The sequence below is a fragment of the Holzapfeliella sp. JNUCC 80 genome (assembly GCF_053667655.1).
Genome location: NZ_CM132205.1, coordinates 403,700 through 519,042, shown reverse-complemented (window position 1 = coordinate 519,042; position 115,343 = coordinate 403,700). Strand labels below are relative to the sequence as shown.

Annotated in this window: 118 protein-coding genes, 2 tRNA genes, 1 other RNA gene, 2 riboswitches and 1 other annotated feature (2 of these 124 running past the window's edge); of the genes, 16 read left to right on the top strand and 105 right to left on the bottom strand. The window is 35.0% G+C overall.

The annotated features are described in order from the left end of the window. The 6 genes from clpX to rpsO all read right to left on the bottom strand — a co-directional run. Positions 1–1,223, bottom strand: partial view of an ATP-dependent Clp protease ATP-binding subunit ClpX gene (clpX, locus tag JNUCC80_RS02620; RefSeq protein WP_454153241.1) — the 5' portion only. It extends 28 nt beyond the left edge of the window; only the first 1,223 of its 1,251 coding nucleotides appear in the window; the start codon lies at positions 1,221–1,223; its stop codon lies off the left edge, out of view. Between the two features lie 143 nt (positions 1,224–1,366). After that, complete coding sequence (tig, locus tag JNUCC80_RS02615; RefSeq protein ID WP_454153240.1) at positions 1,367–2,680, bottom strand: trigger factor; 1,314 nt, start codon at positions 2,678–2,680, stop codon at positions 1,367–1,369. A 164-nt stretch (positions 2,681–2,844) separates the two neighbouring features. Further along, a complete protein-coding gene (gene tuf / locus JNUCC80_RS02610) occupies positions 2,845–4,035 on the bottom strand; it encodes an elongation factor Tu (protein WP_454142841.1) in 1,191 nt (396 codons plus the stop codon). A 178-nt stretch (positions 4,036–4,213) separates the two neighbouring features. Beyond that, on the bottom strand, positions 4,214–5,113 hold the full coding sequence (locus tag JNUCC80_RS02605; RefSeq protein ID WP_454153239.1) for a hypothetical protein: 900 nt from the start codon (positions 5,111–5,113) through the stop codon (positions 4,214–4,216). Positions 5,114–5,126: 13 nt separating this feature from the next. After that, on the bottom strand, positions 5,127–6,854 hold the full coding sequence (locus JNUCC80_RS02600) for a ribonuclease J (RefSeq protein WP_454153238.1): 1,728 nt from the start codon (positions 6,852–6,854) through the stop codon (positions 5,127–5,129). 147 nt (positions 6,855–7,001) lie between these two features. Beyond that, a complete protein-coding gene (gene rpsO, locus JNUCC80_RS02595) occupies positions 7,002–7,271 on the bottom strand; it encodes a 30S ribosomal protein S15 (RefSeq protein ID WP_454142847.1) in 270 nt (89 codons plus the stop codon). A gap of 207 nt (positions 7,272–7,478) precedes the next feature. Here rpsO and rpsT point away from each other — a divergent pair, with 207 nt between their 5' ends. Further along, positions 7,479–7,736, top strand: a complete 258-nt coding sequence (rpsT, locus tag JNUCC80_RS02590; protein WP_454142849.1) for a 30S ribosomal protein S20 — start codon at positions 7,479–7,481, stop codon at positions 7,734–7,736. A 73-nt stretch (positions 7,737–7,809) separates the two neighbouring features. Here rpsT and holA read toward each other — a convergent pair whose 3' ends face one another. The 10 genes from holA to JNUCC80_RS02540 all read right to left on the bottom strand — a co-directional run bounded on the left by holA (position 7,810) and on the right by JNUCC80_RS02540 (position 17,682). Continuing rightward, positions 7,810–8,811, bottom strand: a complete 1,002-nt coding sequence (holA, locus tag JNUCC80_RS02585; protein WP_454153237.1) for a DNA polymerase III subunit delta — start codon at positions 8,809–8,811, stop codon at positions 7,810–7,812. Next, the gene (locus tag JNUCC80_RS02580) at positions 8,808–11,063 is read right to left on the bottom strand and encodes a DNA internalization-related competence protein ComEC/Rec2 (protein ID WP_454153236.1); all 2,256 of its coding nucleotides are present in this window, start codon (positions 11,061–11,063) and stop codon (positions 8,808–8,810) included. Before JNUCC80_RS02580 ends, holA begins: the two co-directional genes overlap by 4 nt. Continuing rightward, complete coding sequence (locus JNUCC80_RS02575; protein ID WP_454153235.1) at positions 11,050–11,688, bottom strand: helix-hairpin-helix domain-containing protein; 639 nt, start codon at positions 11,686–11,688, stop codon at positions 11,050–11,052. The genes JNUCC80_RS02580 and JNUCC80_RS02575 overlap by 14 nt, the downstream gene beginning before the upstream one ends. A 54-nt stretch (positions 11,689–11,742) precedes the next feature. Continuing rightward, the gene (locus tag JNUCC80_RS02570) at positions 11,743–12,753 is read right to left on the bottom strand and encodes a SepM family pheromone-processing serine protease (RefSeq protein WP_454153234.1); all 1,011 of its coding nucleotides are present in this window, start codon (positions 12,751–12,753) and stop codon (positions 11,743–11,745) included. A 3-nt stretch (positions 12,754–12,756) separates the two neighbouring features. Then, positions 12,757–13,239, bottom strand: coding sequence for a pantetheine-phosphate adenylyltransferase (gene coaD, locus JNUCC80_RS02565; protein ID WP_454153233.1), 483 nt, complete (start codon positions 13,237–13,239; stop codon positions 12,757–12,759). Next, positions 13,236–13,799 (bottom strand): 16S rRNA (guanine(966)-N(2))-methyltransferase RsmD, encoded by a 564-nt coding sequence (gene rsmD / locus JNUCC80_RS02560; RefSeq protein ID WP_454142861.1) that lies wholly within the window; start codon positions 13,797–13,799, stop codon positions 13,236–13,238. The genes coaD and rsmD overlap by 4 nt, the downstream gene beginning before the upstream one ends. A 4-nt stretch (positions 13,800–13,803) precedes the next feature. Then, on the bottom strand, positions 13,804–14,109 hold the full coding sequence (locus JNUCC80_RS02555; protein ID WP_454142863.1) for a DUF2129 domain-containing protein: 306 nt from the start codon (positions 14,107–14,109) through the stop codon (positions 13,804–13,806). 1 nt (position 14,110) lies between these two features. After that, the gene (locus JNUCC80_RS02550) at positions 14,111–15,295 is read right to left on the bottom strand and encodes an FtsW/RodA/SpoVE family cell cycle protein (RefSeq protein WP_454153232.1); all 1,185 of its coding nucleotides are present in this window, start codon (positions 15,293–15,295) and stop codon (positions 14,111–14,113) included. Between the two features lie 98 nt (positions 15,296–15,393). Next, positions 15,394–17,241 (bottom strand): translational GTPase TypA, encoded by a 1,848-nt coding sequence (gene typA, locus JNUCC80_RS02545; protein ID WP_454142867.1) that lies wholly within the window; start codon positions 17,239–17,241, stop codon positions 15,394–15,396. A gap of 168 nt (positions 17,242–17,409) precedes the next feature. Next, entirely contained in the window at positions 17,410–17,682 is a 273-nt protein-coding gene (locus JNUCC80_RS02540) for a UPF0223 family protein (RefSeq protein WP_454153231.1), read from the bottom strand. A gap of 169 nt (positions 17,683–17,851) precedes the next feature. Between JNUCC80_RS02540 and def the strand changes: the two genes are divergently transcribed. The 3 genes from def to rnjA all read left to right on the top strand — a co-directional run bounded on the left by def (position 17,852) and on the right by rnjA (position 20,440). Then, the gene (gene def, locus JNUCC80_RS02535; protein WP_454142871.1) at positions 17,852–18,406 is read left to right on the top strand and encodes a peptide deformylase; all 555 of its coding nucleotides are present in this window, start codon (positions 17,852–17,854) and stop codon (positions 18,404–18,406) included. 129 nt (positions 18,407–18,535) lie between these two features. Continuing rightward, positions 18,536–18,748, top strand: coding sequence for a DNA-directed RNA polymerase subunit epsilon (locus JNUCC80_RS02530; RefSeq protein ID WP_454142873.1), 213 nt, complete (start codon positions 18,536–18,538; stop codon positions 18,746–18,748). Between the two features lie 6 nt (positions 18,749–18,754). Next, positions 18,755–20,440, top strand: a complete 1,686-nt coding sequence (gene rnjA / locus JNUCC80_RS02525) for a ribonuclease J1 (RefSeq protein ID WP_454142875.1) — start codon at positions 18,755–18,757, stop codon at positions 20,438–20,440. A 44-nt stretch (positions 20,441–20,484) separates the two neighbouring features. Here the strand turns inward: rnjA and recD2 are convergent, their stop codons facing one another. From recD2 to rsmH, 24 genes are all read right to left on the bottom strand, one after another. Beyond that, entirely contained in the window at positions 20,485–22,824 is a 2,340-nt protein-coding gene (recD2, locus tag JNUCC80_RS02520) for an SF1B family DNA helicase RecD2 (protein ID WP_454153230.1), read from the bottom strand. Next, entirely contained in the window at positions 22,817–23,470 is a 654-nt protein-coding gene (locus tag JNUCC80_RS02515) for a tetratricopeptide repeat protein (RefSeq protein ID WP_454153229.1), read from the bottom strand. Before JNUCC80_RS02515 ends, recD2 begins: the two co-directional genes overlap by 8 nt. After that, on the bottom strand, positions 23,470–24,132 hold the full coding sequence (locus tag JNUCC80_RS02510; RefSeq protein ID WP_454153228.1) for a histidine phosphatase family protein: 663 nt from the start codon (positions 24,130–24,132) through the stop codon (positions 23,470–23,472). The genes JNUCC80_RS02515 and JNUCC80_RS02510 overlap by 1 nt, the downstream gene beginning before the upstream one ends. 123 nt (positions 24,133–24,255) lie before the next feature. After that, a complete protein-coding gene (gene mnmA / locus JNUCC80_RS02505; protein WP_454144706.1) occupies positions 24,256–25,347 on the bottom strand; it encodes a tRNA 2-thiouridine(34) synthase MnmA in 1,092 nt (363 codons plus the stop codon). 49 nt (positions 25,348–25,396) lie between these two features. Beyond that, positions 25,397–25,741 carry a hypothetical protein gene (locus tag JNUCC80_RS02500; protein WP_454142883.1) on the bottom strand — a complete coding sequence of 115 codons (345 nt, stop codon included), beginning with the start codon at positions 25,739–25,741 and terminating at the stop codon, positions 25,397–25,399. A 58-nt stretch (positions 25,742–25,799) separates the two neighbouring features. After that, entirely contained in the window at positions 25,800–26,957 is a 1,158-nt protein-coding gene (locus JNUCC80_RS02495; protein ID WP_454153227.1) for a cysteine desulfurase family protein, read from the bottom strand. Between the two features lie 20 nt (positions 26,958–26,977). Beyond that, positions 26,978–27,670, bottom strand: a complete 693-nt coding sequence (locus tag JNUCC80_RS02490) for a 5'-methylthioadenosine/adenosylhomocysteine nucleosidase (protein WP_454153226.1) — start codon at positions 27,668–27,670, stop codon at positions 26,978–26,980. 21 nt (positions 27,671–27,691) lie between these two features. Next, positions 27,692–27,913, bottom strand: coding sequence for a hypothetical protein (locus JNUCC80_RS02485; protein WP_454142889.1), 222 nt, complete (start codon positions 27,911–27,913; stop codon positions 27,692–27,694). Further along, positions 27,910–28,458, bottom strand: a complete 549-nt coding sequence (locus tag JNUCC80_RS02480) for an NUDIX hydrolase (protein WP_454153225.1) — start codon at positions 28,456–28,458, stop codon at positions 27,910–27,912. The genes JNUCC80_RS02485 and JNUCC80_RS02480 overlap by 4 nt, the downstream gene beginning before the upstream one ends. A gap of 60 nt (positions 28,459–28,518) precedes the next feature. Then, complete coding sequence (locus tag JNUCC80_RS02475) at positions 28,519–28,725, bottom strand: cold-shock protein (RefSeq protein ID WP_454153224.1); 207 nt, start codon at positions 28,723–28,725, stop codon at positions 28,519–28,521. Next, positions 28,725–31,505: an isoleucine--tRNA ligase gene (gene ileS, locus JNUCC80_RS02470; protein WP_454153223.1), complete on the bottom strand. Its 2,781-nt coding sequence runs from the start codon at positions 31,503–31,505 to the stop codon at positions 28,725–28,727. Before ileS ends, JNUCC80_RS02475 begins: the two co-directional genes overlap by 1 nt. 234 nt (positions 31,506–31,739) lie before the next feature. Beyond that, the gene (locus tag JNUCC80_RS02465) at positions 31,740–32,429 is read right to left on the bottom strand and encodes a DivIVA domain-containing protein (protein ID WP_454153222.1); all 690 of its coding nucleotides are present in this window, start codon (positions 32,427–32,429) and stop codon (positions 31,740–31,742) included. A 7-nt stretch (positions 32,430–32,436) separates the two neighbouring features. Continuing rightward, on the bottom strand, positions 32,437–33,267 hold the full coding sequence (locus tag JNUCC80_RS02460; RefSeq protein ID WP_454153221.1) for a YlmH family RNA-binding protein: 831 nt from the start codon (positions 33,265–33,267) through the stop codon (positions 32,437–32,439). After that, complete coding sequence (locus JNUCC80_RS02455) at positions 33,267–33,557, bottom strand: YggT family protein (RefSeq protein WP_454142901.1); 291 nt, start codon at positions 33,555–33,557, stop codon at positions 33,267–33,269. The genes JNUCC80_RS02460 and JNUCC80_RS02455 overlap by 1 nt, the downstream gene beginning before the upstream one ends. Next, on the bottom strand, positions 33,557–33,988 hold the full coding sequence (locus JNUCC80_RS02450; RefSeq protein WP_056974918.1) for a cell division protein SepF: 432 nt from the start codon (positions 33,986–33,988) through the stop codon (positions 33,557–33,559). Before JNUCC80_RS02450 ends, JNUCC80_RS02455 begins: the two co-directional genes overlap by 1 nt. A gap of 35 nt (positions 33,989–34,023) precedes the next feature. Then, entirely contained in the window at positions 34,024–35,382 is a 1,359-nt protein-coding gene (gene ftsZ, locus JNUCC80_RS02445) for a cell division protein FtsZ (RefSeq protein WP_454153220.1), read from the bottom strand. 20 nt (positions 35,383–35,402) lie between these two features. Next, positions 35,403–36,803: a cell division protein FtsA gene (gene ftsA, locus JNUCC80_RS02440; RefSeq protein ID WP_454153219.1), complete on the bottom strand. Its 1,401-nt coding sequence runs from the start codon at positions 36,801–36,803 to the stop codon at positions 35,403–35,405. Positions 36,804–36,881: 78 nt separating this feature from the next. After that, a complete protein-coding gene (locus tag JNUCC80_RS02435) occupies positions 36,882–37,757 on the bottom strand; it encodes a cell division protein FtsQ/DivIB (RefSeq protein ID WP_454153218.1) in 876 nt (291 codons plus the stop codon). A 29-nt stretch (positions 37,758–37,786) separates the two neighbouring features. Beyond that, positions 37,787–38,887, bottom strand: coding sequence for an undecaprenyldiphospho-muramoylpentapeptide beta-N-acetylglucosaminyltransferase (gene murG / locus JNUCC80_RS02430; protein ID WP_454153217.1), 1,101 nt, complete (start codon positions 38,885–38,887; stop codon positions 37,787–37,789). Continuing rightward, positions 38,888–40,261: a UDP-N-acetylmuramoyl-L-alanine--D-glutamate ligase gene (gene murD / locus JNUCC80_RS02425; RefSeq protein ID WP_454153331.1), complete on the bottom strand. Its 1,374-nt coding sequence runs from the start codon at positions 40,259–40,261 to the stop codon at positions 38,888–38,890. Next, positions 40,262–41,230 carry a phospho-N-acetylmuramoyl-pentapeptide-transferase gene (gene mraY, locus JNUCC80_RS02420; RefSeq protein WP_454142911.1) on the bottom strand — a complete coding sequence of 323 codons (969 nt, stop codon included), beginning with the start codon at positions 41,228–41,230 and terminating at the stop codon, positions 40,262–40,264. A 20-nt stretch (positions 41,231–41,250) separates the two neighbouring features. Continuing rightward, on the bottom strand, positions 41,251–43,419 hold the full coding sequence (locus tag JNUCC80_RS02415; RefSeq protein WP_454153216.1) for a penicillin-binding protein: 2,169 nt from the start codon (positions 43,417–43,419) through the stop codon (positions 41,251–41,253). Then, complete coding sequence (gene ftsL / locus JNUCC80_RS02410; protein ID WP_454153215.1) at positions 43,416–43,802, bottom strand: cell division protein FtsL; 387 nt, start codon at positions 43,800–43,802, stop codon at positions 43,416–43,418. The genes JNUCC80_RS02415 and ftsL overlap by 4 nt, the downstream gene beginning before the upstream one ends. 21 nt (positions 43,803–43,823) lie before the next feature. Further along, complete coding sequence (rsmH, locus tag JNUCC80_RS02405) at positions 43,824–44,777, bottom strand: 16S rRNA (cytosine(1402)-N(4))-methyltransferase RsmH (RefSeq protein ID WP_454153214.1); 954 nt, start codon at positions 44,775–44,777, stop codon at positions 43,824–43,826. 617 nt (positions 44,778–45,394) lie between these two features. Between rsmH and JNUCC80_RS02400 the strand changes: the two genes are divergently transcribed. Further along, entirely contained in the window at positions 45,395–45,508 is a 114-nt protein-coding gene (locus tag JNUCC80_RS02400) for a DUF4044 domain-containing protein (protein WP_454142919.1), read from the top strand. A 44-nt stretch (positions 45,509–45,552) separates the two neighbouring features. Here JNUCC80_RS02400 and mreD read toward each other — a convergent pair whose 3' ends face one another. From mreD to JNUCC80_RS02350, 10 genes are all read right to left on the bottom strand, one after another. Further along, the gene (mreD, locus tag JNUCC80_RS02395; RefSeq protein ID WP_454153213.1) at positions 45,553–46,080 is read right to left on the bottom strand and encodes a rod shape-determining protein MreD; all 528 of its coding nucleotides are present in this window, start codon (positions 46,078–46,080) and stop codon (positions 45,553–45,555) included. A 1-nt stretch (position 46,081) separates the two neighbouring features. After that, positions 46,082–46,942, bottom strand: coding sequence for a rod shape-determining protein MreC (gene mreC, locus JNUCC80_RS02390; RefSeq protein ID WP_454153212.1), 861 nt, complete (start codon positions 46,940–46,942; stop codon positions 46,082–46,084). Positions 46,943–46,985: 43 nt separating this feature from the next. Beyond that, a complete protein-coding gene (locus tag JNUCC80_RS02385; protein ID WP_454142925.1) occupies positions 46,986–47,984 on the bottom strand; it encodes a rod shape-determining protein in 999 nt (332 codons plus the stop codon). 91 nt (positions 47,985–48,075) lie between these two features. After that, the gene (locus JNUCC80_RS02380; protein WP_454142927.1) at positions 48,076–48,657 is read right to left on the bottom strand and encodes a JAB domain-containing protein; all 582 of its coding nucleotides are present in this window, start codon (positions 48,655–48,657) and stop codon (positions 48,076–48,078) included. Positions 48,658–48,707: 50 nt separating this feature from the next. Continuing rightward, a complete protein-coding gene (locus JNUCC80_RS02375; RefSeq protein WP_454153211.1) occupies positions 48,708–49,367 on the bottom strand; it encodes an HAD family hydrolase in 660 nt (219 codons plus the stop codon). Positions 49,368–49,379: 12 nt separating this feature from the next. Further along, positions 49,380–50,642, bottom strand: a complete 1,263-nt coding sequence (locus tag JNUCC80_RS02370) for a bifunctional folylpolyglutamate synthase/dihydrofolate synthase (protein WP_454153210.1) — start codon at positions 50,640–50,642, stop codon at positions 49,380–49,382. A 1-nt stretch (position 50,643) separates the two neighbouring features. Continuing rightward, positions 50,644–53,286 carry a valine--tRNA ligase gene (locus tag JNUCC80_RS02365; RefSeq protein WP_454153209.1) on the bottom strand — a complete coding sequence of 881 codons (2,643 nt, stop codon included), beginning with the start codon at positions 53,284–53,286 and terminating at the stop codon, positions 50,644–50,646. Between the two features lie 38 nt (positions 53,287–53,324). Continuing rightward, positions 53,325–53,546 (bottom strand) — a binding site (T-box leader). A 28-nt stretch (positions 53,547–53,574) separates the two neighbouring features. Continuing rightward, positions 53,575–54,795 (bottom strand): tRNA uracil 4-sulfurtransferase ThiI, encoded by a 1,221-nt coding sequence (thiI, locus tag JNUCC80_RS02360; protein WP_454142935.1) that lies wholly within the window; start codon positions 54,793–54,795, stop codon positions 53,575–53,577. A gap of 15 nt (positions 54,796–54,810) precedes the next feature. Continuing rightward, the gene (locus JNUCC80_RS02355) at positions 54,811–55,959 is read right to left on the bottom strand and encodes a cysteine desulfurase family protein (RefSeq protein ID WP_454153208.1); all 1,149 of its coding nucleotides are present in this window, start codon (positions 55,957–55,959) and stop codon (positions 54,811–54,813) included. A 112-nt stretch (positions 55,960–56,071) separates the two neighbouring features. Then, positions 56,072–57,778 carry a septation ring formation regulator EzrA gene (locus tag JNUCC80_RS02350; protein WP_454153207.1) on the bottom strand — a complete coding sequence of 569 codons (1,707 nt, stop codon included), beginning with the start codon at positions 57,776–57,778 and terminating at the stop codon, positions 56,072–56,074. A gap of 291 nt (positions 57,779–58,069) precedes the next feature. Between JNUCC80_RS02350 and rpsD the strand changes: the two genes are divergently transcribed. From rpsD to JNUCC80_RS02330, 4 genes are all read left to right on the top strand, one after another. Further along, complete coding sequence (gene rpsD, locus JNUCC80_RS02345) at positions 58,070–58,684, top strand: 30S ribosomal protein S4 (RefSeq protein ID WP_339969357.1); 615 nt, start codon at positions 58,070–58,072, stop codon at positions 58,682–58,684. Between the two features lie 86 nt (positions 58,685–58,770). Beyond that, a complete protein-coding gene (locus JNUCC80_RS02340; RefSeq protein ID WP_454153206.1) occupies positions 58,771–59,235 on the top strand; it encodes a YueI family protein in 465 nt (154 codons plus the stop codon). A gap of 2 nt (positions 59,236–59,237) precedes the next feature. Next, on the top strand, positions 59,238–60,521 hold the full coding sequence (locus tag JNUCC80_RS02335; protein ID WP_454153205.1) for a replication-associated recombination protein A: 1,284 nt from the start codon (positions 59,238–59,240) through the stop codon (positions 60,519–60,521). 4 nt (positions 60,522–60,525) lie between these two features. After that, positions 60,526–60,819, top strand: coding sequence for a hypothetical protein (locus JNUCC80_RS02330; protein WP_454142946.1), 294 nt, complete (start codon positions 60,526–60,528; stop codon positions 60,817–60,819). 25 nt (positions 60,820–60,844) lie between these two features. On the opposite strand, the gene JNUCC80_RS02325 is transcribed toward JNUCC80_RS02330, so the two are convergent. From JNUCC80_RS02325 to JNUCC80_RS02235, 19 genes are all read right to left on the bottom strand, one after another. Continuing rightward, a complete protein-coding gene (locus JNUCC80_RS02325; protein ID WP_454153204.1) occupies positions 60,845–61,807 on the bottom strand; it encodes a DUF2785 domain-containing protein in 963 nt (320 codons plus the stop codon). Positions 61,808–61,833: 26 nt separating this feature from the next. After that, the gene (locus tag JNUCC80_RS02320) at positions 61,834–63,012 is read right to left on the bottom strand and encodes an FtsW/RodA/SpoVE family cell cycle protein (protein ID WP_454153203.1); all 1,179 of its coding nucleotides are present in this window, start codon (positions 63,010–63,012) and stop codon (positions 61,834–61,836) included. A gap of 33 nt (positions 63,013–63,045) precedes the next feature. Next, the gene (locus JNUCC80_RS02315) at positions 63,046–63,276 is read right to left on the bottom strand and encodes a DUF2969 family protein (RefSeq protein ID WP_454142952.1); all 231 of its coding nucleotides are present in this window, start codon (positions 63,274–63,276) and stop codon (positions 63,046–63,048) included. A gap of 8 nt (positions 63,277–63,284) precedes the next feature. Beyond that, entirely contained in the window at positions 63,285–63,575 is a 291-nt protein-coding gene (yidD, locus tag JNUCC80_RS02310; protein ID WP_454153202.1) for a membrane protein insertion efficiency factor YidD, read from the bottom strand. After that, entirely contained in the window at positions 63,575–64,558 is a 984-nt protein-coding gene (gene mreB, locus JNUCC80_RS02305; RefSeq protein WP_454142956.1) for a rod shape-determining protein MreB, read from the bottom strand. The genes yidD and mreB overlap by 1 nt, the downstream gene beginning before the upstream one ends. Positions 64,559–64,762: 204 nt before the next feature. Next, the gene (locus tag JNUCC80_RS02300; protein WP_454142958.1) at positions 64,763–65,188 is read right to left on the bottom strand and encodes a F0F1 ATP synthase subunit epsilon; all 426 of its coding nucleotides are present in this window, start codon (positions 65,186–65,188) and stop codon (positions 64,763–64,765) included. Between the two features lie 11 nt (positions 65,189–65,199). Further along, positions 65,200–66,636 carry a F0F1 ATP synthase subunit beta gene (gene atpD, locus JNUCC80_RS02295; RefSeq protein WP_454142960.1) on the bottom strand — a complete coding sequence of 479 codons (1,437 nt, stop codon included), beginning with the start codon at positions 66,634–66,636 and terminating at the stop codon, positions 65,200–65,202. 16 nt (positions 66,637–66,652) lie between these two features. After that, complete coding sequence (locus JNUCC80_RS02290) at positions 66,653–67,603, bottom strand: F0F1 ATP synthase subunit gamma (protein ID WP_454142962.1); 951 nt, start codon at positions 67,601–67,603, stop codon at positions 66,653–66,655. Between the two features lie 15 nt (positions 67,604–67,618). Next, complete coding sequence (gene atpA, locus JNUCC80_RS02285; RefSeq protein WP_454142964.1) at positions 67,619–69,127, bottom strand: F0F1 ATP synthase subunit alpha; 1,509 nt, start codon at positions 69,125–69,127, stop codon at positions 67,619–67,621. 21 nt (positions 69,128–69,148) lie between these two features. Then, positions 69,149–69,691 (bottom strand): ATP synthase F1 subunit delta, encoded by a 543-nt coding sequence (gene atpH, locus JNUCC80_RS02280; RefSeq protein ID WP_454142966.1) that lies wholly within the window; start codon positions 69,689–69,691, stop codon positions 69,149–69,151. Next, entirely contained in the window at positions 69,691–70,203 is a 513-nt protein-coding gene (gene atpF / locus JNUCC80_RS02275) for a F0F1 ATP synthase subunit B (RefSeq protein WP_454142968.1), read from the bottom strand. The genes atpH and atpF overlap by 1 nt, the downstream gene beginning before the upstream one ends. A gap of 46 nt (positions 70,204–70,249) precedes the next feature. Continuing rightward, positions 70,250–70,471: a F0F1 ATP synthase subunit C gene (atpE, locus tag JNUCC80_RS02270; RefSeq protein ID WP_056974883.1), complete on the bottom strand. Its 222-nt coding sequence runs from the start codon at positions 70,469–70,471 to the stop codon at positions 70,250–70,252. 39 nt (positions 70,472–70,510) lie between these two features. Further along, on the bottom strand, positions 70,511–71,221 hold the full coding sequence (gene atpB, locus JNUCC80_RS02265) for a F0F1 ATP synthase subunit A (protein ID WP_454142970.1): 711 nt from the start codon (positions 71,219–71,221) through the stop codon (positions 70,511–70,513). Between the two features lie 180 nt (positions 71,222–71,401). Further along, positions 71,402–72,031, bottom strand: coding sequence for a uracil phosphoribosyltransferase (gene upp / locus JNUCC80_RS02260; protein ID WP_454142972.1), 630 nt, complete (start codon positions 72,029–72,031; stop codon positions 71,402–71,404). Between the two features lie 33 nt (positions 72,032–72,064). Next, positions 72,065–73,303 carry a serine hydroxymethyltransferase gene (glyA, locus tag JNUCC80_RS02255; protein WP_454153201.1) on the bottom strand — a complete coding sequence of 413 codons (1,239 nt, stop codon included), beginning with the start codon at positions 73,301–73,303 and terminating at the stop codon, positions 72,065–72,067. A 34-nt stretch (positions 73,304–73,337) separates the two neighbouring features. Then, a complete protein-coding gene (locus JNUCC80_RS02250) occupies positions 73,338–74,351 on the bottom strand; it encodes an L-threonylcarbamoyladenylate synthase (RefSeq protein WP_454153200.1) in 1,014 nt (337 codons plus the stop codon). Between the two features lies 1 nt (position 74,352). Further along, a complete protein-coding gene (prmC, locus tag JNUCC80_RS02245) occupies positions 74,353–75,198 on the bottom strand; it encodes a peptide chain release factor N(5)-glutamine methyltransferase (RefSeq protein WP_454153199.1) in 846 nt (281 codons plus the stop codon). Then, a complete protein-coding gene (gene prfA, locus JNUCC80_RS02240) occupies positions 75,191–76,273 on the bottom strand; it encodes a peptide chain release factor 1 (RefSeq protein WP_454142980.1) in 1,083 nt (360 codons plus the stop codon). Before prfA ends, prmC begins: the two co-directional genes overlap by 8 nt. A gap of 13 nt (positions 76,274–76,286) precedes the next feature. Beyond that, complete coding sequence (locus JNUCC80_RS02235; RefSeq protein WP_454153198.1) at positions 76,287–76,856, bottom strand: thymidine kinase; 570 nt, start codon at positions 76,854–76,856, stop codon at positions 76,287–76,289. Positions 76,857–77,003: 147 nt separating this feature from the next. Here JNUCC80_RS02235 and JNUCC80_RS02230 point away from each other — a divergent pair, with 147 nt between their 5' ends. Next, positions 77,004–78,356: a MurT ligase domain-containing protein gene (locus tag JNUCC80_RS02230; RefSeq protein WP_454153197.1), complete on the top strand. Its 1,353-nt coding sequence runs from the start codon at positions 77,004–77,006 to the stop codon at positions 78,354–78,356. Between the two features lie 10 nt (positions 78,357–78,366). Here the strand turns inward: JNUCC80_RS02230 and JNUCC80_RS02225 are convergent, their stop codons facing one another. Together JNUCC80_RS02225 and JNUCC80_RS02220 are read right to left on the bottom strand one after the other, a co-directional pair. Beyond that, on the bottom strand, positions 78,367–79,374 hold the full coding sequence (locus JNUCC80_RS02225) for a serine hydrolase domain-containing protein (protein WP_454153196.1): 1,008 nt from the start codon (positions 79,372–79,374) through the stop codon (positions 78,367–78,369). Next, positions 79,374–80,048 (bottom strand): histidine phosphatase family protein, encoded by a 675-nt coding sequence (locus JNUCC80_RS02220; protein ID WP_454153195.1) that lies wholly within the window; start codon positions 80,046–80,048, stop codon positions 79,374–79,376. The genes JNUCC80_RS02225 and JNUCC80_RS02220 overlap by 1 nt, the downstream gene beginning before the upstream one ends. A gap of 167 nt (positions 80,049–80,215) precedes the next feature. Between JNUCC80_RS02220 and JNUCC80_RS02215 the strand changes: the two genes are divergently transcribed. Together JNUCC80_RS02215 and JNUCC80_RS02210 are read left to right on the top strand one after the other, a co-directional pair. After that, positions 80,216–80,287: transfer RNA gene (locus JNUCC80_RS02215), tRNA-Glu, on the top strand. Between the two features lie 4 nt (positions 80,288–80,291). Further along, positions 80,292–80,364: transfer RNA gene (locus tag JNUCC80_RS02210), tRNA-Gln, on the top strand. Between the two features lie 37 nt (positions 80,365–80,401). On the opposite strand, the gene JNUCC80_RS02205 is transcribed toward JNUCC80_RS02210, so the two are convergent. Genes JNUCC80_RS02205 through lysA form a run of 7 tightly spaced genes read right to left on the bottom strand, consistent with a single transcriptional unit; the run spans position 80,402 to position 87,590 of the window. Continuing rightward, on the bottom strand, positions 80,402–81,460 hold the full coding sequence (locus JNUCC80_RS02205) for an aspartate-semialdehyde dehydrogenase (protein WP_454153194.1): 1,059 nt from the start codon (positions 81,458–81,460) through the stop codon (positions 80,402–80,404). A gap of 2 nt (positions 81,461–81,462) precedes the next feature. After that, the gene (locus tag JNUCC80_RS02200; RefSeq protein ID WP_454153193.1) at positions 81,463–82,647 is read right to left on the bottom strand and encodes an aminotransferase class I/II-fold pyridoxal phosphate-dependent enzyme; all 1,185 of its coding nucleotides are present in this window, start codon (positions 82,645–82,647) and stop codon (positions 81,463–81,465) included. Positions 82,648–82,668: 21 nt separating this feature from the next. Further along, positions 82,669–83,448, bottom strand: coding sequence for a 4-hydroxy-tetrahydrodipicolinate reductase (gene dapB / locus JNUCC80_RS02195; protein WP_454153192.1), 780 nt, complete (start codon positions 83,446–83,448; stop codon positions 82,669–82,671). Further along, positions 83,441–84,358, bottom strand: a complete 918-nt coding sequence (gene dapA, locus JNUCC80_RS02190; protein ID WP_454153191.1) for a 4-hydroxy-tetrahydrodipicolinate synthase — start codon at positions 84,356–84,358, stop codon at positions 83,441–83,443. The genes dapB and dapA overlap by 8 nt, the downstream gene beginning before the upstream one ends. 26 nt (positions 84,359–84,384) lie before the next feature. After that, entirely contained in the window at positions 84,385–85,530 is a 1,146-nt protein-coding gene (locus tag JNUCC80_RS02185; RefSeq protein WP_454153190.1) for an N-acetyldiaminopimelate deacetylase, read from the bottom strand. A gap of 22 nt (positions 85,531–85,552) precedes the next feature. Further along, positions 85,553–86,263: a 2,3,4,5-tetrahydropyridine-2,6-dicarboxylate N-acetyltransferase gene (gene dapD / locus JNUCC80_RS02180; protein WP_454153189.1), complete on the bottom strand. Its 711-nt coding sequence runs from the start codon at positions 86,261–86,263 to the stop codon at positions 85,553–85,555. A gap of 22 nt (positions 86,264–86,285) precedes the next feature. Then, on the bottom strand, positions 86,286–87,590 hold the full coding sequence (lysA, locus tag JNUCC80_RS02175) for a diaminopimelate decarboxylase (RefSeq protein ID WP_454153188.1): 1,305 nt from the start codon (positions 87,588–87,590) through the stop codon (positions 86,286–86,288). A 97-nt stretch (positions 87,591–87,687) separates the two neighbouring features. Continuing rightward, positions 87,688–87,863: riboswitch (Lysine riboswitch) on the bottom strand. Between the two features lie 200 nt (positions 87,864–88,063). Here lysA and JNUCC80_RS02170 point away from each other — a divergent pair. Both JNUCC80_RS02170 and dapF read left to right on the top strand, forming a co-directional pair. Continuing rightward, positions 88,064–89,416 carry an aspartate kinase gene (locus JNUCC80_RS02170; protein ID WP_454153187.1) on the top strand — a complete coding sequence of 451 codons (1,353 nt, stop codon included), beginning with the start codon at positions 88,064–88,066 and terminating at the stop codon, positions 89,414–89,416. A gap of 10 nt (positions 89,417–89,426) precedes the next feature. Beyond that, the gene (dapF, locus tag JNUCC80_RS02165; RefSeq protein WP_454153186.1) at positions 89,427–90,410 is read left to right on the top strand and encodes a diaminopimelate epimerase; all 984 of its coding nucleotides are present in this window, start codon (positions 89,427–89,429) and stop codon (positions 90,408–90,410) included. Here the strand turns inward: dapF and JNUCC80_RS02160 are convergent. The 8 genes from JNUCC80_RS02160 to JNUCC80_RS02125 form a co-directional block, all read right to left on the bottom strand. Then, positions 90,407–91,588, bottom strand: coding sequence for a cation:proton antiporter (locus tag JNUCC80_RS02160; RefSeq protein WP_454153185.1), 1,182 nt, complete (start codon positions 91,586–91,588; stop codon positions 90,407–90,409). The genes dapF and JNUCC80_RS02160 overlap by 4 nt on opposite strands. 85 nt (positions 91,589–91,673) lie before the next feature. After that, the gene (locus tag JNUCC80_RS02155; protein WP_454153184.1) at positions 91,674–92,150 is read right to left on the bottom strand and encodes a nucleoside deaminase; all 477 of its coding nucleotides are present in this window, start codon (positions 92,148–92,150) and stop codon (positions 91,674–91,676) included. A 109-nt stretch (positions 92,151–92,259) separates the two neighbouring features. After that, positions 92,260–93,600 (bottom strand): glucose-6-phosphate isomerase, encoded by a 1,341-nt coding sequence (locus tag JNUCC80_RS02150; RefSeq protein ID WP_454153183.1) that lies wholly within the window; start codon positions 93,598–93,600, stop codon positions 92,260–92,262. A 148-nt stretch (positions 93,601–93,748) separates the two neighbouring features. Further along, positions 93,749–94,618, bottom strand: a complete 870-nt coding sequence (fba, locus tag JNUCC80_RS02145; RefSeq protein WP_454143014.1) for a class II fructose-1,6-bisphosphate aldolase — start codon at positions 94,616–94,618, stop codon at positions 93,749–93,751. A 65-nt stretch (positions 94,619–94,683) separates the two neighbouring features. Beyond that, a complete protein-coding gene (locus JNUCC80_RS02140) occupies positions 94,684–95,313 on the bottom strand; it encodes a VanZ family protein (protein ID WP_454153182.1) in 630 nt (209 codons plus the stop codon). A 5-nt stretch (positions 95,314–95,318) separates the two neighbouring features. Then, the gene (locus JNUCC80_RS02135) at positions 95,319–96,782 is read right to left on the bottom strand and encodes an ATP-binding protein (RefSeq protein WP_454153181.1); all 1,464 of its coding nucleotides are present in this window, start codon (positions 96,780–96,782) and stop codon (positions 95,319–95,321) included. Next, a complete protein-coding gene (locus JNUCC80_RS02130; RefSeq protein ID WP_454143020.1) occupies positions 96,782–97,489 on the bottom strand; it encodes a winged helix-turn-helix domain-containing protein in 708 nt (235 codons plus the stop codon). The genes JNUCC80_RS02135 and JNUCC80_RS02130 overlap by 1 nt, the downstream gene beginning before the upstream one ends. Positions 97,490–97,501: 12 nt before the next feature. Then, on the bottom strand, positions 97,502–97,903 hold the full coding sequence (locus JNUCC80_RS02125; RefSeq protein ID WP_454153180.1) for a hypothetical protein: 402 nt from the start codon (positions 97,901–97,903) through the stop codon (positions 97,502–97,504). Positions 97,904–98,136: 233 nt separating this feature from the next. Here JNUCC80_RS02125 and JNUCC80_RS02120 point away from each other — a divergent pair, with 233 nt between their 5' ends. Then, a complete protein-coding gene (locus tag JNUCC80_RS02120; RefSeq protein ID WP_454143024.1) occupies positions 98,137–99,021 on the top strand; it encodes a GRP family sugar transporter in 885 nt (294 codons plus the stop codon). A 60-nt stretch (positions 99,022–99,081) separates the two neighbouring features. Here JNUCC80_RS02120 and ssrA read toward each other — a convergent pair. The 11 genes from ssrA to JNUCC80_RS02065 form a co-directional block, all read right to left on the bottom strand. After that, positions 99,082–99,447: a transfer-messenger RNA gene (ssrA, locus tag JNUCC80_RS02115) on the bottom strand. Positions 99,448–99,479: 32 nt separating this feature from the next. After that, positions 99,480–99,902 carry a hypothetical protein gene (locus JNUCC80_RS02110; protein WP_454143026.1) on the bottom strand — a complete coding sequence of 141 codons (423 nt, stop codon included), beginning with the start codon at positions 99,900–99,902 and terminating at the stop codon, positions 99,480–99,482. A 59-nt stretch (positions 99,903–99,961) separates the two neighbouring features. After that, positions 99,962–101,149, bottom strand: a complete 1,188-nt coding sequence (locus JNUCC80_RS02105) for an acetate/propionate family kinase (protein ID WP_454153179.1) — start codon at positions 101,147–101,149, stop codon at positions 99,962–99,964. A gap of 13 nt (positions 101,150–101,162) precedes the next feature. After that, on the bottom strand, positions 101,163–102,167 hold the full coding sequence (locus JNUCC80_RS02100) for a class I SAM-dependent methyltransferase (RefSeq protein WP_454153178.1): 1,005 nt from the start codon (positions 102,165–102,167) through the stop codon (positions 101,163–101,165). Positions 102,168–102,383: 216 nt separating this feature from the next. Continuing rightward, positions 102,384–102,824: a competence type IV pilus minor pilin ComGF gene (locus JNUCC80_RS02095; RefSeq protein ID WP_454153177.1), complete on the bottom strand. Its 441-nt coding sequence runs from the start codon at positions 102,822–102,824 to the stop codon at positions 102,384–102,386. Further along, on the bottom strand, positions 102,814–103,080 hold the full coding sequence (locus JNUCC80_RS02090) for a hypothetical protein (protein WP_454143034.1): 267 nt from the start codon (positions 103,078–103,080) through the stop codon (positions 102,814–102,816). The genes JNUCC80_RS02095 and JNUCC80_RS02090 overlap by 11 nt, the downstream gene beginning before the upstream one ends. Beyond that, on the bottom strand, positions 103,070–103,471 hold the full coding sequence (locus tag JNUCC80_RS02085) for a hypothetical protein (protein ID WP_454153176.1): 402 nt from the start codon (positions 103,469–103,471) through the stop codon (positions 103,070–103,072). The genes JNUCC80_RS02090 and JNUCC80_RS02085 overlap by 11 nt, the downstream gene beginning before the upstream one ends. A gap of 7 nt (positions 103,472–103,478) precedes the next feature. Continuing rightward, complete coding sequence (locus JNUCC80_RS02080) at positions 103,479–103,769, bottom strand: competence type IV pilus major pilin ComGC (RefSeq protein ID WP_454143038.1); 291 nt, start codon at positions 103,767–103,769, stop codon at positions 103,479–103,481. Beyond that, positions 103,766–104,767, bottom strand: coding sequence for a type II secretion system F family protein (locus tag JNUCC80_RS02075; protein ID WP_454153175.1), 1,002 nt, complete (start codon positions 104,765–104,767; stop codon positions 103,766–103,768). Before JNUCC80_RS02075 ends, JNUCC80_RS02080 begins: the two co-directional genes overlap by 4 nt. Further along, positions 104,733–105,701, bottom strand: a complete 969-nt coding sequence (gene comGA, locus JNUCC80_RS02070) for a competence type IV pilus ATPase ComGA (protein ID WP_454153174.1) — start codon at positions 105,699–105,701, stop codon at positions 104,733–104,735. The genes JNUCC80_RS02075 and comGA overlap by 35 nt, the downstream gene beginning before the upstream one ends. Positions 105,702–105,793: 92 nt before the next feature. Then, positions 105,794–106,528 carry a YebC/PmpR family DNA-binding transcriptional regulator gene (locus JNUCC80_RS02065; protein WP_454153173.1) on the bottom strand — a complete coding sequence of 245 codons (735 nt, stop codon included), beginning with the start codon at positions 106,526–106,528 and terminating at the stop codon, positions 105,794–105,796. A 129-nt stretch (positions 106,529–106,657) separates the two neighbouring features. Beyond that, positions 106,658–106,702, top strand: a riboswitch (PreQ1 riboswitch). 7 nt (positions 106,703–106,709) lie between these two features. On the opposite strand from JNUCC80_RS02065, the gene JNUCC80_RS02060 reads away from it, so the two are divergent. Then, the gene (locus tag JNUCC80_RS02060; RefSeq protein ID WP_454153172.1) at positions 106,710–107,225 is read left to right on the top strand and encodes a QueT transporter family protein; all 516 of its coding nucleotides are present in this window, start codon (positions 106,710–106,712) and stop codon (positions 107,223–107,225) included. A 45-nt stretch (positions 107,226–107,270) separates the two neighbouring features. Here the strand turns inward: JNUCC80_RS02060 and glmS are convergent, their stop codons facing one another. The 8 genes from glmS to JNUCC80_RS02020 form a co-directional block, all read right to left on the bottom strand. Next, the gene (gene glmS / locus JNUCC80_RS02055) at positions 107,271–109,085 is read right to left on the bottom strand and encodes a glutamine--fructose-6-phosphate transaminase (isomerizing) (protein WP_454153171.1); all 1,815 of its coding nucleotides are present in this window, start codon (positions 109,083–109,085) and stop codon (positions 107,271–107,273) included. Between the two features lie 192 nt (positions 109,086–109,277). Further along, the gene (gene glmM / locus JNUCC80_RS02050) at positions 109,278–110,633 is read right to left on the bottom strand and encodes a phosphoglucosamine mutase (protein ID WP_454153170.1); all 1,356 of its coding nucleotides are present in this window, start codon (positions 110,631–110,633) and stop codon (positions 109,278–109,280) included. 41 nt (positions 110,634–110,674) lie between these two features. Next, positions 110,675–111,628 carry a CdaR family protein gene (locus tag JNUCC80_RS02045; RefSeq protein ID WP_454153169.1) on the bottom strand — a complete coding sequence of 318 codons (954 nt, stop codon included), beginning with the start codon at positions 111,626–111,628 and terminating at the stop codon, positions 110,675–110,677. Further along, a complete protein-coding gene (cdaA, locus tag JNUCC80_RS02040; RefSeq protein ID WP_454153168.1) occupies positions 111,628–112,470 on the bottom strand; it encodes a diadenylate cyclase CdaA in 843 nt (280 codons plus the stop codon). Before cdaA ends, JNUCC80_RS02045 begins: the two co-directional genes overlap by 1 nt. A 50-nt stretch (positions 112,471–112,520) precedes the next feature. After that, positions 112,521–113,591 carry an ABC transporter substrate-binding protein gene (locus JNUCC80_RS02035; protein WP_454153167.1) on the bottom strand — a complete coding sequence of 357 codons (1,071 nt, stop codon included), beginning with the start codon at positions 113,589–113,591 and terminating at the stop codon, positions 112,521–112,523. Next, complete coding sequence (locus tag JNUCC80_RS02030; protein WP_454143058.1) at positions 113,588–114,403, bottom strand: ABC transporter permease; 816 nt, start codon at positions 114,401–114,403, stop codon at positions 113,588–113,590. The genes JNUCC80_RS02035 and JNUCC80_RS02030 overlap by 4 nt, the downstream gene beginning before the upstream one ends. A gap of 13 nt (positions 114,404–114,416) precedes the next feature. Next, positions 114,417–115,208 carry an ABC transporter permease gene (locus tag JNUCC80_RS02025; protein ID WP_454153166.1) on the bottom strand — a complete coding sequence of 264 codons (792 nt, stop codon included), beginning with the start codon at positions 115,206–115,208 and terminating at the stop codon, positions 114,417–114,419. A 2-nt stretch (positions 115,209–115,210) separates the two neighbouring features. Next, positions 115,211–115,343: the end of an ABC transporter ATP-binding protein gene (locus JNUCC80_RS02020; RefSeq protein WP_454143062.1), read on the bottom strand. Its footprint extends 953 nt past the window's final position; only the last 133 of its 1,086 coding nucleotides appear in the window; its start codon lies beyond the right edge, outside the window; it ends in the stop codon at positions 115,211–115,213.

Genomic DNA, 115,343 nt, shown 5'->3' with positions numbered 1-115,343 from the left:
ATTTCAACTGGTTTATTATCTGTAATCACTTCTTTTGTCACGATTACTTTCTCAACATCTTTTTCACTTGGTAAATCAAACATAATATCGCGCATACTATCTTCAATAATTGAACGTAATCCACGAGCACCTGTGTCACGTTTGATTGCTAACTTAGCAATCTCTTGAAGTGCTTCAGGTGTTACTTCAAGTTCAACGTTGTCTAATTGGATGAGCTTCTTATATTGTTTAACCAGAGCATTTTTTGGTTGGGTTAAGATGTTAACTAAATCATCTTCAGTTAATTTGTTTAAAACAGCCATGATAGGTAAACGTCCAATTAATTCTGGAATAATACCGAACTGCATTAAATCTTCAGGGATGATTTGTTGTGTGATGTTTTTAGCATCTAGCTTTTGTTTTTCATCAGAAGCACTGAATCCAATTGTTTGTTTGCCTAAACGACTTTCCACAATAGATTCAATACCATCAAATGCCCCACCAACGATGAATAAAATGTTAGTTGTATCAATCTGAATCATATCTTGTTGAGGATGTTTACGTCCACCTTTTGGTGGTACATTCGCAATTGTTCCTTCTAAGATTTTAAGTAATGATTGTTGAACACCTTCACCTGAAACATCTCTTGTGATTGAAACATTTTCACTCTTTTTAGCAATCTTATCAATTTCATCAACATAAATAATCCCATGTTGTGCACTTTCAATATCAAAGTTAGCGTTTTGAAGTAGTGATAGCAAGATGTTTTCGACATCGTCTCCAACATAACCTGCTTCTGTCAAACTTGTAGCATCTGCAATGGCAAAAGGAACATTTAAAATTCTAGCAAGTGTTTGTGCTAAGAATGTTTTACCTGACCCTGTTGGGCCAATTAGTGCTACGTTACTTTTTTGAAGTTCAGTATCATCATCACTTGTAACATTTACTTGTGTGATACGTTTGTAATGGTTATATACCGCTACAGAAAGTACTTTCTTAGCTTCTTCTTGTCCAATAACGTAATCATCTAAAATGGCACAAATTTCTTTTGGTGTAGGCAATTCTTTCAATTGACTCATTGCGTTATTTCTGAATTCTTCATCAATAACTTGTTTACTTAATTCTATACATTCATCACAAATATAAACACCATTTCCGGCAACCATTTTCTTCACTTGACTTTGGTCTTTGCCGCAAAAAGAACATTTAATTTGATCTGAACCTTCTACATTATCAAAATACATAAGCGTCTAATCCTTATTCTAATCTAGTATTCATTTACTTACATCTACTAAAGTATCATTTTTTAAACTATACATAAAGAAAAAAGTTTTCAAAATAAAAAGCGGGAAATTTCCCGCTTTTTAAAGGCTATAATAACAAGTCATTATTTTTTCTTGCTTTTTAGTTTTGAAGGCACAACTTCTGTTGCTGTATCTGAAAGTAAAGCAATTGCTTTCTTGATTGAGATATCGTGAACTAGCATGTCTTCAGTCAATGTTTGACGAACAACTTTTTCGTCCATGTTGTATTGAGCTGCTAAGTTTTTGATTTCTTCATCAATTTCTTCTTTAGAAGGTTTGATTTCTTCAGCTTTTACAATAGCTTCAAGAACAAGTGTTGATTTAACACGTTCTTTAGCATCTTTTGCAAATTGTGCTTTCATATCTTCTTGAGTTGTACCTGTGATTTGGAAGTACATTTCTGGAGAAATACCTTGTCTTTGCATGTTACCTAAGTATTGGTTCATTTGATTGTTAACTTCGTTATCAATCATAGCTTGAGGTACTTCAGTAATTTCAGCATTATCTACAGCTTCTTTAATAGCGTAGCTTTGGATGTTATCTTCAGCTGCTTCTTCTTTAGATTGTTGAATTTCTTGTTGAATCTTTTCTTTCAATTCGTCTAAAGTTTCAACTGAATCGTCGATATCTTTAGCAAATTCATCATCTAATTTTGGTAATTCTTTTGTTTTGATTTCGTGAATTTTTGTATCAAAGTGTGCTTCTTTACCTGCTAATTCTTCAGCTTGGTAATCTTCAGGGAAAGTCACAACAACGTCCACGTCATCTCCAGCTGAATGACCAATTAATTGATCTTCAAATCCTGGAATGAATGATCCTGAACCAAGTTCAAGTGAATGGTTTTGAGCTGTTCCACCATCAAATGCAACACCATCAATCATACCTTTGAAGTCGATAATAACTGTATCACCTTTAGCTGCTTTACCTGTTTCTTTTAGAACAAGTTCAGCGTTTTGGTCACGTCTTTTATCTAGTTCAGCATTTACTTCTTTTACAAGAGCTTTACGATCTTGTTTTGGAACGTTTAGGTTTTTGTATTCACCTAATTTAACTTCTGGCTTAATAGTTACAGTTGCTTTCATTTTCCAGTCAGCATCGCGTTCCATTGATTCTGGTAACACTTCAGGTTGGTCCACGGGTTCTACACCAGTTTCTTGTAAAGCATTGTTGTAAGCTTCAGGAAGCACAATGTTTAGTGCTTCTTCATATAAAGCTTCTTCGCCGTACATACGGTTGAACATAGCACGTGGCAGTTTACCCTTTCTAAATCCAGGAGCATCGATGTTTTTCTTTACACGATCAAATGCTTTATCTAGACCTTTTTTTACTTCTTCTTTTGAAATTTCGAATGTCAGTTCGCCGGTAATATTACCTGTTTTTTCCCATTTTGCAGACATTAAAATCTACCTCCGATGTCAATTTTGGGTTTATTTTCATAATCCATCATACCCATTTATCTTACATGATATCACGCCAAAACTCAACGTATTAGCGGGATTTTTTCAAAAAAAAAGAGCTTAGGATTAACCTAAAGCTCTTTTTTATCATTAAATAATGAAAATTATTCAACGATTTCGTTAACCATACCAGCACCAACAGTACGTCCACCTTCACGAACAGTGAATTTTGTACCTTTTTCGATAGCTACTGGAGCAATCAAGTCAACTTCAAATGTTACGTTATCACCAGGCATAACCATTTCAACGTTATCAGGTAATTCGATAACACCAGTTACGTCAGTTGTGTGGAAGTAGAATTGAGGACGGTAGTTTGAGAAGAATGGAGTATGACGTCCACCTTCTTCTTTACTCAAGATATAAACTTCACCCTTGAATTTTGTGTGAGTTTTGATTGAGCCTGGCTTAGCCAATACTTGTCCACGTTCGATTTGTTCACGGTTAACACCACGTAGAAGTGCACCAACGTTATCTCCAGCTTCACCAGAATCTAGAGTTTTACGGAACATTTCTAGTCCAGTAACAGTTGATTTCATGATTTCAGGTTTTAGTCCGATGATTTCAACTTCATCACCAACGTTAACCACACCACGGTCGATACGACCTGAAGCAACTGTACCACGACCTGTGATTGTAAATACATCTTCAACAGGCATCAAGAATGGTTGGTCTTTGTGACGGTCTGGAGTTGGAACGTATTCATCAACTGCATCCATTAAGTCATAGATAACTTGTTCTTGTTCTTCGTCACCTTCGATAGCCTTCAATGCTGAACCACGTAGTACGGGAACATCATCACCAGGGTAATCGTATTCTGAAAGTAATTCACGAACTTCCATTTCAACTAAGTCGATCAATTCTGCATCGTCAACTAAGTCAGTTTTGTTCAAGAATACTACGATGTAGTCAACACCAACTTGGTGAGCAAGTAAGATATGTTCACGAGTTTGTGGCATTGGACCATCTGTAGCAGCAACTACTAAGATAGCACCGTCCATTTGAGCAGCACCAGTAACCATGTTCTTAACGTAGTCCGCGTGTCCTGGAGCATCGATATGAGCATAGTGACGGTTTTCTGTTTCGTATTCAACGTGAGCTGTATTAATTGTAATACCACGTTCTTTTTCTTCAGGAGCTGCATCGATTGATGCGTAGTCTGAAGCGTCTGCTAGACCTTTCTTAGCTAAAACTGTTGTGATAGCTGCTGTTAAAGTTGTTTTCCCATGGTCAACGTGTCCGATAGTACCAATGTTAACATGGGGCTTAGTTCTTTCGTAATGTGCTTTTTCTGCCATTATAAAATACCCTCCTGTAAATTAGAAGAATTCCGTATAGGCAAAACCCTAAACGGATAATTCTCTGTTGATTATTGTACTACTTTCAAGACAAAAATAATAGTCATGCCTTGAAAATATCCGTATTTGATTATACGTAGAGACTTCAAAAAAGTAAATACTTTTTTGAGAAGTTGTCTCAAATTTCTTCACTTTGATTAAGCTTTTTAATCAAAGCAAAATAAGGATTATCATTTTTGTCAAAATCCTCATCTCCTAATATACCAAAGTATGCTAAAAAAGAAAAGACAAACTCTGATATATTTTTGATAAATAAATCAAAGCGCGGATAAAGCTGTGCTAACAGCAATGTATATTGCGAAATAGCAAGTTGCTGGATACTTGGATCAACGATTTCTGACTGAATAATCGCAATAGATTGTGTCATAAATTGGCTATCAAAGTAAAGTGTCGTTTGCTGTAAATCAACCTCTGTTAGTTTATCTAAAATAAACACAGGGATTGTATCAACTTCCTCTAATTTAACCAAATCTTCAATCAAAGCCACTCGTAATTCTGGTTGTAATCCGGGTGCTAAAAAAGCTGTCCTGCATATTTGAGCAAACTCATTGATAGGTAGTTTCTTCAATTGCTCATAGCTTTTACGACTTTTAATCAGACCTGCAGCCATATTGTTGAAAAATTCCGCTTTAATTGTTTGATTATCTTTAGGCAAAGTTAAGGATTTAAATCGTTCTTGATATTGGTTGTACACTGTTTCAAATTCAAAACCAAAAAGTTGTCCCCTTTTTAAATGAAACGGAATCTGAAAAAATGGGATGATTAAATGATTTTGGTATAAGACTTGTAAATAAATTTCAAAGCTTTGATTATTTTGATAAATATCCAAATACTTTAATTCATCTAAAGCCTGCGTATATTTTTGTAATTTCAAATAATTTCGGATTAATTCCGCTGTTATTTCAGAGTTTGGGCCAAAATTTTGAGCTTCTTCCAAAAAAGCAACTGCTCCTTGATAATCTTTTTGGGCAGTTGCTTTTTTTGCTGATTTTAACAATTCAGTTTGCGAAGTATTCACGTTTATAAATCTCCTACTTCTTTTTGGGTTGTGGTTTATTTCCTTGAGGCTTATTTGCATTACGACGATGACGATTTTGGTTAACTTCCATAATCACCGGCAATACAACGGGGCGACGTTTTGTTTTTTGGAATAAGTATTTTTCTAGTGAATGTCTAACGTCTTGCTTCAACTCAGACCAGTCAAATTTTTTGGTTTGTAGATTTGTATCAATTGCTTCTTTAGTTAACTCGATACTTTCATAAATCAAATCTTTATTTTCCTTAATGTATACAAATCCACGTGTCATAACTTTAGGCTGTGCAACTATTTTCTTTTTCTTACGATCAATAGTTACAACAGCAATAAACATACCATCATCAGCTAAAATTTTTCTGTCACGTAATACAATGTTACCAATATCGCCGATTCCTGCACCATCAATCATGGTATCTTCTGAGGAAACCGGTTCAGTTAGTTCAAATTGGCCTTTTTGGTAGTGATAGACATCACCTTTTTTGGCAATAATGATGTTACTTGAATCAATACCTGTTTCCTGTGCAGCTTCTTTATGCGCTGCAAGTAGACGGTATTCTCCCTGGATTGGGAATAAGTACTGAGGATTTAACAAGTTGATCATCATCTGCAATTCATAACGTGAAGCATGTCCTGAAGCGTTAATTTCACGGCCGATTTCTTTAACGACACCACCTGCACGATAAATCAGGTCAGATGTTTTTGCAACAGTTGTCTCCATAGAATGTGATGGTGTTGTTGTGATGAAAACCAAATCACCGTCTGTAATGTTAACAAGCTTATGTTGTTGCATTGCCATTCTTTGAAGTGATTTTAAAGGTTCACCCATACGGCCTGTTTCTAGTACTAAAATATCTTCTTTATCGTAATCATTTATTTTAGTAGCGGGAATAATTAGGTCTTCATCTGGAATATGCAACAAGTCTAAATCCATTGCAGTTCTCACAATTTTTGCAACATCTTGACCGGTTAAAATTACTTTTCTATTTGATAAATGCGCTGCATTTAAAATTTGTTGAACACGAGCAATATTTGAGGCTACTGCAGAAACAATCACACGACCTGGATGATCTTTTAGCGTTTCAATAATGTAATCGCCAATTTCTTTTTCATTAGCACCTTCATGTGGCATTTCGGCATTTGAAGAATCACTTAATAGTGCTAAAACACCCTCTTTGCCAATTTCCATAATACGACCGTAATTAGTTTTGTATCCCTTGTTTACACTTTGGTCAAATTTAAAGTCACCTGTGTAAACAATTTGACCAGCATCTGTTTTGATAGCAACACCTAATGTTTGTGGAATATTGTGTGTTGTATCAAAGAATGAAACAGTTGCATTTTTAAAATCAATCGCAGTATCTTGGTCAATTTCATGGAAATCACTAAAATCAGCATTCTTCTTAGCGTTTCTTACTGCAATCTTAGCTAATTCAATCGTTAGTTTTGATCCAAAAACTGGAATATCATATTTGGTAATAAAGTATGGAAGTGCGCCAATTGCATCAGCATGACCATGTGTTAGAAACACACCCATAATTTTGTCTGCGTTATCTTCAATGAAAGATAAGTCAGGAATGACGTAGTCAATCCCCAATAATTGTGTGTCTGGATACTTCAATCCAGCATCTAAAATAAAAATCTCATCATCAACTTGCACAGCATACATGTTTTTTCCATTCTCACGTACACCGCCAAGTATCATTACTTTGATATCTTGTGCCATTTATTATCTCTTTTCTAAATTTTTTAATTTATCAATTTTATCCCCTATCGGGTTACTTGACTTTAACTACTGTAATTTTATCATATATTTGTATAAATTAAAGAATATAAAAAAGAGACCTTTTAAAAGGTCTCTTTTTTATATTGATTAACGACGTAATCCTAAAGCTTTGATTAGGTCACGGTATCTTGAAACATCTTTGTTTCTTAGGTAACTTAGTAAGTTACGACGGTGACCGATTTTTTTCAATAGACCAACGTGTGAGTGGTGATCTTTTTTGTTTTCTTTTAAGTGAGCGTTAAGAAGAGTAATTTCTTCTGTTAAAACTGCAACTTGAACTTCTGGAGAACCTGTATCTCCTTCGTGACGAGCAAATTGTTGAATTAATTCATTTTTTCTTGTTTTTGAAATAGCCATTTGTATTTCCACCTTTCTTAAAATCCCCGTAAACATTGCCTAACGTTGGTGATTCGATTAAACAAAGCAAACGGTTCGAAATAAATGATACATTAAATCATGAAAAAAAGCAACATTACTGTCTTGCAAAACTTAAACAATTTCATTATAATTGAAGTCGCTGAGTTTTCCTGTGAAAACTCTTGTTATAAATTGGAGGTGACAAATATGCCACAAATCAAATCTGCTATCAAACGTGTTAAAACTATTGAAGCTGCTAACAACCGTAACGCTACTCAAATGAGCCGTTTACGTACAGCTATCAAAAAATTCAAAGTTGCTAAAGCTAACAACGCTGACAACACTAACGAATTATTTAACCAAGCTTTACGCGCAATTGACATGGCTGCATCAAAAGGTTTAGTTCACAAGAACAAAGCTAACCGTGATAAGTCTCGTCTAGCAAAACAAAATGCTGCTAACTAAGATAACTTAACTTATTTTAGTTTTTAATATTAAAGACTAAAAAGAAGCCCTCTTTTATAAGAGAGCTTCTTTTTTAGCATTTTAACAGAAATAACTGCAAAAAATCATCATGATACTGATAACCTGATTTGATTCGATACTCTATTTCTATTAATTGATTAATCAGATACACCAGGTGTGAGGTACTAATTTGAGTTTGACTGGCTAACTTTATACGGTAAGGATGTGCCTTTAAAGTTTGTTCAATTTGTTTTAACGATTTATTTTGCTCTTGTAATAGCTTAACCTGCAACAAAAATCGAAGTTGAGAGGTCATAGCAGCGACCAGTTGGACCTCATTAACCCCTTGATTAATTTGCTCCTTCAGTAATTCAATAGCCTGTTGGTAGTCTTTTTTTAATGCTAAACTCAAAATATCAAAAATATTATCCGATAAATTTTGCTCAACGTTATCAATAACTAGTTTTTGTGAAATGATCATCGTATCTAACGATGCAATTTTAAGCTTTTCTATTGCATTCATTAAAGCGGTTACATCAAAAGCCGCACGCTTAACCAATAAATTGGTTACTTGAGGCTCGATTTTATAGTTATCTTTTTCAATTAGTTGCTGTGCAAACGCATTTAAATTACGATAAGATAGTTTATCTTCTATTGTCATCAAATGCTTTTTCAAAACTTTAATTATTTTTTTTCGCTCATCCAATTTAGGATAATTAAAATCAAATATTAAATAACTATCGCTAATTTCTTGGGACTCAATCACCTTAATTAGTTGATCTAATACTTTTTTGTTCTTAACTGCAGGCGCTTTAGCAGTTAAATTCTCAAGTTCAGAAATAATCAGGATTTTTTGGGATGAAAACAAAGATGATTGCGTGAGTTCATTAACAAGTCCCTGATAGCCTTGCTTGTCTAAATCAAATCGAACAATATCCACATCCCCATGTTGTTCTTGATATTTTTTTACCAGCTGTTGAATCAAGTAATCATTTAGTAAATCCGTTGATGTATTAACCAATGCTCCTAAAGTGCTTTGGTTATTTTTTATGTCTAAAAATTGACTAAGTGTCAACCAGAATCCTCCTCATTGGTTTGGTAGCGTCGCTTTTCCCACTGACCAAAACTGTTGAAATATACGTTAATCATACCATATTGATGAGTACCGTCATATTTGATTTTAAGATTACTTAGCGCATTAATTGTCTCTTGATGTGGATGGTGATAACGATTATTTTTTCCAGCTGAAATAAAAGCATAGCTTGGATTGAGTTGTTTCAAAAATTCAAATGAACTTGATGTTCGACTTCCATGATGCCCTAGTTTTAAATAATCAATCTTTAGGTCTTTATATTTCTTTAAAATTGTCAATTCCTGATTTTTTTCTAAATCTCCTGTAAATAACCATTTTTTATCTTGAACGCCCACTAATAACGCCAACGAATCTTTATTTTCGCCCATCCCAGGATTTTCAGGATATAAAACACTAAAATCAAGTGACTCATACTCACGCCTATCTCCTGCTTTCAGCGCATGAAAGGCTGTTATTTCAGAATAACGTTGCATAATACTTTTAAACTTAGCCACTCGTTGCATCCCTATCCCATAATAGACTGTTTCAACTTTTATTGACCTTAATAATGGCTCCAAATCACCAATATGATCATCGTCTTGATGAGACAAAAACAGAGCATCAATTTGTGAAATACCTTGAGCATTCAAATAAGGAACCGTTATTTTTTCTACAATAGATTTGGTGTTGGTCGTTTTTCCAAAGTTTAACCGGCCACCTGTATCTATCATTACCACTTTACGTTTAATTGGCGTTGTCAAAACAATACTATCTCCCTGCCCCACATCCATAAACGTCACTTGCCCATAAAAAGGAAAATGGATAAGTATGTAAGCTATGCTATACATCGTTACCATCGTCACAATTAACCTTGATTTCATCCGTTCAAAGGTAAAACTTGCAATCGTTAATCCAATAAGTAATATCACGATTATAAATTCCGGTTTACCAAAATTAACCATGCCATAATCTAGCTGTCCCACATAACCCAAAAAATCAAATAACTTGAGTAATAAATAAGCTATACCATCAAAAACTAGTGGAACTAGCGGATACAAAAAACTGAGTAAAACAAGCGGTAAAATAATATAATCAAATAAGGGAATTGCTATAAAATTGTATAAACTCGTGAAGATGTTATAACTATAAAAATAATAGAGCAAGAGTGGCAAACTAGTTAAATTAAGGTAGATAGATTGTTTCAAATAAGACATATTTTGCGTCAAAATCAAAATAAGTACTAAGAAGTAACTCAGTTGACCACCTACTGTGGTAATCATCAAAGGATCAATTAATGAATGACAAATAAACCCTAGTCCCAGCTGATCTAGTGGATTCAACTTCACTTTAAAAACATTAACTAAGACCAAAGCCACCCAATAACTAACAACAGCTCTCACCAGTCCGACTTGTTCATTACCAATAAAAACAAAGATAATCAAAGCTATTCCTGTTATTATTTTAGTCTGTTTCCGACGTATTCGTAGTAAATATAGTAGTTTCTCAAGTAATTTCGCAATAACTTGAACATGCAATCCAGATATTGAAATAATATGAATAATCCCTAATTTTTTGAAGGTCTCATCATATGATAGTTCCTTAAATTTTTCACCTAGTATTAACTGAAAGCCCAACATATTCAATGGCTCAGGTAACTGTTGATAGAACTTTTTGAGCTCAAAACGTACTTGATGAATCAAACTGATAGGATTAAACAGTATAAGTGTATCGGGTGATACAACCTGATAGTCTTTAATACTCAACTGATAGTGAATACCTGAACTTTGATAGTAATTCTGACTGTCGAATTCAGCGATATTAGTTGCCTTAGTCAATGGTTTGAGCTCCGCAGACCTAATGAACAATTTTTTAAACGCTATCTTTTGATTTTTAAGCTGTTTAATCTTGTTTCCACTAATCAAAACCTTTTGAGAATCTAATTTTCCTTCACCAAAAAAGCTATCAGCTTCTTGATTAAAAGTCACTTCATCTAAGTAAAGTTCAACTATCTTTGTATTATCAGGTGGTTGATAAGTTGCTTGATGACTATATAACAAGCCATAGCTAATCAATACTACTGCTAATATAGCTAGATAAACTAGACTTTGCTTTAGTACCTTTTTTAACCACCACAACAAGCTCATTAAAAATAAGCTAATACTCAAATAATGATGACTAGATAAAGCAAAAACCAGTGTTAACAACATAAATGCGAGTATAAAAATGTCACCTGGTAACAGCTTAAACTTTAACATCCGCACGAATGCTTTCAATAAACTTATCACCAATCCCCGTTACATTTTTTAAATCATCAACCGATGAAAAGTTACCGTGCTTCTTACGATAGTCAATAATACGTTGTGCTTTCTTTTGACCAATCCCTGTAATCCCCTGTAGTTTAGATTCAGTGGCCGTGTTCAAATCAATTTTCCCTGATTCTTTTTCGCCGTCTTGTGTTTTATTATCGTCGGTCTCTAAAGTTTCGGAATTAGCACTTGTCATACTCTTAATAATGATTTTATCTTGGTCTTTAAGCACGCGTGACTGATTAGTCGTATTGAGATTAGCAGATTCTGTCACACCACCTGCTAGCTTTATGAGATCGTGAATGCGTGAATCCCGATTCAATTCATAAACACCTGGCATTTTAACATCACCACTAATATCAACTTTGATTGTTTCGGGTTGGCTTTCGTGAGATTCCTCACTCACATTATCGCTCTTTTCCAAGTTATTGATTCGAATAAAACCACTAGTTTCAGATTCAAATGACTGTTTGTTCATTTTAGGGTTTAGACTATAAATTAATAAACCCCCAACAAAAATAATAGCTACGGCTATCATAATTAATTTGGTTCGATGCTTTTTAATTTGTTCCATGGTATTCTTCTCTTTTCATTTTTACTTAACTACGAAAAAAAACACAGTGTTCATTTACACTGTGTTTTTTAAATAATTAAGCGCATCATCAAATGTTTTAACAGGCACTATTTTCATAGATAACTTCATTTCTTCAGCTGTCTTTTTAGCTAGTTCATAATTCGTTATATTATTTTCACCCATTGCTTCAGGCGCAAAGAAAACTTGTGCACCAGCATCAGAAGCTGCAACAACTTTTTTATCAATACCACCAATAGCACCAACATTGCCATCTGTATCAATTGTTCCTGTTCCTGCTATTTTTTGGCCATGTGTGAGGTCTTCTTGGGTTAGCTGTTGATAAACACCCAGTGAGAACATTAAACCCGCACTAGGTCCACCAATCGAGCCAGCGTCAATTGTAACTTTAGGATTTGTTGTTAGTTCAGTTTCATCAACTAACGAAACCCCTATTCCCACTTTATTAGTTGTAGTAAGTCTCATTGTTTGACCCGACAGTTCAATTGTTTGGTTTGATCGTTTAACTTCTAATTTGATTTCTTGATTTTCATCAAGACTTGAAACGTACTGTATTAAATCGCTAGTTTGATTGAAGTGACGCCCATTAATACCAGTTATAACATCACCAGATTTTAGCGATTGATAAAAGTGAGACTGAGGATCCACCTGCAAGACATTAACTCCCAAGTATTTTTGATCATATGGCGTGTTCGTCTTTTTATAGGCATTGATAATAGCTGCATTTTGTGAATTTTGCATAAAAAATTGTTGAACCTTTAGATACTGCTCATCACTTACGCCGCCCGTCAATTCTTCACTCGAAACAGCTGTCACATGCGGTTGAAATCGACTTAAAAATAAACTCAGGTTCGTGGCTTTTTTTATCCCAACAGTTGTTAAATAAAATTGATTATTCTTAACAATTTTATCATTATCAACTTTTACAAACTTAGCGACATCTTCTGCTGAACCAGGTACTTCAAGATAGTACGAAGTTGGAAAATTTAAAAAGACACCCAAAGCAATAATTAATAGCGCGATTATGACCGTCCATCTTCGTCTCATTCACTAGTCCTCCAGTTTTTTAATTAATAATTGACTAACGACATCCGGCACAAAGTCACGGACATCGCCACCAAATCCAGCAACCTCTTTAATCATGCTAGAAGACACAAATTCATACTTTGAATCGGTCACTAGAAACACGGTCTCAATCGCATTATTTTGATGAGCATTCATCTGACTAATCGCTTTTTCATAGTCAAAATCGCTCCCATTTCTTAACCCTCTCACAATATGCGTAGCACCATTTTTTTCAGCAACATTAACCGTTAAATCTGAAAAATCACTGACAACTGTAACGTTTTCAGTATCTGAAAATACAGACTCAACAACTTGCTTGCGCTCATCTTGCGAGAATAAATAGTTCTTTTTTGTATTAGTCATAACGGCGACAACAATTTCATCAAATAATCTAGCAGCACGTCTAACTAGGTCAACATGTCCATTGGTAATGGGATCAAAGCTTCCTGGAAAAATCGCTTTTGTCATGATGCAGACACTCCTTCGTATCGAAAAATACGAATCATTGTTTGACCATATTTCTTTTCTTTAACCAACTCATAATTATCTTCTACAACAACTTCTGTATCTTTGTCAGTTTCAGCTATAATAATGGCATCTTCTGCTAATAATTTTAGTTCAACTAGTTCATCCATAATGTCAGCAATACGCTGTTTAGCATAAGGTGGATCTAAAAAAACATAGTCGAAATGGTGCCCATTCATTGCCAATTTTTTAAGCGCTGCTTCATCAGGCATTTTTAAAACTTCGAATTTTGATTCTTCTTTAGTCATGGCAACATTTTCTTTGATAATTTTGATTGCTTGATAAGCTTTATCAACAATGACCGCTTTATCCATACCACGAGATACAGATTCAATTGCTAACGCACCGCTACCGCCATATAAATCAAGTGCGGTACCGCCATCAAAGTACTGTCCTAAAGAATTAAATAGTGATTCTTTAACTTTATCACTGGTTGGTCGTGTCAATTGACTTGATAATGTTTTTAAAGTTCGCTTAGAGTATGTTCCACCAATCACTCTCATTTTGCTACCTCATTTCGTGATTTTGATTATAAACTTTTGCTTCAGCCCTTAAGGATTCCATTAAATCTTTTTGATTATCAAAATCTAACGCTAGTTCTTCAAATTTTGATTGTTTGACTCTTATCACAAAACTTTTTTGAGATAAATGATCCATCAACTTACGATGATTTTTCGCATCAACATATAGACAAACGTAGCGAAAAGTCTTGGATACGTAAGTGATAAAGCCGTAACGTTTTAATTTTTTGATATCTTTAACTTGTTTTATCCAGACAATTAATTTTTTTCTTGAAGTTAACTGTGTAGTCACTTTATCTCTTCTTCTCCTTTAAACTTTTTTCACAACTACTAATATTTAGACAAAGTCCAATTCCAACCGTTAGAATGGCTAAAGAAGACCCTCCATAACTAATAAAAGGTAAGGTCACTCCTGTGATTGGTAGTAACCCCACAACTGCCCCAATATTAAAGATGATTTGAATTAGAATAGTTGTTGCAAAACCATAGCAAATAAGGGAATTAAATTTGTCAGATGCATGTAACCCTGTACGCATTAATCGCCAAATCAAGTAAAATAGCAGCCCTAAAACAACTAACGCTCCAATTAGCCCTAATTCTTCAGTGATTACTGACATAATAAAGTCTGTGTAAGGTTCAGGTAAAGCACCTCTTTTTTGGATACTGTTTCCTAAACCGACACCGAAGAACCCACCATTATAAATGGCATAGTATGAGTTAACTAGTTGTGCTCCTTGAGTAGCTTTCAATTGAAATGGATGCAAGAATGCTAGGATTCGCATGTAAGCATATGAACCCTGGAGAAAATCCGGATTCCATTTTACTAATAATGCTACAGACATCACTAAAAATAGAATCAAACCAACGTTAATCGTGAACATTCTTTTGGCTGAAATTCCAGAAACCGTAAATAAGCTCAGTGAAATTACAGCCAAAATAGCAGCCCCACCCATGTCAGGTTGAACCAACGCTAAAACAAAAAAGCTAGTGGCAATTACAATTGGGCCAAACAACTCATTTCGAATAACTTTTCTAGTTAGACGGTTTGTCCGTTTATTAAAAATATAGGCTAAATACAAAATCAAAGCAAATTTTGCAATTTCTACTGGTTGAATCGTAAAAGGTCCTAATGGAATCCAACCTACAGCACCATTTACTTCGAACAGTCTGACAATGCTTTTAGGAGCTAAAAATTTGATACCTGCTAAAAACAACATCAATATCCAAGATATACCCAGAGATAACAAAATTACCCTGGGATTTTTTAGTGTAGATAACTTGACTCGAAACGAGACAAAACCCAACACTAACGAAACAACAACCCACATCAACTGCTTAGTTAAATAAGCAAAGGGCGATAAATTGTTCACCAATAATATGTATGAGCTAGATGAGTAAATCATCACCATTCCAATTCCTATCAGAAGTAAAAATGGGATTAAAATACCATAATCCAAATTATTTAACTTTTTCTTCACAAGTACACGCTCCCTAGTCGTTAAGCTTTTTTTATTATATCACGGATACAAAAAAGCCTTAAGGATGATTTGTCCTTAAGGCTCTTTAAAACTAAAAACTATCCTTTTTTAGAAGCTAGTTTCTTTTGTTTTGAAGCTTTTTCACGTTCGTTAGTATTCAAGATTTTCTTACGTAGACGAATGCTTTGTGGTGTTACTTCACAATATTCATCATCGTTCAAGAATTCAATTGATTGTTCAAGTGTTAATTCTTTAGGTGTTTTAATACTTGAAGAGTGATCTTTACCTGAAGCACGAGTATTAGTTAATTTTTTACCTTTAGTTGCATTAACTGAAATATCGCGATCACGACTGCTTTTACCAACAATCATACCTTCGTAAATTTCAACACCTGCACCGATAAATAATGTTCCACGTTCTTCAATAGATTGTAGAGAGTATGTTGTAGATGGTCCTTGGTTGATAGAAACAAGAGCACCTTCACGACGACCTGGTTCCCAGTTTTTAATAGCTGGTTGGTAGCTGTCGTAAGTATGGTTCATAATTCCGTAACCACCAGTCATTGATAAGAATTCTGTTGAGAATCCAATCAATCCACGAGATGGTGCCAAGAAGTGAAGACGAGTTTGTCCGTTACCCATTGGTTCCATGTTCTTCATGTCAGCTTTTCTTTGTGATAAAGCTTCAATGATTGAACCAACATATTCATCAGGTGTATCGATTTGAACTGCTTCGTAAGGTTCACTCATAACACCATCAACATCTTTGTAGATAACCTCTGGTCTTGAAAGTTGTAATTCGTAACCTTCACGACGCATTTCTTCAACTAAGATTGATAAGTGAAGTTCACCACGTCCTGAAACTGTCCAAGCATTTGGTTCATCTGTTGCTTCTACACGTAGAGAAACATCAGTTCTTGTTTGTTTGTGAAGACGTTCTTCAATTTTTCTAGCTGTTACATATTCACCTTCACGTCCTGCGAATGGTGAGTTGTTTGCAACAAATTTCATTTGAAGTGTTGGTTCGTCAATTCTTAAAACAGGTAGCGCATCTTGGTGGTCAACAGGTGTTACTGTTTCACCAACATAAATATCTTCCATACCTGAAACGGCAATTAAATCACCAGCTTTAGCTGAGTCGATTTCAATTTTCTTAAGACCGAAGAAACCAAATAATTTAGTTACACGGAAGTTTTGTGTTGAACCATCTAGTTTAAGGACGGAAACTTGGTCCCCAATCTTAATAGTTCCACGGAACACACGACCAACACCGATACGTCCAACATAATCATCATAATCAAGCATAGCCACTTGGAATTGTAGTGGTTCATCTTCATTATCGATAGGAGCTGGGATTTCTTTGACGATTGTGTCAAAGACGGGGTTCATTGTTTCTTTTTGAGTATCTAATGCTTCATCAGTACTTGAAGTTCCGTTAATTGCACTTGTGTAAACAATTGGGAATTCAAGTTGGTCTTCGTTAGCACCTAATTCGATAAACAGTTCTAGCACTTCGTCAACAACTTCTGCTGGGCGAGCACCAGGACGGTCAATCTTATTGATAACAACGATAGGTGTTAGGTTTTGTTCTAGCGCTTTTTTCAAAACAAAACGTGTTTGTGGCATTGTTCCGTCGTAAGCATCCACAACAAGTAAAACCCCATCAACCATTTTCATGATACGTTCTACTTCCCCACCGAAGTCGGCGTGTCCGGGTGTATCCAAAATGTTGATTGTTGTATCACCATATTTAACAGCAGTGTTCTTTGATAAAATAGTGATTCCACGTTCTTTTTCAATATCGTTTGAGTCCATCGCACGATCGTCTAAGTTAATGTGTTCATCCAATGTATCTGATTGTTTCAACAATTCATTAACTAATGTTGTTTTACCGTGGTCAACGTGGGCAATAATCGCAATATTGCGAATGTCGTTTCTTCTATCCAATTGAGTTCCTCCTAAAGTCCATAAAAAAACTGTGACTCATTCTCACAGCTTTCTTACGCCAAAACATCACATCAGTATTGTGATGTTTTCTAGTACTTATTACTATGTTTCCTAATTCTAGCATACTATATTTATAAACGTCAATTTATTGTCAGAATCAGTCAATAATTAACTAGCCATCACCAATCGGCCTGTTTTTAACTTTTTGGCTTGATGGATTGTGTCATAAATTGAGTATCCAGATACTTCTTCAAATTGTCGACTAATTCGTCTTTGTTCTGCAATAGCTGGCACAATTCTTGAAAACGCATGATAGCGCATCAAGAATTGTTCGCAATCAATCGATTCTTCATATGCCTGTTCCACAGCATTGTAAAAAGCAATCGCTTGAGTCGTTTCTTCTATAGACCAAAAATCTTCTAAAGGATAAGCATAATTCATTTCTTGTTCTCCCTTCACTAGTCATTCTCATTTTAGCGCAATTTTTTGAAACATCAAAGAATTTTTAATAGAAATAATGTCTGCAAACCTTCCTAATATCGTATTTTTTGTTTCTATAAATGTGGTAAAATAAATTAATAGAGATTATATTTAATATGGAGGCTTAACTATGCTATTAATGAAAGATATTGTCCGTGAAGGAAATGATGTCTTGAGAAAAGTAACTGATGAAGTTACTTTCCCTCTATCAGATGAAACAAAAAAACTAGCTGAAGAAATGATGGCGTTCTTGAAGAACTCTCAAAATCCTGAACTAGCTAAAAAACATCAACTACGTCCAGGTGTTGGACTGGCTGCTAACCAAGTTGGCGTATCAAAAGCTATGAGTGCTGTTTTGATTCCAGATGCTGATGACAACATTATCATGGAAGAAATGCTAATTAATCCAAAAGTGATTCGCCAATCTGTTCGTAAAGTAGCACTTGGTGAAGGTGAAGGTTGTCTAAGTGTGGACCGTAATGTTCCAGGTTACGTGCCTCGTGCTAACAAAATTACTATTCGTTACCAAAATATGGATGGCGAAGTTATCGAAAAAACACTTAGAGGTTATGAAGCTATCGTTTGTCAACACGAAATCGATCACTTAAATGGTTACCTATTCTACGATAGAATTAACCAAGAAAATCCGTTCTTCGTTGAAGATAATATGCTAATTTTAGAATAGAAATTGTACTTTATAAGGCCATAAGATTTTTGTACTTAACCCGGTTTTTATGCTATTATTCAACTATCTGTTGGTCTTTTCCAACCTATTGTTCGTTAAACTATTATTTATTAAAAAGGAGATTTTACTTTGATTTACAAAGTTTTATATCAAGAAAACACAATTCAAAACCCACGTCGTGAAACGACACAAACACTATACTTAAATGCTACATCACTTGTTGATGCTCGTGAACAGATTGAAAAAAACACCCCCTATAATGTTGAATTCATTCAAGAGCTAACAGGTAACTCTTTAGCTTATGAACAAAAATCTGAAGCATTTAAAATTACGGAGTTTTAATCGATTATGAAACTCAATGTTAAAAATCATGAAACCGCCGTCTTTGCCATAGGGGGATTAGGTGAAATTGGTAAGAACATGTATGTTATCCAATTTCAAGATGAAATCATCATTGTTGATGCTGGAATTAAATTCCCAGAAGATGATTTACTCGGTATTGACTACGTTATTTCTGATTATTCATACTTAATCGAAAACCAACATAATATTAAAGGTTTAGTTATTACTCACGGACACGAAGATCATATTGGTGGGATTCCTTACCTACTTAAACAAATCCCTTCTATCCCTGTTTATGCTGGACCGTTAGCTTCTGCCTTAATCAAAGGCAAGTTAGAAGAACATGGTTTACTTAATACCACTTCTCTTCACGAAATCCATGAAGATACTGTATTGAAGTTTCCAAAAATCACTGTTGATTTCTTCCAAACAACCCACTCAATTCCAGATACTTTGGGAATTGCTATTCATACACCACAGGGTGTTATTGTTGAAACCGGTGACTTTAAGTTCGACTTCACACCTACTAGCAATCAACCTGCTCCTAACCTACAAAAAATGGCTAAACTTGGTGAAGAAGGTGTTCTGGCATTACTATCTGATAGTACAAATGCTGAAGTTCCTGAATTTTCTAAGTCAGAGCGTTTTGTTGGAGACTCTATCAAACATATTGTTGAAGGTATTGAAGGTCGTATTATTTTTGCAACATTTGCCTCAAACCTTTACCGTGTTTCTCAAGCAGTTGAAGCTGCTATCGAAAACAACCGTAAAGTGGCTGTTTTTGGACGTAGTATGGAAAACTCTGTAAAAAACGGGCTAGAACTAGGTTACTTAAATATTCCAGATGGTGTTTTAATTGATGGCCATGATATCAACCAATACCCTGCAGAAGAAGTTATGATTATCTGTACAGGTTCTCAAGGTGAACCAATGGGTGCTTTAAACCGTATTGCAAATGGGACTCACCGTCAAATCACACTAAACCCAGGTGATACTGTTATCTTCTCAAGTAACCCTATTCCAGGAAATACAATTAGTGTTAATCATTTAATTAACCTATTGTATGAAGCTGGTGCTGAAGTTATTCATGGAAAAGTTAACAACATCCATGCTTCTGGTCACGGTGGTCAAGAAGAACAAAAATTAATGCTTCGTTTAATGAAGCCTAAATACTTCTTGCCTGTCCACGGTGAATACCGTATGCAAAAAATTCATTCTGAATTGGCTATTCAATGTGACGTTGATCCAGACAACATTTTTATTATGCAAAACGGGGATGTCTTAGCTCTTGGTTCTGACTATGCAAGACCAGCCGGACATATCCCAGCAGAAGATGTTTATGTTGATGGATCTGGTATTGGTGATATTGGTTCGGTTGTCTTGAGAGATCGTAAGATTCTATCTGAAGAAGGTGTCGTTGTCGTAGTTGCTACTATTGATTATGACAAAAAACGCGTTCTAGCAGGTCCAGATATCTTATCTCGTGGATTTGTTTACATGAGAGAATCAGTTGAACTGATTAATCAAGCTCAAAAACGCGCTTACCACGTTATGCGTTCAGCAATGGAAAATAGCGATAAACCTTCTGAAAAAATCATTCGCCAACGTGTGATTGACTCACTTCAAGAATTTTTATTCGATAAAACTGAACGTCGTCCAATGATCTTACCAATTATTATTAGTAAAGATTAAGCTAAATAAAAAAAGTCTAAACTCAATTGCGAGTTTAGGCTTTTTTAGTTTAATTGGACATCAGCCATTCCTATCATTGGATCGATTTGTTGGCTCAAAATCAACTCTTCTGTTAGTAAATAGCTTTCTTGTTGAGGTATCTCTGTCGATTTATCTGTTACCTCTTTTGAGTTAACTTTTGGATAAAAAGTTGTTTGAAGCCTCAACGCTAAAGTCGTTTTTCGGTTGCTACCATCAGTTGCAATTGCAGTTTGGAAAGCACTTCTTTCCCCTACCATTACCAAACTTTCACTAGCACGTGTAATTGCTGTATATAATAAGTTACGTTTTAGCATACGGCTATTTTGCATCGTTAGCACCAAGACAATAAGTGGAAATTCACTTCCTTGTGACTTATGAATCGAAATTGCATAAGCAAGCGTCAAATCATTCAATTCTTTTTTGCCTAGCGTTACTTCGTGACCATCAAAGTCAACAATCATTGTTTCAGCCTGATTATTAGGTGTTAAACTAACAATTTCACCGATTTGACCGTTATAAATATCTTTTTCTGGATTGTTAACCAGTTGCAATACACGGTCATTAATTCGAAACTTGTGTTTACCTATTTCAATTTCTTTAGTCGTTGATTCTTCTTTAGGGTTCAGCAAAGTTTGTAGTGACTGGTTTAAATTATCAATACCACTTTCACCACTATACATAGGTGTTAACACCTGAACTTGATCCATTGAAAACCCTTTTTCCGTTGCTTTTTTGACAATTTGGTTCACAACGGCAGGTACTTGATTTCTTGAGCAGGCAATAAAACTGCGGTCTTGTTGTTGTTCAAAAATTAACTCTTTATTTTGCTGATGATTAATTTCATGGGCTAATTCAACAATTGAAGATGATTCAGCTTGGCGGTGAATTTTTTGTAACTCTGTCTTTTCAAAACAATTGGATTTCAATAAATCAGAAAATACATTTCCCGCGCCAACTGATGGTAACTGGTCTTGGTCACCTACCAAAACAACTTTTGTTTCTGGTGTCAGTGCTTTTGCTAGTTGATAAAATAACAACAAATCAACCATCGACATCTCGTCTACAATCAACAAGTCTCCTTTGATTTCAGTTTCAGTGTCTTCTTGGTTTTGCTGACCATCAGAAACAAGTCCGAGTAAGCGATGCAATGTTGTTGCTTGATATCCTGTTACTTCAGACATTCTTTTAGCAGCTCTACCTGTAGGCGCTGCAAGTAGAATTTTAGGACGATTAATCTCATCTAACTGATTAAATGATTCAATAATTCCTTTGATAACCGTTGTTTTCCCAGTACCTGGTCCCCCAGTTAAAAGTGATAATTGATTAGTCAAAACCATAGCAATTGCATCTTTTTGAGTCTGATCGTAATCAATATCAAGCTTGATTTCAGCTTGATTAATCACTGCTTCAACATCATCTGCTTGATTAACTTCGGTTTTATAATCTTCAAAACGCTTTAACTCATCAGCAATATCTAGTTCTCGTTTGTAAAACAACGGCAAATAAAGTCTTTGCTGGTCAATAACGACTTTTTGAGCCTGCACCAAATCTTGTAACTGCTCCAAAATTTGTTCATCAGCTATTTCACCAGAAAAATGTGACTGATTTAAAATCTGATGCGTATCATCGATTACTAAAGTAGCATCTTGGTAAGTGTCACCATTCACAGCTGTATTACTAACTAATCCTTGTAAAATAGCACCTTGGATTCTTTTCTTTGAATCATAAGTGATTCCCAACTTTAAAGCGATTTCATCTGCTCGCTTAAATCCAATTCCACTAACTTCAGAAATCAATTGATAAGGATTATCTTCAACTAATTCTAAAGCCTTATCACCGTACAATTTATAAACTGCTGTCGCTACTTTTTTGGGAAGCCCTAAATTTCCCAACTGTAAAATAATTTCTGAAAAATTATCAATCTTCAAAGCACCCAAACTCAAAGATTCTTGTTGTTTTTTGGTTAGATTTAGTTGCTGAAATTCATCAGCATTTAATCCCTGTTGCAAAATAGGTAATGTTTTTTCTCCTAGCTTATCAACAATTTTTTGTGCTGTTTTTTGGCCAATACCCGGGAAATTTTCACCACTTAAGTACTTGATCAATCCCGCTGTACTAGAAGGTTCAAGAACATGGTAATAGTGACACTTAAATTGATCTCCGAATTTTGGATGAGTAGTTATTTCACCTTGAAATTCATAATCTGTATCATAGTCTAAGTCACCAATGGTCCCTGTCACAATAATTTCTGGTGTAGGCCAATCCAAATCTCTTCGGTCACTAATTTCAACACTAATAATCTTGAATAAATCAGCCGTATTTTCAAATATTATTGCCTTTAGTTTTCCTACAAAATCAGCCATTTAACTTACCATTTTTAACTGCTGAAAGTAGCGATTCATATTGTTGTAATACTTGTTTGGCTACTTTAGCATTTATTTCATTAGCTTTTTCAAAATAAGCCTGCGCTTTTTCGTAGTCTTCACTATATACACAAATTCCCAAAAAGATATATGATTTCGCTGTAGGATTAATGGTTGCAGCTTCATTAAAATAACGAAAGGCTTGTTTCAAGTCTCCCATAGCTAACCAAAGATCTCCTAGTAGTTCTTTGGTTTGGCTATCTGATGGATTTTTTTGGTCCGAAGTCATTGCATAGGCTAAGGCCTTAGGATATTGTTGCACGTTGAAATAGACCAGCGCTTTTTGATATAAATTATCGGCTGTATCAGGTAATTGATTCAGTAAATTAAGTGCTTTTTCGAGCTCACCTTTAAGGTAGTAAGCAGTTGCTAAATTAAAGTATAAGTCTTTAGGATTTTCCACGATATTTGCAGCCTTCAATAGTAGCTCAATCGCTTTTTCAAGTTCGTTTCCTTTTACCAAAAATAATGATAACTGTAAGTATCCTTGCGTATCTTTAGGGTTATGATCAATTTGATTGACTAGCAAGTGAACTGCTTTATCGGTTTGGCCTTGTTCAAATAGTTCTTGCGCTTGTTGATTCATTAAACTGTGTCACTCTTTTCTGGTTTTTTAGTTAAGTAAGACGTGTTATTAAGCATTAAACAATCAAAGTTTTGACTATTATCTTTATTTTCAAGAATAGATAAACTTGTGTTTGCTAACCCGCCATCTTTTCTCATATCAGCTAATGGGACGTGCAACTGGCTTTTAATAATTGTATTCAACGCTGCTCCATGACTAATGACCAAAATGTTAGCTTCAGTATCACCATACTTAGCTAGAACATCTTTAATGAATGCATCACCACGCGCAATAACTGACTGAAATGTTTCGCCGCCAAATGCAGATGGATCATACTCAGCTGGATTTTCACGAAAGGCTTTAATTTGATTTGGATAATTTTTTGTACATTCTACAAAGGTTTTTCCTTCTAATTCACCCAAATCGAATTCTTTAAGTCTTTCATCTTTAATAACTGAAACTTGTTCTTGGTGTAAAGCTTTAAGTAACTCTTCTGAAGTAGTTATCGTTCTTTTTAAAGGACTTGTATATAACACATCAAAAGAAACATCCTCAATAAAAGAAGCTAATTGCTTGATATCTTCATAAGATTGAGGCAGTAATGGCGAATCCCCATTAGCCCCTTGATATCTTTTTTCTAAATTCCATTGTGTTTTTCCATGACGAATAAAATATAATTTCATAAGCAATAACTCCTTTTTAGTCTTTCTTTTATTATGGGAAAAAATCACTTAAAACTCAATAACATTTGACCAAAAAGAAAATAAAAAAACCGAAACTCCCTCAAAGTTAGAGAGATTTCGGTTTTAAACGTATTGTAATACTTTTTCGTTTTGGTAAGCGCGGTCGATGATACCGCCACCTAGACATTCTTCACCATCGTATAATACAACGGCTTGTCCGGGTGTAATCGCACGAACAGGTTCGTCGAATACAACATTAGCTGTATTATCTTCAGCATTATAATGAACTGTGACACCAACGTCAGGTTGACGATATCTAAACTTAGCTGTCACTTTGTAAGTGCCTGTTTCTGGAAATTGTGTTGTAAATGAAAAATCAGAAGCTTCCAAGCGATCAGCATAAAGATGTTCGTTATGGAATCCTTGATCGACATACAAAATATTTTCGTTAATATCTTTACCTACAACAAACCATGGTTCGTTAGATGAACCGTGAGTTCCACCGATTCCAAGTCCAGAACGTTGGCCAATTGTGTAGTACATTAACCCTGTATGTGTACCCATTTCTGTACCATCAGGTGTCATCATTTTACCTGGTTGTGCTGGTAAATATTGCCCCAAGAATTGACGGAAATTACGGTCACCAATAAAGCAAATTCCTGTTGAATCTTTCTTCTTAGCAGTCACTAAGCCAGCTTCTTCAGCAAGTTTTCTAACTTCAGGTTTAGTCAAACCTTGAAGTGGAAACATTGTTTTATCTAGCTGTGCTTGGCTTAATTGACATAAGAAGTAAGTTTGATCCTTATTTGTATCAGTTGCACGCATCAAATGCGTATAGCCTGCTTCGTCACGATAAATTTTTGCATAGTGTCCCATTGCAACATAATCAGCATCTAAATCCATTGCGTAATCTAAAAAGGCTTTGAATTTTACTTCTTTATTGCACATTACATCAGGGTTAGGTGTACGACCTTTACGATATTCAGCTAAGAAATATTCAAACACACGGTCCCAATATTCTTTTTCAAAGTTAACTGAATAGTAAGGAATTCCTATTTTTTCTGCTACTTTACGAACATCTTCATAATCTTCTGTTGCGGTACAAACACCAAATTCGTCTGTATCGTCCCAGTTCTTCATAAAGACGCCAATAACGTCATATCCTTGTTGTTTTAGTAATAAAGCGGTAACAGATGAGTCTACTCCACCACTCATTCCAACAACAACACGAGTCTTGCTGTTATCCAAAAAATCAACTTCTTTCTTATTTATCTTCAGTTATAATATGTGCTTCGACTAAATCTTTTAAGATAAATTCAAGTAGTTCTTTCGCAGCAGATAACTGGTCGTTTTTAAATAAGTTCACCTTTTGCAACCCATTTTTGTCTGTGATAACCATTTTTAATTGTGTCATCTCTTGAGAGATTGTTATCTTGAATCTCATAGTTGCATTATAAGGTGAGTCATTATATAAAGGACGATCATAACTAAAATTACCATTTTTAGTTTGTTTGAATCCAGCATCAATTAATGAATAACGCTTGATATCATCGTCTACTGCAAATTGTCTTGAATCACCATTTATTGAAACAAATTTAGATTTTGCCATCATAAAACTCCCAACGAATTATTATTATAAAATAGATTAACTAAAAATGCACGCATTTTCACTTATTTTTTGTTAGTAATCTTGAAACAATTTTCACTAGCTGGCTAGATAAGGCTTCAACCTCAGCTTCTGTATTAAATTCGCCAAAACTAATTCGGATTGACTCGTTTACACGCGGACTGCTTTCACCATACATAGCTGTTAGTACGTGAGAAGGCTCTAAAGACCCAGCAGAACAAGCTGATCCACCAGATACCGCAATATGGTTAAGGTCTAAGTTCATCTGTAAACGGTCCGTTTCAACACCTTTTATCCAAAGATTTAACACATGATAGGAATGATTATCATCTAATTGACCATTTACTTCAAAATCAACTTGATTTTCTTCTAAGTGATTAAGTAATTGGTTTGTCAATTGTTTAAAGAATGTCTGTTTATCTTGTTTTGATGCTTCATCCAATAGGCTAACAGCTTTAGCAAAACCCGCAATAGCCGGAACATTTTCTGTTCCAGCACGTCTTTTGCTTTCTTGCTCTCCACCCAAAATAAGTGGTTTGATAAAGATATCTTTGTTAAGGTATAAAAATCCAATGAATTTAGGGCCATTAATTTTGTGAGCACTAGTTGAAAGTAAATCAATATGGTCACGTCTAACATCAATACTATCTAGCCCATAAGATTGAACTGCATCTGTATGAAAAACAGCTTGATGGTCTTTTAATAGTTCACCAACCTCATGGATAGGTAATCTTGCACCTGTTTCATTATTAACACTCATAAGTGAAACCAAAATTGTATCTGGTCTTAGTGCTGATTTCACATCATCAATACTTAAACTACCCTGCGAATTAACAGGTAAATAAGTAACTTCAAATCCTAAGCTTTCTAAGTATTCCAGAGTTCTTAGGACTGAGGGATGCTCAATAACAGTTGAAATAATATGCTTACCTTCGTTTTGCTTAATTTTAGCAACTTGGCGAAGCGCCATATTATTACTTTCTGTTCCACCACTCGTGATAATAATTTCTTTATCTGTCGCATTAATACTTTTAGCTAAAGTTTCTCGACTATCATCTAAAACCTTTTTGGCTTGGCGACCGAATTCATGGGTGCTTGATGCATTCCCATAAACGCTTGTCATCTTATCAGTCATTTCTTCAATAACTTCAGGTCTCATCGCTGTTGTTGCAGCATTGTCAAAATATAGTGAACTCACTTGTAAACGCCTCTTCTTTTTTATTTTAAATTATCTAAGAAGTGGAATACGATTTTCGCAGCATTTTTACCAGCAAATTTAACAAAATGATCAAATGTCATATCTGAGCTCATATCACTTTTATCAGATATTGAGCGAATTCCTACCATTGGAACTTGATAGTTATTCAATACTTGCGCAATCGCAGCCCCTTCCATTTCAACACATAAAGCATCGGGGAAGTTAGAAATAATATGTTGTTTTGTTTCTAATTTTCCAACAAACATATCTCCTGTTACAACTAATCCTGTCGTGTTTGGCACACTTAGTTGTGTCAATGCTTGTAATAATTGATCGTTGTAGTAACGACTTGTTTCATATCTTTCAGGTTGTCCTGGTAATTGTCCTAATTTATAGCCATCTTGAGTAGAATCAGCGTCATGATAAACAAGTTCGTTTGCAACCACAACGTCACCAATTTCTAAGTCGTCTGATAATGCACCAGCTGAACCTGTCATAATCACTAAGTCAGGTTTGAATTCTTGCATTAATAAGGTTGTCGTCATTGCTGCTTGAACTTTACCAATACCACTTAATACGATAACAATTTCAAAATCATGGTACTGTGCTTCATAAACTTCAGTTGGACCTACCACTGATCTCTTAACATTTTCGAATTGTTCTAAATAATACTCTCGTTCTTCTGACATTGGAACAATAATACCAATTTTCATTTAAAATTTCCTCACTTTAAATTAAAGATAAATCAAAGCTAATATTGTCAAAATAATCAAAGCGCTAACGCTTAATATGGCAATATTAAGTTTCTTTTTTAATCTTCTTACTTTTTTTTCTTGCTCTTTAAGTTTATCAGTATCAATCGGATTTTCCAATTCTTTATTGGACAAAACCTTATCCCCTTCAGCATTTTGCTGCTGTTTTTTAAGTTCTTCTTGATATTCTTTTCTAGTTTTCATTGCCCCTCCTCAATTGTTTTCCAGTAATTGATTGCCATTATTGTTTTCAAATCCACTATTTTGCCAGAATCTATCAGCTGTTCTGCTTCAGACAGCGTTAACCAATTGACACTCAAAAACTCATCATCATCAAGTGGTCGCTTATTTTTTAACTGGCTTAGTTCATCACAATAATAAAAATACATCTTTTCATCACTAAATCCTGGAGAAGTATAAAAGTCGTAAACTTTCTTCCAATTATTAGCTTGATAACCAGTTTCTTCATTTAGCTCTCTTTGAATCGCTTCAAAAGGAACTTCTGAAGCTGAATCTAACTTTCCTGCAGGGATTTCAATACTAACACTTTTAAAGGGTTCACGCCATTGTGTCACAAATAACGCCTTCCCCTCATTAACTGCTAAACAACTAACTGCTCCATTATGACGTACAACTTCTCGAAAAGAGACTTCCCCATTAGGTAATTTGACTGTTTCAACATCTAAACTAATAATTTTACCTTTGAATTTTTCCTGTCTTGATAACTCGATTTCGCGATAATTATCCATCTATTTCCTCCTGATAAAAAAGAAAAGAAAAAGCTGAATAATTCAACTTTTTCTTTTACTTTAATCTAAAACTGTAACGTTGATTGCTTGGTACCCTTTGGGCCCTTTAGCAAGTTGGAATTCAACATGTTGTCCTGGTTTCAAAGTCTTAAAACCTTCTGTCATAATCGCTGTGTAATGAACAAAATAATCGGCATCCATGAATTCATCATAAATGAATCCAAATCCTTTTTTTAAATCGAATTCTTGAACAGTTCCCTTTAACATTAGTCTTCGAACCCTTCTGCCACTGCTTCTGGAAAATCATTTTCAACGATTTCAGCACAGTGTGCACATAATTCTGGTAATTTTTCATTTACACCAGTATCTTGACATACTTTACGACATCTTGGGCAAACTTCACCTTCGGCATGTTCAACAACAACTGACATATTTTCATAGTGATCAGCGTTTTCAGGTGCTTTTTCATCACTAACTTCTAAATCAGAAGTAATTAATAATACACGAACATCTGAATTTAGGTTATTTAGTAATTGTTTCAATTCTGCATCTGGGTAGATAGTTACTTTTGATTCAAGAGATTTACCGATAACTTTTTGATTTCTAGCTTCTTCTAGAGATTTCAAGACATTATGACGGAACTTCATGAATTCTGCCCATTTTTCAAGTAGTTCTGCTTCGTTATCATAACTTAGGACTTCTGGCATTTCAGTTAATTGGGCATATTCTTCTGGTTCTTTCAAGAATGACCAAACTTCTTCTGCTGTGTGAGTCAAAATTGGTGTGATTAGTTTAGTTAATTTAACTAAAACATCATACATCACTGTTTGCATTGTACGACGTGCTTTAGAATCAGCAGATTCAATATAAACAACATCCTTAGCAAAGTCTAAGTAAAATGCTGATAAGTCATTTGTAATAAATTCAAATACTAATTTATAAACATCGTTAAAGTCATAATTTTCGTATGCTTCTTCAACAGCTTTAACAACTTGATTCAAACGAACTTCAATATATTGATCAGCACCAGGCATATCTTCAAATGCAACACGATTTTCTTTTGGATCAAAGTCAGTTGTATTTGATAACATGTAACGCATTGTATTACGGATTTTACGGTAAACTTCAGATACTTGTTGCAAGATTTCCATTGAAACAGCAACGTCAGCACTTGAGTCAACTGATGATACCCATAAACGAATGATTTCAGCACCCATTTGTTTAATCACTTTATTTGGTTCAATAACGTTACCCAGAGATTTACTCATTTTACGTCCTTGACCATCTAATACAAACCCTTGTGAAAGTAGTGATTTGTATGGTGCTTGTCCATGAACAGCAACACTAGTAATAATACTTGAGTTGAACCAACCACGGTATTGATCTGATCCTTCTAAGTAAAGATCAGCAGGATAACTCACTTCAGGACGTGCTTGTAAAACAGCAGTGTGTGATGAACCTGAGTCAAACCATACGTCCATGATATCGTTTTCTTTAGTAAATTCTCCGTTTGGACTACCTTCATGAGTAAAGCCTTCAGGTAACAATTCTTTAGCTGTTCTCTTATACCAAACGTTTGATCCTTCTTTAGCAAACAAGTCTGCTACATGGCTAATTGTTTCTTTTGTAATAATAGCATCGCCATTTTCAGCGTAGAAAATTGGTAAAGGAACACCCCATGCACGTTGACGAGAAATTACCCAATCACCACGGTCACGAATCATGTTATAAAGTCTTGTCTTACCCCATTCAGGTAGGAAACTTACTTTTTCAATTTCATCTAAAATGTTTTGTCTAAATGGTTCAATTGATGCAAACCATTGTGTTGTTGCACGGAAAATAACTGGTTTTTTAGTTCTCCAGTCATGAGGATAACTGTGAGTAAAGAATGATAATTTTAGTAATGAACCATTTTCTTTCAACTTATCAGTTACCATCTTGTTACCGTCATCGTAAAATACGCCTTCAAAACCAGGTGCTTCGTCAGTGTAATGACCAGATTCATCGATTGGTGATAATACAGGAAGATTGTATTTCATACCTGCGATAAAGTCATCAGCCCCATGTCCTGGTGCAGTATGAACAAGCCCTGTACCACTATCTAGTGTTACGTGATCACCTAAAATCACAAGTGATTCACGATCGTATAGTGGGTGTTTTACTTTAACATATTCTAAGTCTTGACCTTTAACCGTTTTTAGTAATTTTACATCTTCAAATCCTAAAGTTTCACTAACCGTTTCAAGTAGGTCTTGTGCAATTACATATTTGTTACCGTCAGCTTCAACAACTGCATAATCAAAACGAGGATTTACAGCAATAGCTAAGTTTGATGGAATTGTCCATGGTGTTGTGGTCCAAATAATTAATTTAGCATCTTTATCTAAAATACCCTTACCATCAAGTAAATCAAAAGCAACATACATAGAAGGTGACTTGACATCTTTGTATTCAATTTCTGCTTCCGCAAGTGTTGATTCAGAAGATGGTGACCAGTAAACAGGTTTTTTACCTTTGTAAATGTATCCATTTTCATACATTTGACCAAACACTTTAACTTCTTCAGCTTCATATTCAGGTTGTAATGTGATATATGGGTGATCCCAATCAGCAGCTACCCCTAAGCGTTTGAAGTCTTCACGTTGCTTGTTAACTTCGTTCATTGCAAAGTCACGACACATGTCACGATATTCTGAAAGCGAAATTTCCTTGCGGTTAACACCTTTTTTAGCAAGTTGTTGTTCAATAGGTAATCCATGAGTATCCCAACCTGGAATAAATGGTGTTGAGTAACCTGTCATTGATTTGTAACGGACAACAAAATCTTTACTAATTTTGTTTAACGCATGTCCCATGTGGATATTACCGTTAGCAAATGGAGGGCCATCATGCAAGATGAATTGAGGTTTACCTTCATTTAATTCTAAACGTTTTTCATATAATTTATTTTCGCGCCATTCTTCTTGCCATTGACCTTCACGGTTTGGAAGATTTCCACGCATTGGAAATTTAGTTTTACCTAAGTTTAAAGTATCTTTTAATTTCATGTTAGTTCCCCCTTTAAAATAAAAAAGCTTTCATCCTACATAGGACGAAAGCTTCGCGTTACCACCTAAATTGCATAAAATTATTTTAAAAATCTCATGCCACTTAATTGATATGTATCGTATATCTGTACGCTAAAATGTTGTAAACAGCTGATGGACTCTTTAAATCTTTAATTGTTGGACTTTCACCATCACCAACTCGCTTTGCTCGATTCTAAGCCGCTACTGTTCATTTTAGTTGTGTTTCTTATAATCATCAGGAAATACGATTACAGGACCGTCATCGTTCAACTGTTGTGTAGGCGCATCTTCTGATGGTTGATTAGTATGTTCAGATTGTACCCCTTGATTATCATCTGTGTCAAGGTCATTTACCGAAATAGGCTCTTCATCGTTATTTGCTGGATAAATACGTTGACGACCAAAGTATCTATCCAAAAAGTATTGCCAGTCATCACTTTGAAACTCTTCAAGTTGCGTCTGCAACAACTGTCCGTAATTTTGACGTGTTTCAAGTATTCTTTGTTTAAGTAATTCATAATCGTTACTTAATGACTTAATTTTTGATTGTGCTTGTGCTTCTTGTTGTTGCAACCTTTGACTAGTTTCTTCTTTTAGTGATTCAACGTATTGTTTAGCCTCGGAAACAAGCTTATTAGAATCTGCTTGTGCTTGATTCTTGATTTGTGTTGCTACTTCTTGCGCACTAATAATAGAGTCATTTAAAGAATTCTTTTTGTGGTCATATTCATCAAGTTGTTGATGCATGATTTGGCGTTCCTGTTTCAACTGCTCAACCTCTTTCAGTAAATCGCCATAATCAACGATAACTTGATCTAAAAACTCGTCTACTTGATCAGGATCATAACCCCACATTTTTCTTTGGAAATCTTTTTCATGAATATCTTTTGGTGTTAACTTCATTTATTTTCTATCCCCTTTTCTTGGTCCTCCATAATTTAATCATTAAGCGATGCTTCCCACGTTTCGTTTCGCCACTTTCACCAATAAATTGGAATCGGCCAAAATGACGAACACTAATATAATCATTCAACGCTACTGACTGCGAAAGTTGTTTAGTTGTCAACGGCACCCAATTACGCTTAACCGCGGATGATTCGACTAGTTGTTTCACAGAAGAGCGACTTTGATTCGTAGCTGAAGCGATTAAATTATCAATTCTTTTTGAGGTTGTTAGAATTGAAACTTCTTCATAACTTTGCTCAGGTATAACAACATCTTTTAACGGTACACTTATTAGTTTGATTTTTACCTTAAAAATTGAATTAAATTCGTGTTTCACATAGTCTACTATCGCTTGATCGACAAAAAATTGCCAAATACTACCTTGATTAATAATATCGCCAAACAAGTGAAATTCAACCCCTAATTGGTGAAGTGCTGCATATATTTTACTATGAGACAATTCATTAAATTTGCTATTATAGCTAATTTCAAGTGCGCTTATCTCAAATGAAGCATCATCAATAAAAGCCCGCTCATCGCTGAATAGCAATGCCCTTTTTCGCTCTGCTTCTTCCTCAGAATTTTTATATCCGCCAAAGAAACTAACATGGCATGACGATTTTGAAATTTGCAACAGCTGATTTAAAATAAACTGTTCTCTTAGTGTTAAAAAAGGTGTGAGAACTTCGCCACTATATGAAAAGTGAGTTTGATTAATCAAACCCACTAAATAGTTTATTGTTTTATGTTCATTTACTTCAAAAAAGCTATAAAAGCTACTTGCTTGTAATTTCATTAACCTAATAACCTTACGATTAATAAAAAGAAGTTAGGCAGAATATAGTTTTGTGCCAAGTATAGTAAAAACAAACCAATAACTGGTGCAAAACTGATACCACCAATTGCTGGAACGAATCGTTCGATAGCACCAATATAAGGATCTACTACTTTACCAAGCAAACGACCAGCAGCACCATTTTTCAGAGCCGGAACCCAACTCAAAAGTGCATCTACCACAATAAGAATGGAATAAATATACAGTACAAATTTTATTATTTGATAAAGAAAAATAATAAAACTAGCCATTAATCTAAGTCATCCTTATTTTGTTCCATCATTTTTGTGATTTTACCATCGATTTCAAATTTAGGAGGAGTAGCTAGAAAAATTTTGTCGCCAACACGTTCAATTTTACCGTTTAATGAGTAAACTGTACCTGTTAAAAAGTCAACAACTCTTTTCGCTTGGTCGTCTTCCATTCTTGAAAAGTTAATAATGCATGCACCATTGTTCAAAACTTGTTCTGCTACATTTTTAGCATCTGAATAAACTCTAGGTTCAAACAAGAAAATCTTGTTTGAAGGTTTTTTATCAGAATTCAAAGGGACTACATTGTCTCTTTTAGTATTGTTAGTTTCGTTTTGATGGTAATCATTTTCTTTTTCATAATCATAAGTTTCTTGTTCAATATCTTCGTCTCCAAAACCAAAGAATTTTTCAAATTTTTCAAAAGCCATAATGATTCCTCCTAAATATTTTTAATCATAATTTATTAAAATTTGTTTTTACGGCGTCTAAAGAATGGTGGTAAGTTATTATCATCATCTTGATGTGTTTCAATATCAGTATTTACTGTATTATCTTGTTTTTCATTTCTAAAGCTTCCAAAAGGATCACTTTCTTTATCATCGTCTAGATGAACATCGAAAGATTTTGGTTCTTGACTTTCTTTCCAATCAGATGTTGGATCAAAAGTACTTCTTTCTTTATTTTCTTCGTGTCCTGTGTCAAAAGTGAATTCTTTTTTAGGTGCAGGTTTCACTTCAGCTTCAGTCTCTTTTTGCAATTCTTGTTGTGAATATGCGGCATGAGTTTCTGATTGGCTATTTGAGCTTTGAGTTGGTTGTGGACGGGTATTTAGTGATTCTTTCGTCATAGAAGGCTTAACACTATCGCCGTTTTCAATACCTGTAGCAATTACAGTTACCACAACTTCATCGCCTAAGCTTTCATTGATTGATGTACCAAAGATAATGTTGATATCATCACCAGCTGACTGGCTCACAATACTTGAAGCGTCTTGTGCTTCAAATAAGGTTAAGTCAGGACCACCTGTAATGTTTAATAACACTTGTTTAGCCCCATCAATTGAAACTTCAAGTAATGGAGATGAAATTGCTTTCTTAGTTGCTTCTACTGTACGATTTTCTCCTGTTGCATATCCAATTCCCATTAAAGCAGAGCCTTGGTTTTGCATAACAGTTTTAACATCAGCAAAGTCCAAGTTAACATAGTCAGTTGATGTAATTAGGTCTGAAATTCCTTGAACACCTTGGCGTAAGACATTATCTGCTTCTTTGAATGCTTCAAGCATTGGTGTCTTTTTATCAACGATTTCAAGTAGTCGATTATTAGCAATAATTACCAAAGTATCAACAAATTCTTTCATGTTTGAAATACCTTGGGCAGCGTTTTTGCTTCTCTTTGGTCCTTCAAATAAGAAAGGTCTTGTCACAACTCCAACAGTTAAAGCACCTGTTTCTTTAGCAATTTTAGCAACAACTGGTGCAGCTCCTGTACCAGTTCCGCCTCCCATTCCTGCTGTTACAAAAATCATGTCAGCGCCTTTTAATTCATCTTCAATAGCTTGGGCACTTTCTTCAGCAGCGCTTTCTCCAACTTCCGGATTCGAACCGGCACCAAGTCCACGTGTTAATTTAGGTCCTAATTGAATTTTAGTTTCAGCTTTTGAGCTTTCTAATGCTTGAACATCAGTATTTGCAACGATGAATTGTACGCCTTGTACATCTTCATCAATCATTCGGTTAACTGCATTTCCTCCAGCACCCCCGACACCAATCACCTTTATGATGGCGTTATTTGTATCTTGTGAATCAAATGAAAAATCCATAAAATATGTGCCTCCAATTATTAGTCAAAAAATTTACTCCAGAAATTTTTGAGTCTTTGTTTTCCTTGCTTAGGTTGTTTCTTGTTTGAATTCTGTTGTTTAGATGAAGAATTATTTTCTGATGACTGATCAGAATTATTATTTACTTGCTCTTGTTCATCGTTAGAATTGCTAGAAGAGTTAGGTTTATTGAACTTACTAAATAAGTTATTATTTCTTTTATCAGAATTTGCACTAACACCTTTATTATCTATATTAACACTAATTAGGTGATTAATTAAACGGTCAATGTCCTTTATTTGAGACATATAATGAATAATGCCATAGACGTTTGTATATTCTGGATGTCTCATACCCATTTGATCTGGACTATAGATACGCGTTTGAATGCCATAAAAGTTTTGAACAAATTCTTCTAGCCCTGCTAGTTCAGCACTTCCACCCGATATAACAATTCCGCCAGGAGCTTCTAGCAAATCGTTTCGGTATAAAGCTGAACCCACGTTATCTAAAATCTGATCGACACGCGCACTGATAATTTGAGATAAATATCTTTCATCTACAATATCGAGATTTTTTTGACCAATCTTTTCGACTGAAAAAGTATCTTCAGGACGAGTTTGTGATTCCATCGCATTACCAAAATCAATTTTTATTTGTTCTGCTGAATTCTTAGAAGTGTTCAAAACAACTGCAATATCATTTGTAATATCGCTACCTGCTTCTAAATCTACGAACGCATATCGCAATTGATTATGTTGGATAACAGAAGCGGTTGTTTGTCCGCCACCAATATCCAAAAGAATTGTGCCGAATTCTTTTTCATCATCAGTTAAAGCTACAGATGAAAAAGCAAGTGGTGCTGCCACAAAACTTTGACTTTGGTAACCCGCCGTCTCTATCGCCTTTTTCAAATTATGCATCAAATATTTAGGTGCCGTCATCATTGTTCCTTTGACAGTAAGGACTTGTCCCATCATACGTCGTGGATCGCCAACATTACCTAATCCGTTAACCTTAAAATATAAAGGCGTAAAGCTAACGACAGCTCTATCTGTTTCAAGATGCAGTTGAAAAGCTTGATTTAAAGCACGTTCAACGTCTTGATTATCAATTTCTCTAGCTTCTTGGTCAATTTGGTATTCTGTTTCAATAACTTTCAACTGAAGCATATTAGCAGGAATAGCGGTAACTACCTGCTTGACATTGTGTGTTCCAGCTTTTTCTTCAACATTACTTAATACTTGTTTAATTGCTTCTGCTGTTTGATTAATATCAACAATATTGCCTTTATCTAGTCCCTGAGTTTTAACAGAGGAAACTCCAATGATACGAATATCATTAGAAGAAATATCAGCAATTGTTGCTTTGACATTTCTGGTTCCGATGTCTAAACCAACAACTAACTTTTGATTACTCAAAATTTATCCCCCTATACCTTAGCGTGGATGCTTAGTCTAAACTAAATTTTATCATAATTTAGAATTATTATGATACTGCTAAATCGAATTATTATAGTTTTTTTCTGTTTCATCAGATAATGGCTGTGCAAAATAGCCTACTTCTAAATCAATTAGGTATTTTTTGCTTTCAAGCTTTTCTTTCATCTTATCGTAATAGCTCATTTTATCAACAATTGTGTCTTGATTTCCTAACACAATATTATTGTCTTTCATTACCAACACGATTTGGTTTTGCTTAAGTCCATCTACTCTTACTTTAGCTAACTGTGATTTAATTTTATCTGGTAATTGATTAACTAGTTTAATAGTTTGAGAGAGTCTTTCTTGTTGATTATCTCCTTGAAAACCGTAGTAAATGGTATGATCTTTGGGCTCTTTTATATACTCTGGAGAAATTCTACCATCTGAAACAATTCGTTGATAACCGTTAGCATTTTGAAAATAACCAATGACTTCTGCCGGAACAGCAGTCATTTGTAATTCATTATAATTTGTTATCTTTAAATCTAGTCTAGCAATAGATGGGTAAGTTTCATTAACCTTATGGCTTAATGTTCCCTGGTTAATGTAGGCAACTAACACTTTATCGTTTGGATTAAAAACAATTAGCTTTTCAAGTTCTTCTTTCGACACGATATTTTCAGAATTCACTTCAACTTTACTAACATTAGATATCGGTGACATGTAGTAAAGACTTGCTAGTATAACGACTATCGCAATTGTGAAAATTAATAGCAGCTTTTTAATTAAAGAACGTCTTCTTTGAACTTTTAACTGTGTTAATCGATGGCTTGCTTTTTCTGGTTTGTTTTTAACATCTTGCTCTTTTTGATTGATCCAACCATCTAGTTCTTGTCTCGGATCTTTTTTTGTGAATTTCTTAGACTTATCTTTCTTTTTATGACGTCCCATAATTAATCACCACCTTTTTTCACTTGATTTTATTTCGTAATATCGTGCATTAATTCAATTAATCTATCACTTGCATCATTAATACCATGTTTTTTAGCAGCCAGTGACATTTTTTTAGCATAAGAAGCATCCAGTAAAATATGATCAATTGAGCTAACAAAGTTGTAATCATTCAAATCACTTTCAGCTAAAACAACTGCTGCCCCTGTTTTTTCTAAATCCTGTGCATTTTTAGTTTGATGATCATGCGTTACGTTAGGACTTGGAATCAAAATAGATGGTGTGCCAACGGCTGTTAATTCGGCTATTGTTGTTGCACCTGAACGTGAAACAACGGCTGTTATCTCTGGTAAAATCGCTGTCATATTATCAATGTATGGCATAATCACAATATTATCTTGAACATCTAATTGTTCTTTAGCTATTGTTTCTTTCACTTCATTATAGTAATGACGACCTGTCACAAACATGACTTGATAAGGCTTTTGATTCAAAACATCAAGCGTGTCTAAAACTTTGTCATTAATAGCTTTAGATCCTTGTGATCCACCAAAAACTAAAACAGTTGGGACATCGTTTTCTAAACCAAAGTCTGTCAACCGAGCAAATTCTGTCATTTCAGCAACTTCTTGTGAACGAGGATTACCTGTTTTGACTAGTTTTTTCTTTTGTGAGAATTGAGAAGCTGCACCGTCAAAAACATACGCTATCTTAGTTGCAAAATGGGATAAAAATTTATTAGTAATCCCCACAACTGAATTTTGTTCATGAATAATAGTAGGGACTTTGAGTCTTGAAGCAGCATAAACCACAGCGCCACTCACATATCCCCCGCTTCCAATCACAACATCAGGTTTGAACTCTTTAATTATTTTCTTTGCTTCGCGTACGCTCTTAAAGAAAAGATTCAATGTTTTAAAATTATCTAAAGTCAATTTACGCTTGAATCCCTGAATTTCTAATGACTTGAAGTCTATGCCTTCTTTTGGAACTAAGTCACTTTCTAATCCTCTTTGACTACCTACAAAAAGAACATCTTCTAATTCGCCGCGTTCTTTCATTCTTTTTATCAAAGCTAGCATTGGATAGATATGACCACCGGTTCCGCCACCAGTAACTAATACTCGCATTTAATTTACCACCAAACTCTTAACATATTTTATAAAACAATCGCCACGTTCTTCAAAACTCTTGAACTGATCCCAGCTTGCTGCAGCTGGTGAAAATAAAATAACTTCCCCAGGAGCACTCTTTTCAAATGCTAGCGGTACAGCTTGCTCTAAAGTATCAACGATACTAATATCAGACAGCCCTGCTTGCTTAGCAGCTTTTGCCATTAATTCTTTGGTTTCACCATACAAAACAATCTTGCTGACATGTTCTTTTAATGCTGTAACCAAATCATCAAATTCAAATCCGCGATCTAATCCACCAGCAATCAGTACTTCTGGATTATTAAATGAATTGATTGCTACCAAAGCAGCCTCAATGTTCGTGGCCTTTGAGTCATTATAAACTTTTCGGCCAGCAATTTCATCAACATATTGCAATCGGTGTTTAACACCAGTAAAGGTTGTCAATGTTTTTTGAATAGCTGAGTTCTCGATACTCATTAACTTAGCTATTGCCACTGCAAAACTGATGTTTTGTAAGTTGTGTTGCCCAGGTAATTTGATTTCATCAATATCAATAACTGGTTCACCTCTGTACTGTAAACAATTATCTTCAATTGAAATTGCAGATTGCAACTTAGCTTCCAAACTAATTGGTACTAGTGTCGCTTGACTACGTTCTTCTTCAATTTTTAAAATATCGGATTGATCTTGATTAACTAAAAGGAACTGTTCTGCAGATTGATTCTTAGTAATAGACAGTTTAGCATTTACGTAATTATCAAAGGTTTTATGATAATCCAAATGTGTTGGGTAAATATCAATAATTGCCGCAATATCAGGTTTAACTGATGGCATACCCATCAATTGAAAACTTGATAGCTCTGTTACCAAAACATCATCTTCTGTTGCTTTTTGAACAATATCACAAACAGGTACACCAATATTTCCTACAGCATAAGCACGCCCTTTTTCAAGACCATTGTTTAACATATCCGCAACTAGTGTCGTTGTTGTCGTTTTACCGTTAGATCCTGTTATACCAATAATCTTAGCTTTACAAATAGAAAATCCTATTTCTGGTTCCGTGATAATTGGAATAGCTCGCTTTAATCCTTCTTCTACCATAGGATTATCATATGAGATTCCTGGGCTTTTCACGATAACTTCAAAGCCATAGTTATCATACCAATCAAGCGCTAATTCCCCCGAACGGATGTTTACACCTCTTGATTGTAACCTTTTGGCATCAACATCATTCGATAAATCTTTTGATTCATTCAAAAAGACCTTACAACCTAAGTCTAACAAGACATTAGCAGCGGAGTAACCACTTTTACCCATGCCTAAAACTAAAACGGTTTTGTTTTTGTAATCTGCATTTTCCAAAATTTAAATTCCCCCAAAAATCAAATAACAAATTGAAGCAACTAGACCAACTGCCCAGAACAAACCATCAACTTGCCATTCATTCATACCTAGCATTTCAAAATGATGATGGATAGGCGACATTTTAAATAGTCTCTTACGAGTCATTTTGAAATAAGAAACTTGTAAAATCACACTTAATGTTTCCAAAACAAATACGATTCCGATGATTAGCAATGACCATGGACGATCTAATAAAATCGAGACTGTCGCTAAAATTCCACCTAATGCTAATGAGCCAACATCACCCATGAATATTTTAGCAGGTTTCTTGTTGAAGACCATAAACCCAATTAAAGCAGCGATTAAAGTCATAATAAAAATAAAGACACTTAAATTGTTTTGATTATAAGCAATAACAGCGTATGTACCAAAGGCGATAATACTCAAACCTGTTGCTAGCCCGTCTAGCCCATCAGAAAGATTCACCGCATTTGAAAAACCAACAATCCAAATTGTATAGAAAACAAATAGAACAACAAGTGATGAAACTGAACCAATGATTGGTAATTGTAAGTTAGGTAAAATTCCAGTAGATGTCGCAATAGTCAAACTAATGACCGCTGCTAAAACTTGTAGTGCAAATTTTTGGTAGGCTTTTAATCCTAAATTTTGTTTTTTGAAAACTTTGATAAAGTCATCAAAAAATCCAATTAAACCGTAAACCAATAAAATCACGAGCAAAACATAAAAAGCACTCGTCACTGTATGAAATAGACTTAGATAAACAAAAGAAAAAACAGCCGTAACAACTAAGAAGACTAATCCTCCCATTGTCGGTGTTCCTGCTTTTTTCTCGTGCCATTTAGGCCCTTCTTCTCTAATTTGTTGTCCCTCTTTGTGTCTTCTTAAGTAACTGATATAAGATGGCATAATCACACACATACCTAAGATGGTAAGTATGATTAAGAAAGCCACACTAGCATTAAACATTTAATTCCCCAACCTATCTTTTATTTTAGTGTTACAGTTATTTGACCATTATCCGTTAAAGCTTGCCCTTTAGCGACTGATTGCGCTGTGACAGAACCATTTGAACTTTGACTATTAAAGTTAATCTTTTGTCCTGTAAGTGTTGCAAATTCATCAACAGTATCTTTATCCCATCCAGTCATGTCAGGCATTGTTAACGCACCATTAGTTAATAGCAACAATTTCTTAGACGTTGAAACCATTGTTGAAGGTTGTAAACTTTGACGAACAATTTGTTGACCATCACCTAATACAACAGGCGTAACATTAGCTGTCTTACTCAAGCTAGCAGCTTCCGCTATTGTCTTACCTGTGAAATCAGGAACACTTACGGAAGTAGGTGCTGTATTCGTTGAGCTCAATACACGTGTCATCAGTGGTTTAAAAATATTTGACATTATTGTTTCAGCAGCTGCAGTCATTTTCTGTGGTTGCTTAACAGTGATATACAAGGTGTATTTTGGATCATCAGCAGGTGCCATTCCAACAACTGAGAAAATATAGTTATTACTTCCAGTTAGGTAGCCTCCGCCATTAGGGTTCGCAATTTGTGCGGTCCCTGTTTTAGCAGCAATATCAAATCCAGGAACTTTGTATGCTGTCCCTGTTCCATAATTTTGATAAACAACATCCTTCATAGCTGACAGAACTTGACTAGCTGTTTGTTCAGAAATAACGGGTTCACCAACATTTTGAACTTGGTATTGGCTACTGTTCTCGCCCGTATTAGGATTTGTAACGTGATCAATTATTTGTGGTTTAACCATTTGACCCTTGTTTGCAATTGCACTAAATGCTTGCATCATTTGAACAGCTGTTACATTAATACCTTGTCCAAAGGAATTAATCGCAAAATCTAAGTCTGTCTTGGATTGACGACTTCCGACAACCTCACCAGGTAGCGTAATACCAGTTTTTTGATTAATTTGAAATTTTTTCAGATAATCATTAAATACAGTACTTCCCATTTGCTGTTCAAGTTTGACCATTCCGACGTTACTTGACCTTGGAAAAGCTTGCGATAGTGGGATACTCCCCCAACCAGACCAGTTCCAGTCACGGATGACAGAACCATTCACATTAACTGCACCAGATTGATAATATTCATTTGGATTATACGTTCCATTTTGAATAGCCGCCGCTAATGTCAATATCTTCATAACAGAACCCGGCTCATATCCGTCTTCAACCAATGTATTACGCCACGAATTGTTCAGATTATCTTTCGTTGTAGGATTAAAAGTAGGCCTTTGAGACGCCGCAAGAATTTTACCAGTTTTTGATTCCATCAAAATTGCATTCATTCCTAAAGGCTCATACTTGTTTTGTGTATCCGTTAATAGCTCTTCTAAGTAACTTTGAAGTCGGCTATCAATTGTCAAATGAACATCGCTTCCGTTGGATACTTTTTGAATTTCTTGTTGACTACCCGGCATTTCATACCCTCTCGCGTCAACCAGTGCTTTTTTAACACCATCAATTCCTTTCAAAGTATCATTCATGAATTGTTCAATGCCCATGTTCCCCGTTAAATACTGGCTGTTATTTTCGTTCGTATTAAGTTGAGTTAAGCCGACAATATTAGAAGCAAAAATACCATTAGGATAGAGTCTGGACGGTGTTTCTGTAAAATTAATTCCCGGTAGTTGCAATTCTTCGATTTGCTTTTTCATCTGTAAAGATAGATTCATACCGGCTACACCAAAACTAACTTGAAATGCGTTTTTTGTGTTTAAATAATTAAGCAACTGTTCTTTTGAAGCGGGTAACACTTTACTTAATTTCTCAGCGGTTTCTTCTTTATTCACAACATATAGAGGTGTTTTTTTATCTATTGAAACTTGCGTTTCACTTAAAACTGCATAGATAGAATATAATCTTGAATCAGTCGCGATAACCTGATTATTGTTATCATAAATAGTTCCTCTATTTGCTTTTTCAGTCAACGTTCTATCATAGGCATTTTTAATCAATTGTCCTAAATTCTGACCGTCGACTTTTCCGACAGTTGTAATATAAACAAATCTTAACGCAAAAATGACGAAAACTAAAAAAACAACCAGCTCTAAAAAGATTCCCATAGCTCTACTGTATTTCTTAGCTTTCGTACTTTCTGTTGATGATTTGTTTTTATTAGGTTTCATGCTCATTTTTGAATATTCCTTATATTACCTTCAATTAATTGAAGTTGATTTTGTTGGGCAACACTAGCCAATTTTTGATTATTAGTTAGTTCACCGATATCTTGCTGTAAATCAATATTCTTATTTTGCGCCTGTGTGATTGAACTGTTCACACTTTGTAAGTGTTGCTGTGCTTGTGTACTGAGTACACTTGTGAAGACCAAAGCAATCATTGCAACAAAACCTGTAATTCCTAATCCTAGCAGCATCATTTTTTCGCTGGCAGTATGTTTTACTGACTGTTTTTTATTGGTTTGATTTTGTTGGCTTTGGGTTTTCATTTTAAAATTAGCAGGCTGTTTAACACGATCATAATCATAGCTATGTTCTCTTAGTGGACTATCTGCCATAATATCCAATTCCTCTCCTTATTACATCTTTTCGGCAACACGTAACTTAGCACTGTGCGCACGATTATTACTTTGAAGTTCAGTTTCAGTTGCAGTAATCGGCTTTCGAGTCACTAGTTTTAATTCCGGCTTAAGATGATCAGGTATAATCGGCATATTGCCTGGAACATCAACTTCTGAATGTTCTTTAAATATATTTTTAACAATGCGGTCCTCTAAAGAGTGGAACGATATTACACTAATCCTTCCACCTGGTTTAAGCAGTGAAATAGCATCTTCTAATGATTTTTCTAAGGCTTCGAGTTCGTGATTAACCGCAATTCTAATTGCTTGAAAGCTTTTCTTAGCTGGATGACCACCATGTCTTCTAGCAAAAGCTGGAATAGATTCCTTGATAATCTCGCTCAGTTGCGTTGTAGTTTCAATTGGCGCAATTTCTCTTTGCTTTTCGATATTTCTGGCAATGTTTTTAGCAAATTTTTCATCACCATAACGTCTTAGAATGCGATTTAAATCTTGAAACTTCCAAAAGTTAACAATCTGATAAGCATCTAATTCTTGTGTTTGATCCATTCTCATATCTAATCTAGCTTCATATCTATAGCTGAAGCCTCTTTCAGGAATGTCAAATTGAGGAGACGAAACACCTAAGTCATAGTAAATACCATCAACCTGCTCAACGCCTCTTTGATTAAGCTGTTCTTTAATATTTTCAAAATTAGAGTGAATCAAATTTAATTGTGACCCTTGTTCGTTGGTATCCACATCTAAATAATTGTCGTAAACCTGTTTAGCCTTGTCTAAAGCCATTAAATCTTGATCAAAGCCATACACTGATGCCTCTTGTATTTGCGATAATAAGTATTTAGTATGACCACCACCACCAAAAGTACAATCGACATAGGTCCCTTTGTTTTTAGGTTTAAGTTGATCAATTGTTTCGTGTAATAATACTGTTGTGTGATTAAATGTCATAGTTTTTAATTCCAAATCTCTTTAGTTTAATTGAGTTTCATCTTTACATCAAATTAAATTCATCAAATTTGTTTGCAAAAATGCTCTCTAGTACCTCAAATTTACCATAAATTAAGGCTTTAGACTAGTCGTTTTATACATTTGCTGTTATATTATATTATTTATTTAAGAAAATTTGTGAACTATAATCAAAACACTTATTAATAGCAAACAAACTATTGATAAAAGCGACTGAAATCGACAAAATTTAGATAAAAAGACTTTCATATAAATGTTCCGATTGACGACCGCTGTATAAACAGCGTAAACGCATAGTGAAGCTGCCAACACGATTAAAATAATCGGCACAGCATGAATAAAATTGTTTTCAAATGATAAATTAATAGTTGCAGTCCAAGCAAAAACCGAAAAAATATCATAACCACTAAAATAATGATTGTTCTTTAACATCATTTCTGCAAAATACGAAACTATTAATCCTGTTACAATGATAATAAAAACCAAAAAAATTCCCCCTTACTTTTTTATTTTTTGTTAGTTCTGTTCACTATTATTGCAACGGATTGCAATTCATTATTTCATAAGTTACAATTTCAATTAACAAAGGAGTTTTTCATATGAATAAAAAAAAGAGTCCGTTCCAGAAAGTAACGATTGTTGTTGCTATTTTCATGGCATTGCTAATGTTAGCTGGAATAATCATTCCTATCTTTTCTCAAATTTTTAGATAGCATATAAAAAGCAAGTATCCGAATGCACGTAGGATACTTGCTTTTTATGTTGATTTGATAAACGGATATTTTTTTATATATGAAACAAGTAATTTGTCAAAAATTAAAAACAAGATAACTGTTAATACTGCGGTTTTTAAAATCATAGGTAAGCCGTGTACAAAACCTGACTTAGTTTGTATTCTAAAAACAACCATCATAACACCAAGTGCAACTTGGTATCCTAAAGAACTCAATAGCGCAATAAAACCTCTAGCCAACTTGATATCTGGAAACCTTTTAGCATTAATTTGAACAATGTAAAAAACAACAGTATATAAGCAAGCATTAATCCCAAGTAAGCCAAAATAAAATATATCGCTAATGAATCCCATAGCAATCATAATGTATATCCAATAATTATTGTTTGTATTATAAAAAGCAATTAGCGATTGGAAAACTAGAAAAAACTGTGTTGAAACGATAATTGAATTGTCTCCTAACAAAGGCGCTAAAGATTTTGATAACACACCATCTAGTATCAAAAAAAACAAAAGTAACAACGGCAAGGTCCATTTTTTTAATATTTCCATACTATCGGTCCACACTTCTTAACACCACCGAAACTATTGAAAAATTATTAATATTAGCAGCCGGTTTAATTTTGATAATATTTGAAAATCCATAGTCGCCCGCATCAGATTTTTCAACTGTACCAACCAATAATCCTTTAGGTGAAGCATCACCTAATCCACTAGTGTAAACTTGTGTTCCCGGTTTAATTTCATTGCCTGAGCTAACTTGCGTCATTGATAGTGTTCCCGTCTTGGTATCATAACCAGATATCACACCGATATTACTGTCTAATCTATTATCGGTACTAGTTTGAACAGAAAAACGATTGGACGAACGTGATGTCGTTGAAATCAGTTCAACTTTTGAGCTGATACTGTCAACTTCTAAAACACGACCAACAACACCCTTATCTGCCATAACGGTCATTCCTTTTTCGATACCACTTTGGCTTCCTTGATCAATAATCACGAGATTAGACCAAGTCGCTGATGGTCTTGAAATAACAGATGCATTAACTAATTTGTAATCGGTTAATGTTTTTTTGAGATCTAGCGCTTCTTTTAATTCTTCGTTTTCATCCGCAACAGCTTTTGATTTTACTTTTGTCTGTGCCAAATCATCTAATTGTTTTTTTAAGTTTTCATTTTCTTGGTAAGTACTAGCTAACTGGTTTACTGTTGAAACACCAGAACTAAACCATGTCACAGGAACATTAATAACTCGCGTTACAACAGAAACACTATCATTTAAAAATGTTTGCAGAAAAAATGGTTTATCTTGTTTTTTTTGCAGACTAGCAGAAGTAACAATCAATCCGATAACTACTACAACTATTGCAAAAATAGACATTAATTTTTTATTCTTTAGTATTTTCTTCATTTGCAATTAGTCCTAAACACTAAAAAGCGACTTAAAGTCGCTTTTATTTTTTGCGCATTACATCAATGCTCTTTAAAGATTCGCCTGTTCCAATAGCTACACAATCAAGTGGTTCTTGTGCAATAAAAACTGGAACTTTAGTTGCTTCAGAAATGACTTCCGGTAAGTGATTTAAGAGTGCGCCACCACCGGTTAGAACGATACCATGATCAATAACGTCAGCTGCAATCTCTGGCGATGTTTCTTCTAACGTTTCTTTAATTGCAACAATAATTTCTTCAACCACCTCATGAATGGCTTCAGCGATATCTTTAGGGGAAATTTCAACAGATTTAGGTAGTCCTGTTAATAAATCTCGACCTCTAATTGACATATCTTCTAATTCTTCTGATTTTTCAACAGAAGCAGAAGCAATGTTAATTTTAATATCTTCGGCTGTTCGTTCACCAATTAGTAAGTTAAAGTGTTGGCGAACATGAGAAATAATTGACTCATTAAAGCGATCTCCGGCCATGCGAGTTGAACGTGAAGACACAATACCCCCTAGAGAGATTGTAGCAACATCAGTTGTCCCACCACCAATATCAACAACCATTGACCCTGTTGGTTCCATCACAGGTAAACCTGCACCAATTGCAGCTGCAAAAGGTTCTTCAAGCACATAAGCGTCACGAGCTCCAGCAACTTTAGTGGCATCAATAACCGCACGTTTTTCAACTTCTGTTACACCACTCGGTACGCAAACCATCACAAAGGGCTTGCTATTTCCGATTGTTTTCTCCATGAAATATTTCATCATTGCAGCAGTTGTATCATAATCTGCAATCACGCCATCTTTCATCGGTCTAATCGCTTTAATGCTACCTGGTGTTCTACCAATCATAGCCTTAGCTTCTGACCCAACAGCTACTATTTCTCCAGTTTTCATATTCTTTGCTACAACAGAAGGCTCTCTTAAAACGATACCCTTACCTTCCATGTAAACAATGGTATTTGCAGTTCCTAAATCAATTCCTATATTTTTTGAACCAAACCCAAACAATAAAATCGCTCCTTTTTCATGCATACATATTCTAAATCAGTATATCATAAGGACTTTACGCGAAAAAGAAATATTAAATGTTTACTAACAATTAAATAAAATCATAAGATTTCAGGCTAATATAATCGCTTTTAGAAACAATAAAATGATCTAAACAAGTAATTCCCACCAACTCACCCGCCGCTATCATTTGTTTTGAAAATTCAATATCAGACGGTGATGGTGTTAACTCTTCACTTGGATGGTTATGCGCTAAAATTATTTTTACACTTTGATTCAATATTGCTAGCTGAAAAATCTCTCTTGGGTGGACGACTGAATGTGTTAGCGTTCCCTTGAAAACGACTTTTTCACTTATGATGTAGTTTTTAACATCCAAAAAAACAACAACCAAAACTTCTTGGTTAAAACGAGCTAAAGAACCCTGAAGGTGCTCACCCATTAGTTCGTTACTAGTATACTTCAACAAGCTTTTCAAACGAACTCTTTTAAAACGATTAACAACTTCTTCAAAAACCAAACTGTCTTGATTGTTCTCACTATCGATTAAAGATAACGAAGTCGCGTATTCCTGAAAATTTTTTAAATTGTCTTGGTTTAAAAATCGATCGACAAATAACTTTAATAGTTCTCTATCTGATTGTTTGACTAGCCTAATTTTATCTTTAACCATAATACTTCTTCCTAACGTTTTTGAATGTAGTATTATTTACGCAAAAATAATCAACAACAGTCAAATTTTCCTAAAGAAGGTAACGTTAATGTAGCGAGTTGGCGTTCTTTTGTCGTTGCATCCCTCAAATTCGGAATCAATACACTAGCAATCCCCGCATAAGTTGCTGCTTTAACGCCTGGTCCCGAGTCTTCAAAAACAACTAATTGATTGTGCGGAATTGCCAACTTTTCTTGTGCAGAATCATAAATATCAGGGCTAGGCTTTGGCCGGTTAACATCTTCATGGCTCAACACAACGTCGAAGAAATCACGAACGGCTAGTTTAGCCAATACATCATTAATGAATACTTTGTGATTATTTGAAGCAAGTGCCAATTTAACATGGTCTTGTTTTAATTTATCAATAAGTTCAAAAGCGCCTGGCATCAAGTGTAGTCGCCCCTCTTGAATAGCCTGTTCAACATAAGTATTTGTCTGATCGATGAAATCATCAAATGTGTTTTCACTAATGTAATTTAAATAGTATTGTTTAAATTTCTCTGATGAATAGCCCTTAATAGCTAGGTAAGCATCCCTTGGAATTGGCAGATTCTCCTTTTGGACAATCGCAATTCCTGCTTCATAATAAAGTTCCTCGCTATTAATCAAAAGACCATCCATATCAAAAATAGCACCTGTTATTTCTTTGTCTAATTGTGAACTGTACATCTTAAAGCCCCCTTAGTTCTTATTAAAAAACTTTATGACCTCAGATGCAAAGTAAAACGACCCACAAATAATTAAAGTATCACTTAAATCCGCTTGTTGACGCCATTGCCGTATAAAAGATAAATAATCTTCAACATATGTTAAGTTGGATAAATTTAATTTTTTAAAATCAGATTGTTTGGCTGCTCTTGGATTGTCTATTGTCGTAACTTTAATTTCGTAGTCTGTTAATAGATTAAAGATGCCTTGATAGTCTTTATCTTTCATGACTGCTGTCAAAATTGTCACTTTTTTAGAATTAGGATAATGCGTAACTAAATAATCTTTCAATTCTTTAACAGCCGCAACATTATGTGCACCATCTACTATAATATCGGGTGCTTGATTCACTAGTTGATATCTAGCTGGAATACGAACCGAGTTAAGTACTTCAACGACCTCTGTCGTATGAAGTCTTTGAGATACCAGTAATTCATAAGCTTGTGTCGCTATTGCCATATCAATTTGTTCAACATAAGCAACAGGCTTTAACCCTTTATAGTTATTTTTTGATGTTCTAAAGGCGTTTTCTTCTAACTTAAACGTTTGATTGAACCAGTAGTCTTTAGCGTGCCTTTCTTGAATACGTGTGAGAAGAACATCAGTTATTTCATCTGGTATATCACCCAGAACCACTGGTCGATTAGCTTTAATAATTCCTGACTTCTCTTTTGTTATATCAGCTAAAGTCGGACCAATAATTGCCTTATGATCCATTCCTATTGACGTAATAATTGAAAGCTCTGGTGTGATGACATTCGTCTTATCATGTTCTCCTCCAATACCAACTTCAATAATAGCGTAGTCGACTTGATGATTAGCAAAAGCTAGATAGCCCAGTACTGTCACAAATTCAAATTCAGTTACAACAAAATCTGGTTGTTGAACACGGATTTCATTAAGTGCTGATTTGACTAGTTCAACCAATTTGACTAACTCATCGTCACTAATTGGTTGATTGTTGATTTGGATACGTTCATTGAATTGAATAATAAATGGTGAAACAAATAACCCTACTTTTTGACTTGATGCTGTCAGTAAATGACTCAAGTAATAGCAAGTTGACCCTTTACCGTTTGTCCCTGTAACATGAATGGTTTTTACTTTATTTTGTGGATTATCTAATTTATCCAGCACTAATTTAATGTTTGCCAATGAGTTAGTGCGTTGCATTTTCGGGAGATTATGAATAAAACTGACCGCTTGATCAGCCGTCAGTTTATTGGGTGTTGCCATATTATTGATTGTCCTTCAATTCTTGAATACGTTCTAACACGCTATCCAATTGTGATTGATAATCTGCTTTTTTCTCTTTTTGTTCGTTAACAACCTTTTCAGGTGCTTTACTTACAAACCCTTCGTTTGACAATTTCTTATCAATACGTGCGATTTCACCATTTAAGTTTTCAACTTCTTTATTTAATTTGTCAATTTCTGCTGAAATATCCACTAATTCTGCTAAAGGAACAAAAATTTGAGCACCTGTAATCACTGCATTAAGCGCTAATTTTGGTGCTTTAATGTCAGTTGCAATTGCCATTGTTTTTGGATGAACAAAGCGAGATAAGAATTCTGCATTGTTATTCAAAATATCAGCTTGTGCATCCCCATCTACACGAATTTGTAAATCAATTGGTGTTGAAAGTGGTGCATTGGCTTCAGCACGAATATTACGGATTGATTTAATAACATCAATTAAGAAGTCCATTTCTTCAATTGCTTGGTTATCTTCGAATTCAGCGTGTGCTGTTGGATATTCTGCAACCATTAAACTTTTACCTTCATGAGGCATTGATTGCCAAATTTTTTCAGTTACAAATGGCATAATTGGGTGCATTAAACGTAAAATTTGATCAATAACGTAAACCAAGTGGTTCGCTTTAATTGCTTTGGCATCTTTATCTTCACCTGTAAAGATTGTTTTACTCATTTCGATATACCAATCAGCAACATCATTCCAAATAAAGTTATACAATGCACGACCAGCTTCACCAAATTCAAATTGATCGTTTAAACGAGTAACATCTTTAACCGTCTGGTTTAGACGAGCAAAAATCCAGCGATCTGATAAATCAAAGTTTTCTGGGTTTGGTAAGTGTGCAGCCTTTGTTCCTTCAGGCAAGTTCATGATAACGAAACGGCTCATGTTCCAAATCTTGTTAATGAAGTTCCAGGCAGCATCCATCTTGTCATAGCTAAATCTTGTATCTTGTCCTGGAGTTGAACCTGTTGATAAGAACCAACGCAAGGCATCAGCACCATATTGTTCAATGATTTCCATTGGATCGATACCATTACCTAGTGATTTACTCATCTTACGTCCTTGAGCATCACGCATCAATCCGTGAATTAATGTGTATTCAAATGGACGTTCATTTGTTAGTTCCAGTCCTTGGAAGATCATACGAGCAACCCAGAAAGGAATAATATCGTAACCTGTAACTAATGTGTTATTTGGGTAGTAACGTTTGAAGTCACTAGCTTCAACATCTGGCCAACCCATTGTTGAAAATGGCCATAGAGCACTTGAGAACCATGTGTCTAGAACATCTTCATCTTGTTCCCAGTTTTCAGCATCTTGAGGTGCTTCTTCACCCACATAGATTTCGCCAGTTTCTTTATGGTACCAAGCTGGAATACGGTGTCCCCACCATAATTGTCTTGAAATAACCCAGTCATGAATATTTTCCATCCAACGTGTAAATGTTCCTTCAAAACGATCAGGAACGAAAGTGACTTTTTGGTCAGTTTCTTGGTTTTTCAATGATTCTTCTGCTAGAGGTTTCATTTTAACGAACCATTGTGTTGAAAGTCTTGGTTCAACTGGAACACCTGAACGTTCTGAATGACCAACATTGTGAGCCATTTCTTCAACTTTTAACAAAGCGCCTGCTTCTTCTAAGTCTTTTACGATAGCTTTACGAACATCAAATCGATCCATACCTTCGTATTTACCAGCATTTTCGTTCATTGTACCATCAGGATTCATAATATTAATACGTTCCAGATCATGACGGTTACCTACTGCAAAGTCATTAGGGTCATGGGCTGGTGTGATTTTTACGGCACCTGTACCAAATTCACGGTCAACGTAAGTATCAGCAATAATTGGTAATTTGCGGTCAGTTAAAGGTAAAATAACTTCTTTACCAATGTAATCTTTGTAACGATCATCATGAGGATGAACAGCAATCGCTGTATCTCCCAGTAATGTTTCAGGTCTTGTTGTTGCAATTTCAATGTAGCCTGAACCATCTACATAAGGGTATTTAATGTGGTAAAACGCCCCTTGGTCTTCTTGGTGAATAACTTCAATATCTGAAAGAGCTGTTTGAAGAGCTGGATCCCAGTTAATGATATATTCATCACGATAAATTAAACCTTTGTTGTACATTTGAACGAATACTTTTTTAACAGCATCACTTAACCCATCGTCCAAGGTAAAACGTTCACGTGAATAATCAAGTGATAATCCCATCTTACCCCATTGGTCTTTGATGGTTTTAGCGTATTCATCTTTCCATTCCCAAACTTTTTCTAGGAACTTTTCACGTCCTAGTTCATGACGTGTTAGGCCTTCTTCTTCACGAATTTTACCTTCAACTTTTGCTTGGGTTGCAATACCTGCATGATCCATACCTGGCAAGTATAAAGTATCAAACCCTTGCATACGTTTTTGTCTAATAATCATATCTTGTAAAGTTGTATCCCATGCATGTCCCATATGTAACTTACCAGTAACATTTGGTGGTGGAATAACAATTGAATATGGCTTAGCTTTCTTGTCGCCACTTGGTTTAAATAGGTCTTCGTCTAACCATTTTTGGTATTGACCTTGTTCCACTTCTTGTGGATTGAATTTCTTAGATAATTCAGTCATATTATTCCTCCTAAATAAAAAATCCTAGACAACTTAATGTCTAGGACGAATTGATCGCGGTACCACCTAAATTGACCCTGCTTGTCAGATGACAGACAGAATCCTCTTTATATCAATAAAGATAACGGGGTTTACCGGTTTAATTTACTCATTTCAATTAAACAGCTCGCAAGCTACTTGTCTTTTCTGTTTTAAAATCTTTCAGCGCATCGATTTTATCTCTATCAGTCGAAAAAACACCTCTTGGTCGTTGCTATTGACTATATTCTACTAAATTTATCCCAAATGTCAAAGTAAATCTTCAAACTCATCTTGATTATTGGTTGAAATGAAGTCTTGGTCGGGATAAATATCAGTAATTTGAATATTATCTAAAGCTTCTTGAATCATGGCTTCTGAATCGAGTGCTTTTTCATATAAAACCGCTTTTTCAGTTTTTGGTCGAGTTTTTGGTCGAGTCGGTGCAAAAATTGTACAGCAGTCTTCAAATGGCATAACAGAAAGATCAAAAGTATCAATTTTTTCAGAAATACGAATAATATCTGTCTTGTCTAAGGTAGCAACAGGACGAATAATTGGTGTATTTGTTACATCGTTAATTGCCATCATGCTCTCAAGTGTTTGTGAGGCAACTTGTCCAATTGATTCTCCGTTTGAAATTGCTAGTCCTTTGCGTTGTTCACGAATAAGATCAGTCAACTTCAGCATAAAACGACGTTGAACCGTCATTAAGTATCCTTCTGGAATATTTTGTTTAATCTGTTCTTGAATATGAGCAAAAGGAACCGCAATAAATTTAATTTTACCTGAATAAGCAGCTAGTTTACTAGTTAAGGCTTTTGCTTTCGCAAGCGCTTTATCAGTTGTATAAGGAGGTGAATAAAAATGAACCATTTCAATTTCAATTCCACGCTTCATTGTCAAGTAAGAAGCAACTGGTGAATCAATACCACCTGAAAGCATCAACATAGCTTTACCAGCCGTTCCAACAGGCAACCCACCTGCTCCCTTAATTGTTTGATTTGATAAATAAACCGCATCATGACGAACTTCGATTCGCAAAATAACATCTGGATTTTTCATTTTAACAGCAATATCTGGTAGTGCATCCGTAACACTGCCACCGACTAGCTGATTAATTTCGTTAGTATCTAATTCATACTCATGATCACTTCGGCGTGTATTTACCTTGAACGAAAGCCCTTCATGATAGATAGCTTTCATCATTTCAACTGCAGCTTCTTGAATATCTTTAATATTTTTTGAAACCTTAACAGCGGGTGAATAAGTCTCAATTCCAAATACCTTAGATAATTTTTCGTCGACTACCTCCCAGTTTTCGCCATTTAATTTAATGTGCATTCTATCTCTTTTAGTTGAGATATCAAGGTGACTCAAATCATGTAGCGCGCGACTAACATTACCGTGCAGACGGTTAATAAATTCGCGGCGGTTCTTACCTTTAGTTGATAATTCACCGTATCTCACTAATACTTCACTGAATTGCATATATGCAGCTCCTTTTTAATAACTAATATTTTTAAAACGTTTATAAATTTCTTCAAACTTACTGATAAATTCTTTGGCTTCAGCCAGTGTATTATCCGCTGAAAAACTTAAGCGAATAGCACCTTGAGCAATGCGGTCATCAACAGCCATTGCTTTCAGTGTCCCGGATCCAGTCTCATCTTTACTGGAACAAGCACTTGTTGTTGAAACATAAATCTCTTGTTCTTCCAACAAATGAACAAGTGTTTCACCTCTAACACCTTCTAAAGCAAATGTTAGAATATGTGGCGCAAATTCACTACTATCTGGTGAAAAAATCGAAATACCTGGTTTATCAGTTAAGTAGTTTAGCACTTCTTTTTTTATTGCTGCCGTTTGTTGGACGGTTTTTTTCTGGGTTTCGATTGCAAGTCTTAATGCTTTGGCACTGGCAACTATCCCTGGAGTATTTTCGGTTCCTGAGCGCAGATTTTGCTCTTGTCCACCACCACTTAATAGTGGTTGCAATTGACGATTAGCTTTTTTATATAAAAATCCAACTCCACGAGGACCGTTAAATTTATGCGCAGAAAAGCTCATTAAATCAATACGTGGATGGAAAACCTTGGACCATAAATTTTTCCCAATAGCCTGAACAGCATCCACATGATAGTGAATTGATGGATATGCTTTTAAGATATCGCCAATTTCAGCAATAGGCTGAATAGACCCGATTTCATTGTTAACTCCCATAACCGAAACCAGTATCGTATCCTCTGTGATTGCTTGTTTTACAGAATCAGGGCTTACAATGCCCGTTTGATCAACAGGTAAATAAGTCACTTTGAATCCTAATTCCTCAAGCTGTTTCATTGAATTTAAAACCGCGGGGTGTTCAATCTGTGTGGTAATTAAATGGTTACCTAATTTTCTTTTTGAAATGGCGGTACCTTTAATTGCCCAGTTATCAGATTCTGTTCCACTGCTTGTAAAAAATATTTCGCTACCTTTCACACCGAGCAAATCGGCAATCTGTAAGCGAGATTGTTCAACTAGCAAAAAACTCTTCTCACCAAATTTGTGCAAACTAGAAGGATTAGACCAATACTTTTGACTAACCGCTTGGTAAGTATTTAGCACATTAGGATTGATTAAAGTTGTTGAACTATTATCAAAATATATCAAATTATTATCCACCTTTAAAACTAAAAAAGACCAGTAATCTGGTCTAAATTGTTTGAACGTCTAAAATATTATAGCGGAAAACCCATTAACATTCAACTCGTTAACTTATTTTTTATAAGCCTTTATAGTAATCTTTTTCAATCTTTTGATAAGCACCTGGTTCGACTTTTTCAAGTGCACTTGCGATTGTATCTAAGGCACCTTCATAATCGAAATCTTGGTTATAAAGTTGATAGGCCTTCTTCACCGCTTGATTAATACTTTGATTATCTTGGATATACTTATTACTATATTGAATTGCAATTTCAGTTAATTCTGAAACCGCCACAATATTTTCAGAATCTGTTGTTAATTTATTTAAATCTTGTTGAGCCAAAATCAAATCATCTGAGATTTGTTTCATATCAATTTTGACTTGATTCAATTCATTATAAATCTTTTCAATTTCATCTTCTACTAGTCGATAATATTCAACAAAGCGTGATGGATAGCCTGGTAATTTGTAACGATCGAGTTTTCGTTTCAACATATTAAGATTCAAATTCATTTCTTGAACAGATTGTTGTGCAACCTTTTCAGCTTCAGTTAACCCTTCGATATCTTGTTCAATTTCTTGTTGTCGAATTGAGATTTCATCCAATCGTTGGTTAATTCTTAAGAAATCCGCTTTAATTTCAGAATAAACTGGTGATTCTGTTTCAATTTTTCGAATATCTAAATCAAAATCATTCTTCATTTGACTAATTTCAGAACCAATATGACCACTTTCAGTAATCTCATCATTAGTTAAAATATAGCTTTGATCGATATGAACCAGTAAATCCATCAATTCTGAATTAGCTAACGAAACCTTTTCAAATTGTTCAGACAATCTTTTTTGAAAATCAACCACAAAATTCTTAGCATTCATTTCATTTTCTAAGATCTGCTCAATTTCCATGATTTTGTTATTAATATTATCAATACCATTTTCTACTTCATCCAGCTTAATTTCGTTTAACTGCTGGTTGGTTTGATTCAAAGCAGCGTTTAGATTATCAATTAAAGTTTGAACGTTAACATTTGAAAAACGATAGCCTTGACTGAGCAAGTGCGCATACTCATTACTTAGCTCTTTAACCTGTTGTGGCAATTTTTCACTTAATTTTTCATAACTTTTTTTGATTCTTGGTAGTTTTTCATCAAGTTGTGTTAATTGTAATTTCAAATAACTCAATACGCGATGTGTTTCGATGTGGTTCCCAACACTATTGAGCGCTCTCACATCTGTAAACTTATTTTCTAGTCCAAGTAAATAATCTTCTAAAAAGTTAATTGTTTGACCATAATTGTAAGATTTTGATAAAATATCTTTTCTTATTTCAGCATATTTATCATAAATTTGTTCAATTTCTTTTTCTGATTCACTATTAGCAACAATTAGTTGATCAAAAACTGATTCAACATCTTCAACGTCTTGTTCAGCTTCAAAAACTTCTTGTTTTAAGTCAGCTAACAGTGAATTAGCTGTCAACAGTCTTAAGTGATTGGTCGTCTGAGCAACTTTTTGATTCTTTTGTAGCAACTCTTCTGACCTAGATTCTAATCCTAGATAGACTTTCTCCCAATTATTAAACGTTATCAAACTCGAGCCAGATAGCGTGATTTCTTTTAAATGTTGATACTTTTCAGCCAGTTCAACCGATTGAAAAGAGTCAATCACTTCGCTAATGTGACCCGTAACACGTTTGTTTTTGATGAAGTTCATTAATAATTGAATGACAACTGCAAGTATTATCAAAATACTTATTGAAAGCACAACTGTTTGTCCTACTGACATAAAAGCTTCCCCCAATATTCCATATAAGTACTATTGTATCAAAAAATTCACCCTTTGAAGAGCTTTTTTGGGAAATAAATAGACTTGATTTAAGAACACATCTCATCTATAATAATAAAAGTGTAAAATATTGCAGCAATAAGTGGCAAGAACGTCAACATTTTATGGCGCTTTAAGTGAACGAGTACCCCGCGGCTGCACGTGGTGAAAGTATCAACATAAAATGCACGAATGCCGAACTTATTTCTTATATTTTACTCCAATAATCAAATTTTATGGAGGAACATTTTTATGTCAAGATATACAGGTCCTAGTTGGAAAAAATCTCGTCGTCTTGGAATTTCTTTATCAGGTACTGGTAAAGAACTTGCACGTCGTAACTACGCACCAGGTGACCACGGTCCAAACGCTCGTCGTGGTAAACTTTCAGAATACGGTTCACAATTACGTGAAAAACAAAAACTACGTGTGATGTACGGTTTAACTGAACGTCAATTTATGAACCTTTTCGTTAAAGCTGGTAAAATTCGTGAAGGTAAACACGGTGTTAACTTCATGGTATTACTAGAACGTCGTTTAGATAACGTTGTTTACCGTTTAGGTCTAGCAACTACACGTCGTCAAGCTCGTCAATTAGTTAACCACGGTCACGTGACTGTTGATGGTCAACGCGTTGATATTCCTTCTTACGAAGTAAAACCTGACCAAGTTATCGGACTAAGAGAACGTTCACAAAACTTGGCTATCGTTAAAGAAGCAGTTGAAGCTACAGTTGCTCGCCCTGCTTTCGTTTCATTTGACGATAACAAATTAACAGGTTCATTAACTCGTCTACCAGAACGTGATGAACTTGAACCAGAAATCGACGAATCACTTGTTGTTGAATTCTACAACCAAAAACTTTAATATTTATATATTTGTTTATTCCCCGGTATCCTTATCGGGGATTTTTTAATACACTTTTACTATAACAATCAAAGGAGGAATTTTAATTGTCAGATAAATTAAATGAACGCTTAGAACAAAATGGGTTAACCTCTACCCCACAAACCAATCCTGATGAAAGACGTCAGTATTTAGGCTCATTACGCGAACGTGTTTTAGTCAGATTATCCGTAGCTCAGTTAAAAGACAAACCAGTTGTTGAAACCTTAGTTGATCATATTCAAAGCTATCAAAACTACCAAGTTTTAATTAATAACAAAGTTAACACACCAAACGCTTCACTGATTATTAGAGCTTGTTCTCAAAATAATATTAAATTTTCATTGATTAGTGATCAATCAGCACAGACCGCTGATGATAAAACGGGAGTTCTTGTTGTTTCAAGTGATGCAATCAATGAGCCCGTCATTGATATTAGTCAAAAGTATCAAGAACAACCAACTGAGTCTAGCGCCAAACCAGAAAAATCATCTGTCTGGTCTAAGTTTAAAAAGTTAATTAAAGGAGACTAATAATGACTACTCCCCTAGCCTTTCGTATGCGTCCAAAAACAATAAGTGATATTGTAGGACAACAACATTTAGTGGGACAAGATAAAATTATTTATCGCATGGTTAAAGCCAAAAGACTAACATCGATGATTCTGTATGGTCCTCCGGGAATTGGCAAGACAAGCATTGCAAGTGCGATTGCGGGTAGTACAAAATATGCTTTTAGACAGCTAAATGCAGCTATTGATGGCAAAAAAGAATTAAAAATTGTCGCTGAAGAAGCTAAAATGAGTGGTACTGTCGTGCTATTACTTGATGAAATTCATCGACTAGATAAAACTAAACAAGACTTTTTACTGCCCATGCTTGAATCTGGTAAAATCATCTTAATCGGTGCTACAACAGAAAATCCTTACCTTTCTATTTCGCCGGCTATACGTTCTCGAACAGAGATCTTTGAATTATATCCTTTAGAAGCTGAAGATATTAGCAAAGCTATTAATCGAGCCTTGACTGATGAACAAGATGGTTTAGGTAGCTATCATGTTCAGTTGACAGATGAAGCTAAAGAGTTACTGATAACACGAAGTAACGGTGACTTGAGAAATGCTTTAAATGGTCTTGAATTAGCCGTATTGTCTTCTAATCCAGATGAGAATCATGTTATTTTAATTGATACTCCCGTAATTAAAGACTCTATTCAAAAACAAAATATCTCTGCTGATAAAAACGGTGATAGCCACTATAACTTACTTTCAGCCTTTCAAAAATCAATTCGAGGTTCTGATACTGATGCAGCACTTCATTACTTAGCTCGGTTAATTCTGTCTGGTGACTTACAAAGTATTATTCGACGCCTGACAGTCATCGTTTTTGAAGATATTGGACTTGCTAATCCACAAGCTTGGATGCACACAATGACCGCAATTGAAGCAGCAGAAAAAGTTGGACTCCCTGAAGCAAGAATACCTTTGAGCAATGCCGTAATCGAACTTTGCTTATCTCCAAAATCTAACGCTAGCTTAACTGCTATTGATGAAGCAATTTCTGATATTCAAAACAAACGAATTAGCGACATTCCAAACCATATTAAAGATGCACACTACAGTGGTGCAGAAAAATTGGGTAGTGGTGTCGGTTACTTGTACCCCCATGATTTTGATAATGATTTTGTTGCACAGGACTATTTGCCCAGTAGCTTACGCAATTCACATTATTTCCACCCCAAAGGTAACGGTAAATTTGAAGTTGCCTTTAAGAACCAGTACCAAAAATTAAAAGATTTACAAAGAAAAGGACGTTATTAAACCTATGATTATAAAAATTATCATGATGGCTTTTATTGCAGTCATTTGTTACATCGGTGGTTGTTTAATTTATACCAAAGATAAGCCGTTTTTAGTTTTTCATCCTGAAAAAGATCGCTTTTTAAGTCGCTCACTGATTGTATTTGCTATTATTTTATTTGCTATTGCAATTATTGGCATGATTATATTATTCACTTTACCTACCGTGTACAACATCATTACACTGATTTTAACTAGCGTAACTTTAATTATTTTATCCATCATTTTATCTGTTTCAATTAACACTAATATCAAATAAAAAAGCCATTTAATAAATGGCTTTTTTACTTGATTTCATTTTTGATTAAGTTACGAATAGATTCTGGTAAATCATCTAGCACTAATAAACTATCAATTAAACGTTCACTATTGTACACTTGATGCCAAAACCCTAATTGTTCATTAGAACTATAGTCATCTTTATACTGATCATTCCACTGTGTCAAAAGCATCACAATAAAGTGATTGTAAAAGTTATCTCTTAATGAAAAACTTAAAACTAAATCTGCCAGTACCTGATTTTCACCAAAAATAAGTGGCACATCTGTTTGTAAATATGCAAACAAAATTGCTGTCATCAAGTAAACTTTCAACGCTCGATGGACAGGTGCCTCACAGACTTTTTTTGTTGCTTCAACAATAAGACTGTAAGTTTGTATCCAACCCATTTTGGAATTATAGCCTTGATAATCTTGTTCAAGTAATGCGTACGTTGATAATTTTAACGCAACGGTTTGATAATCTTGTGGTGATAATAAGTTGTAAAACTTTTCATCTTCAACCAAAATCGCGTTTAAAATTAATAAAGCACCGCTTCTAACTAAAACAGCATCATTTTTAGGCTCTAAAATGTGTGCGTACAAATTATCTGGATTCAAGACAAAATCCCTTAACCAGATAAGCTGATTTTCATTATAATAGTGTTTTTTGATACACTCCACAATCGTTTTTAAAACATATTTTTCTCGGATATCAACATCTGTGACGCCAATGAATTGCGCTAGAAATTGTAAATCATCCATCTTAGGTGATTGGATATTTTTTTCTTGAGCAAGAAACTTGATTTTTTCGCGATTATCATCAGTTAATTCTGCTATCTGAACTGGACGACGTCTTTTTTGATAGTTGACCTGCTCTTTTATCTTGTTAAATTGTTGATAAAGCGTGTTGTAAAAGTCACCTGTTTCAAAACGTTTGAACAGATTATTGACATTTTGCTCAACTTCAACTATTTGACTGCTAGTCATTTAGCCACTCTCCTAACTGATAAATACTAAAATTCACCTTTTCCACTAAAAATATAACTCTTATGATGATATTTCATTGAAAGAATTAATCCAACACCAATCATATTCCCCAGTAAGGCTGACCCCCCGGAAGAAATAAATGGCAAAGGAATTCCCGTTAGTGGTAAAAGATCGATGCTCATTCCGATATTTTCAAAAACATGGAACAAAATCATCATGATAACACCGGTTGAAACATATGAGTAAAAGGCGTTACGTGTTTGAAAGGCAACCTTGACCATATTGAAAATCAAATAGAAGTAAGTCAAGATTACACCTATTACACCTACAAACCCAAAACTTTCCCCGATAATTGAAAAAACCATATCGGTTGTTTGAACGGGAACATTAACAACTCTTACACCAAATCCGCGACCAAATAATTCTCCTGAACCAATTGCTTTCATACTCTGCCATAGCTGCATCGAATTATTCGCAGTATCCCCAGACGGATCTAACCAACTATTAATTCTCTCAAATTGATAAGCTTTGAAATTGAATTGTCGTAGAATTTCCTGACCATTAGGTGTCGAAACCAATAAAATAGCAATAGTCCCAATCACTGCTACTGATAAGAAAACCGGTAGTAAAATTTTCCATGTTACACCAGATACCAAGATTGCACCACCTAAAATAGCAAAGAAAACTAACATTGTCCCAAAGTCATTTTGCAATTTCAATAACACAGCAACCGGCAGCATGACTAAGATGAGTTTTCCAATTAAAATACTATCATTTCGAACAGTATGTTCACGATATAGTTGGTTATGTCGATAAGTTAAGCGTCCTAACATCAAAATAAATGCTGGCTTCATAACCTCAGAAGGTTGGAACGTAAAGGGCCCTACCTTGAACCAACTCATCGCCCCAGTATCTGCAGCTAGCGACCGATCATGAAATATTAAAACCAAAAACAGCAACGTCAGTCCCGCAGCATAAGCATATGGCGAAACTTTGAACAACTGTTCTGAGTCAAATTGCATGATAACAGCAACAATTAAAAAACCTACAAAATACCAAATCACTTGAGATATGATAGCTCTCAAATTAGCACTAGAAGCTAACCAAATAGCGTACATTCCCACAACTGCTAGGATTAATACAGGAACAATAATTCCAAAATCTAGTCGATCAATTAGGCTTGGCTTTTCATCTACTTGTGCCATAATTTGTACTCCCCTAGATTGTTATTTCAAAATTTAGATTTTGCCATGCAAGTTAAAGTAAACAAGTAAATCATTAATCGCACTTTCTAAATTATTTGCAAATAGTGTTTTATTCGATTTTTCAATATCTATTTGATAGCGCGATTCCACTTTTTTAATTGTTCCAATCACTTGTTTGTTTGGAATAGCCACTTCATAGTAATTTTCATTTTTATTATTAATTTCGTTAACTTCTACATTAATGTTTTTAACTTTTTTAGACATAAAATTCTCTACTCACTACTTTTTTTATTTTTGTTAATTATTTCGTCACCAATTTTATCAGATTTTTTATTTCGAAACAGTGTAAACTTATCCGGAACAAAATCAAGTCCCCCTTTATTAAAAGGCTGACATCTTAAGATTCTTGAAACTCCCATAATGGTGCCTTTAATCACACCATGCTTTTCAATTGCTTTGAAGGTATATTGAGAACATGTTGGGTAAAATCGACAGCGCTTTGGTAATAATGGAGAAATTCGGGTTTGATAAAATTTAATACACCCTAAAAAAATAAATCGCATTATTTTCTCTTTGCAATATTATCTAATAAAACGCCTGTTCCAATAGCTACAGCATCTAGACTATTATCTGCAACAATTACAGGTACTTTTAAGTGGTGTGCTAACAAACGGTCTAAGTTGTTTAACAAAGCACCCCCACCAGTTAGCATAATACCACGATCAATAATATCAGCAGCTAATTCTGGTGGTGTTTGTTCTAGAACTTCTTTTGCAGCATCAATAATGCTCATAAGACCTTCAGATAAAACTTGTTCAACTTCAACAGCATTAATCGTCATTACTTTAGGTAAACCGTCAATCATATCACGACCACGAACTTCAATTTCTTGTGATTCTTCTGCTTCAAAAGCTGATCCAATTTCTTTTTTGATTGTTTCAGCTGTTCTTTCACCGATTAACAGATTATATTTTTGTTTAACATAAGCCACAATATTTTGATCCATTTTGTTACCAGCGTAGTGTAATGAACGGCTTGTTACCACTTCACCCATTGAAAGCACAGCAATATCACTAGTACCCCCACCAATATCAATAACCATATTTCCTTGAGGCTTAAAGATATCTAGACCTGCACCAACGGCAGCCACTTTAGGTTCAAATTCTAAGTAAACTTTATTTCCGCCTGCTTTTTCAGCAGCTTGAATAATTGCCTTTTGTTCAATATCAGTCACGTTTGTAGGTGCACAGATTAGAATATTTGGCTTCGATAAAAATCCTTTTAAATTCAACTTTTCAATAAAGTAAGTTAGCATTGCTTCTGTAATGTCAAAATCAGCAATAACACCATCTTTTAAGGGTCTAATTGCCTTGATGTTTCCTGGTGTACGTCCTACCATGCGGTAAGCTTCGGTACCTACAGCAACAACTTCATTATTCTTTGTATCGATTGCAACAACAGATGGCTCGTTCAAAACAATACCATCTCCAGCCACATTAATTAGAACATTAGCAGTTCCCAAATCGATTCCTATATTTTTAACCACGATTATCTTTCCCTTCACATGTCAATCATGTCGAATTTTAATATATTATATGATGATTACAAATTCACCAATGTTATTTATAAAATTCCCTCTTCATATAATATCATAAATTAAGACGCTAAATATCAATTATTAACGAACAAAAACAGAAATTTAATAAATATTACTCATAAAAAAAAGCGAACACAAAATGTGTTCACTTTTTTATAGATGTTTAGAAACATTAATTCTGTTCATTGCTTTCTTCAATGCGACTTCAGCACGACGTTGTTGATCAATATCGTGTTGTGATTCAGCCTCATGAAGTTTTTGCTCAGCTTCACTTTTTTCTTGTTCAGCCTTGCTCAAATCAATATCTCTAGCACGTTCAGCACCGTCAGCCACAATTGTTGCAACATTATCTTGAAATTCGATAAAGCCACCGTTTACTGCAATTGCGTCAACATGAGTTGTGTTGTCAGTTCTTTTTACCCTAACTTCACTAATCTTTAGCGGGGCAACGATTGGTTCATGGTTAGCCATGATACCTAAATCTCCATCAATTGACTTCACACTTACCATATGTGCACGGTGACTATACTGAATTCCATAAGGAGTAACAACAGTGACAGTTATAATATTATCTGCCATGATTTTCACTCCTATTCTTCAACTGAAGTTGCTTCAGTCGTTTGATGTTCATATCCCATTGATTTTGCTTTTTCAATTACATCTTCAATTGGTCCAACACCACGGAAAGCATCTTCTGGAAGATCATCCAGTTGTCCATCTAAGATTTGTTTAAATCCAGATACTGTATCAGCAACTGATACGTATGAACCTTTTACACCAGTAAATTGTTCAGCAACGTGGAAGTTTTGTGATAAGAAGAACTGAATCTTACGTGCACGTTGCACGATTAGTTTTTCTTCATCAGATAATTCATCCATACCTAAAACAGAAATAATATCTTGTAATTCGCGGTAACGTTGTAAGATATGTTGAACTTCTGTAGCCACTTCGTAGTGTTCTTGACCAATAGTTTCTGGATCTAACGCATTAGATGAAGATTCTAGTGGGTCAACAGCAGGGTAAATCCCTTGTTCTACTAAACGACGTTCTAGGTTAGTTGTTGCATCCAAGTGAGCAAACGTTGTTGCAGGAGCAGGGTCAGTGTAGTCATCAGCAGGAACGTAGATAGCTTGAATAGATGTGATTGATCCATTCTTAGTTGATGTGATACGTTCTTGAAGTTGACCCATTTCAGTAGCAAGAGTTGGTTGGTAACCAACAGCTGAAGGCATACGACCTAGTAAGGCAGAAACCTCTGAACCAGCTTGTGTAAATCTAAAGATATTATCGATAAATAGTAGCACATCTTGACCTTCAACATCACGGAAGTATTCCGCAATTGTTAGCCCTGTTAGCGCAACACGCATACGAGCTCCAGGTGGTTCGTTCATTTGACCAAACACCATGGCTGTTTTTTCTAGAACACCGGATTCTTTCATTTCAAAGTACAAGTCGTTACCTTCACGTGTACGTTCTCCAACACCAGTAAAGACTGAAATACCACCGTGTTCTTCAGCAATATTATGGATTAATTCTTGGATTAAAACAGTTTTACCAACACCGGCACCACCGAATAACCCAACTTTACCACCACGAGTATATGGGGCAAGTAAATCGATAACCTTAATACCAGTTTCTAAAATTTCGCTACCAGTACTTAAATCATCATATTTTGGTGCATCTTTGTGAATTCCTTCACGTTTGAAATCAGCAGGGAATTCTTCCCCACCGTCAATTGTTTGACCTAAAACATTAAAGACACGTCCTAGAGTTTCTTTACCAACAGGCACAGAAATCGGAGATTTTGTATCTTCAACGATCATTCCACGTTGCAAACCATCAGTTGATTCCATGGAGATTGTTCTTAAAACACCATCACCAAGTTCAAGGGCAACTTCAAGAATGATTGAGTCGTTATCGTTTTTAGTTACTTTTAAAGCGTTATTGATATCGGGCAGATCATTATCTAATGGAAAGGCCACGTCAACAACGGGTCCAATAACTTGGACAATTTTACCTTGACTCAAACTGTCAACCTCCTTTTTATTCTTGTGCGGCTGCACCACCGACGATTTCGGTGATTTCAGTCGTAATTTGAGCTTGACGCGCACGGTTTAACTGGGTTGTTAAATCCGAAACAACGCTATCAGCATTTTTAGATGCATTTTGCATCGCTGTCATAGAACTAGCATGTTCAGCGGTTTTGGAGTCTAAAATAGCACCGTAAATCATACCTTGCGCAAACTGAGGTAGTATTCTATCTAACACTGCTTCAGTTGACGGTTCAGTAATAAATTGGGCTTTAGGTCCTTCGTGAACAGCGTCTTGGACATCAATATCAGAAATAGGTAACATTTTTTCAGTTCTAAATTCTGACGAAATTGTATTAACATGGTGAGTATAACAAACGTAAAGTTCATCATACACGCCATCCATATACATGTTTACAGCAGTTGACACAATCTCGCGAGATTCTTCAAAAGTCGGTACATCACTAATTCCACGATATTCGTAAACTAAGTTCATGCCTTGTTTTTTGAAGAAATCCGCACCAACGCCACCAACAGCTAAGATTTCAGCTTCGCGGCCTTCTTCTTCAGCTTTTTTAGCTAGTGACATCATTTGTTTAATTGCTGTACTGTTGTATGAACCAACTAATCCACGATCTCCGGTAATTACCAAGTAACCAGTCTTTTTAACTGGACGATGGCTAATCAAATCACTCATATCACTATTATGAAATAGTGACGCATAATCAAAGTTTTCATCATCAACTACACTACTTGAACTAACACCTAGTTCATTCGTAATACGTGATGCCATCAAATGCGCAACTGTATTATATAACATGTCTTGATAGTGCATGTAGCTTTGATTAATCTTTTCAGTTTGATTTAATTTAACACCTGAAACCATTTGCATAGCTGTCGTAATTTGACCAGTTTTGTTAATTGAACTAATTTTTCGCTTTAGTTCAAGTGTTGAGTCAGCCATCTATATTCCTCCCTCTTATTTTGATGTAAAACCATCAACAAAGTCGGAAATTGCTTGATTTAGTTCATCAAGGTTTTCTGGTAAATCTCCTGTTTTTTCAATTTGTTCTAGAATTGAAGCATGGTTACTATCGAAGTAATCAAATAGTTGTGCTTCAAATTCTAAAATTTGGTCAACTTCTACTTTATCTAAGTAACCTTTTGTCAAGGCATACAGAATTAAAGCTTCTTTTTCCATTGGAATAGGTTTGTGAAGTGGTTGTTTTAAGATTTCAACTGTACGACGACCACGGTTCAATTTAGCTTGAGTAGCTGAATCCAAATCAGATCCAAATTGAGCAAAAGATTCTAACTCACGATATGAAGCAAGATCCACACGAAGTGTACCTGATACTTTCTTCATCGCTTTTGTTTGTGCTGAACCCCCAACACGAGAAACAGATTCCCCAGCGTTAATAGCAGGACGAGTTCCGGCAAAGAATAAGTCACTTTCCAAGAAAATTTGACCATCAGTGATGGAAATTACGTTAGTTGGAATATAAGCAGAAATATCACCGGCTTGAGTTTGGATAATTGGTAAAGCAGTCATTGAACCGCCTCCCATTTCATCACTCAACTTAGCAGAACGTTCTAGTAAACGTGAGTGTAAGTAGAAAACGTCACCAGGGTAAGCTTCACGACCAGGTGGACGACGAAGTAGCAAGGAAATTTCACGGTATGAAGCAGCTTGTTTTGACAAGTCATCAAACACGATTAAAACGTGTTTACCGTTATACATGAATTCCTCACCCATAGCAGAACCTGCATAAGGTGCAATATAAAGTAGTGGTGCTGGTTCACTAGGACCCGCTTCCACAACAATTGTATAATCCATTGCACCATATTTTTTCAATGATTCTACTTGTCTTCTAACAGTTGATTCTTTTTGACCAATAGCAACATAGATACAAACAACATCTTTACCTTTTTGGTTCAAGATTGTATCAATAGCAATAGATGTTTTACCTGTTTGTCTGTCCCCGATAATCAACTCACGTTGACCACGTCCAATTGGCACTAGCGAATCAATCGCTTTTAAACCTGTTTGCATTGGTTCTGAAACAGATTGACGTTGCATAACGCCAGGTGCTTGTCCTTCAATAGGTCTAGTCTTAGATGTTTTGATTTCACCTTGACCATCTACGGGTTGTCCTAATGGGTTAACAACACGTCCAATTAGTTCTTCACCAACTGGCACTTCCATGATTTTACCTGTACGTTTAACTTGGTCACCTTCACGAATATCAGCATATGATCCTAAGATAATAATACCAACATCATTTGTTTCCAAGTTTTGAGCAATACCGTATGAACCATTAGAAAATTCAAGTAGTTCACTACTTAACGCGTTATCAAGCCCATGAGCACGAGCAATTCCGTCACCAATATAGGTTACTGTACCAACTTCATCAACTACTAATTTATCTTGGTAGTTTTCTAGTTGCTTTTTAATTAATGCACTAATTTCTTCAGCCTTAATGCTCAATGGGGTCACCTCTTTTTATCTTTATTTTTGTAACGATTGTTTAACTCTTTTTAGTTTTGTTTGAACTGAACCGTCAATAACTTGTCCTTGAGCTTCAACGATTACCCCACCAATAAGTGATGGATCGATTTCATTTTCAAACTCAAAAGATTTTAAGCCAAATTTCTTAGCATAAGCTTTTGATAAGTTTGCTTTTTGTTCATCATCTAAAGCTACCACGCTGGTTACTTTTCCAGTTGCTTTTTGGTAGTACGCATTGTAGTACTCGTTAAAAGCATCAATAATAAACTCAATTTTATCAAATCGTTTGTAATCTTGAATCAGACTTAAAAAGTCTTGGATGTTTTGACTAAATGGTTGTGAAAATGTTGTAAGCAGTTCATGTTTTTCGGAATCAGTTAATCTTGGATCGGTTAAAACTGAACCAAGTTCTGGATTCTCTTTAACTAATTGCATTACTACGGACAGTTCTTCAAAATCTGTGTCTAATGTCTTTCTTTCAAGAGATAACTCATAAAAAGCTTTGGCATATCTTTGACCGATTGTTTTATTATCCAATTTCATTAGTCATCCAGCCCCTTAATATAATTGTTAATCAAATCTTTTTGATCGTCGGCTGTCAAATTCTTTTGAATAAGTTTTGAAGAAATTGCCACTGCAATATCTGCAATATCAGCTTGAGCACTATTTAAAGCGTCAGTTTTTGACTTCTTAGCTTCTTGTAAAGCGTTAGTTTTAATAACTTTTGCTTCATTGTTTGCTTCATCAAGCATTTGTTGCTGTGTTGCTTTCCCATGAGCTTTAGCATTTGAAACAATTTCAAGTGCTTCACTTCGTGAGTTTTTCAAAGCATCTTCACGCTCTTGCGCAAGGCTTTGCGCTTTTTGTTTAGAAGCCGCAGCATTGTCCAAATCGTTTGAGATTTGAGAACGACGCTTTTCTAACATATTGTTAATTGGTTCCCAAGCAAAATGTTTGATGAGGAGCATTAAAACAACAAACATAACAAAGTATAAAATAACGTCACCTAGCTCAAGTGATGAAAGTTTCAATCCGGTTAATGGATGTAGACTCATTTATCTGCTCCTTTCTTTGTCAGGTTTTGACTCACTAATACTTATACTAACCTTTAAATACGAATAGGATTAGAAGTGAGATAACGATTGACAAGATAGGAACTGATTCAACTAGCGCAACCCCAACGAACATTGTACTTCTTAATGAACCTGAGTTTTCTGGTTGGCGAGCCATTCCTTCGATTGTTTTTGAAATAAGTAGACCGTTACCGATACCACCACCAAGGGCAGCTAGTCCGGCAGCTAAAGCAGCAGCTAATAATTGCATAGATAAATCCTCCATATATTTTATATATACTGATATATATTATTCTTTTTCGATTTTATGTGATATGTAAACCATTGACAATGTCACAAAAACATAGGCCTGAATTGCACCTATAAAAACAGAAAATCCTTGCCATAGTAGCGTCAAGGGCATTGCGACAACGTATGTTAATGCTCCGTTACTTTGGGCAAGCTGTCCAATTAATCCTAGGACAATTTCACCTGCATAAATATTACCGTATAAACGTAGAGCAAGTGTTAAAAAGTTACTAAACTCTTCAAATATATTTAATGGTAAAAGAAATGAAACCGGTTTTGTGTAGTTCTTCAAATAGCCACCAAAACCTTGTTTTTCAATACCATAATAAAAGGCCATTAGCAATACAAATGTTGCTAGAGTCATCGTAATTAACGGACTCGATGTTGGCGATTTAATTAAAACATATTCTCCAAATTTAGGTTCTAAAAATAATCCCAATTGGTTTGAGAAGAAGATGAAAAGAAATAGAACAAATGAGAATAAGTAGAATTTCTTTCCTTCTTCACCGGGTATTGATTGTTTCACAATACTATTTGTAAACTCAATGATTCTTTCAAGCACGTTTTGCTTTCTTGTTGGTCTAAGCTGTGCTTTTCGAGCCAAAAGATATACAAATAAAAAGACCATGATACAGACAATCAACCCTGAAATAATGTTCGTGAGATTAAAATTTAGTCCCATGAACTGAACAACAACCGGTTTTTCGCCCACTTCGTGACCTCCCCTCTAAAAATAAAATCTTATATAAATCTTTAAAAAGACAATCAAATGATACCACCACATGTTCGAAAAGACAAAACAAAAAAGACACTTTTTTAAAATATTTCCTAATTTGTCTATTAATTTAGGAAAATATTTAAAATAAAGAGACCTACCTCTTTGAGTAAGTCTCTATTTTGTCCCGAACAGACGGTCTCCGGCATCCCCTAGTCCTGGGAAAATATAACCGCTATCAGTCAATTCAGTATCTAACGATGCTGCGTAAATATCAACATCAGGATGTTCTTTTTGAATAGCCTCAACACCTTGAGGAGAAGCTACTAAAACAACTAAACGAATATTGGTTGCGCCACGCTTTTTAAGGGCGTCAATTGCCATATTAGCAGAACCACCTGTTGCAAGCATTGGATCCACAACAAATAACTCACGTTTGTCAATATCTGCAGGTAGTTTGACAAAGTATTCATGAGGTTGCAATGTCTTTTCATCACGGTACATCCCAATATGTCCAATCTTGGCTGCTGGGATTAATTCTAAAACACCATCAACCATTCCAAGACCAGCTCTTAAAATTGGAATAACAGCTAGTTTTTTACCAGCTAATACTTTTTGCATTGATTTCCCCATTGGTGTTTCGATTTCGATACTTTCCATAGGTAAGTCACGCGTAATTTCGTAAACCATCAACTCTGCTATTTCATTAGCAATTGATCTAAAATCTTTGGTCCCTGTGTTTTTATCACGAATCATTGTTAATTTGTGTTGAATTAACGGATGATCTAAAACTGTAAATTTACTCATCTTAAAAAAGACTCCTTTTAATACTTATTTTACTTAAAAGTCCAAAGGAAATTGACTCGTTAAAGCCAGCACTTGCTCTTTAACTTCAGCTAGCTTTTCTTCATTATCGAAGTTTTCAATTGCCTTCAAAATTAAGTGTGCTACTTCTTTAACTTCTTTTTCTTTGAACCCTCTTGTTGTAACTGCGGGTGTTCCTAAACGAATCCCACTTGTTTTGAATGGACCATTTTGGTCATTCATAATTTGATTCTTGTTCAATGTAATTAAAACAGTATCAAGTAGATCTTGAATTTCTCGTCCATTATGACCTGTTTTCAAAATATCTAATAGTAGAAGATGATTATCAGTTGTTCCTGACACAATTCTAACTTGGTCACTCTCTTTGAAGACTTCAGCCATTGCTTTCGCATTTTTGATTACTTGTTTTGAGTATTCTTTAAAGGCTGGTTGCATCGCTTCATGAAGTGCAACTGCTTTACCAGCAATAACATGTTCCAACGGTCCACCTTGATTTCCAGGGAAAACTGCTGAATTAATTGCTTTAGCATACGCTTCTTTAGCTAAAATCAAGCCACCACGAGGTCCTCTCAATGTTTTATGTGTAGTTGTTGTCACAACATCAGCATAAGAAACTGGATTTTGATGAAGGCCACTTGCAACTAATCCAGCGATATGTGCCATATCAACCATTAATTTAGCATCAACTTCATCAGCAATTTCTTTGAATTTTTTGAAATCAATTGAACGACTATAAGCTGAAGCACCCGCAACAATTAACTTAGGTTTAACTTCAAGTGCAGCTTCGCGAATTTTATCGTAATCTAGCACTTCTGTTTCAGGGTCTAAACCATAGCTGTAAAAGTGGTAAGTACGACCGCTAAAGTTCACTGGTGAACCATGTGTTAAGTGTCCGCCAGCAGACAAGTCCATTGCAAGTACACGATCTCCGTGGTTAAGTAGCGCATAATATGCAGCCATGTTAGCACTGGAACCGGAATGAGGCTGAACATTAGCATATTCAGCTCCAAATAATTCTTTCGCACGGTCAATAGCTAAGTTCTCAACGATATCGACATACTGTGTACCACCGTAGTAACGTTTACCAGGATAGCCTTCAGCATATTTATTAGTTAGGGCACTCCCTTGCGCGTGCATAACACCTTGGGAAACAATGTTTTCAGAGGCAATTAACTCAATATTCTGTCTTTGACGTTCCTCTTCTTTTGCGACTGCATCCCATAACAATGGATCTTGTTGTTTATAATCGGTCATTCCTACATCTCCTCAAATTCTATTTTCAATAAAATCAAGCTTGGTAATGTTGCCCACTGGCTGCCTTATTCAAACGGTTCATATACGCTTGTTCTAAGTCATCACCAGAAAATCCTTGAACAAAAATTTCATTGATATCTTGATTATCATCGAAAAATCTTAAAGCGTCAAACAGTTTATTGGCTGCTTCAGCAACACCCTGCCCTAAAACATAGTGAAAGCGCGGGTTTTGAGGTTTTAATTTTTTTATAATATTTTTTTCAGCTACAAAAGCTGTGTGATTTAAATCTTTCGTTTTAACGATATTTAAAAAATCATCCGCATTATCAACAACATAAACAGATGCACTTGGTGCATAATGACGATATTTCATCCCTGGTGCCTTGGGAATAGCATTATCACTCGGTTTCAAATGATTCATTAAAACTGGCTGATTGAGCACTTCTTGTAATTCTTTTTGGCTAATCTTACCTGGACGCAAAATAACCGGATGTTCAACTGATAAATCGATTACAGTTGATTCAAGTCCAATCTGAGTTTGTCCGCCATCTAAAATTGCAGAAATTTTGCCATTTAAATCGTGATAAACATGTTTAGCTGTTGTTGGACTAGGCTTGGTAGACGTGTTAGCAGATGGTCCAACAATTGGTCGATTAAACTGTGTAATTAAATCAAGCGTTAGCTTACTGTCAGGCATCCTAAAAGCGACTGTTTGAAGTCCGCCTGTTACATGTTGGGGCAGGCTATTAGGCTTAATTGGCAAGATAATAGTCAATGGTCCTGGCCAAAAAGTCTTCATCAACTGAAGCGCTTCTTGTGATAATTCATTAGCATAGGATTTCACCATGTCCATTGAATTAACATGAACGATTAGCGGATTATCACTTGGGCGCCCTTTTGCACGATAAACATTTTGAACGGCTTCGTCGTTTGTCGCATCAGCTCCCAACCCATAAACCGTTTCTGTTGGAAAAGCCACTAATTGGCCTTCGGCTAATAGTTCAACTGCTTGATTAATCTGTTCTTTTGTCAAAATTTTAGTTTCCATACTACTGTTTAACTCCTCTCACCATTCGTGGATAACCCGCTAAATCATTTTTAAATGTGATGTCATAATTAGGCAAATAATGACTCAACAAGGCTTGTAACGCTTCTTTTTGCTCATACCCAAACTCTAAGTAAAAAGCCCCGTTTTTGTTTAGGTAATTATCAACTTGCTTAGCAAACTTACGATAAAAATCTAGCCCATCAACTCCAGCAAATAACGCAATTTCGGGCTCATTGTTTAAAACAGTCTCATCCATAACAGCTTTTTCAGTTGTTTTAATGTAAGGGGGATTTGACACAATGACATCAAATCGACCTTCAATTGCTTCAAATAAGTCACTTTTAATCGTCTTAATCTTACAATCATAATGCTCAAAATTAGCTTTAGCAATTGCTAGCGCTTCTTTTGAAATATCACTAGCCTTGATTTCCCAAGAAGTTGGTAGTTCTTGCCTTAAAACCAAACTGATTGCACCAGATCCTGTCCCAATATCTAACAGTTTTCCCGTTGATTGTGCTTTATAATCCGAAGTCACAAAAGCCACGAGTTCTTCTGTTTCATATCGCGGAATTAACACATCAGAAGTCACAGTTAGCTTTCGCCCATAAAAATAACTGTACCCTAAAATATATTGTGGTGATTGTCCTTGAACAAGCTGATTAATATCTGCTTTAAATTGTTGATATTGAGCGGTTGATAAAACTGTTTCTTGGTTTATTTTTAGTTGCGTAGGCGAATAATCCAAACGTTCACCTAATAAAAAAGCAATGTCTTCTGGATAACTCCCAGCTTCTATTACTTGAGGAGTTGCCCAGTCAATTGCTTCTTTTATTATCGGATTAGTCATTTTGTAACTGCTCCAATTTTTCTGTTTGATCATAAACGATTAAGGCATCAACAATTTCACCTAAATCGCCATTCATTACACGATCAAGTTTGTTTAAAGATAATCCAATACGGTGATCAGTCACACGGTTTTGAGGGAAGTTATAAGTTCTGATACGTTCTGAACGATCACCTGTCCCCACAGCAGATTTTCTTTCAGCATCATACGCTTCTTGGTTTTGGCTTTCGTAGAAGTCATAAATACGTGCTTTCAAAATCTTCATTGCTTTTTCTCTATTTTGTTGTTGTGAACGTTGATCTTGCATAGCCACAACAATTCCTGTAGGCAAGTGAGTCAAACGAACAGCAGATGAGGTTTTGTTAATATGTTGTCCACCAGCACCACTCGCACGGTAAACATCGGTACGAATGTCTTTTGGATCAACATCAATTTCAACCTCATCATATTCTGGCATAACAGCAACTGTTGAAGTTGAAGTGTGAACACGCCCTTGAGATTCAGTTGAAGGGACACGTTGTACACGGTGCGCACCATTTTCATATTTTAATTTTGAGAAAACATTCTCACCATTAATCATAAAGGCAACTTGCTTGTAGCCACCCACTTCTGTTTCAACTTCATCAATTAATTCAATTGACCATTTTTGACTTTCAGCATACTTTTGGTACATATGGAAAAGATCTTTTGCAAATAGAGAAGCTTCATCTCCACCTGCTGCCCCTCTAATTTCCATGATAATGTTTTTGTCATCATTAGGGTCTTTAGGTAGCATCAAAATGGTTAGATTTTCTTCAAGTTCTTTCTTTTCGTCTGAAAGTTCACTTAATTCAGCCTTAGCTAGTTCTGTGATCTCAGCATCACTATCATCTCTAATCAATTCTTCATTATCAGCAATCGCTTCTGTAACCTCTTGATAACGCTTGAATTTAGAAACAATTTCACGAAGACTTGCTTCTTCTTTGGTGATTTCCATGTAACGTTTAGTATCGTTAATTACTTCTGGATCAGACATCATTTCTTGTAATTCTTCATAACGGCTTACAAAAACCATAATTTGTTCGATTATTTTATCCATAATAATTCCTTTCTTAAATCGGCATATTTTGATAGTGAACACGACATACTGGATAGTAAGATTCGTTGCCCCCTATTTTAATTTGTTGACCTTCATAAACCGGTTTGCCATCTTCTACTCGCACAACCATTGTTGCTTTTTTGCGACAGAACCAACAAATTGTTTTCATTTCTTCAATTTTATCAGCATATAGTAATAAATAATAGCTTCCCGTAAATAACTCGTTTCTAAAATCATTTTTTAGTCCAAAAGCCATAACAGGTATACCTAACTTATCTACTATTTTAGCACACTGTAAAATATGATTTTTACCCAAAAACTGTGCTTCATCAATTAATACGCAAGCCGCATCCGGATTGGTACTCTTGACTTTTTCATAGATATCCATGTTTTCATCAATTGCAATAGCGGGACGGCTAATACCAATACGTGATGAAATCACACCAACGCCAGCACGATCATCCATCGCACTTGTTAGCAAAATTACTGATTTATTTTGTTCCTCATAATTGTGAGCAACCTTTAGTATTTCAATCGTTTTACCGCTGTTCATTGACCCATATTTAAAAAATAATTGTGCCACATTATCACCCTACTTTGTACTTTTTCACAATTTAACAGTATAACGGAATTTCAGCAAAAAATCATAAAAAATTGTAATGTCATATCCACCTTCATTGAGATTATGGTATATTTAAACTTAACGTACGCGCAAAAAGGGAGACTGATTATGAGCCTGAGATCACAATTTGCAGTAACTAGCGGTAAGTTAAGTTACTGGTTCTTAAACAACTTTAGAAATGGTGGGACTTCCCTTCCAGGAAAGATTGCCTACAAACTCGATCCGACCGTTCTTAAAAGTTTAGCTAAAAATTATCAAACAATCATTGTTACGGGTACAAATGGTAAAACTATGACCACAGCATTGATTGTTAAAACATTCGAACAACAATTTGATAACGTCTTAACTAACCAATCTGGGTCCAATATGATTCAAGGGATTACAAGTTCATTCTTATCCTATAAATCAAAAAAATCAAACCAAAAACCGATTGCTATCTTGGAAGTAGATGAAGCTAACGTTGCTGAAGTTACACGTTGGACTAACCCAAAAGCATTCGTATTGACTAATATTTTCCGAGATCAAATGGATCGTTATGGCGAAATTTATACAACTTATGAAAAAATACTTGAAGGTATTCGCTTAGCTCCAAATGCGACAGTTATTGCTAACGGTGATGCTAGTATCTTTAATTCTAAGCCACTACCTAACAAATTCGTTTATTATGGCGTGGATTCTGATAAACAACAAACGCCTTTTAAAGCACCAGTCAATACAGATGGTGTGTTGTGTCCAAAATGTCAGCATATCCTACTGTACCATTCAATGACTTATGCTAATTTAGGTGACTACTTCTGTCCCAACTGTGACTTCAAAAAACCAGAACTAACTTATAAGGTCACACAAATTAATGACTTAACAACTCAAAGTTCTGATTTCAAAATCGAACAAACGCCTTTCCACCTTAATATTGGTGGTCAATATAATATCTATAATGCACTCGCTGCTTTTGCAACAGCCAGAGAATTTGGTATTGGGGAGTCAGATATCAAAAAAGCATTTGACTTGAATAAGCGTGTTTTTGGTCGACAAGAAATGATTCACTTCAATGATAAAGTGGCCAACTTAATTCTAGTAAAGAATCCTGTTGGTTTAAATGAAATTATTGAATTAATTCAGCGTGAACAAGATCCGTTCACACTGGTTACTATCTTAAATGCTAATTATGCCGATGGAATTGATACCAGTTGGATTTGGGACGGCGATTATGAGAAATTTGCTAACCAAAACATCCAACAAGTGATTGTCAGTGGACATCGTCATCAGGACATGGCCTTTAGATTACAAATTGCTAACCTACCACTTGAAAAAACAGTCGTAGTCCCTGAGATAGCTAATCTTATTGAGGCTTTAGAAAAAGCCCCTACTAAAAAAATATACATCTTATCTACTTACACAGGAGTTTTAGAATTCCGTAAGTATTTAGCTGATAAAGGCATTATAAAAGCAGGACTTAATTAAAAGTCCTGCTTTATTTATTCTCATCTAAAAAAGTCTCGATAATTAACTCTCTTGCTGCAAGAAAAGCTTGATTATTAGAATTTGGGTGTACACGATTAGTTAAGACAACTAATCCTGTTTGTTTCCGACGATCTATTATCATAAAAGTTCCTGTAAAACCTGTATGGTACAGTAGTGGATAATTTGATTTTGGATCATCTAACAAATCCCAACCATAGCTTCTTGGCTTCAAGCTACTGGGAGTCTTACGACCAAACAACAAGTTAATCGTCTGATTATCCAGTAATTGATTAGGTGTCACTCCAGTTAAATACTTTACAAATTTTGTTAAATCATACAACGGCGAAAATAAACCACTAGACCCACATTGTTCTTGCAAAATCCTAGCTTTTGGATCGTGAACAATACCTTGAAGTAGACCTGTTCCTGGGATGTAGTTTGTTGGAACCGTCTTTTCTTTAACTGGATTAAAACTCGTGTAATTTAACTGCAATGGTTTTAACACTTCTGCTGTAATCACTTCTTGAATTGGTTTTTGATAAATTTTCTCAATGATTAAGCCCAGCAAAATAAAATTAGTATCTGAATAAACAACTTTTTGATTAAAGTCTTCTGTCACAGGTAAATTCAAAATTGCTTCTATTAATGCTTGTTTTGACAGTTGGTCTCGATTAGGAATATAACCTTTTATTCCCGAAGTATGTGTCAATAAATGAGAAATTCTAACCGGCGTCCCTTTGAAAGATGTCAAGTAGTCCCCTATTGGCTCTGTAAAATTCAATCGGCCCTCTTGATACAACTTCAAAAAGATAGTCGTTGTGCCAATTACCTTTGTTAGTGATGCAATATCATATTGCATCAAAGGTGTTAACTGCTTCTTTTTAGGAATCCATTGTGAATATCCTAAAGTTCCAGCAGTTACTTGTTTTTGATCTATAATCGCAAAATTAAGACCAGGTACAATCTTATCATGATACAATTTTTCAAGTTGTACCTGCGTATTATAAAACTTCTCCATTAGTCTACCCTTAAGTCTTTTACGTCTGACGCATTGACGACTTTAACTGTCCAATCACCGTCTCGATAATCTAAAACTGAAACGGATCCATTCTTTAAGAATCCTTTAGGTAAGGCATTGGGGTCAACCAAATAGATTAGCATACTTAATACTAGTGCGTGTGCCACAATTAAAACATTACCTTCATGGTCTGTCATTTCAGCAATAATTTTCTTCATTTGTTCTACTACACGCTGTTTAAGTAATTCAAAGTTTTCAGCCTGTTTCGTTTGATCGAGATTATATAAGTTGTTCAACAAGGCAACCAAAAAATCAGGATCTTGATGCATTCGGTAGGTTTGACGCAAACCATGCTGCCTAATTACTGTCCAATAAGCCTTGACGGCCGAAGACCCCTCTAAGTTTCCAAAATAAAACTCACGTAGTCCTGAACGATAAGTAAAGTCAAACTTTTGGTGGTTGTATCTTCTAATAATCTCACCTGTTTGCTTTACCCGGCCACTATCACTACTATAAGCCTTCAAAAAAGGAACATCAGCAATAAGCTCACCAGCTTTGGCTGCTTGCTTTTTCCCTTTATCAGTTAAGGATGAATCCATCACACCTTGTAATTTTCTTTCAGCATTTAATTGCGTTTGACCATGTCTAATTAAGTAAAAAGTCAAATGCGTCATTTATTTCACCGCTCTTTCACGTCGCTATCTTATATATCCAGCCTAAACATCCTATATGTAAAATGCAATCATTATTTAAAATATTAAACGTCTTTTACAAAAAATAGAACCATTCACTTGATTTTATGAAACCATAGGAATACAATAAGCACTGTTGAAAGCAATATTGCCCGTTGGTCAAATGGTTAAGACGCCACTTTCTCAAAGTGGAATCATGGGTTCAATTCCCATACGGGTGATTACTGGGATATAGCCAAATTGGTAAGGCACTGGACTCTGAATCCATAATCTGAAGGTTCGAACCCTTCTATCCCAATCAAACAAAAAACACCGACAATATTGTCGGTGTTTTTTTATTTTACTAATTGTCTTTTTACTAATTCTTCTGCAATTTGGACTGTATTCCATGCTGCACCTTTTAGTAAATTATCAGACACAATCCACATATTAAACGCACCTGGATTTTCTTTATCCGGTCTAATGCGTCCAACAAACGTTTCACGTTTACCCTCAGCGGTTAATGGCTGTGGATATAACTGTTCTGCCGGATTGTCTTCAACAACTACACCCGGACTGTGGCTTAGTAGTTCTTTGATTTCGTCTGCGGTCACATCTTTATTATCCATTTCAAAGTAAACAGATTCACCATGTCCAATAACTACTGGTACACGCACACAAGTTGCCGTTACTTTTAATTCAGTATCATTCATATCATTTTTCATGATTTTTTTAGTTTCATGAATCATTTTCCACTCTTCGTGTGAGTAGCCGTCTTCTTCAAAGACATCAATCTGTGGTAACAAATTGAAAGCTAATGGGAAGTGTTTTTGATCTGATTTAACAGGCATAATATCAGCTGACATTTCTTCACCCTTAACATAAGCTTTAACTTGCTCGATTAATTCATCAATAGCAGCTTGACCAGAACCTGAAGCGGCTTGATATGTAGAAGTAATAATTTGTTTTAAGCCGAATTTTCTTCTAATTGGCTCTAAAGCTACCATCATTTGAATTGTTGAACAGTTAGGATTTGCAATAATACCATGATGATTTTTGAGTTGGTCTGCATTAACTTCTGGTACAACCAACGGTACATCTTCATCCATTCTAAAAGCACTTGTGTTATCGACACAGACTGCACCACGCTTAACGGCTTCAGGTAGCAATTCTTTTGATACTGCACCACCTGCAGATGCTAAAACAATATCAACACCCTCAAATGATTCTGGTTTTGCTTCTTGAATTTCAACAGGTTGTCCCTTGAATGTCACGGTTTTCCCTGCTGATCGTTTTGAAGCAAGCGGTTTTAGTGATGACACCTTAATCTCGCTTTTTTCTAATTGCTCAATAATTCTTGTTCCAACGGCTCCTGTCGCTCCTAAAATCGCAACATGGTATCCTTGTTCACTCATTGTTAATTAATCCCCTTTGATTGTAAAAATTCAGCTATATTTTTAACGGCTTGCTGTAAGTCTAACATAGATGCTGCATATGAAATACGTAAGTAACCTTCACCACCGTCTCCAAAGACATAACCTGGCATTGTTCCTACTTTTGCCTCATATGCTAAATCTAATCCAAACTGTTTGTCATCATTTTGATAAGCCTTTGGTACTTTAACGAATAAATAAAAAGCACCTTCTGGATTGGTTACTTCAAACCCTAAGTCAACTAAAGACTGATACAAAAAGTCTCGTCTATCTTGATAAGCTTGTCTCATTTTAGGTGGTTCATCTTGCGCATTTTCTAGCGCTTCTAATGCTGCGTATTGTGCTGGATTAGAAGCTGATGTAACCATCAGTCCATGTAGTTTAGTCAATAATGACATAAATTCTTGTGGTCCTGCCACATAACCAATTCGATAACCTGTCATAGCGTGTGACTTTGAAACACCATTAATCAAAATTGTTCTTTCTGGTAACAATTCTGCAATTGAAACGTGTTTACTTGTGTAGGTTAACTCATTATAAATTTCGTCAGATATAACAAATAGATCATACTTTCTAATCACATCTGCTAATTCAGCAAGTTCTTCTCGACTATAGGTTACGCCAGTTGGATTGCCAGGATAATTCAACAGAACAGCTTTAATACTTGAATCATTTTTAGCATATTTTTCTAATACAGCTGGCGTTAATTTGAATCCTTCATTTGCCGTATTAACCATGACACACTCAGCTTGAGCTAATTCCGTTACTGGAAAATAAAGTGGGAATGTCGGAGTTGGGATAACAATTTTTTCACCCGCATTTAACATTGTCGTTAAAGCAGCAAATATAGCTTCAGTTGCGCCGACCGTGACTACAATTTCTGATTCAGCATCATATTGCAGGTTATATTTTTTTAGATAACTCGCGATTGCTTGTCGTAATGGCAAAATTCCAGGCGTTGCAGAATAATGAGAATGGTTTTCTTCAATACTTGAAATAGCTGCTTTCTTTACCGTATCAGGAACATTAAAATCGGGCTCCCCAATTGTTAATTTAATTAATCCTGGTATTTTAGAGATTTCATTGTTGAACTGTCCTATTGCAGGTGCAGCAATCCCTTCTAGATGATGATTTAAGTTAGCAGCTAAACTTGAACTTAATTTAGGCATAAGGTTACCCCCCTTTTTTTCTTATAGAATATTTTCTAAACCAACAGTAATTTCAGTCAAGTTCATGACCTCTTTAATAGCTAGTCTGACACCTGTCATAAATGATTGACGGTCAAATGAATCTTGACGAATAGTTAGCGCTTCACCTGGTGCGCCGAATAAAACTTGTTCGTGTGCAACGTAGCCTGGCAATCTAACAGAATGAATTTTCATTCCTTCGTAATCACCACCACGTGACCCTGGTAGCGTTTCTTTTTCATTTTCAGCGCCTTGAACATGAGCTTGTCGCTCTTGACTAATCATTTCGGCTGTCTTAATAGCAGTACCTGACGGTGCATCTTTTTTGTTAGGATGATGCATTTCAATAATTTCTACATCTGGAAAGTAGGCAGCAGCTTCTTTAGCAAACTTCATTAATAATACAGCCGACATCCCAAAGTTAGGTGCAATCAAACCACCTAATCCATTCTTTTGAGCTAAGTCATTTAAATTATCAATTTGTTCAGCTGTTAATCCTGTTGTTCCAACAACAGGTCGCATCCCTTTCTTGATAGCAAATTGAATATTATCATTAACCACATCTGGCAATGTAAAATCAACCCACACATCAGCCTCACAGTTAATTTCTTCTAATTGACTATAGACTTGCGTACTATCAGGCAAGTGATAATCAGCAGGTGACTGATGAGCAGCACTTGGCGCAAATACGCCGGCTAGCTCAACGCCCTCGGTTTCTAAAACCATATTAATGGTGTTTTTACCCATTTCTCCAGTAAATCCTGCAACAAATACTTTAATCAATTACTGACATCTCCTTTGATAATTCTTTTGTTAAGGCATCTCTTGATAACCCTAATTTCAACGCTAAATTTTCTTTTTCTGCTTCATCTAACGGTACCATTGGTAAGCGACAACCACCCACACTGAATCCTTGTTGATTCAAGATTGCTTTTACAGGTGTTGGTGAAGGATACATAAAGCATGCTTGCATCTTTGGTAATAAGCGACGTTGAATTGTTCCGGCTAATTTAACATCTCCCGCTTCTAACGCATGGTACATCGCTGACATATCACTGCCATAAATGTGAGATGTAACCGAAATAACACCTTGAGCTCCTAACACTTTAGCAGCTAGCGCTTGATTGTCTTCACCCGTATAAACTAAAAATTCAGGTAGTGTTTCAACTAATTCTGCCAAATCTTCCAATGGTCCACATTGTTTAACACCAATAATATTTTGATGTTGCGCAAGTTCAATAACTGATTCATTTTCTAAGTAAACACCGGTTCTTCCAGGAATATTATAGATAATAATAGGAAGTGCTGTTTGATTAGCTACCATTTCAAAGTGTGCGCGAATACCCCTTTGACTAGGTTTTGTGTAATAAGGAACAACGACTAATGCTGCATCAATTCCATCAATTTGTTGAACTTTTTGAGTAAACTCAATCGTTTGTTGTGTATTATTACTCCCTGTTCCTGCCACAACTGGAACACGACCCTTAACCATCTTGACAAATTTTTGATAAAGCTCAATTTTTTCATCGTGTGTTAAAGTGGCTGTCTCACCTGTTGTTCCACCTATAACAAATCCTTCTGATCCATTTTCAAGTAAATGTTCAGTTAACGTTTCTAGTGCATCAAAATCAATTTGGTCATTTTGATCAAATGGGGTAATAATCGCTGTTAAAATAGTCGCATTAGTTAACATGTTAAATCCTTCTTCCTATTATATTATTATCTAGACATTCTCCAATTCAGAAAACTGATGATATTTTCTGGTGCTGTTTTTAAGGCTTCTTCATTTGGTGAAAAATATTCTGAATGCAGAGGATGTGAATCATCTACTCCTAGCCAAAACATTGTCCCTGGAATTTTTGAAAGCAAATAACCAAAATCTTCACCCGTCATAGCGGGTGTTGTTTCAACAAAATTCACGTCTTCGCTTTGCGTCATAAATTCAATGAACTGTGCCGTTAATTCATCATCATTTTCAACGGGTAAGTAACCACCTTGATTGAGTGAAACTTCAACATCAGCGTCAAAGCTTTTAGCTGTAAACTCACAAATCGTTCTAATTCGATCATTGATTGACTCTATCATCGTTTGAGTTAATCCACGAACGGTTCCCTGAATTAAAGCTTTGTCAGCAATAACATTTCGAATCGTTCCAGATTCAATTCTTCCAAATGTTAACACACCACTTTCTAGTGGATTAATATTCCTTGAAACAATTGTCTGTAGTTGTGTGATTAAGTAAGCACTAGCCACTACCATGTCATTAGCTGTATGAGGAAACGCTGCATGACCACCTTTTCCTTTGAGTTCAATATCAACTTCGGTCGTTCCAGCAAATAATGTTCCCTGACAACATCCGATTGCACCTGCTTCTAAATCTGGATTATCATGTAATCCATAAAACTCATCTGGACGCCATTTCCCTTCAAAAGCACCTAGTTCATAAGCTATCTTTCCACCATTTTCACTTTCTTCGGCTGGTTGAAAAAAGAATACTAAGTTGTCTTCAGGTGGATTGTCAGCATAATAATTTAAAATACTTAGAGCGACAGTTAAATGAATATCATGACCACACGCATGCATTTTATTTTCGTTCTTAGAAGTAAATTCAAGTCCTGTCTTTTCAGTAACAGGAAGTGCATCCATATCTGCTCGGTAACCAATTGTTCGTTTAGGACGAGTTCCTTTAACATGAACAAGCAAAGCAGTTGGCAATTCTTTTAAATGCTTAAAACTCAAAAAGTCTTGTTTGAAGCCAGCAATAATTTTTTCAATTCTTTGCTTGGTTTCTACTTCTTGTAAAGCAAGTTCTGGATACTGATGAAATTCTCTTCTAATAGCGACTCTTTGCGTCTGTGACAACATTTAACTTTCCCCCTCAAGTTTTTTACATTTTTCTTAATGCTTCTTCAAGTCCTGTTTTTGATTTAGTTTGATCATCAATTTTTTTCAAGACTCTTGCGGGTACGCCCCCAACAACAGTGTACGGTTCAACATCTCTAGTTACGATTGCACCTGCAGCAACAACAGCACCTTTACCAACACGAACGCCCTCAATCACAACGGCATTAGCCCCAATCACAACATCGTCTTCAATCACAACTGGCGTTGCTGATGCTGGCTCAATGACACCCGCTAAAACTGTTCCGGCACCAATGTGAGCATTCTTACCAACAGTTGCACGACCACCTAGGATTACTCCCATATCAATCATCGTACCTTCTCCAATTTCAGCACCAATGTTGATTAAAGCCCCCATCATAATAACAGCGTTATCTCCAATATAAACTTGGTCACGAATGATAGCACCTGGTTCAATACGTGCATTAACTTTCTTCATATCTAATAGTGGCACCGCTGAATTTCTCATGTGGTTTTCAATTTCGTATTCTGTAATTAAAGATTGATTATCAGCTAAGACTTGTTCAACATCAGCCCAGTTACCAAATAATGTTCCTGTTTTTGATTCTACAAAAGCTTTAATTGTGTTTGGAAAATCAATCTCACTTAATTGTCCCTTGATATAAACCTTAACAGGTGTTTGTTTTTCGGCATTTCCAATAAAGTTAATAATTTCTTGTGCGCTTTTTCTTTCCATTATATAGTCTCCTTTTTGATAATTAATATAAACTGTTTTCTAATTTGATTAAGTCTTGGTAACTTTGTCTTTTAATTGCTAAGTTATCTTTTCCGTTTTCAACAAAAACAACTGCGGGTTTTAAATTACGATTATAATTTGATGCCATTGAGTAACCATAAGCACCCGTATTAATCATTGCAACAATATCACCCGGTTGTGTTTTTGGAAAAGCTGCTTTTTGAATCAAAATGTCTCCTGATTCGCAATATTTACCTGCCACACGGACATTTTCTACTGGTTCTTGATCCATTTTATTAGCAATTACAGCTTCATATTCTGCTTGGTAAAGTGCTGGTCGAATATTGTCTCCCATACCACCATCAACACTCACATAAGCAGATTTTCCTGGGATTTCTTTACGAGAACCGATTGTATATAAGTTATAACCTGCAGGTCCTACAATCGATCTTCCAGGTTCTATCCAAATCGCTGGCATTTTTAAACCAAAATCTGCTGTTTTTTCTTTGATTTTTTTGATGATTGCATCAACAAATACCTCAGGTGCTAGCGGTTTATCGTCATTTGTGTAAGCAATTCCAAAACCACCACCGACATTAATTACATCGGGTTGATAGCTGTATTTTTGATACCAATCATTGGCTAAATCAATTAGCTTTTCAGCTGCCATTTCAAAACCGTTAACTTCAAATATTTGTGATCCAATATGTGAATGGAATCCTTTCATAGTCAAGTTAGGATTGTTTAAAACCGTTGTCAAAGCTTCTTCAGCTTGACCAGAATTTAAATCAAAGCCAAATTTACTGTCTTCTTGACCAGTTTGAATATAGTCATGTGTATGTGCTGATATTCCGGGTGTGATTCTCAACATCACATCAGCTTGTTGCTGGGTATCAATCAAGTAAGACGATAGCAATTCAATCTCATGAAAGTTATCAAGGACGATAACACCTACACCCGCATCGACAGCCATTTTGATTTCATCAAATGATTTATTATTGCCATGAAAACTAATTTTTGATAAATCAAATCCAGCTTGTTGCGCGGTGAATAATTCGCCACCAGATACTACATCCAGATGTAGATTTTCTTTTTGCATCAATTCATATAAGGCTAAACATGAAAATGCCTTGCTAGCATAACTAATTTCATATTCAACATCGTTTTGCTCAAAAACCGATTTGAATCCTGCAATTTGTTGTTTGATTTTTGAAATATCATAAACAACTAATGGCGTCTGATATTTTTGAACCAAATCAACAGTATCGATTCCGCCTATTTCTAAATGATGATTCGCATTTGTGACTAAATTAAAATTATGTTCCATAACGAAAATTCCTCCAAGACTATATAAAAAGGGTTCTTCTGCTATCTAAAATAACAAAAGAACCCTTTGAAAGTTTCACATTCATCATGATTGTTCGTTTGTCGATAGCTCTCCGCAATTACTGCGACAGTCCATGACTTGTTCAATCATGTCCCAGCCGATACTTATCTGCTTAAGTACTAGCTTCGGCAACTTCCCCTTTCAAAATAACATGATTGTCTTAACAGAAGACTAGTTATTTCTAATAATGTTAGTTGCAACCTCTTCGATGTGATTAAAATATTATAATAAAACCAATCAAAAGTCAAACCCTTAGGTTAATTATTTTTTAAAAATTTTTTTATTTTTATTTATTTCCATATATTGACCTTTAAAACAACATGTATTAGTCGGATTTGGGTGTTGAAATTTAAAATAGGCATGTTAAATTTAATTTACTTATCATTTGAAAAGAAAGCTAAAGGGGAATTTTTATGAAAGTAGTTAAATTTGGCGGAAGCTCGCTAGCTTCAGGACAACAGTTTGAGAAAGTTATTAATATTTTAAAACAAGATTCAAGTCGCAAAGTTGTTGTGACTTCAGCCCCAGGAAAAAGAAGTGCTTCTGATACGAAAGTTACAGATTTATTAATCAAATACGCTACACTTACAATCGAAAAAAAGCCTACTGAATCAATCACTGAACAGCTATTCAACCGCTACGTTGAAATCGCAAACCACTTTGATTTAGAAGAAGAAGAATTGCAAAGCATTAAAGAAAAAATCGAAAACTTAAAGCATGAAAAATTCGAAAACAACGACTATCTAATGGCTTGTTTTAAAGCTCATGGTGAACGATTAAACGCAAAGCTAATAACGTTGATTCTGAACCATCTAGGACTTAAAGCTCGATTTCTAGATCCGGAAAAATTTGGATTTTATGTTAGTGATTCAGCTAATAACGCACAAGTTTTAGATGAAACTTACGACAACATTAAATCAATTGATGTTGGTGATGAGCTTTTAATTGTACCTGGATTCTTTGGCATCACTAAAGACAATAAAATCGCCACTTTTTCACGTGGTGGCTCAGATATTACAGGTGCTATCTTGTCAAAAGGCTTCAATGCCAGCTGCTATGAAAATTTCACAGATGTTGATGCAATTTATGCAGCAAACCCTAATACTGTCAAAAATCCATATGCCATTAATAAAATGACTTATCGTGAATTACGTGAACTCTCTTACGCTGGATTTTCAGTATTCCATGATGAAGCCATTATCCCAGCAATTGAAGCTGAAATTACTATTAATGTTAAAAACACTAACCATCCTGATTTACCGGGCACACTTATTGTTCCTGAAAATGATTTTGAGCCAGAACATTTAATAACAGGTGTAGCTAGTTCTGATCGTTTTGCTGCTTTATACCTCCACCGTTACCTACTTAATAAAGAAGTTGGCTTCACATTAAAATTGCTAGAGATTTTATATCGCTATAATGTTTCTTATGAGCATATGCCTTCAGGTATCGATGATTTGACAATTATCTTTGATAAAAGCCAGCTTACAGACCTTAAAATCAAACAACTTTGTCAAGAGATTAAAAACACTCTTCAACCAGACGAAATGCAATGGATTAATGATTACGCCATTATCATGGTTGTTGGTGAAGGTATGAAAGATAACATTGGTGTCTTAGATCGTGTCATTTCACCACTGGCTCAAAATAATATTGGCATTCATATGATTAATCAAGGTGCCTCAAGAATTTCTGTAATGCTCGGAACTAGACAAGCCGATGCTGATTTAGCAATAGACTATATTTATCATAATTTTTTTAGTTAGGAGTTTAACAATGATTACATTACAAAAAGTTCACGGTTCATCTAACCAGTTTTTTATTTTAGATGTAGATCAACTTTCATTTAATCCCTCAGATGACCAAATCATCGCACTTACGCAGCAACTAACAGAATCTTTTTTGGAGGGGGCCGATGGTCTATTAGTCGTCTCAAAATCTCAAAATACCGATTGTTTAGGCAAGATGCGCGTCATTAATGCCGATGGCAGCGAGGCATCTATGTGTGGCAATGGATTGCGTACGGTTGCGCGTTATTTAGCCGAAAAATATCAAGAATCTGAATTCAAAGTCGAAACAGCTAATGCAAATTTAACTGTTAAAAAACAAGACAGCCTGGCTCAAAACGTTCCCGCGTTTGGTGTAGAAATCTCACCTGTCCACTTTGATAACTATTACTTCCCTTTTCATAACCTAGGAACAACACAATTACTCAACTCACCCGTTCCAGAATTTAATGATCATTTAAATTTCTATGCTATCGCGGTCCCTAATCCTCACTTAATTAGTTTTGTTCAAACAGATGAAGACTTAAATAACACGCTTGAAACATTAGGGAAAAAACTCAATCAAAAAAATGATTATTTCCCTGATGGTGTTAATGTCAATTTTGGAAAAATACTATCAGATAATACGCTTTTTGTTCGTACATTTGAGCGCGGTGTTGGCTTCACAAATGCTTGTGGTACTGGAATGTCTGCGACTTCTCTTGCTTATGTTTTACATAAAGGTATCGATTCTTTTCCTTCAGATGAAATAACTGTTTATAATCCAGGTGGTGTCGTTAAAACGATTGTTCACAAAGAATCTAACAATGACTTTTGGATAGAGTTAATCGGCAACGCCACTCACACTCATAACATCACAATCTCTGAAGATGATTTATTCAAGCGTCAATTCAATCACGCCACTGTTAGTGAAACAGGAGAACAGAAAAGCTATCTAAAATTTATTGAACAAATGAAAAAACAAGCAGACTAATCTGCTTGTTTTTTTTGTGGGTATATTTTCGAGAATACAATTGGATCAACAATTGTTGTAATAACAGCCGCTAGAATAAAAGCACCTGCTTGCTTTGCATCAATAATATTTGCACTTTGACCCAGTGTAACATTGGGTACAATCAATGTAATAGTTGTTGTTGTCAACATCATACCTGAAAGTGCTTGTCTGAATGAGTATTTTTGCATCAAAATTGGTACAATTAGAAGTCTTGTCAACATAAATCCAAAGAAGAAAATAGGAATCAACATCAGCGTATTAGGATCACTCACTAAACTTTTTAAGTCTAATTTTAATCCAGTTGAAATGAAAAATATTGGAATAAAGAATCCATATCCAATTGAGGTTAACTTTTGCTTTGTTTCTTCGCTTGGATTAAGTGATTTCATGACCAACCCCGCTAAGAAACACCCTAAAATATTTTCAACACCTGTCTTTTCAGCAACTGTAACTAATACAATAATTAAAAAGAAAGCTAACCGAATATCTAACTGTGTTGTTGACTTGTCTATTTTATCAAAAAACTGATGGACTTTTTTGACGTTCAATAATAATAATGCCACTATAAATACGAGTGGGAATAACCAAAGTATTGCTCCCCTGGCACCTTTAAATGTCATATAAAAAGTAATTTCAATTAATGGGATAACAACACCCAGAATTGCAATTAGAAGCAGGGTTTGTCCATAACTAGTATTTTCAAGTTTTTTATCTTTTAGTGCAACTAAAATCATGCCAATTGTCATTGTGGTAAATAAAATTGTTGCAAATAAAAATTCCGAAAAAATATTAAAGTAACTTAGTAGTAAGCTGTAGCCTAATGCCAGCACAATAATTGAGATAATTGATAAAACCGCCATCCCTAGAGGCATTTTAAAAAATGATTGTCCTGCTTTCTCAGCTTTACTTCGCCGTTTAAATATCGATAAGTCAACTTCCATCCCACTTAAGAATAACAATATCATAACACCTAAGGAGGATAATTGGTTTAGCGTCGGGGTCATTTGAACAATATTCAAAAGCCCTTTCCCTAGAACTATTCCTATCAATATCTCAGCGACAGGAACAGGAACATTATTTATTTTAAACTTTGCCATTACAATTGGTACAATCAATGCCATGGATAATACGATTAATAATTCTAAATTAGTGTGCATACTTCTTTCCTAACTATAAAAATTCTCGATAAAGTTTACCATAATTTTAATTCGAACAAAACAATAAATTTTAATTTGTTTAAATTTAATAGATTGTTTTGTCTTGATCAGCAGCAAATTCTTCAAAACTTTTAATAGTCAATTCTCTATCATGTTGTTGTAAGTCCATGACAGTTTTATCTTTTGTTCCACCTTCAATGAATTTATAAATGTAATCATCACGAAAACCAATATCAGCAGCATCTACGGCGCTATTACCATAATAAACCGTTTTAATGTTTGCCCAAATAATAGCACTTAAACACATTGGACAAGGTTCACTTGAAGTGTATAACTCACATCCTGACAAATCAAATGTCTCAAGGTTTTGACCAGCATTTCTGATTGCGGTTACTTCACCATGAGCCGTTGGATCATTGTTTAATAAAACTTTATTGTGTCCAGTTGCAACAATTTCGTCGTCTTTTACGATAACGCATCCAAAAGGACCACCTTCATTTGTTAAGTTATTTGAATGCGCTTCTTTCGCGGCTAATTCCATATATTTTTTGTTATATGACATTTAATATTCTCCTTTTATCTATTTGTAATTCAATAATACACTATAACCAACATTAAAAAAAGGATTTCACGAACATTACGCGAAATCCTTTTTAGATTGTTCTATTTAATTATAGACGATCGTTTAATTCTTGTGTTAATTCTTCAAAACCTGGTTTACCTAATAAAGCGAACATGTTTTTCTTGTATGCTTCTACACCTGGTTGGTTAAATGGGTTAATACCATTTAAGTATCCTGAGATACCAACAGCGATTTCGAAGAAGTAAATCATGTAACCTAATGTGTATTCTGTTTGATCTGCAATAGAAACAGTCATAACTGGAACACCACCGTCAGTATGAGCTAAAACAACACCTTCGTATGCTTTTTCATTAGCATGGTTCATTGTTTTACCTTCTAAGAATGAAAGACCATCTAAGTTTTGTTCATCGCTTGGTACAGCAACATCAAAACGAGGTTTTTCAACTTTAATAACAGTTTCCATTAAGTCACGACGACCTTCTTGGATGTATTGTCCAAGTGAGTGCAAGTCTGTTGAGAAATTGGCTGATGAAGGGTAAATACCTTTTTGATCTTTACCTTCTGATTCACCCATTAATTGTTTCCACCATTCACCAAAGTATTGTAAAGTTGGTTCGTAGTTTTCAAGCAATTCAACAGTATAACCTTTACGGTATAAAATATTTCTTAATGCAGCATATTGGTAAGCTTCGTTTTTGTTAAGGTCTGTTTCTGTATATTCTGAGCGAGCGTCTGCTGCACCTTTCATCAATTGATCGATATCAGCACCAGCAACAGCAATTGGTAATAAACCAACAGCAGATAATACTGAGAAACGTCCACCAATGTCATCCGGAACAACAAATGTTTGGTAACCTTCTGCATCAGCTTCTGATTTTAAGGCACCTTTTTCACGGTCAGTTGTTGCATAAATACGTTTAGCAGCTTCTTCTTTACCATATTTTTTAACTAATTTGTCTTTCAATACACGGAAAGCAATAGAAGGTTCCATTGTTGTTCCTGATTTTGAAATAACGTTTAGACTAAAGTCACGGTCACCGATTTGTTCGATTAAATCGTGTAAGTAACTACCACTGATTGAGTTACCTGCAAAGTAAATTTCAGGAACTTTACGATCAGGTGCATAGTTATAAAAAGCATTATTTAAGAAATCGATAGCAGCACGAGCACCTAAATAAGAACCACCAATTCCGATAGCTACGAAAACTTCTGAATCTGATTGTACTTTTTTAGCCACGTCTTTAATACGTGAAAATTCGTCTTTATCATAGTCAACGGGTAGGTCAATGAAACCTCTGAAATCGCTTCCAGCGCCTGTTCCTTTTCTTAATTGTTCATCTGCAGCATTCACCATTGCTTGCATTTCGTTTAACTCATTTTCTTGAACAAATGGAGTTAATTTTGAAGCATCAAACTTAACTTGTGCCATTGTTTGCCTCCTATATTTCTTTTTATCTACCCTACTTACTTTAAGCGCATTCGGCAAAAAAAGCAAGGTTTAAAACAGGATAATTCTTATTTTGATATCAAAAAAAGTCACGACCAAATGGCGTGACTTTTTTGTTAAAAGGTATGAATTAGTTGTTACCTTTTTGTGAACCAAACCAGTCGATACGTTCTTCAACTGTATCTTGGATAGCTTGTGTACCTGGTGCAAGAACTTTACGAGGATCGAATCCTTTTTCTGCTTCATCTTTGTCAGCAGCGTAGTAAGCTTTAACAGCTTTTGACCAAGCAATTTGTTGTTCTGTGTTAACGTTGATTTTAGCAACACCTAAGTCGATAGCTTTTTGGATTTGGTCTTTAGGAATACCTGAACCACCGTGTAGTACCAATGGTACTTCAACTGCGTCAGCGATTTCTGAAAGACGGTCGTAGTTTAGACCTTCCCAGTTTTCAGGGTAAACACCGTGAATGTTACCGATACCAGCAGCTAAGAAGTCAATACCTGTTGCAGCTAATTCTTTAGCTTCTTCAACTGATGCAAGTTCACCTGCACCGATGATACCGTCTTCTTCACCACCAATTGAACCAACTTCAGCTTCAACCGAAATACCTTTTGGATGTGCTAAAGCAACGATTTCTTTAGTTTTAGCAACGTTTTCTTCGAAAGGTAAGTCGTGACCATCGAACATAACTGATGAGTAACCAGCTTCGATAGCTTCTTTAGCAGCTTCAAAGTTACCGTGGTCTAAATGCATTACAACTGGAACTGTGATGTTCATTGATTCAACTAATCCTTCAACTAGTTGACGAACTACTTTGTATCCACCCATGTATTTAGCAGCACCCATTGAGCTTTGAACGATTGCTGGAACACCTTTAGCTTGGGCAGCAGCTAAAATAGCTTTTGTCCATTCCAAGTTGTTTGTGTTGTAAGCACCGTGTGCGTATCCGCCTTTACGAGCAGCTTGCATAATTTCTGTACCGTGAATAAATGATGACATGAGTCATTCCTCCTAAAATTTCTTTTAAAAAATTCAACAATGTGATTTTAACATATTTTTGTGTATTAGTCAGACCTTTTAGTGAAATTATTAAATATTTGTTGAAATATCAGCCCTACAACAGCTCCTAAGAAGCCACCTACAGTATTAAAGATAACATCATCAATATCTGCGACTCCTGTCCATAAAACAAACTGCATCCCTTCTATGCTGACTGAGAACAAAATAGAAATAATCGTAATTTTTAATATCGATAGTTTCTTTTTAGATAACAATTTCATTAAGAACCCTAAGGGCATAAACCACAAAATGTTCCCAAAAGAATTATAAAAGAAATCTAATTGAGATTTAGCAAGCGAAAGCTTCATCGTTTCATCTAAAATTTGTAGGTTTATCTGATTCAAGGGTCGATAGAAGTAAAATTTGATATCACTTGGAAAATAAATACCTCTAAAAACAGTCAACGAGAGTAATAACATAAGATAAAACGCCAATATCAAAATAATCGTAATATGCTTTTTTGACCGCTTTTTCTTGAACAACTTTAAATATACTGTATAAAGAGCAATAAAAATCAAAAAGTAAAAAATGGTTTTATCTAAACTGTAAAATACTAGTTCCACCAAAGGAAAGTGATTAATTTTAGTAGCAAAATGCTCAACTATAAATTGATATATTGGATTTAAAAATATCATTTTAATTACTCGCTATCTACTTCTTTTTCTGGTTTAGGATCAAAGAAAGTTAAAGTAAAGGTTGTCCCTTTGTTTTCTTGACTATCAACTTCAATTTGTCCCTGATGCTGATTAACTAGAGAGTAGACAATAGCTAGTCCTAATCCTGACTCTCCAGTCCCAACGTTATTACGAGATGGATCAGCTTTGTAAAAACGCTCAAAAATAAAGCGCTTTTGTTCATCGCTCATCCCAATACCAGTATCCTTTATTTTAACACGTGTGCCACCATCTATACGATAAATTGTTAAATCTACATTGCCATTTTCAGTAAACTGAATTGCATTTTGTGTAATATTGAAAACAACTTGCGTAAAACGATCATGGTCGGCATAAATCATGACGGGTTCTTTTGATAGTAGCTTCAACTTATTGTTCTTCTTCTTAGCATTTCCCGAAAGTTGTTCAACAATATTTTCAAGCACCGATGTCCCATTGAACTCTGTTTTAAACAACTTAATTTGGTTATTTCTGATTTTTTCATAGTCCAAGTTTTCATTAACTAATCTGATTAATCGATTAGTCTCACTTTGCATCAATTGAATACTCTTATCTTTTGAATCAGCGGGAATTGCGTCATAACGTAATCCTTCTAGAATACCATTAATTGTTGTTAGAGGAGTTCGCATTTCATGTGCAACATCCGCCATAAACTGATTTCTTCTCGCTTCTTGTCGTTTAATCTCCTCATCAGATAATCTGAGTGACTCAACCATCTTGTTAAAATCACATGCCAAATCATCGATTTCGTCATTATCTTTGTGCTCTATTCTAACTGAGAAATCTCCTTCTCCGACTTTTTTAGTTGCACGCGATAATTTTTTGATTCTAGACAAATTAAACCAAACAATCACTAAACTGATAAGCATCCCTATCAGCACACTGGCAAAGAGGGCCACAATAGAATTTTGTTGTGCTTGTTTAATAGTCGTTTCAGTTGATGAAACTTTAGCCCCTAGCCAAACAACCGCTTTCAGTTGAGAACCATCAAACCACGGTACCATTATTGATGAATAAGGTTCTTTAGTCGACAATTTTGGCTGATTATTAAGATAGTCATTTTGAATTCTAAAACTCTTACCAGACTTTAACTCTTGCCAAACATCTTCTCTTAATGAGTAAGGCGTGAGTGTCGCTTCAGGATAGATTTGCTCGTTATCCTCATTAAACACCCTGATTGTTACATTTTGAACCTGCATAACTTGTTGAAACTCATCCAAAAAAGAAGGCTTAATTTGCTGATATCTACCTGTTAATGGGTCTTTTTTGAGCGCAATATGACCCATTGAATCAGCATAGCCCTCCAATTGAGAGAAAGTATTATCATAGGACTGTCTGGTAATGAAGTTCATCATTGAAAAGCCAATAATTGAGAGTGTAATCACAATAACTAAAAGAAAAGATAATACTTGCTGATAAAACAGTTTCATTATTTATCCACATCCGAATCATCAAACTTATAACCCACGCCCCAAACAGTTTGAATAATTTGAGGTGCTATTTTTTCGATTTTTTGTCTTAGTTTTTTGATATGCGCATCGACTGTTCGTTCCTCACCAAAGTACTCATAACCCCAAACAACTTCTAATAGTTTTTCTCTTGAAAATACTTGTTTTGGGTTTTTAGCCATCGTTACAAGTAAATCAAATTCTTTTGGTGTCAATCCCTGAACTTTTTGGTCATCGACATACACTTCTCTTGTTTTTTCATTGATTTTCAGATGAGGTGTTTCAACCATATCTTCCGTATCTGCTGGTTTTGTCGTTTGATTCATTAACGTTCTACGGTGTAATGCCTTGATTCTAGCAATCAAAGTCAACGGACTAAATGGCTTAGTTACATAATCATCTGCCCCAAGCTCTAGCCCCAATACTTGATCAGATTCCGAGTCTCGAGCTGTCAACATGATAATTGGAACATCAGAAACTGCTCTAATTTCACGAGCAACTTCCATTCCATCTTTTCCAGGTAGATTCAAGTCAAGCGTCACAATATCGTAATATTCTTGATTAGCTTTAAACTTGTCAACAGCTTCATTCCCGTCAACAGCCAAATCCATTACCCACTGTTCTTTTTCAAAAAACATTTCCATCATTTGTGCGACAGAAACATTATCTTCTACCATTAATAGTCTCATTAAAAATTCCTCCTATAGGTCTTTAAACCCTTTCACTCTTTTTTTAGTGGTATGTGACTTTTCATATTTATCGATTTCTTCTTTTGATACAATACCATCTCTAACTAAAATTTTTCTTAAACACGTTTCGGTGATTGCATAGACCAAAATAATGGAGAAATAAAAAGTCAATAACCAAATTAAGAAGAACTGATCCCAATTCAAATACTTGATTATGCCGCCAATAATTATTTGAATAATACCCACGATCAAACATGCTTTTCGATAAATCACTTGCACTCTTTTTTCAATATTAGAATCTATTTTTGAAAAATAGGATTGGTAACCAAACAAAAAACCTGGTTTTTGTTTTCTCATAACAAAACTAATAAAACTCATCATAACTAGTAAACAACCGGTATAAATATAAATCACTTTTTGTTCCCCTTACCTTTTTTTCTAAGTTTAACATGAAATAATTTACCACGATAAAAAAAGTCCTTTAATCTCTTGAAAAAGAAAAAAGAAAGCGTTTACATTTTTTTGTTGCTTTTTTGGTTTGGACTTGTTATATTATGAATGTAAACGTTTTCTTTTTTAAAAGAAGACTTCTGATTTTTAAATATTTCAAATATAGACTATTATTATCACGAGAGGTGGATATAAAAATGAACTTACTTATTGGAATTTTACCAGCACTATTTTGGGGATGTATGCCCCTTGTTATGTCTAAAATTGGCGGACGTACAGTTAACCAAATTTTAGGAACTACATTTGGAGCAATGATTACTGCGATTATTTGCTTTATTATTATGCAACCTGCAATGACGACAGAAATCTTTCTTTTTGGTTTTCTAAGTGGTCTAGCTTGGTCTCTTGGACAAATTCTTCAGTACGAATCATTTAAAGCAATTGGTGTTTCAAAAGCAATGCCAATTTCAACAGGTCTTCAAATTGTTGGTACATCATTTGGTGGTGTTTTACTATTTAGTGAGTGGGCTTCTGCTTCCGCAAAAATTGCTGGATTTGTAGCTATCATTATCATTGTTGGTGGTATTTACCTCACAACTATTAGTGAAAAAACAGCTGAAAATGCAGCTAAGAAATCAAAAGTTAAAACTTCTACTATCTTCTGGATTTTCTTTTTCTCAACAATTGGTTATATTGGATTCTCAATTTTCCCAAGATTTGCTCACCTTCAAGGACTAGAAGCATTCTTACCACAATCAGTAGGTATGGTTTTAGGTGCTCTAATCTGTATGTTTTTACCACAAAACAAAGACGTTAAACCTTTAAGAGAAGCAGTTACTTACAAAAATATACTGGTTGGTTTAATCTTTGCTGGTGGTTCACTAAGCTACTTAATTTCAGCAAACCTTAATGGTGTTGCAACAGGATTTACAATTTCACAAATGAATGTTGTTATTTCAACACTTGGTGGCGTTTACATCCTAAAAGAAGCAAAAACCAAAAAAGAATTAACTTTCACTTTAATTGGGCTTGTCCTAGTTATTGCTGGTGGTGTTATGATTAGCTTCATGACAGGTGCTTAATTTCTAAGTATTAATTGAATAAAAAAAGAACTGGATAACTTAAGTTATCCAGTTCTTTTTTTATGGAGGTGAGGGGATTTGAACCCCTGTCCATACATGTTTCATCATAAACTTCTACAATCATAGTTATACTATTTAATTGTACTCTTCAAAGAACGCCGCATAACAGGGCTCACCTTCAAAGAGTTACCTGATTATCTCTTTTTAATTATTCAGATGGCATAATTAAACGTAACCCGTTAAAGTTGAGACCTAATAGAAATCCGGGTCAATTTCAATCAGATCACGCGAACTGTTTTTTAGGCAGCTACTGCGTAAGAATTTTCGTTATTTGCAGTTATATTTAAACTGAACGTTTTTACGTAGACGTGACCTACGAATTGCCATTTATGCAAAATCATGCATGTCGAATTCCAAAACACCCCCGACATCTCCATTATTCTAACACAAAATAGTTGCTAAACAAAATAGTTGTTTAAAAATTCAGTTACTTCTTTAGCTTTTCCTTTAACTTTCATTGCTAATCTTACTTGTTTATTTGAATAAAACTTAATTTCAGTTTCGTTGTCTTTCACTTGATTTGCTTTAAAACTAGTAAATTCACGATAAGATCTGATTCGATAATTTTTAAAGATTATCGATCCTAATCCTGCTCTGAAAAAAGTTAATACAATACAAAACATACCGATTAAAAGAAGTACAGACCATTTAATTGCATTTGTTTGGGTAACGGCTGTTATAAAAAGTATAACAAACACTATTGCTGCAAAAAGTTTAATTACTTTTCCCTGCTTTTGATCAAGAAATTTTACATTTAATCTTTGCCAAACTAAAAAGTACCCAAGTAATAAAGCAATCGCAGTGTATAATATATCAATCATTAAAATTCACCTTTCTAAAATAAAAAACATCCTTTTAAAAGGATGTTTTTTATTTTACGCTAAAGATTAGCAATTTCAACCAAATCACGAATAATCATAATTTCTTCGTTAGTTGGGACTAACATTAATTTGATTTTTGAATCTTCAGCACTAAAAATAGTCTCTTGGCGTGTGATTTCAACTTTTTCAGGGTCAACTTTTGCGCCTAAATAAGCAAATTTATTAGAAATACGATCTAATAACCAAGGGTTATTTTCACCGATACCTGCTGTAAAGACAATACCATCTACCCCACCCATTTCTGTAATGTATTGTGAAATGTATTTCACAATGCGATTAACAAAAATATCGACTGTTAGCTTAACTTGCGGATTTTCAATATTATCTTCTAAATCACGCATGTCAGATGAAAGTCCTGAAAGTCCTAAAAGACCTGATTTTCCATTTAAAATACTAATCATTTCTTGTGGATTTTCAATTTCAAGTTTTTCCATCAAATAAGCCATCAATGATGCATCAATATCACCAGAGCGTGTACTCATTGTTACTCCGGCAAGTGGTGAAAAGCCCATAGATGTGTCGATTGATTGACCATTTTCAACAGCTGTCAATGAAATGCCATTACCCATGTGAACAGTAATCAAACGTAAATCTTTGATATCTTGCCCTAACATATCTGCTGCTCTTTGTGAAACATAGCGATGACTTGTTCCATGAGCACCATATTTTCTAGCACCAAATTTTTCGTAATATTCCATTGGAATAGAGTATAAATAATTTTCTTTTGGCATTGTTTTATGGAAAGAAGTATCAAAAACAGCGACTTGTGGAATATCAGGTAGAACCTTTTCAAATGCTTCAATACAGCGTGCTTCAACTGGATTGTGTAAAGGTGCAAATTCTGAAAGGTCGTAAATTTTGTTTAAAACATCTTCGTTAATCAAAGTGCTTTGAGCAAAATGTTCACCACCGGCCACAATTCGATGTCCAATTCCTTTAATTTCGTCATACGATTCAACAATGCCTAGTTCAATCATTGCTTTTAAAATAATTGATACTGCTTGCTCTTGGTCTTTAATTTCAATTGTTTCTTCGTATTTTTTACCATCGTATTTAATTTGATAGTTAGAACCTGTGATACCGATTCTTTCTGCAGCACCTTCTGCTATTACTTCTTCATTTTGTGCGTTAAACATTTTCCATTTAACGGAAGAACTTCCGGCGTTAATTGCTAAAACTTTAGTCATTATTGTCTATCCTTTACTTTAAATTTTTGATGTACCAATCTTTTAAATTATAATTGAAAGTTTCAAGTACATTTCTATCATTTAAGCTTGGGAGTTGTCCCAATAAAATATTGTCGGCTTGTTTAGTTTGGGCACCACGATTTTGAAGGACCAAAATTGCTTTTTGATATTTTTCATCATTAAATGAATCTTCAGGTAATGTTAGAAAAGCTTGAATATGCACTTTCTTAGCTAACCATTTCGTTAATTCTGAGGCGTTGGCATCTTGTAGCATCATCGCTGGAACAATGAAAATTCCTAATCCGCCTGGAGATAAGTGCGAAATTGCTTGTTCTAACATTAAATAATGTGAAAATGAATGTCCAGATTTGGCTCTCAACTCATAATTTTCAGCTCGGGAGTCAATTGGATAATACCCCACCGGTAACTCTGAAATAATCAAATCTAACTCGTTAATCAACCAAGTATCTAATGCATCTTGATGGAATAACTCCGCTTTAATTCCTAAAGATTCCGCATATAAACTTGATAATGCTAATGAGATTTCATTATTATCCATTCCATAAACTTCAAAATCAATAGTGTCTGTTTGTTTTAATTGATCTACTGTATTTAGTAACAAGCTACCAAACCCACTACTCAAGTCGAGTACTTTTGCAGATTTTTTACCTTGTAGTAATTGGTGTGCAATCATAGCTACAACAACAGATAAAGATTTTGGTGTCATTTGCAAGTTAGTATCAAGCTTATCTTCTTTGATACCTGCTAGAATTAATAGATAAATCAGTTCACTTTTTTCTTTAGATGATTGATTAACAAAGTCTACTTGATCAGAAATATCAGTTAATCGTTTCACTGTTTCTGGACCAGGGGCGCCATTTTCCACTTTAACTTGTTGATCAATTAAGTTTTCAATAGTTTCTATCAAAGCATCTAGATAAGACGTTTTAAGTTCTTTTTTTAGACGCTGAACCGCTTCGTCAATTAAAGCATATCGTTCTTGTATTGATAATTCCAATGAAAATTTCTCCTCAAAACAGTTAAAATACTCCTACCTATATCATTACTTATTTTTTGTATGCATGCAACTTATTAAGGTGAATTTAAAATTTCTTTTAAATTTGATACCACTAAGTCTTTTTGCGACATCTCAATCTGGAAGATTTCAAGTTTAAAATAGAGGGTAGCTAGCGAGATACCGATTAAAAAAATAACACTTAGCAAAAGACTTGCCTTAACTTTTAAGTATGAATAATAACTGTGATTTTCTTTTTTTGGAATCTTCCACATCTATGCTAAAGCCCCTTTCAATATTATAACAAAAATTTGCGCGACGTACCTCCGTTAAAACTGGTACGTAACCTTCATTGTTATTACGTAAAATAACTGTGTTTTCTTTTATAACAAGCGATAATCGACTGGTTTGATTATTTTTTTGAGTCGTTAAATAAATTTGTTTATCCTGACTTTTACTTTTATCAATTTCAACTCGATCATATTCATTCAATGTATCCCTTATTTTTAAATAAAAATAGGCATAATCAGTCTGGTCGTTGCTGGGGTTTTGATTGACACGTTGATTCAACCCACTTATTTGTAAAATAAGTTGCAAAGAAAGTACAACAATTGCAAGAGAAACAACTGCTTCTATTAAAGTGAAGCCCTTAAATCTCATAAGACAAGTTTTTCGTAATATTTATGATTCTTGTCTTTCCGACCAGTCTGTACCAGTCCCCTTTTAATTGACAATCTTTTTGAGTTGATTCATTCAACATGGCAGCAGCTAAATAAGCATCAACTTCCAAATTTTTACGAATTTCAAGCTGGTTGAATTGCCGTATTGTTCCTGCAAAGCTCATCACTATCGCCACTAGTAGTAAAAATGAAACTACATGTTCTACCAAAATAAATCCTGATTGTTTAATTTTCATAAATTTCACCCCACGCCATCTGAATTCGAAAACTATAGTTGAAGCCCTGCGGCCCCTTCAATGTAATTGTTTTAGGTGCAACATAACCGCCTTTTTTAATAACTAGCTCATTTCCAGGAAGTTCTAAATAATAATCAGTCGGAAATTTAAGATAGTACTTTACGTTAGCTCCTGACTTCAACGTCATCAGTTGTTGTTTCTTACTGTATTGAATAAAGACTGCTCTGTTTGATAAAAATGCTAGTTTAATTCCCTGCTTTAAGTTAGTCCGCACTTTTGTTATTAGTTGATCTTGTTGCACTTTTGGATTAGGTTTGTGGTTGATAGTTAAAGTCATCAGAGTCACTAAGACACAAACAACTAATAGGCAAATAACGGTTTCTAACAACATAAACCCTTTAGCTCTGGGGTTTGACACGTTTTTTTACCAGACCATTGACTATTTCATAGTCTTTTACTTTTTCTTTTTGACTAGGTGACAATTCTAAATCAGCTAAATTAACAATTGATTTATCTTGCAATTCTAATTGCGTTTGTAAAGTAGTTTGAAAAGCTTCTTCTATTTTTTGTTCGGCTTTTTGTTTTTGCTGTGTAATATTAGGCACAATTAACAATACCAAAATAGCAATAATAGCAATAACCAAACACATCTCAATTAATGTAAATCCCTTTGCTTTCACTTTCATCATAATCCCCTTAATGTGCCGTACAGTGGCATCAATATTTTTAAATATAATCCTAAAACAAATAACCCAATTAAGATAAAACAAGCTGGCTGTATTTTCAGCGTCACACGTTTTAAATTCCCTAGTAGCTCATCGTAAATAATTTGGTTCAAAACTTTTATCTGCTGACTTTTCACTTGTCGATTTTTTCCAGACTCTATAATTGGTATCAGTCGATTAGGCAAAAAAACTTCTTGAGACACAAAAGACTTCAAAGATAGTCCCTTGATTAAGTGCTGATTTAAATCAGAGGCTATTATCCCTGGCAAAGAATCTTTTTGATTGTTTTTCAAAAAAGCACAAATCTCACTAATTTGATAATCATTAGCTACTAGATAAGTCAGATTAAACGTCGCAACATAATGAATGTATAATTCAATAATTTTGCCAATAACTGGCCACTTTATTAAAAATCTCAATTGCTCAATTTTTTGGCAATGTTTGGCATATAGTAAATAACTAACTAAACTCACAAACACCCCGGCTAATCCTAAAACAGAGTAACTAACTAAAATTTCAAACCATGACGTTGTTGACTCCAAAAAACCTGAATTTAACGTTTGTTGAATGAAAAAGAACCCCACAAATGTCAAAACAAATAGCATAAACGGATAAGCTAACTGGCCTTTTATCTTTTTCATTTGTTTGTGCTGTAACTCTGTTAGCGTAATTAATTGAGACAAACAAGAAATAAGTGTTCCCTGTTTTAACGCTAACTGAATTTGAAAACTAACAATTTTATTAAACCTGGCTTTAAGTAGTACTGAGTGAATATCATTACCTGACTTCAAATCAATCGCGAATCTTTCAAACCAGCTCAATCTATTTTTAGGCCAAATCAACTTCATAAAACCAATTGCCTCACTGAAAGAAAAATGACTCTCTAAGTACATTTTCAAATATTTCATGAATAACAACTGCTCAGAATCACCCTTCTTGGTATTGCTGAAAAGTTTTTTCATTTATTTGCCCCCTGTTGTAAATACTTTGAAGGTTCTGATGCCACTGCTTATGATTTTTTTGTTGATGCCCTTGATAATCTGTATTTTGAGGAGTCAAAATATCAAGAAGACAAGCTAAATTGTTATCAACTTTTGGTAATAATCGCTGATAGCACAGACAATTGACAGTACTTTTTAACCTATCACCGTCGACGCCCAGTTGATTAAAACGTTCAATAATACCATAAGTATTTCTGGCATGAATAGTCGTCATTACCAAGTGACCACTTAGTGCTGCCTCAATAGCTGCTTGAGCAGTCTTTTGATCTCTAATTTCACCAATAATCAAAATGTCAGGTCGATGTCTTAAAGCAGCTTTTAGTAAATCAGCATAAGCCATTTGAACTTGATCATTGACTTGTACTTGAAAAAAATTGTCATTTTTTATTTCAACCGGATCTTCAATTGTCATAACCATTTGATTCACCATCAATGATTTAGCAATTTCATACATTGTTGTCGTTTTTCCTGAACCAACTGGCCCCGCAAAAACAATTAGTCCTCGATTTTTAGCAAGTAATTTTAATTGTTCTAATTGTTCAGGCAAAAAATAATCTTGTTGGTGAGTCGAATAAATCAAACGCATTACCATTGACTCTTGATTTTGAAAGTTTGATAATGTTGCTACTCTAAATCCAACATTAGGATAGACTTTCAAGTTAAAACTCCCGTTTTGAGGGCGTCGATGCTCAGCAATATCTAGCTTAGCAACATACTTGAGTTGATTAATGATAATCTGTGCCTCTGCTATTTTTATTTTTCTTAATAATTCAAAATCATTGTTTTGTTTGTAGCAAATACGGTAGCACTTCTTTTCTGGAAGTAGATATAAATCCTGTACATTGTGTTTAATTACTTCTTCTATTAAGCTTAGTGATTCATAAGATAGACCCATATTTAATCCTTTCAATTGATTGATAGAATTAAGTACGCTAATCTTTGTTAATCACATTTTGGGCAAAAAAAATAAGCCTTTCGGCTTAATTTTTATTCGTCATCTTCGTCTTCTGCAGCAGTGTAAACGTTTTGAACATCATCGTTGTCTTCTAAAGCATCAATCATACGTTCAAATTGTTCTTGTTTTTCTTCTGGAACTGCCATTCTGTTTTGTGGAATCATTGTCAATTCAGAGTTTGCCAATTCGTATCCTGCAGCTTCTAAAGCATCACGAACATCTGTAAATTCTTTTGCACCTGTATAGATTTCAAATGCATCGTCACTTGTTTGTAAGTCTTCTGCACCTGCATCCATAATTTCAAGTAGCAAATCATCTTCTTCAACATCAGTTGTTGAACGGTCAATTACGATGTAACCTTTACGGTCAAACATGTAAGCAACTGATCCTGGTTCACCTAAAGTTCCACCGTTACGTGAAAAGTTTAAACGAACAGATGTTGCTGTACGGTTTTTGTTATCAGTTAATGTTTCAACAAATACCGCAACACCACCTGGGCCGTATCCTTCGTAAGTTACTTCATCGTAACTTTCACCGTCTCCACCTTGTGCTTTTTTGATGGCACGTTGAATATTATCTTTAGGCATGTTAGCCGCACGAGCTTTATCCATTACCAGACGTAATGCTGGGTTATTTACTGGATCTGTATCGCCGTTACGCGCTGCCATGTAAATTTCTTTTGAAAGTTTTTGGAAAATTTTTCCACGTTTAGCATCTTGTGCATTCTTACGACCTTGAATGTTATGCCATTTTGAATGTCCTGACATGTTGTATCCCTCTTTCAGAATAATAGATTTAACCTATCCTAGGATAGCAAAACATTAGTTTGAGAGCAAGGCTTTACACAATTTATTTGTCAAATTTTTGAAAATCCTGTATATTATATTATTGTTTTGAATTTTGTGGTTCGAAACCATCCCACATAAAAAAACTAGGAGTGACTATATCATGAATCAAAACGTTGTCAGTCTAACTAAGACAGCGCTTGTAACAGCTATTTACCTTGCACTAGGGTTTTTGTTTCAGCCTGTTTCTTTTGGACCATTACAGTTTAGAGTTGCAGAAATAACTAATCCTATTGCTGTTTTTAATAAAAGATATGTTTGGGGCATTACTATCGGTTGTTTCTTATTTAACCTTATTTCAAGCCCTAACGCCCTTATTGATATGGGAATTGGAACAGCTAATACGTTAGTAATGACCGGTGTTAGTTATTTGATTGCTAAAAAAATCAAAAACTATTGGACAAAATTGCTAATCACACCTTTTATCGGTGCAATCAGCATGTTTATGATTGCAGCAGAATTATACTGGTTTGCAAGTGCACCATTTTGGATTACTTACGGCACTTTGATGGTGACACAATTTGCTATGATGCTAATTGGTGCGGTGATATTTGGAATTATTGAAGAAAAAACACATTTCTTTAGAAATGAAAATAAAACTGATTCATCAAATAACTAAAATAAAAAAGCAAAGCACTCTTTCATGAGGCTTTGCTTTTTTATTTTATTCAACAGTTACTGATTTTGCTAAGTTACGAGGTTGATCAACATCATGACCACGATTTAAACTTGTATAGTAAGCAATTAGCTGTGCAGGAATAACACTTAATAACGGTGTTAATAGTTCATCTACATCAGGTAAAACGATACCATCGTTTTCATTTGCAACGCGCTTCATGGAGATTGTAAATACTTCTGCTCCACGAGATAACACTTCTTGAAGATTACTTCTAGTATGACCAGCACTTAATTTATCTGTGATAAATCCAATAACTGGTGTTCCTTCTTCAATTAAAGCGATTGTACCGTGTTTCAATTCACCAGCTGCAAAACCTTCGGTATGAATGTATGAAATTTCTTTTAACTTCAATGCCGCTTCAAGTGCCACATTGTAATCAATTCCACGTCCAATATAAAAGGCATTATCTGCATCTGTCAAAATACGACGACTCATATCATCTAATAATTGTTTTTCATCTACAATTTCTTGCATCCCATTAGCTACTAATGCCAATTGTGTTTGCAAGTCAAATTGCTTACCACTTGCGTAATTAGACTTTTCACTAAGTGCTTTAGCTAAAACAGCTTGCACAGCAATTTGAGCCGTATAAGCTTTAGTAGAAGCTACTGAGATTTCAGGACCTGCGTGAAGTAACATTGTATAAGTTGCTTCACGAGATAAGGTTGAACGGTCAACGTTTGTGATTGTTAGACTTGGATAACCTTTTTTGTTAACTTCAGATAGCACTTGGCGACTGTCAGCAGTTTCACCAGATTGAGATAAGAAGATGAAGAATGGTTTCTTAGATAAAATCGGTGGATAGTAACCGAACTCACTAGCAACATGAACTTCTACTGGAATACCGGCTAGTTTTTCAAGAATCTTTTGTCCAACTAATCCAGCATGATAACTTGTCCCTGCAGCGACAATGTAGATGCGGTCACTATCTAAAATGCTGTTCACAATATTTTCATCCACTTCTACTTCACCTTTTGAAGAAAAGTATTCTTGACTAATTCTTCTCATTACAGAAGGTTGTTCATCAATTTCCTTCAACATAAAATGTGGGTATGTCCCTTTTGAAACAGCTTCTGAATCAACTGATAAGTGGTAAGAATCACGTTTAACTTCTTGATTATTTTCGTCAAAAATACGGTAATCATCTTTAGTTAAAATAACAATTTCGCCATCGTTTAATTCAACGAAATCTTTTGTTTGATCAAGCATTGCCATCGCATCACTTGTTACCACATTATAGCCTTGTGCAAGCCCAAGTAGTAATGGACTTTTTCTTTTAGCAACATATAATGTTTCTGGGTTTTCGCGGTCCACTAATAAAAATGCATATGAACCATCAATTAAGTGAAGTACTTTTTGAAATGCTGTAAAGGTGTCTAAACCTTCGTCAACAACAAAGCGGTCTACTAATTGGACAACAACTTCAGTATCTGTTTGACTACGAAACTTCACATCAGCCAAGTAGTCATCTTTTAATTCTTGATAATTATTAATCACACCATTATGGACTAAGTAAAAACGATCATCATTTGATAAATGTGGGTGTGCATTTTCAATAGTTGGAATACCATGAGTAGCCCAACGAGTATGCCCAATTCCAATAGAACCTTTTACTTCGGGTGTAATTTTGTCTTTTAATTCTTTAATTTTTCCAGTTGCTTTAACTAGAAAATCTTGATTATTTTGATTATTAACATAAATACCAGCTGAATCATAGCCTCGGTATTCTAATTTAGTTAAGCCATTAACTAAAATGTCTGTGGCGTTTTCATTCCCAACGACTCCCACGATTCCACACATACTATTGAACTCCTCTATAAATTGGTATATATCAATTATACCAGTAGTTTTTATTATTAATACTTGTTAAAAGTACGTTACAGTAACAATTTTAGTTATTGTATAATTAAAAGTCAACAACTTATTTCTGAATTGGTATAGATTAAATAAAATTTAAACAAAAAAAGAACTAGCATTTAGCTAGTTCTTTTTTTATAGTCCGATTTCATCTTCGACAACGTCTACAATTCGATCAACATAACTATGTACTAGTTCTTCTGTTGGTGCTTCTGCCATTACTCGTAGTAAAGATTCTGTTCCACTAGGGCGAACAAGAACACGACCATTTGAACCCATTTCTGATTCAACTTCAGCAATAATTGCTTGAATTTTGTCGTTGTTTTCCCACGCATTTTTGTCTTTAACTTTAACGTTAACTAGTTTTTGTGGGTAAATTTTTACTGGAGCAGCTAATTCACTTAAACTCTTACCAGTTGCTTTCATCACATAAAGTAATTGTAATCCTGTTAGCATACCATCACCTGTATTGTGGTAATCAAACAAGACAACGTGACCTGATTGTTCACCACCGATGTTATAGCCATGCTCTCTAATTTCTTCAACAACATGACGGTCACCTACAGCAGTTTTAACATAATCAATGCCTAATTCATCAAAAGCTTTATATAAACCAATATTACTCATTACTGTTGTTACGACAGTGTCTTTTTTAAGACGACCGCGTTCTTTCATAAATGCAGCAATGATGTACATGATTTTGTCACCATCTACTAAATCACCATTTTCGTCAACCGCAATACAACGATCGCCATCACCATCAAAAGCTAATCCAGCTTGTGCTTTATTTTCTAAAACAGCTTCTTTTAGCAGTTCTGGATGTGTTGATCCGGCATTCTTATTAATGTTAATTCCATCAGGGCTAGCATTAATTGCCACAAAGTCAGCATCAACATCAGCGAACAAACGGTTAACTAAGGCACTTGTTGACCCATTGGCACCATCAACAACCACTTTTAGACCATCTAAGTCTTCTGGAATAGTTTGTTCAATAAATTGCAAGTACTTAGCAGTACCTTCAGGATAATCTTCTAGATGACCTAATTTTTCTGCAGATGGTCTTGGTAAGTCATCTACAGGATTATCTAAGTATTCTTCAATTTCAGCTTCTGTATCGTCTGACAACTTGTAACCGTCACCACCAAAGAATTTAATACCATTATCTTGGGCTGGATTGTGAGAAGCAGAAATCATGATTCCAGCATCTGCGCCTTGAACTTTCACAAGATAAGCTACAGCTGGTGTTGTCACAACACCTAACTCTAAAACTTCAATTCCAACAGATAAAAGACCTGAAATCAAGGCATACTGTAGCATTTCTCCTGAAATTCTAGTGTCACGTCCTACTAAAACTTTTGGACGTTCTGTCCCCTCAGCTTTATGTTTTGTTAAAACATAACCGCCGGCTCTTCCCAATTTAAACGCTAGTTCGGGTGTTAGTTCTTTATTAGCTACACCTCGTACACCATCTGTTCCAAAATATTTAGTCATTGATTAACAACCTTTCTTGTTTTAAATGCTTAGGCATTTAATTATGATTCTTTATTTGTTGATTTTATTTTAATGTGAGTGGTATCTGGAGTTACTCCCATGATACCTGTCGGTAATTCAATTTTCAAATCTTGCTCTGTCACATCTTTAACATTAGCGACATCTACCGAAACGTCAAGTTCATCCAAATCATCTAACGCTGATTGTGGTCCAAAAACTTTAACTTTTTGAGTATTTGAAGTTACCTCGTAGTTCAGTTTATCAGATTGGTTTTTCAAATTAAATTTCAAGTTAACTTCTTTACTTGGTAAAGTAACTGGCAATTGAACATGTGTTGTTTCTGGATTTAATACGACATTAACTTGGTTGCCACTAGCATCAAGCGCTTGTAACATCACTTGTTGTTCAACCGTTTCCTTCGTATTTGGTGTTAGATTCAAGTGCGCTTCAATTCGTGAAATCTTAGCAATTTCAGATTGTGGCCCTGTCACACTAACTGTGTCTGGTGAAAGTTGTGGAATTCCTACATTATAACCTGATGCAATACTTGCTTTGTTAAATGTTGGTTGAATTGGTAAAGTTACCGCACCTCTTGGCTGAATATTAACTGTAATCGTTTCAGGCGAGATTTTTGTCGTGATTTGGTTATTAATACCTGATTGTTGCAATTTCACCTGATGTGTTCCCACACCTAATGAATTTAAATCTGCAAAAACCTTGAAGTTATTGTTGTTTAGTAGAACCGTTACAACAGCTGCTGGACCGTCTAAATCAATATTAACTTTTTCGGGGTATCCCGTAACAAAGTATTTATCAGAATCAAATTCAAGTTGTAGCGGTACGCTAGCTGAACGCATTGTGCTAGCAACTTGAGAATTTTCGGTACTATTTTTTGAAATACCGAGGTTATTATCGTGAACATAAAAATAAAGGCCCACAGCAAACAACAATGCTAAAATCTTATAAATAATTGGTCTGTTTAGAAATTTACGCATTATTTATTTGACCCCCATTTCCAAAAACGATCAATAACACGATCCCACCAAGATGTCTTAACATCTGCTTCAGGAACAAACTGGGCTGTTAGATATTTCAAATAATCTTCACGAGTTAAGTCAACCATTAACTGACTATTTCTCGTAATAGTTACCCCACCTGTTTCTTCAGAAACAACAATAGTAATAGCATCTGTCACTTCTGAAATACCAACTGCTGCACGGTGTCTGGTTCCTAATTTTTTAGGAATAATGTTGCTATCTGAAAGTGGTAAATAAGCGGCTGCAACAGCAAGCTTACCGTCTTTCACAATAACTGCACCATCATGAAGCGGTGTGTTTGGAATGAAGATATTAATCAACAATTCTCCTGTAATATCAGCATCCAATGGAATTCCAGTCTCAATGTAATCATCAAGTCCTGTATTCTGCTGGATACTAATCAATGCCCCAATACGTCTTTTAGACATGTATTGAATTGATTTATCTAGCTCTTTAACAAATTTTTCACCTGTCTTTTGAGCCATTTGCGAACGAGACCCTAAAATGGGTGTGCGACCAATATGCTCTAGTCCGCGTCTGATTTCAGGCTGGAAAATGATGATAATTCCAATAACTCCCCAAACCATAATTTGATTAACAATGTAGTTAACCGTGTCCAATTTTAAAATTGAACTTGCGATTTGCACAACTACAATAACAGCCAATCCTTTAACTAATTGGACCGCTTTTGTGCCTTTAACTAGCGTAATTAGTCGATACAAAACGTACCAAACAATAAAAATATCAACTACGCTTAAAAAATTGTGCAAGGTAATCATATTACCCCAATCTAAACTCACAAAAATCCCTCCATTACTAAACGTATTATATCACGCTTTTAGCCGCTTTTTTAATTACGGTACATTTTAAACTCTAAAAATAAATCATTGTAAGTTTGTACAGCCTCTTGGCCTAAATCTTTAAATACTTCCAAGTGCTTCATCTGGTCAGCTGTTGAATAAAAAGCCAACACTGGATCTTGTGTTTTTTCTAATTCTTGTTTAGCCAACACATTAGGTGTTGAATAACCCAAGTAAACCGAATTTTTAGCAGCGTTTTCAGGTCTCATCATAAAGTTCATAAAGGCATACGCAGCATCTGGATGTTGAGCTGATTTTGGAATCACAAAATTATCAACCCAAAGATTACTACCTTCTTTTGGAATCACATAATGCAAATGCTCATTATTCTTCAACATTTCTGCTGCTTCACCAGACCAAGTCACACCAATAGCTGCTTCATTTTGAATCATGTACATCTTCATTTCATCGGCCACGATTGCTTTGACATTGGGTGCTAGTTTATCCAACTTTTCTTTAGCTTGTTTTAAAAGACTATTGTCAGTTGTATTTAAGCTGTGCCCATCAGAAATTAAAGACAGCCCCATCACGTCACGGGCACTATCAACCAGCATCATACTATGACGATAATCTACCCGCCACAAATCATTAAATGACTGTAACTTGGCACCATCAACGTACTGATCATTATAGACGATACCTAACGTGCCATAAAAATAAGGAATCGAATAATTATTTTGACTGTCATAAGATAATCCCATGATACTTGAATCCATCTCATTTAAAAAATTAAGCTTACTTTTATCAATTGACTGTAAAAGACCATCCTTTTTCATCTTCTCAACCATGTAATCAGATGGAATTGTTAGATCGTAATGATTAGACCCTTGTTTTAACTTAGTATACATCGATTCATTACTATCAAATGTCTCATATACGACGTGATAGCCTGTTTCACTCTCAAATTCAGATATCAACGAGGGATCAATATAGTCTCCCCAGTTATATAAGTTTAATACTTTTCCTGACTCCTTTGGTGTTTCATTCAAAGCACTTGACCCCAGTCCAAGAAGGAAACAAAATCCCAAAATCACGCCACTCAGCAGTGCTAATTTTTTCATTTTGTCACCCTCTTCTTTTGACTATTAATCTTGCGATTTTGGCTGTATTGGCTAAGGAAATAATAACCAATTACTAACAATAGTGAAAATAAAAACATCAATGTACTTAGCGCATTAATTTCTAGACTAATACCACGGCGAGCTCTTGAGAAAATTTCAACAGATAAAGTTGTGAATCCTTGACCCGTTAAGAAGAATGTCACAGCAAAATCATCTAACGAATAAGTTAGTGCCATAAAAAATCCAGAAAGAATACCCGGTGTAATTAAAGGCAAAATAATAGCTGAAAGCACCTTATATTTACTGGCACCTAAATCATAAGCCGCATCAATTAGTGTCGGATTAATTTCTTTTAGCTTGGGTAGTACCATTAGAACAACAATTGGTACACAAAAAGCAATGTGACTCAATAATACTGAATAAAATCCTAAGCTAAATCCAGCAAATGTAAATAATATCAAGAAACTGGCTCCTATAATAACATCAGGTGAAACTAGTAAAATATTATTTAATGACAACAAACCATTTCTCACTGCTCTTTTTTTGACTTGATGAATATAAAGTGCGCCTAAAGTCCCAATCACTGTTGCAAACAAACTGGCTAAAAGAGCTAACAAGATCGTATCCAATACGATACGGATTAATCTTGGATCATTCAAAAGTGCTTGATAATGATCAAACGTAAAACTTTCAAAATAATTCATCGAATCACCACTTGAAAAAGAGAAGTAAATCAAATAAAAAATAGGAAAGTATAAAACAACCATGACTAATGTTAAATAAATAAGTTCAAATTTCGATTTTTTCTTCATTGTCATACTCCTCCTACTTCGATCCATTCGTTAGTTTCATTGATGCAATCATAATAATCATTAATATTACACCGATAGTTGACCCCATACCCCAGTTCATTGTGGTTAAGAAATGTTGCTCAATAGCCGTTCCTAAAGTGATTACTCGATTTCCACCAATTAATCGTGTAATCATAAACAATGATAAAGTCGGAATGAAGATAGATTGGATACCTGATTTAACACCATCTAAACTCAATGGCCAAATCACTTTAGTAAACGTTTGAAATCGCGTTGCACCTAGGTCATTGGCAGCATGTATGTATTCACCATTAATAGTTTTTAGTGAGTTGAAAATAGGCAAAATCATAAATGGAATTTCAATGTATGATGCCACAAAAATAAAGGCAAAATCTGTAAACAGTAGCTGTGCTGGACCGATTCCAAAAATACCTAAAAATTGGTTAACCCAACCACTTTGACTGAATAATCCAATAAACGCATAGGCCTTTAACAACACATTAATCCAAGTTGGTAAAATAATTAGCAACAAGAAAAACTGCGAATGTTTTAATTCAGTTAAAATATAAGCCACAGGATAACTGATAACTAATGTGATTACTGTCACAATCAAAGCATAGACAAACGAGTTCAATGTCATGGACAAGTACGTCCCACTTGTAAAGAATTCAGCGAAATTAGCAAGCGTTAATTTGCCGTCTGTTCCAAACAAAGACTGTACAATAATTAAAATCAGCGGCAAGATTACAAACAAAATCAACCAAAATAAATAAGGCAGCATAAAAAGATTTTTTCTTAGTTTCATAGCTACTCTCCATATTCTTCGATTCGATTATGAAAGTCGGTTTGTGATTCCCCTATTCTCATAACATGAATATCTTCTGGGTCAAAATATACACCGACTTTTTGTCCTACTGAAACAGAATTTGTGGCATGAATA

Coding starts and splice junctions, on each gene's coding strand:
- JNUCC80_RS02060 (WP_454153172.1), top strand. CDS start 106,710: ATGAATCAAAACGTTGTCAGTCTAACTAAGACAGCGCTTGTAACAGCT.
- JNUCC80_RS02075 (WP_454153175.1), bottom strand. CDS start 104,767: ATGAAAAAACTTTTCAGCAATACCAAGAAGGGTGATTCTGAGCAGTTG.
- rpsT (WP_454142849.1), top strand. CDS start 7,479: ATGCCACAAATCAAATCTGCTATCAAACGTGTTAAAACTATTGAAGCT.
- JNUCC80_RS02475 (WP_454153224.1), bottom strand. CDS start 28,725: ATGTTAAAGGGAACTGTTCAAGAATTCGATTTAAAAAAAGGATTTGGA.
- JNUCC80_RS02105 (WP_454153179.1), bottom strand. CDS start 101,149: ATGACTAAAGTTTTAGCAATTAACGCCGGAAGTTCTTCCGTTAAATGG.
- atpF (WP_454142968.1), bottom strand. CDS start 70,203: ATGAGTCTACATCCATTAACCGGATTGAAACTTTCATCACTTGAGCTA.
- JNUCC80_RS02370 (WP_454153210.1), bottom strand. CDS start 50,642: ATGGCAACACCCAATAAACTGACGGCTGATCAAGCGGTCAGTTTTATT.
- ftsL (WP_454153215.1), bottom strand. CDS start 43,802: ATGGCAGATAGTCCACTAAGAGAACATAGCTATGATTATGATCGTGTT.
- JNUCC80_RS02330 (WP_454142946.1), top strand. CDS start 60,526: ATGATTATAAAAATTATCATGATGGCTTTTATTGCAGTCATTTGTTAC.
- JNUCC80_RS02080 (WP_454143038.1), bottom strand. CDS start 103,769: ATGATGAAAGTGAAAGCAAAGGGATTTACATTAATTGAGATGTGTTTG.
- tuf (WP_454142841.1), bottom strand. CDS start 4,035: ATGGCAGAAAAAGCACATTACGAAAGAACTAAGCCCCATGTTAACATT.
- JNUCC80_RS02230 (WP_454153197.1), top strand. CDS start 77,004: ATGAGCCTGAGATCACAATTTGCAGTAACTAGCGGTAAGTTAAGTTAC.
- JNUCC80_RS02575 (WP_454153235.1), bottom strand. CDS start 11,688: ATGGAACAAATTAAAAAGCATCGAACCAAATTAATTATGATAGCCGTA.
- JNUCC80_RS02130 (WP_454143020.1), bottom strand. CDS start 97,489: ATGAGACTATTAATGGTAGAAGATAATGTTTCTGTCGCACAAATGATG.
- JNUCC80_RS02460 (WP_454153221.1), bottom strand. CDS start 33,267: ATGAAATTACAAGCAAGTAGCTTTTATAGCTTTTTTGAAGTAAATGAA.
- rpsD (WP_339969357.1), top strand. CDS start 58,070: ATGTCAAGATATACAGGTCCTAGTTGGAAAAAATCTCGTCGTCTTGGA.
- JNUCC80_RS02490 (WP_454153226.1), bottom strand. CDS start 27,670: ATGAAAATTGGTATTATTGTTCCAATGTCAGAAGAACGAGAGTATTAT.
- JNUCC80_RS02375 (WP_454153211.1), bottom strand. CDS start 49,367: ATGTACAGTTCACAATTAGACAAAGAAATAACAGGTGCTATTTTTGAT.
- JNUCC80_RS02580 (WP_454153236.1), bottom strand. CDS start 11,063: ATGTTAAAGTTTAAGCTGTTACCAGGTGACATTTTTATACTCGCATTT.
- JNUCC80_RS02415 (WP_454153216.1), bottom strand. CDS start 43,419: ATGAGCATGAAACCTAATAAAAACAAATCATCAACAGAAAGTACGAAA.
- JNUCC80_RS02110 (WP_454143026.1), bottom strand. CDS start 99,902: ATGATTGATATATTATACACTGCGATTGCTTTATTACTTGGGTACTTT.
- JNUCC80_RS02320 (WP_454153203.1), bottom strand. CDS start 63,012: ATGGCACAAGTAGATGAAAAGCCAAGCCTAATTGATCGACTAGATTTT.
- JNUCC80_RS02250 (WP_454153200.1), bottom strand. CDS start 74,351: ATGGAAACTAAAATTTTGACAAAAGAACAGATTAATCAAGCAGTTGAA.
- upp (WP_454142972.1), bottom strand. CDS start 72,031: ATGAGTAAATTTACAGTTTTAGATCATCCGTTAATTCAACACAAATTA.
- comGA (WP_454153174.1), bottom strand. CDS start 105,701: ATGGGTCTATCTTATGAATCACTAAGCTTAATAGAAGAAGTAATTAAA.
- JNUCC80_RS02600 (WP_454153238.1), bottom strand. CDS start 6,854: ATGGCACAAGATATCAAAGTAATGATACTTGGCGGTGTACGTGAGAAT.
- prfA (WP_454142980.1), bottom strand. CDS start 76,273: ATGGATAAAATAATCGAACAAATTATGGTTTTTGTAAGCCGTTATGAA.
- JNUCC80_RS02315 (WP_454142952.1), bottom strand. CDS start 63,276: ATGTCTAAAAAAGTTAAAAACATTAATGTAGAAGTTAACGAAATTAAT.
- mreC (WP_454153212.1), bottom strand. CDS start 46,942: ATGAAGAAAATACTAAAGAATAAAAAATTAATGTCTATTTTTGCAATA.
- mreD (WP_454153213.1), bottom strand. CDS start 46,080: ATGGAAATATTAAAAAAATGGACCTTGCCGTTGTTACTTTTGTTTTTT.
- atpE (WP_056974883.1), bottom strand. CDS start 70,471: ATGCAATTATTAGCTGCTGCTTTAGCTGCCGGACTAGCTGCCCTTGGT.
- JNUCC80_RS02450 (WP_056974918.1), bottom strand. CDS start 33,988: ATGGCTTTTGAAAAATTTGAAAAATTCTTTGGTTTTGGAGACGAAGAT.
- JNUCC80_RS02065 (WP_454153173.1), bottom strand. CDS start 106,528: ATGTCAGGACATTCAAAATGGCATAACATTCAAGGTCGTAAGAATGCA.
- JNUCC80_RS02335 (WP_454153205.1), top strand. CDS start 59,238: ATGACTACTCCCCTAGCCTTTCGTATGCGTCCAAAAACAATAAGTGAT.
- lysA (WP_454153188.1), bottom strand. CDS start 87,590: ATGGAACATAATTTTAATTTAGTCACAAATGCGAATCATCATTTAGAA.
- JNUCC80_RS02135 (WP_454153181.1), bottom strand. CDS start 96,782: ATGAAACTGTTTTATCAGCAAGTATTATCTTTTCTTTTAGTTATTGTG.
- JNUCC80_RS02120 (WP_454143024.1), top strand. CDS start 98,137: ATGAACTTACTTATTGGAATTTTACCAGCACTATTTTGGGGATGTATG.
- mnmA (WP_454144706.1), bottom strand. CDS start 25,347: ATGAGTGGTGGAGTAGACTCATCTGTTACCGCTTTATTACTAAAACAA.
- JNUCC80_RS02540 (WP_454153231.1), bottom strand. CDS start 17,682: ATGAATTATGCTTATCCTTTAGAAGATTTTTGGTCTATAGAAGAAACG.
- JNUCC80_RS02290 (WP_454142962.1), bottom strand. CDS start 67,603: ATGGCTGACTCAACACTTGAACTAAAGCGAAAAATTAGTTCAATTAAC.
- JNUCC80_RS02200 (WP_454153193.1), bottom strand. CDS start 82,647: ATGCCTAAATTAAGTTCAAGTTTAGCTGCTAACTTAAATCATCATCTA.
- dapD (WP_454153189.1), bottom strand. CDS start 86,263: ATGGAAAGAAAAAGCGCACAAGAAATTATTAACTTTATTGGAAATGCC.
- JNUCC80_RS02435 (WP_454153218.1), bottom strand. CDS start 37,757: ATGGGACGTCATAAAAAGAAAGATAAGTCTAAGAAATTCACAAAAAAA.
- JNUCC80_RS02500 (WP_454142883.1), bottom strand. CDS start 25,741: ATGGCAAAATCTAAATTTGTTTCAATAAATGGTGATTCAAGACAATTT.
- JNUCC80_RS02150 (WP_454153183.1), bottom strand. CDS start 93,600: ATGGCACAAGTTAAGTTTGATGCTTCAAAATTAACTCCATTTGTTCAA.
- JNUCC80_RS02365 (WP_454153209.1), bottom strand. CDS start 53,286: ATGACTGAATTATCTAAGAAATTCAATCCACAAGAAGTGGAACAAGGT.
- glyA (WP_454153201.1), bottom strand. CDS start 73,303: ATGACCGATTATAAACAACAAGATCCATTGTTATGGGATGCAGTCGCA.
- thiI (WP_454142935.1), bottom strand. CDS start 54,795: ATGCAATTCAGTGAAGTATTAGTGAGATACGGTGAATTATCAACTAAA.
- JNUCC80_RS02300 (WP_454142958.1), bottom strand. CDS start 65,188: ATGGCAGATAATATTATAACTGTCACTGTTGTTACTCCTTATGGAATT.
- JNUCC80_RS02085 (WP_454153176.1), bottom strand. CDS start 103,471: ATGTTGTTAGAAACCGTTATTTGCCTATTAGTTGTTTGTGTCTTAGTG.
- JNUCC80_RS02095 (WP_454153177.1), bottom strand. CDS start 102,824: ATGAGATTTAAGGGCTTCACTTTAATAGAAGCAGTTGTTTCTCTTGCA.
- rpsO (WP_454142847.1), bottom strand. CDS start 7,271: ATGGCTATTTCAAAAACAAGAAAAAATGAATTAATTCAACAATTTGCT.
- glmM (WP_454153170.1), bottom strand. CDS start 110,633: ATGACTAAATATTTTGGAACAGATGGTGTACGAGGTGTAGCTAATAAA.
- JNUCC80_RS02400 (WP_454142919.1), top strand. CDS start 45,395: ATGAATAAAAAAAAGAGTCCGTTCCAGAAAGTAACGATTGTTGTTGCT.
- JNUCC80_RS02465 (WP_454153222.1), bottom strand. CDS start 32,429: ATGAAGTTAACACCAAAAGATATTCATGAAAAAGATTTCCAAAGAAAA.
- JNUCC80_RS02090 (WP_454143034.1), bottom strand. CDS start 103,080: ATGAAAATTAAACAATCAGGATTTATTTTGGTAGAACATGTAGTTTCA.
- JNUCC80_RS02170 (WP_454153187.1), top strand. CDS start 88,064: ATGAAAGTAGTTAAATTTGGCGGAAGCTCGCTAGCTTCAGGACAACAG.
- recD2 (WP_454153230.1), bottom strand. CDS start 22,824: ATGGCTGATTTTGTAGGAAAACTAAAGGCAATAATATTTGAAAATACG.
- yidD (WP_454153202.1), bottom strand. CDS start 63,575: ATGCGATTTATTTTTTTAGGGTGTATTAAATTTTATCAAACCCGAATT.
- rnjA (WP_454142875.1), top strand. CDS start 18,755: ATGAAACTCAATGTTAAAAATCATGAAACCGCCGTCTTTGCCATAGGG.
- JNUCC80_RS02350 (WP_454153207.1), bottom strand. CDS start 57,778: ATGTCAGTAGGACAAACAGTTGTGCTTTCAATAAGTATTTTGATAATA.
- JNUCC80_RS02480 (WP_454153225.1), bottom strand. CDS start 28,458: ATGGATAATTATCGCGAAATCGAGTTATCAAGACAGGAAAAATTCAAA.
- JNUCC80_RS02035 (WP_454153167.1), bottom strand. CDS start 113,591: ATGAAAAAATTAGCACTGCTGAGTGGCGTGATTTTGGGATTTTGTTTC.
- JNUCC80_RS02220 (WP_454153195.1), bottom strand. CDS start 80,048: ATGACGCATTTGACTTTTTACTTAATTAGACATGGTCAAACGCAATTA.
- murG (WP_454153217.1), bottom strand. CDS start 38,887: ATGCGAGTATTAGTTACTGGTGGCGGAACCGGTGGTCATATCTATCCA.
- JNUCC80_RS02325 (WP_454153204.1), bottom strand. CDS start 61,807: ATGACTAGCAGTCAAATAGTTGAAGTTGAGCAAAATGTCAATAATCTG.
- atpH (WP_454142966.1), bottom strand. CDS start 69,691: ATGAAATTGGATAATAAAACAATCGGTCAAAGATATGCCAAAGCTTTT.
- def (WP_454142871.1), top strand. CDS start 17,852: ATGCTATTAATGAAAGATATTGTCCGTGAAGGAAATGATGTCTTGAGA.
- rsmD (WP_454142861.1), bottom strand. CDS start 13,799: ATGAGAGTGATTGGTGGAACATACTCTAAGCGAACTTTAAAAACATTA.
- JNUCC80_RS02030 (WP_454143058.1), bottom strand. CDS start 114,403: ATGAAGAAAAAATCGAAATTTGAACTTATTTATTTAACATTAGTCATG.
- JNUCC80_RS02205 (WP_454153194.1), bottom strand. CDS start 81,460: ATGAGTGAACAAGGATACCATGTTGCGATTTTAGGAGCGACAGGAGCC.
- JNUCC80_RS02045 (WP_454153169.1), bottom strand. CDS start 111,628: ATGCGTAAATTTCTAAACAGACCAATTATTTATAAGATTTTAGCATTG.
- JNUCC80_RS02160 (WP_454153185.1), bottom strand. CDS start 91,588: ATGCACACTAATTTAGAATTATTAATCGTATTATCCATGGCATTGATT.
- JNUCC80_RS02225 (WP_454153196.1), bottom strand. CDS start 79,374: ATGGAGAAGTTTTATAATACGCAGGTACAACTTGAAAAATTGTATCAT.
- JNUCC80_RS02485 (WP_454142889.1), bottom strand. CDS start 27,913: ATGAAAACTAGAAAAGAATATCAAGAAGAACTTAAAAAACAGCAGCAA.
- JNUCC80_RS02455 (WP_454142901.1), bottom strand. CDS start 33,557: ATGGCTAGTTTTATTATTTTTCTTTATCAAATAATAAAATTTGTACTG.
- JNUCC80_RS02025 (WP_454153166.1), bottom strand. CDS start 115,208: ATGAAACTAAGAAAAAATCTTTTTATGCTGCCTTATTTATTTTGGTTG.
- rsmH (WP_454153214.1), bottom strand. CDS start 44,777: ATGACATTTAATCACACAACAGTATTATTACACGAAACAATTGATCAA.
- mraY (WP_454142911.1), bottom strand. CDS start 41,230: ATGTTTAATGCTAGTGTGGCTTTCTTAATCATACTTACCATCTTAGGT.
- fba (WP_454143014.1), bottom strand. CDS start 94,618: ATGTCATCATTTATTCACGGTACAGAAATTATGCAAGCTGCTCGTAAA.
- JNUCC80_RS02570 (WP_454153234.1), bottom strand. CDS start 12,753: ATGAGACGAAGATGGACGGTCATAATCGCGCTATTAATTATTGCTTTG.
- JNUCC80_RS02185 (WP_454153190.1), bottom strand. CDS start 85,530: ATGTTGTCACAGACGCAAAGAGTCGCTATTAGAAGAGAATTTCATCAG.
- ftsZ (WP_454153220.1), bottom strand. CDS start 35,382: ATGGATTTTTCATTTGATTCACAAGATACAAATAACGCCATCATAAAG.
- JNUCC80_RS02140 (WP_454153182.1), bottom strand. CDS start 95,313: ATGATATTTTTAAATCCAATATATCAATTTATAGTTGAGCATTTTGCT.
- JNUCC80_RS02515 (WP_454153229.1), bottom strand. CDS start 23,470: ATGAATCAACAAGCGCAAGAACTATTTGAACAAGGCCAAACCGATAAA.
- JNUCC80_RS02380 (WP_454142927.1), bottom strand. CDS start 48,657: ATGGTTAAAGATAAAATTAGGCTAGTCAAACAATCAGATAGAGAACTA.
- dapF (WP_454153186.1), top strand. CDS start 89,427: ATGATTACATTACAAAAAGTTCACGGTTCATCTAACCAGTTTTTTATT.
- prmC (WP_454153199.1), bottom strand. CDS start 75,198: ATGACTAATCCGATAATAAAAGAAGCAATTGACTGGGCAACTCCTCAA.
- JNUCC80_RS02510 (WP_454153228.1), bottom strand. CDS start 24,132: ATGAAATTATATTTTATTCGTCATGGAAAAACACAATGGAATTTAGAA.
- coaD (WP_454153233.1), bottom strand. CDS start 13,239: ATGACAAAAGCGATTTTTCCAGGAAGCTTTGATCCCATTACCAATGGA.
- glmS (WP_454153171.1), bottom strand. CDS start 109,085: ATGTGTGGAATCGTGGGAGTCGTTGGGAATGAAAACGCCACAGACATT.
- tig (WP_454153240.1), bottom strand. CDS start 2,680: ATGTCTGCAAAATGGGAAAAAACAGGTAATATTACCGGCGAACTGACA.
- JNUCC80_RS02155 (WP_454153184.1), bottom strand. CDS start 92,150: ATGTCATATAACAAAAAATATATGGAATTAGCCGCGAAAGAAGCGCAT.
- dapA (WP_454153191.1), bottom strand. CDS start 84,358: ATGTTAACTAATGCGACTATTTTAACAGCGATTATTACCCCATTTGAT.
- ileS (WP_454153223.1), bottom strand. CDS start 31,505: ATGAAATTAAAAGATACTTTAAACTTAGGTAAAACTAAATTTCCAATG.